A 115343-nucleotide genomic window follows, 5' to 3' on the forward strand; every position below is an offset into this window, starting at 1 on the left:
GGAAAAGAATACGGTATTCAAATATTACACCGTTCAGCAGGGAGATACTCTCTGGAAAATTGCCAATCAGCATGAGGGCGTTACGGTTGAGGATATTAAACGGCTAAACAATATCACCAACGAGAAACAATTAAAACCCGGACAGAAAATAAAGGTCACCGTGGTCTCCTGATATTACCTTTTAAACAGGTTTGGCTCGCTTTAAAGTTTTTTCCGGGAATATTTTTCAGGTTGTTTATAAATCGTTCAATAAATTGAATCATCCTGCGTTATGACTCAAACTCCTGAATTTCCGGTATATATTGAACTAACTTCATTGTAACTACCATGAAAAAAACCATTGGATTTTTTTTTCAGCTCCTCCTTTTAATCGGGTTATCTTTCACGGTTTTATCATGCAGGCATGAGGGCAAGACCATGAAACCTTCCTCTACCGGTAAGCCTTCTGAGATCGTCGTCGTATCGGAGAACAACCTTTGGAAAAGTTCAGCAGGGGACTCTATCCGCGCTTTTTTCAGCAGACCGGTTCCGGGCCTGCCTCAGCCGGAACCTTTTTATAAACTGGTACAGATCAAGGAGGATGAATTCGGGAGATTACTTAAAATACACCGCAATGTATTGATTATTACCATCGACAGCGCCCTTGCCAAACCTCAGGCTGAACTGAGGCGCGATATCTGGGCCAGCCCCCAGCGCGTGGTAAAGATTTCCTCACCAACCATTGAAGGAATTAAAGAAATTTTTGCAGAAAGAAGCAGCGAAATCCTGAATCTCTACGATAATGCTGAAATTGAACGTCTCCAGGCCCTTTATTCAAAGAGCCTGAACCTTAAAGCCAGTGAAAGCATAAAAAAAGTGTTCAATCTCGACATGAATATTCCGGCTGACTATTATGTTGCTGTTCAAAAAGATAACTTCATCTGGCTCAGGCGCGAAACCAACGTAATGAGTCAGGGCCTATTAATCTATTCCTATCCATATACCGATACAGTGGCATTCAACCCGCTGAAAATCAAATCTGTCAGAAATCAGTTTACCCAACTTTTTATACCAGGCCCCAGCGACAGTTCTTATATGGTCATTGCAGACGAGTTTATTATTCCCCAATCCAGAACCATAACCCTGAAAGAAGAACCGGCCATTGAAATGAGGGGACTCTGGGAGGTAAGAAAGGATTTTATGGGCGGACCATTTATCAACTACACTTTTGTGGACAAAAAGAATAATCTGGTAATCGGGTTGGATGGTTATGTCTATGCACCCAATGAACCCAAATATGATTACCTGAAACAGGTTCAGGCCATTCTGCTGTCCTTTAAATTTACTGAAAATTAAGGTTATATAAAGCGGCCTGCATTTTTTTAAAAAAAAACTTGCAAACCGCTTTTCTTTTGCTTTACATTTGACCAATTGGTTAAAGTATATGGTTAAATTGTTCCCCTGATTTATAAATGACTGATTTGGATCAAAATACAGAGCAACTGATATTCCGGGCAGCCAGAAAGGTGTTTACCTTAAAAGGCTATAATGGTGCACGGATGCAGGAAATTGCTGATGAGGCCGGAATAAACAAGGCCTTGCTTCACTATTATTTCCGGAATAAGGATAAACTCTTTGAAGGCGTTTTCGGGGATGTGTTAAAAACCCTTTTCCCGGGTCTTACAAATATACTAACAGCTGATCTTCCACTGTTTGAAAAAATCCCGCTGTTCGTCTGTCAATACATTGATATTTTGACAAATAATCCTGAAATAGCGGGATTTGTCTTATATGAACTCCGATTAAACCCGCAACGGCTGGTTGGTAACATGAGGGATATCGGGATAGATATGAACCTTATCCGCAGTCAGATTGAGTCTGAGGTTGCAGCAGGCATCATCCGGCCGGTAAAGCCTGAGCACCTGATTGCCAACCTTATATCGATGACGATATTTCCATTCATTGCAAGACCGGTGCTGATGAGCGTCGCAGGAATGGACGAGGTTCATTATACAAAGTTTATTGAGGAACGAAAAAGAATAGTTCCTGAAACTATTATTCAATCCTTAAAACCAATCCAATGAAAACGCCTTTACTGACGTTATCGGGAGCGCTGCTGTTGTTTTGCCACACAAATACCCTGGAAGCACAGGTACTGACCCTTGACTCCTGTCACCGCATGGCTGTTGCAAACAATCCGCTTTCGAAACAAAAAATACTGTTTGAGGAGGCTTTCAGGCTTCAGTCAAAATCCATAGGTAGCAACTATCTCCCTCAAACCGGTCTTTATGGCCAGGCATCATGGCAATCGGAAGTTACCAGTATTCCTGTTTCCTTACCAGGTATTGAGATACCAGCGGTTTCAAATGATAATTACAAAATTTATCTGGATATAAATCAACTGATATGGGACGGGGGTTCCGTCAGGCGGCAGAAAGAACTGGAAGCAAGCAGCATGCAGATTGAACTTGCCGGTGTGGATGCTGAGAACTATCGCTTAAAAGAAAACATTAATCAATTGTATTTCAGTATTTTGCAGTCCCAGGCCAATGAAAAACTGCTAATTCTGGCCATGGATGAACTTTACACCAGGCTTGCTGTGCTGAGGGCAGGGATCAGCAACGGAACCATACTTCCATCCAACGCCGATGTGCTGGATGCCGAAATTGCAGGAATAGAACAAGCCCTTACCGATTTGCGATACAACAAGGCTGCAGGGCTCTACAGACTTGGTGAACTTACCGGGTTGAATACCGGACCGGAAACAAGGCTGATTCTTCCGGTTTATGAGGATCTCCCGCTGTCTGTGTATGACACAAAGGCACGGCCCGAATATCTGATTTTTGGCATGCAGCAGGAGAAAATTTCCCGGCAGATTTCCCTGACAGGAATCAGGGTGATGCCCCGTTTAGCTGCTTTTACAACCCTGGGATATGGCCGGCCGGGGCTCAACATGCTTTCAAACGACTTTGAGCCCTATGCGATGCTGGGCGCAAGGCTTTCGTGGAAATTCTGGGACTGGAACCAACACCGGAATGATCAGTCGGTGCTGTCCGTTCAGCAGCAAATAATAGATACCCGAAAAGAAGCATTCGAAATGTCTCAACGCATCGCCCTTAACAGGCTGAAACAGGAAATTCTGCGCATCGAAAACCTGATCGCTGCCGACTACCGGATTGTTGAGCTCAGGAAAAAAGTAGCGATGACTGCCGCAGCCCGACTCGACCAGGGCATGATTACTTCATCCGAGTACCTGACTGAACAAAATGCACTGACAAAGGCAGAACTAAATATGGAACTTCATAAAATACAGCTTCAGCAATCCAGGCTTAATTACATCAGTGCAATGGGTTACCTGAAATAATAACCAAGAAAAGTCGTGGAAAAATGAGACCAACACAACTATCAATCTCCTTAATTCTTTCAGTTATCCTGATGGCTTCATGCAACAACAGGCACCAGCGCGCTGATGCATACGGAAATTTTGAAGCGGTAGAAACAGTTATTTCCGCTGAATCGAACGGTCGAATCCTGATGCTTTCTGTCATCGAAGGGGAGGTATTGAGGGCAGGAGACACCACAGGCCTGATAGATACCACCGACCTTCATTATCGCCGGTTGCAGATGCTGGCCCAGCGCCGTGCCGTTGCCGGAAAAGCCTCCAACATCAGCGCTCAGGCGGAAGTTTACAGGCAGCAAAAAGCCAATCTGATGACCGATAAACGCAGGATTGAAAACCTGCTGAAAGAAGAGGCAGCTACGCCGAAGCAATTTGACGAAGTCTCGGGTGCCATTGAGGTACTCGACCGCCAGATTGAAACTGTTAAATCCCAGTTAGTTAACCTGGCCGATGAACTGGCTGTAATCGACGCCCAACTGGCACAGGTCGCGGAAGCCCTGAAACGTTGCTATATCATCAACCCTGTTTCAGGCACTGTGCTGAACAGGTTTGCCGAGGCTGGTGAAATCACTGCCTTCGGAAAACCCTTATATAAAATTGCGGATCTGAAAACCATGGACTTAAGGGTCTATATCAGTGGAGATATGCTTTCACAGGTAAAAACAGGGCAGGAGGCCGAGGTGCTGATAGACACCCCCGAAGGGCCGGCCAGGCTTAAGGGAAAGGTGAACTGGATATCACCCACCGCGGAGTTTACACCGAAAATTATACAGACCAGGGAAGAAAGGGTTAACCTGGTTTATGCCGTTAAATTAAGCGTACCTAACGATGGTAGTCTGAAAATATCTATGCCTGCCGAAGTTAACTTCAATAAATGATTATCTTCGGTAATTATTCATTCAAAACACCACAACACATGAAAAGAATCCTGATGTTTACCGGCCTGATGCTGGCCGTTTCAGTCCCTTCAATTCTGAAAGCACAGTCAAAAGCCGACAGGGTCGTCGGATATTACCTGACCTACGACGATGAAACAGGAAAAGAAAAGTCGCAGGTAAGAATTTTTAAAGGCGCCAATGGTAAATACTTTGGTGAAATTGTCTGGCTGAAAGAGCCACGCGAAACTGACGGCAAAGAGAAATTTGACAAGCACAATCCGGACACAAAGTTGAAACAACGCAAAATTATGGGATTACAAATCCTGAAGAACTTTACCTATGACGCGGAAGAGAATGAATGGAGCGGAGGAACCATTTATAATCCCAGCAGTGGTAAAACATACAACAGTTTTATGAAACTGGAGGGAAACAAGATGCATGTGAGGGGATATATCGGCAAGGCATGGATGGGACTCGGCAAAACCGCCACATGGACCAGGGAGGAAACCCAGAGAAAATAACTTAATGACGAAGGAAGTATCCATAGACTGCGAAAACCTCACAAAAAACTATGCATCGGCAACAGCGCTTGCCGGAATAAGTTTTAAGGTAAGCAAGGGCGAAATATTCGGTTTTATCGGTCCCGACGGGGCTGGTAAAACCTCCCTTTTCAGGATACTCGCCACCCTGCTGCTTCCCGATAACGGCACTGCATCGGTTGAGGGGCTGGATGTTGTAAAGGATTACAGAAAACTACGTCAGATTCTTGGTTACATGCCGGGCAGGTTTTCATTATATCAGGATCTGACCGTAGCTGAAAACCTTCAGTTTTTCGCAGGCATTTTCAGGGTTAACATCAAGGAGAATTACTACCTGATCAGGGATATTTATGAACAGATAGCCCCTTTTGCCAACCGGCGGGCCGGGAAACTTTCAGGCGGAATGAAACAGAAGCTGGCCCTTTGCTGTGCATTGATTCATAAGCCTGTGGTACTGATTTTGGATGAACCAACCACCGGCGTGGATGCCGTATCGCGCCACGAATTCTGGGAAATGCTGATCAGGTTGAAACAGGAGCACATCACCATTCTTGTGGCAACGCCCTATATGGATGAGGCCGTGCTTTGCGACCGGGTAGCGTTGATACAACATGGAGAAATAATGGCCATTGATACACCTGAAAGCATTACCCGTGCTTATCCCGATCAGCTGTTTAAAATCAAAAGCAACAATACCCTGACTGCCATCCGCCTTATGAAAGAGTTTGAGGGCATCCTCAGTGCCGAAATGTTTGGCGATACCGTTCATGTCAGTGCGGAAAAAGGGCGGATAAATGCTTATGCCATTAAAGAATATCTATCAGAAAAAGGAATGATGGTGACAGCTGTTTCGGAAGCCGATCCGGGCATTGAGGATTGTTTTATACACCTGATGAAGCAATCCGGGGTGGTCAAAAATGAAACAATAATATCATGAGCAGCAACGGACTGGTCATTGAAGCCGAAAATATGGTAAAGCGGTTTGGCCGGTTTATCGCCAACGATGACCTGACCTTCAGCGTTAGCAAAGGAGAAATATTCGGATTCCTCGGAGCCAACGGAGCCGGCAAAACAACGGCTATCAGGATTTTATGCGGCTTATCCAGACCTACTTCCGGAAAAATCAGGGTGGCGGGATATGATGTTTATACCGAAACCGAGAAGATCAAGCGGCGCATCGGCTACATGAGTCAGCGTTTCTCACTTTATGAAGACCTCACCGTTATTGAAAATTTCCGGTTTTTCGGTGGCATTTATGGTTTAAAGCGGCCTGTCATTATGGAACGTGCGCAGGATATGCTTACACGGCTGGGAATCAAACATTTTGAGAACACGGTTATCTCAGAACTTCCCTTGGGCATCAGGCAAAAACTGGCTTTTTCCGTTTCAATTCTCCATACACCGGAGCTGGTATTCCTGGATGAACCTACGGGAGGTGTGGATCCCATCACCCGGCGGCAGTTCTGGGAAATGATTCATGAAGCAGCGGCTTCCGGCATCACTGTTTTTGTGACCACCCATTACATGGATGAGGCTGAGTATTGTACCCGCGTTTCCATTATGGTTGATGGTAAAATAGAGGCACTCGACACTCCTGAAAGGCTTAAAACGAAATACCAGGCTCAGAACATGAACGAAGTTTTCCTGAAACTGGCCCGAAAAACCAATTAATCCTGCATTGTGAAACGCTTCATCATCAAAGAGTTTCTTCATATTTTCCGTGATGTACGGTCAATGGTCATCCTTTTCGGAATGCCCCTGGTGCAGGTGTTGCTCTTTGGCTTTGCCATTACCAATGAAATCCGCGATGCGAAAGTGTCCGTAGTTGACCCGACGCCCGATGCGGTTACCCATGCGATAAGAAACAAACTGTTTGCTTCAGGTTTCTTCATCGAAAGCGAAATCCTGAATTCACAGGAGGAAATCGCTGAAAATTTCCGGAAAGGAGAAAGCAAGATGGTCATCATCTTTGAAAATAACTTTTCCGGAAAAATGGAAAGAGGGGAGCACCCTACCGTACAGCTGATCGCAGATGCCTCAGACCCCAACACCGCCAGCATGCTTGTAAATTATGCCAATGGCATCATCAGTGAATTCAACAGAGAGCAACAGGCTACATCCGGGATTCCCCTGATAATTGCCGAACCCCGCATGATATATAATCCTGCACTGAAAGGCGTTTATATGTTTGTGCCCGGCATCATTACAATATTGCTGATGCTGGTATCAGCCATGATGACTTCCATCTCAATTGCCAGGGAAAAGGAGCTGGGAACCATGGAGGTATTGCTGGTTTCCCCGCTCAGACCTTTTAACATCATTGCCGGAAAAGTCATCCCTTATGTGCTGCTTTCCTTTATCAACGCCATCAGTATCCTGCTGCTCAGCTACTATGTCTTCGGAGTCCCTGTTAAAGGGAGTGTACTCCTCCTGCTGGCGGAAAGCATACTGTTTATCATCCTGGCCCTTTCACTGGGGATTTTTATCTCCACCATTGCCAACAACCAGCAGACAGCCATGATGCTTTCGATGTTTGCCATGATGCTGCCTACCATTTTGCTATCCGGATTTATCTTTCCGATTGAAAATATGCCTGAAGTGCTGCAATGGCTTAGCCTGGCCATGCCCCCCCGGTGGTTTATCCTGATCATTAAATCAATCATGTTGAAAGGGTCCGGAATAACCTATTTCTGGAAGGAAACGCTTATCCTGCTATTTATGACATCGGTTTTCATACTGGCCAGCATCCGCAAATTTAAAATCAGGCTTGCCTGATCATCAGACTCCACAACATGAGGACAATTTTCTACATAGTGCAGAAGGAGTTTATCCAGGTTTTCCGTAACAGAATGATGGTGCCCATTATATTTTTTATGCCTGTAATACAGTTACTTATATTATCATTTGCAGTAACTTATGAGATAAAGGAAATCAGATTGTACATTACTGATAATGATAAAAGCGTTGCTTCCAGAAACCTTTTACAGCACTTCAGATCATCCCCGTTTTACGAGATCGCAGGAGAAAGCAGCAATGCAGGAGAGGGCATGGAAAACATCAGGAAAGGCAAAGTACATCAAATGATATGTATCTTGCCGGGTTTTGAAAAGAACCTGGCAAAGGGGGGCCCTGCAAAGGTTCAGATCATCAATGATGCCATCAACGGAAGCGCTGCAGCCCTGATGAATGCTTACACTGTTTCCATCATTGGCAATTATAACCTCGGTATTATTGCCGAAACAGTTCGTCAAGCCCAGCCTTCCATTAAAATCAACTGGCTCTATTGGTTTAATCCGGAACTGGACTACAAAACCTATATGATCCCGGGAATTCTGGTATTGTTGGTTACGATTATCGGAATGTTTCTGGCCGGTATGAATGTAGTACGTGAAAAAGAGATAGGTACCATAGAACAGATCAATGTAACGCCCATAAAGAAATACCAGTTTATTGCCGGAAAACTGATTCCTTTCTGGATTATCGCCCTGTTTGATCTCGCGGCCGGTCTGCTTATGGCTCGCCTATTCTTCGATATTCCGATATTGGGTAATATTCTCCTCATATTTCTTGTTGCATCAGTTTACCTGATCGTGGTGATGGGCTTCGGACTTTTTATTTCAACCATCACCAATACACAGCAGCAATCCATGTTTCTGGCCTGGTTTTTCCTGGTAATTTTCATTCTAATGAGTGGTTTGTTCACACCGGTCGAAAGCATGCCTCAATGGGCCAAAAACATTAATGTAATCAATCCCATTGCATATTTCATCCGGATGATCCGGATGATTATGCTTAAAGGGTCTGGTCTTCACGACATTGTAAAGCCCCTAATTTACCTGGCCCTTTATGGCATTACCATCCTTTCACTGGCAGTCTGGCGCTACAGAAAGACCACCTGAGCAGGCGGCAGACAAATAAAAACTCCCGCCCCAAAATACCCGGATAGCAATTCCTGTAGCCATCCGGCCATTTCCAATAATCACTTATTGTGCTGCAAATGTGTATTTTGGCACGCATATTGTTAAACACGCTCCGTCCTGGATTCAGGATATGGTTACAAATGGCAGCCCATGGCATTGCCCTTACCGGAAAACCCATGCAGCTGCCTGGTATTCACCAAATTAACAATAATGCTTAAACGATTATCCTTTCAATACAGCACCATACTTATATTCCTGCTTATTCTGCTGATTCCACAGTCCTGCACTTTCCAGCGCAGGGGCTATTTCGCCGGTCCCGATGACATGGGCGGTTTGTTGCTCGATATCAAAAACCGCGGAAAACTGATTGCCCTTACCGATAATAACCCCTTCAACTACTTTACTGACCGCGGTGAAGAAAGGGGTTACCAATATGAAATGCTGAAGAGTTTTGCATCCTATCTGGGTGTCGAACTTGAACTTATTGTAGAGCCCGATCCCCACAAGGCCCTGCTCTGCCTCAAACAGCGCGAAGTTGACCTGATTGCAATGGAGTTGCCGCTTACAGCAGTCTCCAGAAGCAATGTCGTGTTTACCAAACCCCTCTTTACCTCCCGTCAGGTGCTGGTGCAGCGCAAACCTGACAATTGGCGCAGGATGCCTACCATGCGCAGGGTTGAAACCGGACTGATCAGAGATATTGCCGGGCTGAGTGGAAAAACCATTGTGTTACCTGCCGGAAAATACAAACAATTTTACCTCAGCGACATACAACATGCCACTGGTTACAGTACAGATATTACAGGCATCGAAAAGACCACCACCACCGATCTGATCGAGGCGGTGGCCCTGAAAGAGGCCGGATATACAATTGCCTTTGAACACACCGCCAGGGCCATGGCTCAAATCTATCATGATCTGGATGTCAGCACCCCCGTCAGCCCGGATTTGGATATTTCGTGGACCGTGCGTAAGGGAGCCGTTAACCTGCTGGTTACCATTAATCAGTGGATTGAAGAGCGCTCGGGTAGCCGCGAATTTGCATATACTTACTCAAAATACTACAAGAATGCACGGCAGGCAAGGCTTGCGCTTGGTCACTCGGTTAAGAGACATTCCATCTCAGAATATGACGACCTACTGCGTGAAACCAGCCGGATCATTAACTGGGACTGGAGATTGGTAGCTGCACTGATCTACAAGGAATCGAAATTTCAGATGGATGCCGTTTCTCACCGTGGCGCATTTGGCCTGATGCAGTTGATGCCGCATACAGCCAAACGGTTTGGGGCGGACGAAAACTCCACCGCCGCCGAACAGGTTACCGCAGGGTTAAAACTGATAAAATACCTCGATAATGCTTTCCGCGAAAGGGTTCCCGATCCTGAAGAAAGAAAGAAATTTATCCTGGCAGCTTATAACATCGGCATCGCACATATATATGATGCTCAAAACCTGGCAGAAAAGCACGGGAAAAATCCTGCTGTATGGTACGACAATGTGGAATACTTCCTGCTCGCCAAGTCGCAGCCTGAGTATTACAATGACCCTGTTGTAAAATACGGAAAAGTTAAGGGAGTCGAAACCCAGCGTTTTGTGCGCGAAGTTCTTGAAAAATTCGATCAGTATAAAACACTGGCTGCACGCTGAGCCCGCCAAAGAAATTCAGCATCAGCCTCTGCCCAAAAGCAGGGGCTTTTTTATGCCCTTCCCTTTTCAATGTCGTTCTTAATCAGTCTGCAGGTTCGCATTATCGTATCCTCCAGAGGGGTATATTCAAATTTGAGGGTGCAGTGGAGCTTCTTTGAAGCATACTGATAATTACCCCTTGAGGTGCGTGCTGTTTCCCTGGTAATCAAAGGTTTCGCTCCGGTAAGCTTGCCCCGTAGCCACTCAAACCTCCATACTATTTCCAACAAAAAAGAAGGTACCGGCCATTTTGGCTCCGGTTTTCCAAATCCCCGCGCAATCATTGAAAACACCTCTTTGTAACTGAAATCACCGGCCGAGACAACAAAACGTTCGTTTTTTACCTGACTCTCCATCAGGCCGGTCATGGCACGTACCACATCCTCTACCCCGACAAATCCGTTGATACCCTGTCCGTAGAAAAGCGAATTACTGTAAATGGTTGTAAACATCTTGGTGCTTCCCTTTTCGGGATGACCATAACCCAAAATAATCGAAGGATTGACGATTACGGCGTTCAGGCCTTCGGCAGTCCCCCGCCAGACCTCACGCTCGGCCATATACTTGCTGAGCGAATATTTTGAATTGTATTTCCCTGTTTTAAACTGAGATTTTTCATCAATCACAGGGCTGTTCTCAGTTCTTCCCAAAGCCGCAATGGAACTGACATGGCATAATTTCTCCACCCCGGCTTCCAGGGCTGCATTGACCACATTGGCAGTGCCTTCCACATTGATTTTCATCATCTGCGCGTGGTCGCGGGGGTCAAAAGAGACTATGGCTGCACAGTGGTAAACCTTATTTACCCCCTCCATCGCTTTTTCTATGGCAAGAACATCCAGGACATCACCTTCCACCCATTCTACCTTTGCCAGCATGGCGCCGGCATCCGCACCCAGGCTTTCAAAGATCCGGCGTGTGCGGTTCAGACTGTTCTGATTAAACAACAATGCCCTTACAGGCTCATCTTTCTGTAATAAATTGTAAAGCAGGTAAGAACCTACAAGGCCAGTGGCTCCGGTGACAAGTATCATACTGCAAAGCTAAGAAAATACACTCTTCGAATGTTTTTACCGGATTAACACATACGCATTCAGGAATTAACCATACGATCGGTTGATTTGGGTCAACACAGCAGGAAGAATCCGACTTCAGTACGTTATTGTCAATTGACAGGATAAGCGTAAATTTGCAAAAAAAGGAATAGATGAATTTTGTTGAAGAATTGCAGTGGCGCGGAATGATTCATACCGTAATGCCGGGGACAGAGGAATTGCTTAATAAAGAGATGATTTCGGCATATGTGGGGATTGATCCTACAGCCGATTCGCTGCATATCGGCCATCTGGTGGGTGTAATGATGCTGAAGCATCTGCAGCGCAGCGGGCATAAACCCATCGTGCTGGTGGGCGGAGCTACGGGGATGATCGGCGATCCTTCAGGAAAATCGGAGGAACGCAACCTGCTGGACGAAGAAACTTTAAGACATAACCAGGACTGCCTGAAAAAACAGCTCAGAAAGCTGCTCGACTTTGATACCGATGCTCCGAACCGGGCAGAGATGGTAAACAATTACGACTGGATGAAGGACTTTTCCTTTCTCAGTTTTATCCGCGATGTCGGCAAGCACATCACAGTTAACTACATGATGGCGAAGGACTCGGTAAAAAAACGCCTTACGGGCGAAGCCGGTGAAGGGATGTCGTTTACCGAATTTACCTACCAGCTGGTGCAGGGTTATGATTTTCTGCATCTATACCAGCACAACAACTGTAAATTGCAGATGGGCGGCTCAGACCAGTGGGGAAACATCACCACCGGTACCGAGCTGATCCGGCGTAAGACCGGAGGGGAAGCCTTTGCACTTACCTGCCCGCTGATTACCAAAGCCGATGGCGGCAAATTCGGGAAAACGGAAACGGGCAATGTCTGGCTCGACCCGGCCAGAACTTCACCGTACAGGTTTTACCAGTTCTGGCTCAACACCTCCGATGCCGATGCCGAGAAATACATCCGGATTTTCACCCTTTATGGGAAAGAGGAAATTGATGCGATGATTGCCGAACATCAGGCAGCTCCTCATCTCAGAATCCTGCAGAAGGCGCTGGCGAAGGATATCACCATACGCATCCACTCCGAAGCCGATTACGTCTCGGCCGTGGAAGCCTCCGAAATCCTCTTTGGCAAAGGAACCGCCGAAGCCCTGCACCGCCTGGATGAAGAAACCCTTATTTCGGTTTTTGAGGGCGTACCCCAATACGAAATAAGCACCGCCGACCTGTCAGCAGGAATCGGCATTGTTGACCTGGTTGCCGATAAAACCACGATCTTCCCCTCAAAAGGCGAAGCCCGCCGCATGCTGAAAGACGGAGGCGTACAGGTAAACAAAACCAAAGTGGGTGAAGAGTTTATCGCGGATGCCTCGCAGTTGCTAAGCGGCAAATACCTGCTGGTGCAGAAGGGGAAAAAGAATTACTATTTGCTGATAGTGAAATAATTGCGGATTGCTGATTATTAACTGGTTGGCGTTACAATCAAAACCTCCCGCCCCAGGTCCTATGCCTTAAGGTTGAGGTTAAGGAATTTTTATTAATCAGAAATTCTATAATCCAGCACCTTCCTTGTCAGCAGGAAATCTGATAGTCCGCAACCGACCGAAGTGAGCTCACCGAAGGTAATCTGCAATATCTTCCCCTTGTCTCCCCGTCTCCTTGTCCCCTTCAGGTCTGTCGTAAAAGACCCGCGCAACGACGCCAGGACGCAAAGATTGTTTTTACATCTTCCTCTCACTTTCATCTTCTCTCGCTCTCCCGTTCACCCCGTCTCCTTGTCCCCTTGTCACTCTCTGGAGAGTTTTCCTTTTCAGTGAGCAGGCCGTCCCTCGCCCCTCCTTCAGCGTCCCTCGTCCCGGTCCCTGAGCGGAGTCGAAGGGCCCCTCCATCAGCGTCCCATGTCCCTCCTATCCAAGCAATTGCTCAATCGCCTTCGGGTAGTACTCGTATTCAAGCTGATGCACCCTTTCGGCCAGGGCTTCAGGTGTATCGCCGGGCAGCACCGGACATTTTACCTGCAGCAGGATTTTACCGCGGTCATAAACCTCGTCGATCAGATGAATGGTGATTCCCGATTCTTTTTCGCCGGCTTCAATTACCGCTTCATGCACGGCCATTCCATACATCCCCTTACCCCCGAATTTCGGCAGCAGGGCCGGATGAATATTTACTATTCTCCCTGAAAAGGCACGGGTAAGATTGCCCGGAACCAGCCACAGGAAACCGGCCAATACGATAAGATCGGTTTTTCGGATACGTAGGTCCCGCAACACCGCATCCCCCGCATAAAACATTTCCCGGTCGAACAAGACCAGCGGAATATTCAGCCTTTTAGCACGTTGAATCACAATTGCTTTGGGATTGTTTGTGTAAAAAGCTTCTACCCTGGCTTTGGAACTGTTTTCAAAGTAACCGGCTATGTTTTCGGCATTGCTGCCGCTGCCTGATGCAAAAATGGCGATACGTTTCATTCGCAGGAATTTATGCTGCAAAGTTAAGGAGAATTGATGGGTTGAACAGTGGATGTTATTTTTATGCAATGGCTGTAACAACATCCTGTTTTAATTCGCCCCCCTTAAGTTGGTTAAAGTTAATCCGTATCTTGTAATTTGCATTGAACCGGAAATCTTAACAAACCCCGGTTCAGGAGACACCCGCTGAAACTTTACGGAATTTCAGCATTCAATTTGTGTACCGGCAGTAAAACTGGTTTGAAACCTATGTTTTTTTCATAAGCAGGCAACCCATGCGCTATTTTTGTGTCTGCATATTCATAAGGGAATGAATGCGGAGCGATGATAAATTAATAAAAGACTGTTTATCAGGCAATAAGCAGGCGCAATATGAGTTGTACCAACGATTTTCGGGGGTACTGTTCGGCATTTGCCTGCGTTATGCCCGCAACCGTGCCGAAGCAGAAGACCTTTTGCAGGAAGCTTTTATTAAAATTTTCAGCCGACTTGACTCCTTTGGTTTCAAAGGTTCTTTTGAAGGATGGCTCAGGCGGCTGGTTGTTAACTTAGCCATCAACTTCCGGCGCGATTACCTTAAGCAGTTTTTTGTCAGCACGGAGGCCGGTCTGAATGATGCCGAAGCTGCTGAGGAATCAGATTCGTCAGATATGACTTATATTCCATGGCAGAAACTGCTGCAAATGATACAGTCATTGCCCGATGGTTACCGAATGGTTTTCAATATGTATGTGTTTGAAAACCTGTCGCACCAGCAAATTGCCGAACTGCTTGAAATCAGTGAAAACACCTCCAAAACACAACTGATGAAAGCCCGGAAGAGACTTAGATTAATGGTTGAGGCCGAGCTGGCCAAGAATAAGATAAGCGTAAAGTCATGAAAGACGAACGGAACAAGATTGATGAACTTTTCAGGGAGGGACTGGGCGGATTAAACCAGGCTCCTCCGCCAGACGTATGGGAGCGGATTGATGTCAATCTGCCATCTGTCCGCCCGGCACCTGAAGCACTGCTGATACCCGGGCGCCTGGTAAAAGCAGGAGCTGCCGCTGCAATTATAGCCGGAGCTTTAATCCTGTGGTTTATCCTGGGTAAAAGCAACCATGAATCAGGACAAACAGAAAGCATTCCTGTTCAGGAGCAATCTTCCGGAACGACTTCAACGACATCCGGACAAAAACCCGGTTTAAATCCTGATCAAACTGGTACGGTGGCTGAACCATTTATCGAATCCACTCACAAAAACGATCGCACAAATGATATTGATGAAAAAGCCGCTAAAGCATCTGATAAAAATCACGATACACGGCTCCACAGTAAAACAGCCCCAGGGGAAATAAAACCACTTTCGGGTGCCGCAGATTTAACCAATAACAATTATCCTGATCCCGGCGCAGAAAAACAGATCACTTACCAAACCGGCCTGGCCGGTTTGCGCCTCGATTTTACCAACTGGCTGATTACTTTACCTGCCGGTCAGATTTATCAGGAGAATTTCTCATCTTTTAATGCGGGTCTCAGAAAAACCCGAAATCCATTGGCGCCAAAGCTTGGCACTATTCCGCTGATTGGAGGAGTTTACGCATCCCGGGATATAATTTATTATGGCAAGGGCCACCACAAGCAAAGCAGGGCTGCAGGACTCAGCCTTTCTACTTTCAAAGGCCCATGGGAGTTTGAAACAGGAGTTGCCTTCAACATCAGTGACGATAACGGAAAGTTTGATGTTAATTTCAGTTCATTTGACAGCATCGGATACTATAACAAAGTGGTTTCATTCAGTCCTGATCCCCAAATCCCGGGCAGGGTGATTTTCAATACGGTTATGGAAGGCGTGTACGACTCGGTAGGTCATAATATTGAAGCCCAGACCGTAAACAGGTATACCTATCTGCAAATTCCATTAATGGCCGGTTACCGGATTTATGCTGACCGCCTGTTCACCATCAGCCTGAAAGCCGGGCCTGTTTTTTCGGTTTTACTCGCCTCGGATGAACCACCGGTTACTTTCAGCCGTGAAGGCGCCATTCTGCAGTCTATTGACAACCAGACACCTGTCAGGGCTTCAACCAACTGGCAAATTGCTGCGGCACTGGGAGCGGGTATGCATATTTCCCGTTGTTTAACCCTGCAATTTGAACCGACTTATCGGTCTTATCTGCGACCGGTTTATCAGCATCACCGGAGCAGCCCATACAGCATTGGTCTGAAAGCCGGACTTTTGTACAGATTTTAAAATCAACTTATTATGAAATCACGTGTTTTGCTGATTATATCACTCCTTTTGATGGTTTCTTCAACTATACGGGCACAGATACCGGTGGAGGTTTCAGGCTACATTACCTCGCTTGAAACAGGCTTCGCAGTGACCGATAAAGAAGTCAGCATTCTGCCCTCTTCCGGGCAGACTCCAATGACTGCCATCACAAATAATAACGGATATTATTCTATCCTGTTAGATATGCTGTCCATTGATTCAAGTGCGACAATAACCGTTTCAGTAACAGATTGCCTGCAGGAGCATGTAACCCGGACATTCCCGGTATTCAATGCTACACAGATTCAGGCTGACTTTCAAATTTGCACTTCTTTTCCGGGCTGCCAGGCTGCATTTATATTTCAGTACCAACCGGCAAATCCCCTTTATATCACATTTTCGAATCTCAGCTCCCCTGTCTCCTATTCCACCCGCTGGCTCTGGGACTTCGGCGATGGTGAAACATCCGCTGACTTTGAGCCGGTTCATCTTTACGCCCAACCGGGAATTTACACTGTGTGCCTTACCATGCTTGATTCCATGGCAGGATGCGCGAGTGTATTCTGCCTCAATGTGTGGGCGGGTGGTAATCAGGGTGACTGCCAGGCAATGTTCGCCTGGTTGCCACAGGAATTGACGGTTTCTTTTTCTGATCTTTCAACCGGAAATCCAAACTCATGGTTCTGGGATTTCGGGGATGGAACTTCATCCGTTGAACAAAATCCGGTCCATAGCTGGAGCGCGCCCGGTACTTTCCAGATTTGCCTGACTATTTCAAATGATTCAACCCAGTGCCAGGATACCTATTGCGACTATATTACGATTGGCGATACCCTGCCAACCTGCCACGCTGATTTTTCCTATGAACAAACAGCGGGACTGACATACACCTTTACCAACCTTTCTACAGGTCCGTTCACTGAAGTGATCTGGGACTTTGGGGACGGTAGTCCCTTTTCGCACGAATACCATGCAGTGCACACCTGGCAGCAACCCGGCATCTACACTGTTTGCATAACGATCTTCAGTAATTATACCGGTTGCAGCGATGTGTTCTGCACCAATATAACCGTCGGGGATACCCTCCCGGCCTGCCAGGCCGCTTTTACGGCCCTGGCCGATTCAATCCCAGGAAACATCAATCATTACTGGTTTATTGATGAATCACAGGGAACAAATATCACCAGCTGGTTCTGGGATTTCGGCGATGGTGCGGTTTCATTTGTACAGCATCCCGGGCACACTTATACTGAAAGCGGAACATATAATGTGTGTTTAACCATCAGCGGGCAGGGAAATTCCGGGTACTGCTCCCATAACATTTGTCAGACAATTACCACTCCCGCATACAGCAATCTGGGTGGTCAGATTTTCGCCGGTAATTTCCCGATCAACAATCCGGATTTTATGAACGACACTGCTAAGGTTACTCTTTTCAGAAAAACCGGCAGTAAACTCACTGAAGTAGCTTCAGGCCTCTTCTATGAATACGGCTACTTTTACTTCCTTGACGTTATGGAAGGCAATTATGTGATCCATGCTGAATTGGTTGAAGGCTCTCCCTCCTATATGTCATACATCCCGGCTTACAGCGGTTCAACTTATTCGTGGCAATCGGCCCAACCCGTCACATTGCAGGGCAATGATGTATTTGACGCCAATATTTTTATGCAGGATATGACGAGTATGCCGGAATCCGGGCCCGGAACTATTTCAGGCAATCTGGTAAGCCTTGACAATTCCCCATTTGATATGGCAGGAAATATTGTTTTTCTGTTTCATGATGACCTGATTGTGAATTATGTCCATACTGACGATGACGGAAATTTCGGGTTTACCGGCCTTCCCATAGATACATATAGTGTAAAAGCCGAGATTGCCGGAAAATTCAGTAATACCGTTGAAGTAATTCTTTCGGAATATCAGCATCAATCCCTTGACATTCAACTGGAAATATCGGCTTCGGGTATTTTTGGGATGAATAATCCTGAAGTGACGGACCGGCCCGAAATCAGACTTTACCCCAACCCTGCTGATGAGTTTCTGAATATTGGAACGAATTCGTCGCGCAACAGTGCAATGAAATGCGAAATAATTTCAGCAACGGGTTCTGTGCTTATACATCAGGATTTTGCTATTCCGGCGGGTGAACAAACCATTACGCTGGATCTTAAAAAGCTTACTCCCGGATTCTATTTAATTCATCTTAAAAGCCTTGATGGAACATTTTCGATTGTGAAAAAGTTTTTAAAAAAGCCTTAGCACAAAGCAACCTTTAACCGGATCCGGGGTCTTAAAAGAAAGCCGGATTTACTAACCCTATTTGTAATCCTTTACAACATGAAAAAAATCAAAAACCTGACTCTTTTGCTGCTCCTCTTTATGACGGGAATTGTGTATACCTATGGTCAGCAACCGTATATTGTCCTTTCGGGACATGTATTGAACCAACAGACCGGCGAACCGGTCGTCAATCAGTCTGTATTTGTATCGGTCGACAGTATGAATTATCCCGGGTACTTCAACGAAGTAATTACAGACGGAGCAGGTTATTATTCCGATAACCTGCCTTACTATTACGGTACTGAACCATTATCCGTCACTGTTTCCACCGCAGATTGTAATGGAATGATGTTTACCCAAAGTGCTGCCATCCTTCCAGGCATGCAGCAGATAATCCTGGATTTATACATCTGTGGCAATATGGGATCAGGTTGCACTGCCTTGTTCCGCTATATGCCGGGCTCAAACGATATGCTTACGGTCAGTTTTTTCGATGAAAGTTATCCGGCTCCGGGAGTCATAATCAACAGCTGGTTCTGGGATTTCGGCGACGGGAATACATCGTCAGCACAAAACCCGGTACATACCTATTCACAACCGGGTCTTTACAACGCCTGTCTCTACATCAGCAGCAACGACAGTTCATGCAACAGCAGCTTCTGTATGCCGGTTGATGCAGGATCGATCAACCCGGGTGGTTGTGAAAACTATTTCTGGTACTGGCCTGATTCATCAGGTACAGGATATACATTTGAAGGCTTTGTGATGAATGGTGAGGCTGAGTCCTATATCTGGGATTTCGGTGATGGCACAACCGCAAACGGACAGACTGTTTTCCATCAGTTTGCCGATACCAATATGGTCCATAATGTGTGTCTGACCACAACCAGCATCCTGAATGGAGATGTCTGCACCTCGGTTTCGTGCCAGGAAGTTTTTAGTTACTTCCCTTCATCCTGTGAAAGCTATTTCTGGTATTATCCCGATTCAACAGGCACGGGTTATACTTTCGAAGGCTATACCATGGGCAGCCAGGTTGAATCATGGACCTGGGATTTCGGCGACGGAACCACCGCAACTGGCCAATCTGTAACACATACGTTTGCCAACCCCAACGAAATCTACACCGTATGCCTCACCACTACCGGCACAGGCCCGGATAACGAGCCATGCACCTATACTTCCTGCCAGGAGGTCTTTATTTACCTCCCTTCACCCTGTGAAAGCTATTTCTGGTATTATCCCGATTCAACAGGCACGGGTTACACTTTCGAGGGCTATACCATGGGCAGCCAGGTTGAATCATGGACCTGGGATTTCGGCGACGGAACCACCGCAACTGGCCAATCTGTAACACATACATTTTCCAACCCCTATGAAATATACACCGTATGCCTCACCACTTCCGGCACAGGCCCTGATAATGAGCCATGCACCTATACTTCCTGCCAGGAGGTCTTTATTTACCTCCCTTCACCCTGCGAAAGCTATTTCTGGTATTATCCCGATTCAACAGGCACGGGATACACTTTCGAAGGCTGGGCAATGAACGGACAATCAAACAATCAGATTGAATCCTGGATCTGGGATTTCGGCGATGGAACTACCGCATCCGGACAGGTTGTTTCGTATAGCTTTTCGGACCCGTCGCAGGTTTACACGGTTTGCCTGACCACAACGGGCACGGGGCCTGATGGCGTAATGTGCAGTTACATATCCTGTCAGGAGGTTTTCTTTGAAATTCCGTCTCCGTGCGACAATTATTTTGAAGCGGTTACCAACGACGGGAACACTTACCTGTTCACCGGTCACCTGGTGAGTGGCGGACAGGCTGACTATTTCTGGGATTTCGGGGATGGTTCCACCGCAACCGGTCAGCAGGTCAGTCATACTTTCCAATTTGCATGGGGTATGGTATATAATGTATGCCTCACCACTGTTTCAGCTAACCCTGCCGACAGTTGCACGGGCGTTAGTTGTCAGACGATATTCCCAGGCGGCGGCGGAAACTGTGAAGCGGTGATGTCAGCAGTTCCCGATACGGCTGGATACACCTATTACTTTGCTGATTTGTCGCAGGGCAATCACTCATTCAGATTGTGGGATTTCGGAGATGGCCAGCAATCTTTTGAAGCCAATCCTGTGCATACTTATACAGCGCCAGGCATCTATTGGGCCTGCCTTACTATCAGTGACTCCCTGAACAACTGCTGGGATCAGACCTGTCAGGAGATTTGGGTGGATATTATTCAGCCGGGCTGCCAGGCTTCATTCTTTGCTTACCCGGCCGACTCAACGAATTCATCACTCACTTATCAGTTTATCAATACATCAGCACCGGGATTTACCAACCAGCAATGGTCGTTTGGCGACGGAACAGTTTCTGATGAATTCAGTCCTATACATACATACACCACTGGTGGTATTTATACAGCCTGTCTCACCATCTGGGATTCGACCAACCTTTGCCAAAGCTCATTCTGTATGGAGATTTTTGCAGGCAACTTTGCCGGTGAAAGTTCAATTTCAGGCAGCGTCATTGCCGGAAACGCACCCGCGCAATCAGGTGAAGTGTGGCTGATAGGCGCAACAAATTACTACTTCGCTCAATCACAAGTAGATAGCGGAGGTATCTATAACTTTGGCGGCGTCCCTGCCGGGTCATACTACATCTATGCCATGCTGACACCGGATGATCCAGCATTCTTTAACTATCTGCCAACTTATTACACAAGTTCACTCACCTGGCAGGGAGCAACCATAGTTACAACAGGCGAGCCCAACGGGTGGTATCCGGTCAACCTTGTTTCTGTAGCAAGTTGGGCACAAGGTACAGGAAGTATTTCCGGAACGATCAACTGGAGCGGTAATTTTAAATCAGGGGGTACCCCTGCCGCCAATGTTGAAATCGTTTTATTCAACAGCACAGGTTTGCCTGTTGCCTATACCTTCTCAAACAGCGACGGCACGTTTACTTTCAGCAATCTTCCTTTCGGTGAATATACCGTTCATGCTGAAATGGCCGGCAAAACCACCCAGGTTATGGTGGTAATGCTTTCGGATGAAACAGCTCAGGCAAGTGTAAACTTTGTGGTTTCAGCCAACGAAATCAGCGCCCTGGGACTCGATGAAAACAATCTTCTCAAATCCGGAACCGGAAATGTTTACCCCAACCCGGTTGGTGAAATGCTCTATCTTGATGTGAATGCCCCGGTAAGCGGAACTGTAATGATTTCAATTACAGACCTCCGGGGCAGAATAATTTACAACGAATCCTCTACTATGAGCGGAAATTTTAACCGGATCGCCATTAATAGCAGCGCCCTGGTTAAAGGTGTTTATGTAATTCAAATTAAATCAGAGGGATATCTGCCAGTTCAGCGAAAATTCATTAAACAATGATCTGACCATAGATGATTGATACCAAAAAAACCCCGGCGCAAAATTGTGCCGGGGTTTTGATTTCTTGTACAACGCAGTTTTATGATGAGGCTTTAAGCTTTCTGAACGCTTCTGTCATTTTTGGAAGCACCGTTTGCAGGTCGCCAACGATACCATAGTCGGCAGCGGAAAAAATGGGCGCTTCGGGGTCTTTGTTTACGGCAACAATTACCTTCGATGAACTGATGCCGGCCAGGTGCTGAATGGCTCCTGATATTCCGAGCGCAAAATAAAGATTGGGGGCAACCACTTTACCGGTTTGTCCCACATGCTCGTGATGCGGACGCCACCCCTCGTCGGAAACCGGCCTCGAACAGGCGGTAGCCGCACCCAGCACCCCTGCAAGTTCTTCCAGGGGTTTCCAGTTGTCGGCGCTGCGCATTCCACGGCCTCCGGATACCACCACATCGGCTTCGCTAAGGAGGATCTTTCCTGTCTGCACCTCGGTCGACAATACGCTAATTCCGCTTGTTACTGCCGATGCATCCATGGTTTCAACCGCAGCATTTCCTGCAAAAGGTTCGATCCCGGCAGTGTTCTGCGACAGGGTGATGACTTTAATATCGGAAGTAATCTCAGCCTGCATCAGCGACTTTCCCGAAAAGGCTTTTCGGTTCACCACAAAAGGCTGATATGAAACCGGCAATCCGTTCACAGCACTTACCAGTCCGGCATTCAGCCGCACGGCCACGCGGGGCGCAAGGGCTTTTCCGGTTACATTGTGGGCCATTACAACCAGTGTTGCCCCGCTGTTTTGAGCAGCAGAGGCAATCAGTGATGCATAAGCCTTATCATCAAGCGGAGCATCGGTTTCTGCCGAAAGTATTTTTCCGGCACCATAGGCTCCGAGGTTCTTCAATTCATCTTCAGCCACCCTGCCTATGGAAAGAAGGGTAAGACTGCCACCCAATCCGTTGGCCAAACGTTTGCCGTATGAAACAAGTTCGCAGGTGCTCTTCTTGAACTTGCCGTTCCAGTTTTCTATATAAACGAGTACTGACATATCGTATTGATTTAAAGTTGGTTAAATAACCCTTGCTTCGGTGTGCAGCAGGTGAACGAGTTCATCCATGTTTTCCGGGTCAATCATCTTGCAGGCCGATTTCTGCGGAGGCGCCTGGTAACCGACAACCTTACTGCCCGGAGCCGCAGCAGCTGCAGCCACCACTTTCAGGGGTTTGGTGCGGGCGGTCATAATTCCGCGCATCGAAGGGATTCTCGGGTTGATGGCAATTCCTTTCTGTACAATCAGAACTACCGGTGCTGAGGTTTCTATGCTCTGCTTGCCGCCGTCAATTTCGCGGGTTACTTTAACGCTGTTTCCTTCGAGGTTGAGCGAACTGACTGCTGAAACGGAATTGTAATCCAGCAGTTCGGCAAGCATTCCACCCACGGCCGATCCGTTGTAGTCGCTCGACTCAATGCCACAGAGGATTACATCAAAAGGTTCCCCTTTTACGGCATGTGCTAACTGAGTTGCAGTAAACAGCGAATCGCCGCCCGCAGCATCCACCCTGATGGCGTCGTCGGCACCGCAGGCCAGTGCTTTGCGCAGGGTAGGCTCGGCATCAGCGCCTCCGGCTGTTATTACGGTTATTTTCTGAACCAGTGCTGGATTGGCCTCTTTCAGCTCAATGGCACGGGTAAGGGCAAGTTCGTCCCAGGGATTGATGATCCACTGCACGCCCGAATAATCCACCGCTTTCATGTCCGCACTGTATTTGATGCGGGTGGTGGTGTCGGGAACATTGCTTATACAAACAAGGATGTTCATTGATTAGTTGATTAGTTGATTAGTTGATTTGAGGATAAATCCGAAATCCACAATCCGCAATCCGCAATCTAAAATTCACTGAGGACTTGCCGCGAAATGACGATTTGCTGTATTTCGGAGGTTCCTTCATAGATTTGTGTGAGTTTGGCTTCGCGCATCAGGCGTTCCACGTGGTATTCTTTCACGTATCCGTATCCGCCGTGAATCTGAACTGCCTCTGTGGTGACTTCCATAGCAATCTCGGCGGCATAGTATTTGGCCATGGCACTGGCATAGCCGTAAGGTTTTCCCTGATCCTTCAGCCAGGCAGCCTTCAGGCACAGGTTGCGGGCATTTTCGATCTTAACCGCCATATCTGCCAGCTTAAAGGCTACCGATTGATGGTTGGCAATTTCGGTTCCGAATGCTTTTCTTTCCTTGGAATATTTGACCGCCCTTTCAAACGCCCCTGAGGCGATGCCCAGGGCCTGGGCTGCAATGCCGATTCTGCCGCCCTCCAGGGTTTTCATGGCAAACTTGAACCCAAATCCATCTTCACCGATGCGGTTTTCTTTAGGTACTTTTACATCGTTAAACATCACCGAATGGGTGTCGGAGCTGCGCATGCCCATTTTGTCTTCATGCGGGCCAACACTGATGCCCGGTGAGTGGCGGTCAACGATCAGCACGTTGATTCCCTTGTGCCCCTTTTCGGGATGGGTTTGGGCAATCACTAAGTAAGTTCCGGCAGTATTTCCGTTAGTAATCCAGTTTTTGGTTCCGTTGAGCAGGTAATAATCCCCCTTGTCTTCGGCGGTGGTGCGCTGTGAAGTGGCATCCGATCCGGCTTCGGGTTCCGAAAGCAGGAATGCGCCGATTTTTTCGCCGCGTGCCAACGGTTTCAGGAATTTTTCCTTTTGCGCTTCGGTGCCGAATTTTTCAATTCCGTAACAAACCAGGGAGTTGTTCACCGACATGACTACGCTTACCGAAGAGTCAACCTTTGAAATTTCTTCCATGGCCAGCACATACGAAACGGTATCCATACCGCCTCCATCGTATTCCGGGTCCACCAGCATACCCATAAAACCCAGTTCCGACAGGGCTTTTACATGTTCGGTGGGATAAATGGCGTGGGTGTCGCGCTCAATCACGTCTTTAATCAGTTCGCGCTGGGCATAATCGCGGGCAGCCTGCTGAATCATCAACTGCTCTTCCGAAAATTCAAAATTCATAGCCGGGAAATTTGTTAATTTTTTGATAAAATACCTGAAATGCCTGATAAACAAGAAAACTAAACAATGTGTTCAGCCTTTTTCATGGTTTTATTGCATTTGGTCATGATATTCTATACCCTGATTTGCCGAAGAAAAAGGGCAGGCTTCTGCGGCCTTACTGCCGCTAAGGTAATCATATTTACCAATATAGATGTATTGTAAAGGGAATTTTTTGCAAACGATTGCGGGAAGGGGGGACGAGGGACGGCCCTTCGACTTGTTTCGGCTGCGCTCAACAACCGCCGCTCAGGGACCGAGACGAGGGGCGAGGGACGAGAGATTTCGGATTGCAGAGTGCGGAATGCGGATTAGGCTTCCCCAGCCAATGGTGGTGGGAATTCAGACAACCGTTTGATGTCTAATCCACTTTTTACTTTTGGAACTTTTTGAAGTCCATGTATTCAACAATATAAATATCTGTATATGTTGTATTTAGCTAACAGGATCAGCTTTATCATATTGCTTCATTCCACAGCGCGATGAAAATTCACACCTTGCACAGCGATACATTAACTAATTAACTAATTAACTAATCAACTAATCAACTAATCAAGTAATCAGCTAATCCTCTAATCCTCTAATCAGCTAATATTGTTATCTCCTCCTCTGAGTTACCGCAACCAGCAACAGCAGCACCAAGCCCAGCACCGAGCCACGGGCAATGTAATCGCCGTAGCGCACATAAAAGGTAATTTTATCATTGGCATTTATTTCCTGCCTGATTACTGCGGTTTCCCAGTAGGGGGTGGGTTGCATGATGTCGCCGCGCTGGTTTACAAAACATGAGATTCCTGTGTTGGCCGAGCGGGCCACGCTGCGCCGGGTTTCGATGGCCCTTACCGAAGAAAACAGCGCATGCTGCCGGTGCCCGGCGGTATTACCCCACCAGCCGTCGTTGGTAATCACAAAAATCATATTGGAGCCGTTGCGCACAAACCCGGCCACAAATTCCCCGTAAACCGATTCATAACAGATTACCGGGGAGATCTTTAAGGTGTCGTTGATGGTGAACGGGATTCTTTCGGGGTCGGTTCCGAGCTGACCGACCGTTCCGCCCAAATCAATGGCAAAATCGCCCAGCGGCTTCAGCAACCAGGGGAAAGGCATCAGCTCCACCCCGGGGGTAAGCTTCGATTTGTGGGTGCGCTGCAGGTCGGGATAGTTTCTGAAAAGGAATGCAGTGTTAAATGCATCGTAATATCCATCCCTGTTTTTAAATTTTCTGGCTGTAGGTGGAATCGCTTCTCCGGGCTCATAGGAGCGGTAGGTAGAGTATCCCACCACGATGCCAGCCAGAGGGAGTTCTTTCAGCAGCCCGTTGCGGAACATATTGATGGTGGGATGATTATCAAGATCGTTCTCCCAGATCATTAAACCCGACGACCAGTTGGGCTGAACCATGGATTCGGGAAAAACAACAAAATCGGTGAGGCTGTCGGCCTTGGTGAGCGCCAGTTTGGTAGCATGTTCTATAACTAAATCGGCCGGCAGCTCATATTGTTCTTCATACGGATCGATGTTGGGCTGAACCACCACCACATCAACAGGGGCTGTTTTCTCGCGGTAAGTGTAATACATCAGCAGCGAAACCGCCAGCGGCAGCGCCATCACCGCAACAGGCAGCCACAACTTCCGGAACGCAATCTTTAAAGATGTTCCATCAAGCCATGACTGTATGATTTTATAAATAAGAATATTGATTACGAGTACCCACAGGCTTCCGCCGAACATGCCGGTAAATTCGTACCACTGCATCCACGAAGGCCAGGCCGAAAAACCGTTTCCGAGACTCAGCCACGGCCAGTTAAGATCCCAGTGGTGGTGAAGGAATTCGAAGGAAATCCAGGCAAAAATTAATCCGAGGTATCCCTGCGAAGGATTTTTAAGCCGGCGGCGCATAAAATGGAACAGCCAGAAGGTAAGCGACATGAATACCGAGTTGATCAGCACAGCCATGGTTACCCCGAAGAAGGTGGAATTGTAAATCCACCAGGTGGTGAGGCCGTTCCAGATAATGAATGCAGGCCATACCCGGAAGAAAATCCCGAAAGAATGGTTGTTGCTTCTGTTCGACAGGAAATAACCCTCCATCAGCAGCAAGGGGACAAAAGCCACAAACAGCAGGGGCGGGAATCCATTGGCCGGCCAGGCCAGGGAGAATAACAATCCTGAAATCAGGGAATAAAATAAGAGAAACGGTGGCTTTTTCATGAATCGGGAATCTGTTCAGGCAAAATTATCAAACCCGGTGGAATAATCATCAAATGAATATTTACTCAGGTTGCTAAAGAAACAATTTTGCAGCTATTAGAAACCAAAAAACCGGTACAAAAGTTCCGTCAGAACCGCTGCTTCATAAAAATAAAAACTTTTTGACGGGGAACCGATTATTGTTAGCAAATTAACACAGAATTGGTAATTTTGCACAACTTTTAGTTGCAAGTATCGCATTATCAATATTTTTACATAACCAACCAACCATTAAACGGAGGATTACATGGCAATAACGAAACTGGACCAGATGTTTGAAGTCCTGAAGTCGAAAAGCAAAAAAAGGCTGGTAGCGGCCTATGCAAATGATTCACATACCATTGAGGCTGTGAGTGAGGCTGTTGACAAGGGCATTGTTGAAGGGACGCTTGTGGGAGATAAAGAAACCATGCTGCAGGTATGCGGGCAGTTAAATATAAATCCCGAAAAATTCCGCCTGGTGCACGAGCCCAACGAAGGAAAAGCTGCCGCCGTTGCCGTAAAGCTGATCAACGACGGGGAAGGTGAGCTGCTGATGAAAGGGTTGGTAAGCACCGACAAATACATGAAAGCCATTCTTAACAAAGAGAATGGACTGATGGATCCGGGCGCAATTCTCAGCCACGTTACCGTGATTGAGAACCCGAACTATGAGAAGCTAATGATTGTGGGCGACGTCGCCATTATCCCCCTGCCGGAGTTCAAGCAAAAAGTTGCCATCCTGAACTATCTGGTAAATACCGCCAAGGCGCTTGGCATTGAAAAGCCGAAAGTGGCCGTTATCAGCGCTTCGGAGCAGGTACTTCCGGGCATCCCTTCGTGTGCCGAAGCAGCGTTGCTGTCGAAGATGGCCGACCGTGGTCAGATCAGCGGTGCTTATGTGGATGGCCCGCTGGCGCTGGATGCAGCCATCGACAAGGAATCCGCGCAGATCAAGAAGCTCTCCGGGCCCGTTGCCGGGGACGCCGACTGCCTGCTTTTCCCCAATATTGAATCGGGAAATGTTTTCTATAAAGCCAATACCAAGCTTGCAAAGGCCGAACTGGGCGCATTTGTTGCCGGCGCCCGTGTCCCCTGCGTGTTGTCATCGCGCGGCGACAGCGCCCTTACAAAACTTTACAGCATTGCCCTGGCAGCGCTGATCGCGAAGTAAACCGCCTTAAATTATCCGACATGGAAGAATTCAGGATTTTAGCCATCAATCCGGGCTCTACAAGTACGAAGATTGCCGTGTTTAATGGCACCAATCCGGTTTTTGTGCGTACAATAACCCATTCAACCGAAGAGCTTTCCGGTTTTGATAAGATCACGGATCAGTATAATTTCCGGAAGGAGATCATTTATAAGCAACTGGAAGAAGCCGGCATAGAGATGGACAGCATCAGGGCGGTGGTTGGCCGGGGCGGGCTTACCAAACCCATCCCCTCCGGGGTTTACGAGGTCAATGAAGCCATGAAGCACGATATGGCCAACAGTCCGATGGACGAGCATGCCAGTAATCTCGGCGGATTTATTGCCGATGATATTGCAAAGAGCCTGCCCAACGCCCGGGCTTTCATTGCCGACCCGGTGGTGGTGGATGAACTGGAGCCGCATGCAAGGGTATCGGGACATCCCGAATTTGCCCGCAAATCGATTTTCCATGCCCTGAACCAGAAAGCCATTGCCCGCCAGCATGCCAAATCCATTATGCGGAAATACGAAGACCTTAACCTGATTGTGGTCCACCTTGGGGGCGGCATCAGCGTGGGCGCGCACCGTAAGGGTCAGGTGGTTGACGTAAATCAGGCACTCGACGGGGAAGGCCCGTTTTCGCCCGAACGCAGCGGCACCCTGCCATCTGCCGATCTTGTAAGACTTTGCTTCAGCGGTAAATATACCCAGAAGGAAATCCTTACGATGATCAAGGGCAAAGGCGGACTGGCCGCCTTCCTGGGTACCAACAGCGCTTACGAGGTGGAGCAACGGGCAATGGCCGGCGATGAATATGCGAAGTTTATCTTCGAAGCCATGGCCTTTCAGGTGGCCAAAGCCATCGGCGCCATGAGTACGGTGCTCAAGGGTGAGGTTGACGGAATCCTGATCACCGGCGGCATCGCCCACGGCAAATGGTTTGTTAACCAGGTGATCGAACGCGTGTACAAAATCGGACCGGTTCATGTCTATCCCGGCGAAGACGAAATGCGGGCGCTCGCCGTCAACGGACTGATGGTGCTGAAAGGTGAAATTGAAGTAAAAGAGTATTAATAGCATAAGCCGGATTCGGCTCAATTTGAGCTGCATCTTACAAGAAGCGGTGTATTCATTCTCTGGATACACCACTTTTTATGCCGGGAACTTCGTCTTTTCAACGCGACAAGCGATCGGCGGCCCATTTCCATATATTGCGGTTGAACGTTTCTCCTTCCGCCTCCGGATAAAGGTCAATAAATGACATTGCGGCCGGTTTGTCCGGATCAAACTTCAGCTTTTCATCCGGTTTATACAGAAGTGCCGGCTCCGGATGAAACTGAAAACCAATTACGTTCGGATAACGGCTGTGCAGAAGAATCTCGGGAATTTTTCCGTCAATGGAAGTAGCAACCACCTCCAGCCCTTTGCCGGCCTTTTCAACGGCCTGGTGATGACTGCTCAGCACGCCCGGGTGCGGGGCAGAGCCTGCAGTGAGAAACTTCAGTTTTTCGGGACGGGTAATTTTAATCCGGTGAAAACTTCCCCACATCAGCGCATCGTCAAGCCCGAACTGCGTATGGTAATTGCGGTGCCGATTGTCCTGTTCCATGGCCAGGACCTGCTCAGCGGTGGTTAATTGGTATATTTCCGTCGGGATGTCCTGAATCATGGTACCCCCGGCAGCTATATTCATGGTTTGCATACCCAGGCAGATGCCCATTACCAGAAAATCGGGTTTTTGTTCCAGCAGGGGATTGAACGCATCATCCTGATAGCCGCCGGTCAGATGAAACAGAAAGGAAGCTTCAAAAGCATGGCGGTGATAATCGGTGATCGCCGTCAGCAGGTTGGTCTCCTCCCCGTAAAACGCCGGGGGGATATCGGGGCCACCGAAGAAGATAACGCCCGCTGAATTCTCAAAAACAAGGCGGAAATCATCGCTGCACGGGTTTTCCCCGTAAAGCCGGTGACCTGGCAATCCGCTACAGGCATGCAGAAAGACGCCTTCCCTGCCCGATTCCCGGATAAAGCCGGCGGACTGGCTGAAATCGTACGCCTGGGCGGTGTGATAAAATCCCACAAGCCGGTAGTCCTCCGGCAGCGGAAAAATGCCGTTGTCGATCAGGAAAAACACCGTCTTCAGATTATTTACGGTCGGGTTCATCAGCACCAGCACAGGATCGCCGGTGGCAGCAGGGGTGTTGAAATATTGCTGAGCCGATGATAAATGACCGGCAAGAATGATAACAAAGATTAAAACTGTTTTTCTCATGACTATTTGTTGGAATAATCCCGATTACCAAAGTTTAAAGTTACTTCATTCCGGACTCCGGCACAAAGTTCATATAAAAAAGACGACAACTAAATGGGATTTTTGAAAAGAGTGTTTCTGCTTAAGAAAAATAACCACATCAGTCACAGTAGAGCACATCAGGTTTATATATTTACTTTAGGATGATGTTACTTCAACAGTTTGAAACAATGAATTTCGCATTTCCTGAAACCAATCTATTGTGTCCTATTCCCGGCAAAGTAGCCGGGACAAGTTGTGTCTATTGTGGTGAAAAATACTTCTCTCACTTTAACCAAATTATTAAAAAGAACCACATCAGGCACAGTAGAGCACATTAGGTTTTAGTATTAGCATTGGTTGATGTTATTTTAAAGGATTGAGTCATTTTGATTATGTTCATTCCGGCCTTGTATCCTGATCTATTGTGTTCTATTGTGTCTATTGTGGTGAAAAGAAACTTACCATATTCTCCCAAATCTACAAAATAAACCATATTAGGCTCAGTAGAGCACATTAGTACCCTTTGGGCAAAGATGCGTATAGCTCTGTAACCATGGTTTTTTGTCCTTCTTTGAAGATATTCATACAGTTAAAATTAATCAGAATTCCTTTGGGCTTTTCAAGCAACTTTAAGTAGGTAAGCAACTGAGCTTCATGGATTGGCAATAATCCATCAACAGCTTTTATTTCAACAATGATGGAATCTTCAACCATCAGATCAAAGCGAAGATCACAATCAAGATGCAGTCCCCTGAAAATAAGAGGGACCCTTTGCTGCGTTACCAGATGAAGCCCTTTTTCTTTGAGCATATGTGCCAGACATTTTTCATATACACTCTCCAGCAATCCAGGCCCAATTTCTTTATGAACCTCAATTGCAGCTCCAATAACGGTATGAGTTAACTCATTCAGGTACTTTTGTGTCATCTTGTATCTGTTAGAATATTTTTCATTGTGCTCTATTGTGACCTATTGTGCCTATTGTGGAGAAAAGAAACTAACCATATTCGCCCGAATCTAATTAAGTAGAACCACATTAGGCACAGTAGCACACATTAGGTTTTAGTATTAACATTGGTTGATGTTATTTTAAACGATTGAGTCATTTTGATTATGTTCATTCCGGCCTTCTAACCTGATCTATTGTGTCCTATTGTGTCTATTGTGGTGAAAAGAAACTAACCATATTCGCCCGAATCTAATTAAGTAGAACCACATTAGGCACAGTAGCACACATTAGGTTTTAGTATTAACATTGGTTGATGTTATTTTAAACGATTGAGTCATTTTGATTATGTTCATTCCGGCCTTCTAACCTGATCTATTGTGTCCTATTGTGTCTATTGTGGTGAAAAGAAACTAACCATATTCGCCCGAATCTAATTAAGTAGAACCACATTAGGCACAGTAGCACACATTAGGTTTTAGTATTAACATTGGTTGATGTTATTTTAAACGATTGAGTCATTTTGATTATGTTCATTCCGGCCTTCTAACCTGATCTATTGTGTCCTATTGTGTCTATTGTGGTGAAAAGAAACTTGCCATATTTCTCCAAATCTATTAAATAAAATAACCACAGTAGACGCATTAGAACACATTAGGTTCATGCACTAATTTAAGGTTGATGAGATTTAAGGTTGATGAGATTATAGTTTTGAATCATTGAATGCTGAATTCCCTGAAAACAATCTATTATGTCTTATTGTCACTGTTATGGTTAACAATTTTTTGCCCCATGCGGTATGCAGCCTATCAACAAAACACCTTTCCCGTTGTTAATCAGCTAAATTATTCAATTTATGCAACTTTTCGCTATCCCGACAGGAAATTTCAAGCTTGACGGCGGCGCCATGTTTGGCGTTGTCCCCAAATCGTTGTGGAGCAAACATTACCCTTCCGACGAAAACAACATGATCAATATGACCATGCGCTGTCTGCTGGTGGTGGACGGAGACCGCAGAATTCTGATCAACAACGGCATCGGGGACAAACAAAGCGAAAAATTCTTCAGCCATTACCATCTCAACGGCGACGATAGTCTGATAAAATCCCTGGCGGCGGCCGGGTTTGCACCCGAAGACATCACCGATATGTTTCTCACCCACCTGCACTTCGACCATGCGGGGGGAAGTGTAAAATACAAAGCGGACCGCAGCGGGTTTGAAACTGTCTTTCCAAATGCCACTTATTGGATCAGCGCTCCCCAGTGGGAATGGGCCATGCATGCCAACCGCCGCGAAAGCGCTTCATTTCTGAAAGAAAACATACAGCCCATTGAAGAAAGCGGCCGCCTTAAATTATTCGATCATCCCGGTGAACTTTTCCCGGGCATCGGGGTCCGCTTCTACAACGGCCATACCGACGGGCAGGCCATTCCGTTTATAAAATACAAGGGTAAAACCATCGTGTTTACCAGCGACCTGCTGCCCACCGCGGCCCACCTGCCCCTGCCCTGGGTGATGAGCTACGACACCCGCCCGCTTATCACCCTGGATGAAAAAGAGGCTTTTCTGGAAGAAGCTGTGGACAAAGGTTATGTCTTATTTTTCGAGCACGACCTTTATACAGAATGCTGCACCCTGGCACGAACGGAAAAGGGGATTAAGGTGGATAAGGCTATGAGGTTGAAGGAGTTGCAATAAACCGGAAGGAAATTTTCTATTTCACAGAGATTTAGATTCTTCTCCGTGTTGCTCCGTGAAACCTCAGTGCTCTCTGTGTAACTTATTTTGTTTCACAGAGGATCACAGAGTAGTCACAGAGGGTCGCAGAGTTTTAAATTCTTCTCCGTGTTGCTCCGTGAAGCCTCGGTGTGCTCTGTGTAACTTTTTTGTTTCACACAGGATCACAGAGTAGTCACAGAGGGTCGCAGAGTTTTAAATTCTTCTCCGTGTTGCTCCGTGAAGCCTCGGTGTGCTCTGTGTAACTTTTTTGTTTCACAGTGATTCAAATCCCTCTCCGTGTTGCTCCGTGAAGCCTCAGTGCACTCTGTGTAACTTTTTTGTTTCACAGAGATTCAAATCCCTCTCTGTTTTAAGCAGTGAAACCCCCGGTGTACTATGTGTAACAGCAAAATAAACTTCACATACGATATCTTCGTATACCATCTTTAAGAAGCTTAACATTAAAGTTTATTAACAACCCGATCTCCTTCCTTGAAAACTTCAGATAGGTTAATATTTGGGCTTCATGAACCGGAGAAAAAAAATCGACGGTTTTTAGTTCGATCACAACTTTTTTATTATCAACGAGAATATCAATCCTGTAACCACATTCAAGTTTTATATCTTTATATACAACAGGAACTGCAACTTGCCTTTGTGTGAAGAATCCGGCATTTCTTAGTTCAAAATCAAGACATTCCTCATAAGCCGATTCTAACAAACCTGGTCCAAGGGCTTTGTGCACTTCTATGGCACACCCGATGATTTTGTCTGTTATTTGATTAATTTCCATGATTTCTATGATAAATTAGAGGTGTTGTTATAGTTCTTTTTCTAGTAACGTTCGCTAACATACAGCCCGGTTACCCGGTAACGCTGATTATCAATTATTACAAATTATTCGACCTAAGGATTATAACAAAAATAATGAGAATCCATTCCCGGAAACGGTCATGTATGAAACTGCCATTAAGCAGCTACTATCCCCGGCCCACCTGCCCCTGCCCTGGGTGATGAGCTACGACACCCGCCCGCTGAAAAAGAGGCTTTTCTGGAAGAAGCCGTGGACAAGGATTATGTGCTGTTTTTCGGACACGACCTTTATACCGGATACTGCACCCTGGCGAGTACGGAGAAATGGATTAAGGTGGAAAATTCAACACGAATGTCGGAGTTGTAAATACCTAACATCTCGATTATGTATTTATCCTGAACATCTGATTAAATCTGCTCACCGGTTTGTTGAGGATTGCTTCCTTTTTGCATCAAGGAATTTTGAAGCTTCTTCCCTTGAAAAAAGTGATCCGGTTTTGATAATTCACTGTAAGGAAAATTTTACGACATAATAAGATTAGAGCCTTTAAAGGAACACTATGCTGAACACAATCAATTTGGAAGGCTTCGTCAGCCGGACAACGGACGTATGTTCTGATTCCGGTCCCGATTGAGAAAGCCGGTTATGAACAACACATATTCCCGGCTGTTTAAATGTTTACGCTATATTTCCCTAAATTAGCAATCAATTAACCGGAAAACACTTAAACCCTCCCGCTTTGTACCGCATCGAATCGAAAATTGACACAAAATCGGCGGAATTCCTTTCGAATTCTGAAGCCTTTCAGCAGTTGCTGGGGCAATACAGGCAGCGCATGGCCGAGGCCATTCACGGAGCGCCCGAACAGGCCGTGAAGAAACACAAGGAACGCGGCAAACTGCTTGCCCGCGAGCGCATTGACCTGCTTGTCGACCCCAACACGCCCTTCCTCGAATTGTCAACCCTGGCGGCTTTCGGCATTCACAACAATGAGTTCCCGTCGGCCGGAATCATTACCGGTATCGGTGTAATCCACGGCCGTGAAACCATGATCGTGGCCAACGATGCCACCGTAAAAGGAGGGACCTATGTGCAGGAAACCATCAAAAAACACGTGCGTGCCCAGGAAATTGCCATGGAAAACCACCTGCCCTGCGTGTATATGGTGGATTCTGGCGGGGTTTTCCTTCCCGAACAGGCAAAGGTTTTTCCGGATAAATACGATTTCGGGCGCTTTTTCTTCAACCAGGCAAGAATGTCGGCCGAAGGGATCCCCCAGATTGCGATCGTGATGGGCAGTTGCACCGCCGGTGGCGCCTACGTGCCTGCCATGAGCGATGAAACCATCATTGTGCGTAACCAGGGAACCATTTTTATCGGCGGCCCTCCCCTGGTAAAGGCCGCAACCGGCGAAGAAGTCACCGCCGAGGAGCTGGGGGGCGCCGACGTGCATACCTCCATTTCGGGAGTGGCCGATCATATGGCTGAGAACGACCAGCATGCCATCCGCATCTGCCGCGATATCTTCAGGACCCTTAAACCTGCCGCCCGTCAGCCGCTGGATCTCCAGCCCATTGAAGAACCTTACTACAATCCGGAAGAGCTGTATGGCATTGCTCCCCTTGACCTGCGCAAGCCGGTTGACTCGAAAGAAATCATCGCCCGCATGGTTGACGGCAGCCGTTTTCATGAATTCAAAGCCCGCTATGCCCCTACCCTTACCACGGGGTTTGCGCACATCATGGGATTTCCGGTGGGCATACTGGCCAACAACGGCGTACTTTTCGGCGAAACAGCGCTTAAAGGCGCCCACTTTATCGAACTCTGCACCTCCCGGAAGCTTCCCGTACTTTTCCTGCAAAACATCACCGGCTTTATTGTGGGGCGGGATTATGAACGCCGGGGAATCGCCCGCGACGGAGCCAAACTGGTTCATGCCGTCGCCAATGCCCGTGTTCCCAAGTTCACGGTGGTATTCGGCGGTTCGTTCGGGGCCGGAAATTACGCCATGGCCGGCCGTGCCTATGAACCCCGGCTGCTGTTTATGTGGCCAAACGCCAAAATATCGGTCATGGGCGGCGAACAGGCTGCCGGTGTCCTTACCACCGTAAAGGAAGAGCAACTCAAAACCAGGGGCAAAACCCTGCCCGAAGCCGAAAAGGAAGCCCTGCGGCAATCCATCCTGAAAAAGTACGGGGAAGAAGGCTCCGCTTACTACAGCACCGCCCGGCTGTGGGACGACGGGATTATTGACCCGGTGGATACCCGGAAAATTATCGCCATGGGCATTTCTGCTTCGATGAATAAGCTGTGGGAGGAGACGAAGTACGGGGTGTTCCGGATGTAAACGGAGGTAAGAGGTAGGAGGTAAGAAAAAAATTGTTAATCACTAATAAACAGGATATTATGGAAACAGGATTTAATCCCATAAAATCATTTATGGATCTTGAAGTATATCGGTTAGCCCATAAGCTTGCAATGGATGTTTTTTGGATAAGCGCCGGATTCCCGGTTGAAGAAAGATACTCATTGACAGATCAAATCAGGCGATCATCGAGATCCGTTGCTGCCAATATTGCTGAAGGCTGGGGGAAGAGGAAATATCCGCTTTCTTTTAAAAAACAATTAGTAGATGCCAATGGCTCTCTTGAAGAAACCAAATCCTGGATAATGTTTGCCCGTGACTGCAAGTACATTTCAATTGAACAATTCGATTCCCTTTTTCCAGATTATGAAACTTTAGGAGGCAAACTCTGGCGACTTGAAGAAAGATGGAAATAACATACCTTTTTCTCAACAGACTTCCTACTTCCTGCTTCCTACTTCCTACCTCCTACTTCTTACTTCTTCATTCTTAAAAAATCAATCATGAAATTAAAATACACCACCCTCGAAACCGAAATTACAAACCAGACAGCAACCGTCTGGCTGAATCGCCCGCAGATACACAATGCCTTTAACGAGGTAATGATTTCGGAAGTGCTCGAGATCTTCACGGAAATCGGTAAGATGGACGACATCCGGATAGTGCTGCTCCGCGGGCGCGGGAAGTCGTTCTGTGCCGGAGCCGACCTCAACTGGATGCGCGATGTGGTGAAGTACAGCTACGAACAGAATTACAAAGAGAGTCTGCAGCTTTCGGAATGTTTCTACGCCATCTACAACTGTCCGAAACCCACTATTGCCGTGGTGCACGGAGCGGCCATAGGCGGAGCCAACGGACTGCTTGCTGCCTGCGATATAGCCATTTGCGATGACGAAACGGTTTTTTCGCTTTCCGAAGTTAAAATAGGCATCGTACCCGCCTGTATTTCGCCCTATGTGATCAAACGCGTGGGAGAATACGGGGCACGTGAGCTTATGCTTACCGGAAAGCGCATTAAAGGGAAAGAGGCCGAACACTTCAGGCTGGTCAACAAATCGCTCCCTGCGGATGCGCTGGAAAGCCACGTGAACGAGTTGATCGCCCTGCTGATGAGCAGCGGCCCCAAAGCCATGGCGCACTGCAAAAACCTGATCGATGAGGTGTGCAACAAAATAGACCTGGAAGAGGCGCTCAGCTTCACCGCCCGCATCATCGCCGAAATCCGCGCCTCGGAAGAAGGCCAGGAAGGGATGGCGGCGTTTCTGGAGAAAAGAAAAGCTAGATGGAATTTATAATTTCTGATTGCGGATTGCGGATTGTGGATTGTGGATTGCGCTTGTCACGAGAGACGGTGATAGCCGATTAACGAGAGATTGCGGATTGCCTAAGGTGAGCCCACTTTCGTTCGGTTGCGGATTGCGGATTGTGCCTGCCATACAAAGCTTCTCATCACGGGAAACCCAGGGATTGCAAATTTCAAATTGTGACCTGGACGGCGATCTTAAAACAAATTGTGAAATAATTTTTATACAGAAAACCAAATCATTTTCTAAACATTTTAAAACACAATAGTCATGGATAAGTATGAAATGCAAAAAAGACTAATGAACCTGGTAATTGCAGTAATCAGACTTACAAAAGGATTCCCGATTAGTCAGGAAAGCAAAGTGATCGCATATCAAATCATTAAATCTGCAACTTCAACGGCAGCAAATTACCGGGCAGCATGCAGGGCTAAATCAGCCAGAGATTTTATTGCCAAGATGGGGATTGTTGAAGAAGAAGCAGATGAAACAGAACTTTGGCTTGAATTGGTAAAAGCAATAAATCTTGCCCGTGAAGAAGAAGTTGGGCCATTACTGAAGGAGGTCTCTGAAATAATTGCAATTACGGTGGCATCAATCAAAACTTCAAGAAAAACATTAAGATAGTGGTGATTAAACAAAAACCCGGGATTTTGCTTTAAACTTCTTACAAAGGCAAAACCAGCAAAATGACAAGCAATCCGAAATCCGCATTCCAAAATCCGAAATCTCCATGAAACTTCTTATAGCCAACCGCGGCGAAATCGCCCTCCGCATCCAGAAAACCGCCCGTCGTATGAGTATTCCGGTGGTGGCTGTGTATTCACATCACGACAGGGACGCGCAGCATGTGCTGCAGGCCGGTGAGGCGGTTTTGCTTCCCGGAGAAAATCTGTCGGAAACCTACCTGAATATTGAAGCCGTCATTGCCGCTGCGAAGAAAACGGGGGCAAACGCCATACATCCCGGATACGGGTTTCTCTCCGAAAATCCCCTGTTCTCAGAAGCCTGCGAACGCGAAGGCATCACCTTTGTCGGGCCCTCGGCAGCTTCGGTCAGGGCGATGGGGAATAAAATTGCCGCCCGCGAAGCAGCTGTTAAACTGGGTGTTCCGGTTACCACGGGGGTTACCGGTGCCCCGGATTATTTGCTTGCAAATTACGATAAGGTCGGGTTTCCCATGCTTATCAAAGCGGCAGCCGGCGGAGGCGGAAAGGGCATGCGCATCGTCCGTACGCCCGGAGAACTCGGGCAGGCACTTGAAAATACCTCGCGCGAAGCATTGAATTACTTCGGCGATGGCACGGTGTATATCGAACAGTTCATCGAAGGTCCGCGGCACATCGAGTTTCAGGTACTCGGCGACAAGCACGGCAATATGGTGCATTTGTTTGAACGTGAATGCTCCGCACAGCGCCGGCATCAGAAGATCATAGAGGAAGCCCCCTCCCCGGCCCTCACACCCGAAGTCAGGAAAAAGATGGGGGAATCGGCCGTGCTGCTCGCTTCATCCATAGGCTATTACAGCGCAGGAACCATTGAATTTCTGGTGGATAAAGACCTGAATTATTACTTCCTGGAGATGAACACCCGCATACAGGTGGAGCATCCGGTAACTGAGCTGACTACCGGCGTTGACCTGGTAGAAGAGCAGATCCGCATCGCCAACGGAGAGAAACTCAGGTTTAAACAGTCTGGCCTGGTACAGAAAGGACATGCCATTGAATGCAGGATTTACGCGGAGGATCCGTTTAACAACTTTATGCCCTCACCCGGAAAAATTCATCTGTATCGTGAGCCGGCCGGTCAGCATATAAGGGTCGACAGCATGGAAATCAAAGGCAAGGGGGTAATTCACAGCGCCTTCGATCCCATGATCGGCAAACTCATTACCCGGGGCGAAACACGGGAAGATGCCCGCGGCCTGATGATCCATGCACTGAGCCAGTTCGTCGTTCAGGGCATACAAACCAATATTCCTTTTCTTAGCGGACTTGTACAACACGATTCGTTTATCCGCAATGCAATCACCACCCGGTATATCGACGACGAACTCGATCATCTGATCGGACATGTAAAAACGCTTAAAGCTTCGGTCGATCCGCGGATTCCACTGCTGGCGGGATTGCTGGAGAGCCTTAAAATCAAAGATGAAAAGAAGGACAGCGTCTGGCAGACTATAGGCTACTGGCGAAACCTCCCGGAACCAAAACTGCGGCTGGACGGGCAGGAGCACCAGCTGAATTTCATTTCCATAACCCCGGGAAAGATAAAGATCCGTGAGAACAATGCCTTAACGGAGGCGCTGCTGCGCGAAGACGATTCAGCATCCTATCTGATTCTGGATGGATTAAGCTACAGTTTTCATGCCTGCGCGGATGAGAAGGGCGTGATCACGGTGAATAACTGCGGATTTCAGTTTCAGTTTGAAAGGGCTGACATGGCCCGACCCGAACATGTGGATGTCTTCAATGCTGGAGAACTTCAGACCGACCTGAGCAAAATTGTCTCGCCCATGCCAGGCAAAGTGATAAAGGTGAATGTTCCGGAAGGCGAGAAAGTATATAAAGGGCAGGTTTTGCTGGTTGTTGAAGCCATGAAGATGGAAAACAACGTCCTGAGTCCGGCCGACGGCTTGATAAAACGCCTGTACGTAAAGGAAGGCGATACCGTGGACGGCTCCGCGCTTTTGGTGAACCTGGACACAACGTCTTAAAGAATCACGCAAGGACGCTAAGACGCAACGTTGTTTTTCTGTATTGAATAAACTGTAAGATCCTTTATTCGCCGTGAAAAAAAAAGAATCACGCAAGGACGCTAAGACGCAACGTTGTTTTTCAGTATTGAAAAACTGATGATTTGTCACATCAACAAATAATGAAATAAAGATCACAGGAGGTACGCTAGCAAAAACAATTAAATCATTTATTATGACCGAAAACGAAATTGCTAAAATTGTCTGGGATATTTGTTTCAGGATTCATAAAGTTTTAGGGCCTGGCCTTTTAGAATCTGTTTACGAAGAAATCCTGACTTATGAATTAAATAAATTGGATTTATCGTTTGAAAGACAAAAATCAATTCCTGTAGTATAGGAGAGTTTGAAACTGGAAACGGGTTTTCGGGCTGATGTTATTATTGAAAATAAAGTTATTGTTGAATTGAAATCTATCGGTGAAATTAATCCGGTTCATCAAAAGCAGGTACTGACTTATCTGAAAATTACCGGATTAAAATTAGGATTACTGGTTAATTTCAACGCAAGTTTGTTAAAGGATGGGTTTCAAAGAATTGCAAATCATCTTTAATAAACAATTACCTTAGTGCATTAAAAGCACGGGAAAATCAATTAATCATTGCTTCAATGTGACCCCATCTGCCGTTGGGCAGATTTGCGTGAGACCCGAAAGAAAATCAAATAACCTTTGCGTCCTTGAGTCGTTGCGTGAGAAAAAACCTAAATTTATTGAACTCAGCGTCTTGGCGCGAGGCACCTCAGAAAATCAAAACAGTGCGATATGGACTACAATCTTAGTGAAGAACACCGGATGATCAGGGAGACGGTCCGGCAGTTTGCAGAGCGGGAAATCAGGCCGCTGGCACGTGAGCTCGACGAAAAGGAGACATTCTCCCCCGAACTTACCCGCAAAATGGGTGAACTTGGCCTTTTCGGCATTTACCTTCCGGAGAAATATGGCGGTCAGGGCATGGACTACCTTGCTTACATTATTGCCGTTGAGGAGATTGCACGCGTCGACGGCTCACAGGCTGCTACGCTGGCAGCCCATAATTCCCTGGGAATCGGTCCCCTTTACTATTATGGCAGCGAGGAGCAGAAAATGAAATACCTGCCCATGCTCTGTACGGGCGAGGCCCTATGGGCCTTCGGACTTACCGAACCGGATGCCGGATCTGACTCCCGCGGTTCAAAAACCCGCGCCACACTCGAAAACGGGGAATGGGTCATCAACGGCTCCAAAATATTCATCACCAACGGCTCAGCCGATAACTCCATGGGCGCGACGGTACAGGCCGTAACCGGCGAAAAACAGGGGAAGAAAGAGTTTACCACCATACTGGTCGACAAAGACACTCCCGGATTCACCCGGCAAACCATGCACGGCAAAATGATGTGGAGGGCCTCTGATACCTCGCAGCTCTTCTTTGACGACTGCCGCGTTCCGGAATCCAATCTGCTGGGAAAAGTAGGTGAAGGCTCCAAAATCATGCTTTCAACGCTCGATTCGGGCAGACTCTCCATTGCAGCCATGGGACTCGGCTGCGCGCAGGGAGCTTACGAACTTGCCCTGAACTATGCCAAAGAACGGAAACAGTTCGGACAACCCATCTCAAAATTCCAGGCCATCGCCTTTAAACTGGCCGATATGGCGATGAAAATAGAACTTGCCCGAAACCTGCTCTACAAAGCCTGCTGGCTGAAGGATACTAACCAGCCTTTCGCCATGGAATCGGCCATGGCAAAACTTTATTGCTCCGAAATCGCCAGAGAGGTGGCCGACGAAGCCGTGCAGGTTCACGGAGGCTACGGATTGATGAAAGACTACGAAATCGAACGCTTCTACCGCGACCAGCGCCTGCTTCAGATAGGTGAAGGCACCTCGGAGATTCAGCGGCTGGTGATTTCGAGGTATATCGGGTGCTGAAGGAGGGACGAGGGACGGAAAAAGGGACGGGGGACGAGGGAGTATAAATAATTAATTCAATTAAAATTTCCTTTTATGATTGATCGGTTGGATGATATCAGATTCTACAAGCTATCCCTGGAGCTATGGGATGAGATGTGGACTGATACTGAAATCCTGATGCTGGATTTCAGAGGAAAAGAAATCGCAAAGCAAATGGTCAGGTCCGTAGGCTCAATCAGTTCAAATACTGAAGAAGGATATGGAAGAGGTTTTGGAAAGGAATACCCGCAATTTCTCCGGATCAGCCGTGGTTCTGCAAGGGAGTCAAAAGGGTGGTACCGAAAATGTAACAAACTGTTAACCCCGGAAATAATCAATTCCAGAATTCTGAAGCTGGATGAAATTATTTCAATGGAAACTAAAGCGATACAAACACTGGAGGACAAGTCAAAACATTAATCTGATCGGACGTGTTTCTTAAAAAAGCACATCGTCCCTCGGCCCGGACCCGGAGCGCAGCCGAAGGGGCGTCCCTCGTCCCAACTCAAAAAACTATGAAACCAGATAAACTCATCAAACTCACCGAGTCCCCCCGCGACGCATGGCAGGGGTTGCCTTACGTGATTGCTCCGGAGAAACGGGCGGCATACATCAATGCCCTGTTAAAAGTGGGATTTGATGTGATTGACTTCGGGAGTTTCGTGTCGCCGAAGGCGGTGCCGCAAATGGCCGGACAGGATGAAGTGCTCAGGCTGGTGGATAAAACCGGAAGCCGGTCGAAATTAATGGCCATTGTCGGGAATATGCGCGGCGGCAGGGATGCCGTTGCTCAGCCAAAGGTTGATCTGCTCGGATTTCCGTATTCCGTCTCGGAAACATTCCTCAGAAAAAACATTAATACCGGCATTTCCGGGGCAAACGAGACCATCGACGGACTTTTATCGCTATGTAAGGATCATGGTCGTGAACTGCGCGTCTTTATGAGCATGGCCTATGGTAACCCATACGGGGAAGCCTGGAGTCTTGACCTGCTTAAAAAACATATTGAAATGCTGGCAGGTAAAGGCATCAGCACCATTACCCTGGCCGATACGATTGGCATTGCCACGGCATCGCAGATCGGTGAGGTTTACGCCGGACTGATTGAATATTTTCCGGGTTTTGAATTCGGATTACATATCCACACCCGCCCCGGAGAGTGGGAAGCCAAACTGCATACCGCCTGGGATGCCGGATGCCGCTGGTTCGAAGGAGTGATCAACGGCATCGGCGGATGCCCTATGACAGGGTATGAACTGGTGGGTAACCTCAATACCCTGAACCTTTTGGATTTCCTTGAGGGGAAACAGGCCAGCCATACCATCAACCGGGAAAAAATCATTCAGGCCATCACCACCGGTTACTGAATTTTACCTTCCATAGAACCAAAACAGCATACAGGTGTTAATCTGTTAATTAACATGTGTCTTTATGAATAAAGTTGTTTCCAATGCCCGGGAAGCCATTGAGGGGATACACGACGGAATGACGCTGATGGTCGGAGGTTTCGGATTGAGCGGAATCCCGGAGAACAGCATTACCGCCCTGGCCGAAAGCGGGTTAAAGGAACTGACCTGCATTTCAAACAATGCCGGTGTGGACGATTTCGGACTCGGACTTCTGCTTAAAAAGGGGAAGATCCGTAAGATGATCTCTTCCTATGTTGGCGAAAATGAAGAATTTGAACGTCAGTTGCTAAGCGGAGAGCTCGAAGTGGAGCTTATCCCTCAGGGTACGCTTGCCGAACGCTGCCGTGCCGGTGGCGCCGGAATCCCGGCATTCTTTGTCCCGGCCGGTAACGGCACCGAAGTGGCGGAAGGCAAGGAAGTGCGGGTATTCAACAGTAAACCGCATCTGCTTGAACACGCCCTGACTGCCGATTTCGCCATCGTGAAAGCATGGAAAGGCGATACCCACGGGAACCTGATCTACCGGAATACTGCCAACAACTTCAACCAGGCCATGGCAATGGCCGGTAAAATTACCATTGCCGAGGTGGAGGAACTGGTCCCTGCCGGAGAACTCGATCCCAATCAGATACACACCCCGGGAATCTTCGTTCAAAGGATTTTTCAGGGGAAAGACTACGAAAAACGGATTGAAAGGTTGACGGAAAGATGAATAGAAAATTTCTAATTCCTAATTCCTAATTTTTAATTTCCAAAAGTGTAATTTATTGGATACAAGGGCCGTAATTACTAATCCTACCTTAACCTTAACCTCAACCTTAACCTCAACCTAAGCCTCAACCTGACTTCCGGCCTCCAATATAAAAAAGCTTACAGAAAATGGCACTTTCAAAAGAACAGATTGCACAACGCATTTCACAGGAACTGAAAAACGGGTATTATGTAAATCTCGGAATTGGCATTCCTACCCTGGTAGCCAACTATGTGCCTGAAGGCATTGAGGTGGTGCTGCAGTCAGAAAACGGGATGCTTGGCATGGGCCCTTTCCCCGAAAAAGGGCAGGCGGATCCCGACCTGATCAATGCAGGCAAGCAAACCGTAACGGTGCTCCCGGGCGGATCGTTTTTCGATTCATCCACCAGCTTTGCCATGATAAGGGGCGGGCACGTCGACCTGACCGTTCTGGGTGCGTTTGAAGTCAGCGAAAAAGGAGATATTTCCTCATGGAAAATTCCGGGAAAAATGGTGAAGGGCATGGGCGGCGCCATGGATCTGGTGGCTTCAGCCAGAAACATTGTGGTGGCCATGCAGCACTGCAGCAAAGACGGACAGTCGAAACTGCTCAGGGAGTGTACCCTGCCCCTGACAGGTGTTGCCTGTGTGAAGAAAATCGTAAGCGATCTGGCGGTGATTGAAGTTACCGGCCAGGGCTTTAAACTGCTCGAACGGGCGCCCGGCGTAAGTGTGGATGAAATTATAGCAGCTACAGAAGCCCGGCTGATTGTGGAGGGGGATGTGCCGGAGATGAAATTCTGATTTCTAACATCCAGCATCTTGCCTCAACCTCAACCTCCGCATCCTTACCCCGCGCAAAGACCCCGCCATAGCGGGACAAGCTGCTAAGGCGCAGAAATTGTTTTTTTTGCATTTTCTTTCCATTCTCCTGACTTACTACTTTATCAAGTTCCTATTGAAAACCCATGCTCCAATCAATCTTCCCCTTGTCACCCCGTCTCCTTGTCCCCTTGTCAGTTTCTTTTGAAAAAGCCCCGCGCAAAGACACAAAGCTTTTTTGGATTACCATTACGTTACCAAATCTGAGTACCTCGCAGGATTTGCAGTCTTACTTCTTACCTCAAATCTCAACCTCAGCCTCAACATTATCTTCCCCATCACAACAGTGCCCCTAAATCCGAATTCAGAAATCAGAAATCAGAAATCCGCCTTCCCCTTGTCACCCCGTCTCCTTGTCTCCTTGTCAGTTCCTTTTGAAAAGCCCCGCTCAAAGAAGAAAAGTTTTTCTGGATTACCATTGCGTTGCCAAATCTGAGTACCTCGCAGGATTTGCAGTCTTACTTCTTACCTCTTACTTCCTACTTCCTACTTCTTACTTCTTACCTCAGCCTCAACCTTAACCTCCACCTTGGTTGCTGAGCGAAGTCGAAGCACAACCTCATCTAAAATCCGGATCCATCTCCGGCATTCTCAATCCCGCCACTTCATTCGCCATCAGCATAAATACATTCCAGCACAAGCCCCTTGTGGATGGCCACCAGCTATCGGTAGTTGCATATTTTGTTGGAATAAATTCCTTACTGAAAGGCCATCCGGGATGCAGATAGATCTCCGCCCATACTCTGTTTTCCATTCTTTTAACGGCAGGCTCCCAGCCATGTTTCAGGCCGGCAACGTAAGCGCAATATTCAGCCCTGAACCAGCTGCCGCCGTTGTAATAATACCCGTCGTTCGTGCCATTGCTGTAATTGTCTTCGCCAAACTTTCCGAAAGGCTGATAATCGCCCGTAAGGAATGAATAGCCTTTTTTATCCCTCGTTTTTCTGACAAGAATGGGAGCCGTGGTTCCGTATTCCGGATGCGGTGACTGCGGAACTTTGTTCAGCACCGGCATCTGCTCCAGGTGGTTTTGAACCATTTCATCCGTAAGTATGGGCCTGTTGAAAAGCCAGAGTGAGAAAAACTCGGGTTCAAGATCCGTCAGGGAAATTATATCCGGAAATTCACGGTCAAACATCAGGTGCCTGCGCTCCGGATCGTAAAAGTTCCGGTACTCCTCTTCGGCTTTACGGATATGTTCATCCGGTACATCAAATCCCAACTCCTGAATCGTTCTCAGGGCAATGGCCAGCATTCCCTGATTAACGGCAAGCCGGTCGGTTTTGGGATCAAAATCAATGATGTCGATCTGACTCATAGGGAACCGCGCGAAACATTTCCCGTCGCGGTCGGCATCAAATTCATTCAAAACATAATCAACCGCTTTTTGAATTTTTTCGTGTGGAAGCTCAGCCCCGAACCTTCGCTTATTCAGCATGGCCCAGATAAGCCAATGAATGGTGGCTTCGTTGTCCTTTGCTTCCACCGAACCCATCAGCGGGGTAATAATGGTCCCAACGCCTCCCGCAGGCGTCTGTGTTTTTCCCCACTGTTCCCATATGGCAAGGTTCAGCTCCCGGTTATAGGTCGATACAACCGAAAAGAAAGCATCGCGGTTGTACATGTCCGGCGCATAGTTCATATTGGGAACGTTGAAGGGTGTAAAGTCGCGGGTATCGGTGATCCAGGTGAGCATATTGAAGTTGGCGTACAACATTTTCTCCAACTGTGAACCGTGAAAACCTTTTGCTTCAGCAAGACGCGTTTGCGCCGAAATCATAAACTGCTGGTGCGATTCCCGGGGTTCCACAAAAACATAGGTGGTTTTCAGAACCTTTTCGCCCATGGGCAGCAAATTAAACGCCTCCTGCTGCGGCAGATGCTCTGTGAATTGAAGATCCTTTATCTGAAGTTCGCATTCCCTGCCCGATTGCGTGCCGATAAACATGGAAACGCTGTCGTTTTCAATATATGGCACCAGAATGCTTCCTTTAAACTGAGTCCATTCCTCCTCGTTGGCCGGAAAGTTATCGATGTATTTCACCCCGTGTTCCAGTTCGGTGGTTTTCCGGCCGTTTTTCATCCGGAAAAGTTTTACCGCCACGCCTGTATTGCCTTTGCAGAGAAAGGAAATAGTATACAATTTCTGATCCTCAAAGGATGTGATAAACTCCACTCCTGCCCTGCCTCCCGGATGACCGGTGATAGAGAGCAGTCCGTCCTTCCACTGCACTGTTGCGTTGCCTTCTTTCCGATATTTGTCTGTTACCGGCAGCATAGTTTCCGTCCCGGCATCCAGGTTGAGCATTTCACCGAATGTTTGCCGGATGTAATGGTTGTTTCCCGCCTGTTCCGCCGGAGTAGCAACGGCAAACAGATTGACATCCGGTAAACGCCGCATGCCGACAAATCCCCCGCCTCTTCCGCTGAAACGGCGACGGGTGTTGCGGGTAAACTGATTTTTATAACCGGCATCGGTCAGAAATCCGACAACATCGTTTCCCGGGGTTATAAAACCGGCGGCGGGATAGATTTCATGCACAAACCCTCCCGGATAATTCCCGTATTCGAAACTGACATAACGTTGCGGTTTTTCGGCAGGTCTGGATGTTTGCTGCAAAATATAATACATGCCCGGCATGGAAGGCTGAAACAGCTCCACGGTCTTTTTCACGATGCCGGGATTAACTACCTCATAGGTAACCTTCACCGAAAGGTTGGCATCAAATTCAGGAATATATGAATCTCTTTTCAGGATAATGCGCTTTTCGTCACCTTCCCAATACCTTCCAGTCCAGCCATCTAAATCTGTGATGGTGCTCAGGTCAAGGTTGAACAAACGGAGTGAAAATTCTTCGGTGTTGGTTAACAGCAGATTCGTGTCCTTGTATATTTCAACCCGAAAACCTGACATTTCATCGCCTGCAGTTTTTAATAAAAGGTTCTGGCTTAACGTGTACTTACTGAATAATATATTTGCGGAAAAGAGAAAAACAGTCAATAAATTGTATTTGAAATGTGCCATAATCTTCGAAATTAACAGGGAAAGTATTTCTTAACCTCAACCTTAGCCTTAACCTCAACCTTTCTTACTTTACGATAACCTTCCTGCTCACCGTTCTGCCATCATTCACTATAATTTTAAGCAAATAGGTCCCTGCCGGGAGCTCAGCAACCGAGACTTGAATCCGGTCAATGCTTTTAACTGTTTTAAAATTTTTCAATTCTTTCCCTTCCGGAGAAATCAGTGAAATACTCCGAGCATTTTCATGCCCTTTAAACTCCACGAAAACCACATCCGTTGCCGGATTGGGATATACTGCCGCAATCGGTTCATTCTCCTCAATTCCAAATGGCGTTGCCCACTGATTTTTCAACTTTTCAATCTGAGGAATGGAAATTTCCTTGTCCCACAACCTGAATTCATCCACGCTTCCGCGAAGCGAATAGAGCGTTTCCGTGTTGTCCATGCGTCCGATGGTCAATGGCTTTGTTGAAGGCTGAATCGTGCCCGAAAAGGGCTTAAATACATCCAAAACGCCATCCACATACAGTTCAAGAGAATAGCCGGTATAAAGCGCCGTAACATGATAGTAGCGGTTCAGCTCAATGGGCGCCGATCCGTCGAGATCCGATGTCCCGGTACTGGTTTTTACCGTCCAGCGTAAAAAGCCTTCCGGGGTAACCGACAGTTTCCAGCGCTGCTGCCAGGAGCCGTGTGAAACGATAAACCGTTCCGAACCAAACTGTTCCAGTTTTACCCAGCAGCTAAGGCTTACAGCGTCCTCAAAATTAAGGTCGGCATGGTTGTCGGTATAAATAATGTTTGAACCTGCGGTAAACCGGTAGGCAGCAGATGCCATTCCGCGCGGATCTTCCGTTTTCACTGCCCCGCTTACGGTTGCATGAAAGCGGTCGGATATCATGTTCCTGTTATCCGAATCAAAAGGATACCAGATCAGCGGCGTTTGCGTACCAAGGGTGGTGTCTTTTACCAGCAATCCCGCGGAAATGGTTGTGGATAGCTGATCCTGATTGGTTACGGTGACCGAAATGGTACCGGCTCCCGGAGTTCCCGGTGCCAGCCAGTTGACGGGATTCGCGTCCGTCTGATTCAGCGAGCCGGAAGAAACGCTCCATTCGTATTCCAGCACTTCACCGGGCGCCGGATCGACGAGCGCGGTAAATGAATTCATTTCCCCGACGGCCGTATAAGGCGTTGCAGCCTGAATGCCATTTACCACCGGAGGAGCCGGAATTCTGTCAACAACCTGAATATGAAGGGTATCTTCGGCGGTTTGTCCGTTGGCAGTAATCCTGCACTTAAGCACAATCACACCCTCAACGGCAGGTGCAGTCAACACGGCCTGCGACTGGTTCTGACCTTCAATCAGGACATCATCCAGAAACCACTCAAAATGAACCGGATGGCCCTGTACGGTATTTCCCGGCTCGCAATAAGCGGTGAATTCAGCATTGGTAATCACAGGATTCTGATCCGTTGAAAGTGCTTTTACGCGCAGGTTTTCGGAATAATCATACTGGTAGTGATAATCGAGAATATCATCCCCGACGTAAAGTTTTCCTTCACTGTCTTCCGGAACCAGACCTGATTCATAAAAGCGCACAAGCCTGACTTCTCCTGCCGGAATGGTCAATTGCACCGAGCCGGTATATGAAGATTGAGAAACGATTTCGGTAATGGCTTCATACAGGCCGAATGTGCCCGAAGGCAGGTTAACCTGAACCTGTTTGCTGCTTGCCGTTGGGTTAAAGTACAAGTAAGAAATAAGGTTATTATGACCATAAAAATCGGTCTTGTTCAGATCAATCTGAAGTATTTCAGGCACATTGGTTGTTTTGACCACGGCTGCCAGGTATCCCACGCTCGATCCGCTATACAGCGAGAGATTGGTGGCTGCCCAACCGCCCCGGATGGCGTCGCCGGTGGCGAAGGGGGTTTTGCCGCCCCAGACTTCTTTCATCGATTCATACGGAATACAGGCTTCCGGATCGTTGGCCGACGCCCATGTGTAAGAATCCTGTTTGTCCTGTGGCAGGGCATTCCAATACATCAGCCGGCTGGCATTGGTAACATTCAGTATCCATTTGGCGATGGCTTTTGCGTAACGCTTATCGTATTTGGGCAAAGGCGCGAGTGCCGCGGCCAGCTGAAATCCGTTCATGATAAATGCATAATCGTTGCCGCCATCGTTGGCTTCGCCGATTAATCCCGAAACATCGTAACCGCCCCAGTTACCGAAAATAGAGCCCCATCCGCGCAAAGCGCCGCGGTCGAAACACCAGTCAAGGAATTTTTGCAGCGGATAAGCGGTTCCTTCCACCGCATTCATTCTGGCAGCGGCGAGTGTTCCATAAGGGAGCTGCAATTCATAGGAAGGATTTGTCTCCCACCCGGCCAGAAAGTCCATGGCTAGCTGAGCACCTTCCATGTATTTTCTATCACCCGTTTCTGTGTAAGCGTTGTAAAGCAGCCAGGCGATGCTTCCGGCCGACTCAGGTTCGGGTACACCGGTGGTCAGGGGTAATCCGGTTGCCAGGTTAAAGGCCCTGTAATTCATATACGGAACCGTCCACGGCGTGGTACTTCCGCCAAGCTGCTGAACCGCCCATAACCAGCGGTCGGCAACGGTGGTAAACTGGCTGCCGTATTCGGGCGCGGCATCGGGATACAATGATTTCAGCTGATAAAAGTAAACGTTGGGCATCATATCGTACCACCAATCGCCGCCCGAGGTGGTGGAATAGTTATTCAGATAAACGTTCTGCCCGTTTTTGGAATTGAAAAAATCCTTTGTCTTCGCCACCCAGTTTATGCCGTTCTGATTGCTTTTATCTACACCCGCCAGCGAAGCCCCGATAATGGCTGGCATGATGTTAATGGCTTCTGCCTGGTTGAGGTGGCCATTGGCACCAACGTAAGAATCGAGGAAGACCGGAATATTGTCGGGATAATTGAACTGACCCTGCGTTCCCAATCGTGACAGCGGCAGATATTGTCCGGTTTTTTGCATATCAAAAACGAAATTATCGTAATTGATGGTAACTTCATTCCAATCCCGGATCAACAACGGAGATGGCAGATCGGGCATCTGGGTTATGCGGCTGATGTTCAGTTGTCCGGTCTGGGAGAACCCCGGAAAAGCCAGGAGGGCTAAAATGGGAATGAGATATCTGTTTTTCATCGTAAAATCATCAATGGATTAAAAAAGGAAGGCCCAACCTGCCTCCGGCAAACCGGTTCGGTTGGGCCCATCCTTCAAACACACTATATTAACCAACCAACCAATTACGGTTTTTCGTCGTTATAGAGTTTGGATACCTGTCCGTCGGTGAGCGCGATGTTGTAGATCTTCAGTTCATCGATCGCACCTTTGAAGTAACCGAGGTTTTCGGCGGTAGTCCACTCCATAAAGTTTGCAGCAAGTTCAGCATCGGTAGCAACGCCGCCGATAATGAAAGGCTGTGCATTCTCAAGTGTCTGGAGCAGGGGCCCGATGTTTTTGTCGGTTTCCGTCCAGGTCTTGGTGAGGGTTCCATCAACATAGAATTTCAATTCTTTGGTGGTTGCATTTACCGAAACCACGATGTGGTTCCACTGTGCAACCTTGATGGAGTTGTCGGTTTCGTTGTCGGCATCAATGATACCTCCGTCGATTTTCTTATAGGTAAAGAAAGGTTTTCCGCCGCCCTGGGTCTGCAGTTTGTAACCATTCCAGTAATTCTGTGAAACAATGTAATTGTGCTCATAGAGTTCGTCGGGTTTCACCCATACCGAAATGGTGAGGTTTGCAGGCAGGAATGAGTTGGTGTAGGGAACTTCAAGGTGAGCGCCCTTATTGAAATAAACGGCTTTGCCTTTTACTCCGTCGGTCCAGCTGGGCATCATGGCATCGTTGCCAAGAATTACGGTATTGCCGCGGAAGAAGGTGGCTACATGCTGGGTGGCAGAATAAGCGGTTGCGGTAGATCCCGAACCTTCATCAAAATGCCAGCCGGCGTTCAGGTAGAGTGATTCGTCAATATACCCGTAGGCCTGAGAATCAAAGGTTTCCATTGCAGCATTAAGCTGAACAATCAGGTTGTTGATCTGCTCCTGGGTAAGCGGAGTGGCAACGGCGTCTTTTACTGTCTGAAGCGTTGTCTTGAATGCATCAATGGCTGACTGCGGATAGTCGGCAGAAGTGGCAGCGGCAGCAATAGCGTCAGCCTGTGCAATCAAAGCATTCAATTCAGTCTTGTCGCCTTCTACGATGTCATCGTCGTCGTCCTTGCACGATCCGAGGATCAGGGCGGTACTTACGAAGAGCATAAGCAGCAGGGTGTGCAGTTTCATCAGGTTTTTCATTTTACTTTGGTTTTAGGGTTATTGATTAGGTTGATTGATTGAGATTCCAGTTAAAATGTTTGTAGTGTTTTTCTCAGCAATATCCTTAAGGGATCGCCTGATTGGCATCAATTTCTGCCTGTGGTAACGGCTGATACCTGTTGGCTTCAAAGTTAAAATCGGCACCCAGTGCAGCCTCGGCAACAGCTTTGCCCCAGCGCATCAGGTCGAAATAGCGGTGGAATTCCTGGGCAAGTTCGGTTCTGCGTTCCTTCTGAATGGCTGTACGCAATTGATCCTTGTTCGAAGTAGTAACATCCGCAAGCAGATCGGCCGGAGCGTTTCCATCAAAGCTGTTACGGGCGCGCTGCCTTACCTTATTCAGGTTTGCCAGGGCCGAGTCGGCATTATTCAGCTCGTTGAACGCCTCGGCTTTCATCAGCAACACATCGGCATAACGCAGGTAAGTGTAATTCAGGTCCCCGTCGCCTTTCAGGGAGGAAGGAACCTCCGACAAGGGCTGCTGGTGCTTTTTGGTCAGGAAGCCTGTCGGCGACCATGCAGCGCTGAAAATTTCTCCGTTCAGCCATGGCTGTCCGTCGCGTCCAATACTGGCATCCAGCCGGGGGTCTGCTTCTCCGGTGGTGCTTATCTCAAACGCATTCACCAGGCTTTGGGTAGGGGCATTGAAGTAATACCCTCCTTCGGCTGCAGGTGCAAACCACTGGTTCAGGGCATTCCCCATAAAGGGATTCTGACCCGTAAGATGCTGGATTTCAAAAATGGCTTCTTTGTTGTTTTTAAAGGCCACCTTAAAATTGTCGGAATAGTTGTCAAGCAGTCCGTAAACGCCCAGGTTTTCAAGCTGGTGGAAATAGTTAACAGCTTCCTGCCACTTGTTCTGGTACAGGCTGACTTTGCCCAGCAAACCAAGCGCCGCTCCTCGGGTAACGCGCCCGGCATCGGTTGAACCATAAGAATCCGGCAACACCGCAGCGGCGTCGTTCAGGTCTTTTTCTATCTGCTGATAGATGGCCGGAACCTCACTCAGGGGAACATGAATGGTTTCCTGTGTAAGTTGGGGCATGAGCTTCAAGGGAACTTTCCCGAAAACGTTGACCAGGTGAAAATACGTATATGCCCGGATGAACCTGGCCTCCCCGATGATCCGGTTCCTGAGGATTTCATCCATCTCCACAGCCGGAACATTGGCGATTACATTATTTGCCCGGGCAATGGCCTCATAAGCAAACTTCCAGTAATTGTTGATGATACCGTTATTGGCGTCGGCGAAAAACTCGTCGATGTAGGTGATTTCTGCCTGGTCGCCCGGATTTCCGCCTTTTACCGCATCATCGGAAGCCACATCACCAAAAACCCAGATTGCATTGTTGAAACTGTTGAATGCAATGGCATTGTATACACCGTTAATGGCTTGAATGGCCTGCTTGTCGTTCTGGAAAAAGGTATCCGAAGCAAAATCGCCTTTCAGGTCTTCCGTAAGGAAATCGGTACAAGCTGCAACCGGAAGCAGTAGTAGCAATGCTGCCACCATCCGCATAAACCGGGATGCCGGATTACGCATTTTACCGTTATCAGTTTCTGAAGTAATATATCTTTTTTTCATGGCCTTCGCGGATTAAAAGGTTATATCGATTCCCAGCATGATTGTCATTGCCGAAGGATAGGTTCCCCAGTCGATACCACCGGCCCGGTCACCTTCATCCTTTGAGTTGTCGCTGACGGTCATTTCCGGATCAAGACCGGGATAGGCCGTAAAGGTGAGCAGGTTGGTACCCGACAGGTAAACCCTGGCTTTCTCCATTTTCAACCTTTCCAGCAGGTTATTGCTGAAGGTATACCCTACCTGAAGATTCTTAAGCCGCATGTACGATCCGTCTTCGAGGAAGCGGCTGGAAGGTCTGGCGTTGTTCGATTTGGCGGTCCATGCCGGCCTGGGCTGGGTGTCGGATGTCCCTTCTCCGGTCCAGCGCTCATCAAAATAACGCTGCGTAACGGTAAATCCGCGGTAGAATCCTTCAATATCCTGATTTACCTGCATGTAGATCTTATGACCAAATGCACCCTGGAAGAAGAGGTTGATATCAAACGCCTTGTAATAAGCGTTCAGGTTAATGCCCGTGGTGAACTTCGGAATGGCGCTGCCCAGAAATACCCGGTCATTGTTATCAATCACCCCGTCGCCATTCTGATCTTTAAATTTAACATCGCCGGGTCGGATATTATTACCCTGATAGGCCGATAACAGCACATCCGTTTCATTCTGGAAAATGCCTTCCATCTCCAGCAGGTAGAACGCGCCGATGGGCTGACCTACTTCGGTGCGGGTGGCAAAAATTCCCGACTCCACCCTTCCGCCGAATAAAGGCGCATCCAGTTCAAGCACTTCGTTGTGCAGGAAGGCGACGTTTCCGCCAACTGAATAACCCCAATCCCTCATGTTTTTGCGGTAGATGGCTTCCAACTCCACCCCGGTATTCAGCACCGATCCGCTGTTGATCCAGGCAGCATCGGCATTTCCGGTAGAAGGAGGATTGGGGGCTTTCACCAGCATATCAGCGGTAACTTTATAGAAGTAGTCGATGGAGAACGCCAGGGCACCCTTCCATATCTCCGCATCAATGCCTGCATTATACTGGTAACTGGTTTCCCATTTCAGTTTTTCGTTGCCAAGGGCTGTTTGTGCATAGCCCGAAGCCGGCACTCCTCCGAAAGGATAGTTGAAATAGGGCGAAATCCGGTCGCTGTATGCGTACAGCCCTATCTCCTGATTTCCGATGGCACCATATCCGGCCCTCAGTTTGAGGTTCTGCAGCCAGTCAACATCCTTCAGGAAATCTTCTTCCTTCAGAATCCATCCGGCGGAAGCCGAGAAAAACGTTCCCCATTTGTTGTCGCCGGTAAATCTCGAGGATCCATCCCTCCTGATGGTCCCCGAGAAGTAATACCGGCCGTTGTATTCGTAATTGACACGGCCGAAAAATGAAGCCAGGGCAGAGCTATACTCGTTCTGACTGGTGATTTTTTCACCCAGTCCGTTGCCGATAAAGATCAGTTCTTCCTGCTGTACGGGGAAATCCATATCGCTGGAATAAAGGCCCCTTCCCTGATTACGGATGGCCTCAAAACCGGCCATAGCAGAAAAATTGTGCTTTTCGCCGAACGCAGTTTCGTAATTCAATAAGTTATTCACCGTCCAGTTTGCCATGCGCTCATTGCCGACACTCAGGCTGTTCTTTGCGTTAATGCGGTTCAGTGTTCCCCAGGAGGGATTAAAACGGCGATTTGTGGTATTCCGGTAATCCATACCCAGATTGGTCGTAAATTTGAGTTTATCGGTGATGGCTGCCGTAAAAAATGCCTTGCCCAGATAGCTGTCGTCTTTGCGGTTATTGTCGTTATATTCTGCCATCCCGATGGGATTGTACCCGTCACCGAGGTAAGAATCAAAGACCTGTGCCCCGAAATATTCCGCCGGCCGGTCAACATAGGTTCCGTCTTCAAACTGAATTGGGATGGCCGGATTCCTGAAGAAGGCATACCTGACCACACTTCCCCCGTTACCGCCGTAACCGTCGCCCGAACTGCCGATGATATCGTTGTCGGAAAGTCCGGCCAGCATGCTGATGCCCACCGTAAGCCAGGGACTTGCTTCCGTTGTAACATCCAGACGCGCGGTACCGCGGGTATAACCGGTATTTTTAATGATTCCACGCTGATCGTAAAACGACGCCGATAAAAGGTAGTTTGTTTTTTCACTTCCGCCTGAAACCGAAAACTCGTGCGAATTTACCGGAGCGGTCCGGAGCAACTCATCCACATAGTTGATGTCCGAAAAACGGGCGGCATCCTCCGCGCTGATCAGGCTGCGCTGCAAACCGGCAGGCAGATATTTGTTATCGTTGACCGCCGCTTCGTTGTATATGGTAACATAATCCTGTGTATTGACCATGGGCGTAAGCCTGACCGCCTGCTGAATCCCGGTTTGTCCGCGATAGGTTACGGTCGTTTTACCGGCTTTTCCCTTTTTGGTGGTAATCAGCACCACTCCGTTGTTGGCGCGCGATCCGTAGATGGCAGCAGCAGAAGCATCCTTAAGCACCGTAATGTTTTCTATATCACCAGGAGCCAGTATTCTGAGCGCATCGGCGGTAGCAATACCATCCACGATGTAAAGCGGGGCATTGCTTGAATTAATGGAACCCGTTCCCCTGATTCTAACCGCGACGCCTTCTCCGGGAGCTCCGGTATTCTGGGTCACCTGAACCCCGGCGGCCCTTCCCTGAAGCGCCTGGTCAACGCCGGCAACCGGCATGCGGGTAAGCTCGGTATTGTCAACGCGGGTTACGGCGCCCAGCACGTTACGTTTTTTGGCGGTACCATAACCGATCACCACCACCTCATCGAGCATGGTTTGCTCCACCTGCATGCGTACGTTGACCAATGCACGGCTACCAAGGGTTTCTTCCACGGATTTGTACCCGATATAGGAGTACACAATCACCGAAGAGGCATTCAGCCTGTCGGATTCCAGGCGATAGCGACCCTCAATATCCGTGATGGTTCCCGAGGTGGTTCCCTTAATCTGTACCGTCACCCCGATCAGGGTTTCCCCCGTTTTCGCATCGGTAACGGTTCCCTGCACAACCTGCTGGGCCAGCATGGTGCCCGCCGACAGGATGATGGTCAATAGTAGAATCAGTTTTTTCATGTGTGCTTATTTTTTGAATAACACGATGTGGCAATCACAGTTTACCGGTAGGCAATTACTGAATCTCCGGCTTTTATTTTACGGCCTTCGGCCTTCAGACGGGTTCCGGAAGGAAGCTGCACCATAACCACCGCCTCACCGGCAGGAATTTCGATGGTTCCGGTATCCTGAAGATTCCTGGCTAAATAGGTGCGAGAAACGATGTCGAAGAGGTCGGACGAACCATCTGTGTTAATGCTGATGGTTCTGGCTTCGCCGTAAGGATTGTAGATCAGGAAAACCGGATAATTATAAGATGCATAAAAATCGGTAGCGTTGCAGTCAAGCATCAGTATTCCTTCAACATCCGTGGTATTAACAATCGCACCGAATACCCCTGCAATGGAAGTGCTGTAGAGGCTGAACATGGATTCTTCGGGCTGGCCTTCAACCCACTTGGGACCATCGCCGATGGCGACCGGACTTACACCTGCCAGGGCGGGATTGTTCAGGTCATCCGTTTTCCGCACGCCTTCGTATCCTATAATTCCGTTGGTGATGTTTTTCTTTTCCGGCAACCACTGGTATTTATCTTCAATCTGGTCGGGATAGAAAAGCCGTGAGGCATTTACAACATTCAGCATGTAGCGGCCTATAGCCCTGGCATACTGAGGCTCATACTTAACCAGCGGCACCAGCGGCCAGGCCATGGCTACCGAATTCATAAAGAATCCGTATCCGCCGCCGTCGGTAATGCTGCCCTGCATCCCCGATACATCAAAATCGCCCCATTTGTCGGCAATCACCCCCCATCCGTAACGGCCTTCCTTTGACTGGCAGCCGTCAAAAGCATGGTTAAGCAGGCGCGTAATATCATAATTTGTTCCCTTCTCGGCATTCAGCCTTGCGGCCGTATAGGCGCCAAACGGCTGAAGTATCTCATAAAATCGACTTTCCTTTTGATTTACCAATGCTTCAGTGGCACGTTTTGCAGCTTCAAGGTAACGTTCGTCGCCGAATTTCTGATAAGCCGAGTAAAGGACATACGCATGACCTCCGGCCGCATCCTGCTGCCAGGGTATGTGGTTGCGCATCCCTTTCATCCGGGCATAATCGAAATAGGAATAATCGTAATTGCCTCCCAGAACCGAATCGGCTTTATAAAACTGCTCAGCCACCGTGCGCTGAATGTTTTCGGTATTCTCAACACCGGGAAACAATGCCGCCACGCCGTAATAAAGTACATTGGGGTACACATCGTACCACCAGTCGCGTCCGTAACCGCCCCCTAACAAAGCAACCTCCGGATTGGTGTTGTTCATAACAATGTTCCAGCCGTTGTCGCTGTTGAAATAGTTCTGCGACATCTTCACGAAATTATAACCGTGCTGATTTGTTTTGTCTATCCCGATCAAACCGGCGCTTACCAATGCATTCAATGAGGTGAGTGCTTCGTGGAATTCCCCTTTGTTCTTCCCCGGTTGCTGACGCACATCCCCGATAACGGTATAAAGCCCGTAGGTTACCTGGTCGATGTTGCGCCGTGAGCTGTCGAGCCAGATATAGGGTGCATAGGGGGTCGTGGCGTTAAAGTCAAATGCGAGGCTGTCGAACTGCAGGGCTTTCTGCTTCCAGTCGATGATTTTCAAAGGCGCAGGGAGCTGTGGCATCTGCTCAATGCGGGGGATGGATGTTTGTGCAACAGGCTCTCCCAGATCAGTGGTACAGGAATAAAACCCGACGGCAATTGCCAATGCCGCAACGAAAAATATTTTATCTTTCATGATTTTCAGCATAAGATTCTTTCATTATGTTTTTAGCCAGCGGAATGCTCAGCATCTGGAGTACCGCAACAATGATCAAGGCATAACGCAGCGCGAAGGTCTCCGAAACGGCATAGGCAAGAAAAATAAACATTCCAAGTCCGATTACCCTTCCGGCATAAAGTCCGAATTCATGGTTCAGGATGTAAGCGTAATTGTTTCTGTTTTCCTTTTTCGATACCACGTCGATCACCTTCATCATGATCGGGTAATAGGCCAGATCGTGCAGGGGCTGGAAAAACACCTTGCACAGCACAAATACCATCACTCCGAACATCGAAAGCTCAATTCCGTTCACTATGGTTCCAATGAGGAAAAGGGTGATACCAAAACCGAATACTGCAATCCTGTGTTTGGGTTTGGTGAAACGTCCCAGCAGGTATATCAGGATGGCCGTGAGTCCGCCGCTGATACCCTGTATCAGCCCGAGCGAGCCTTCCTGTCCTACGTATTTCATAATCAGCATGGCCGGGGCGGTCACCAGGAAGCCCTGAACCAATCCTTTCAGCGCGGCAAGCAGTATCTGCTTGTTCCACAAACGGTCGAAACGGAAGTACAGAAAATCTTTCTGTACGGGATTTTCAAACCTGCCCCGCGACAGTGAATAGGTTGCCAGGATGGTGATCAGGAAAACGACCAGGGTAACAATACGGTAGCCCTTATACACATCAAAGGTAATGCCCAGAAACTGCATGCCGTCGATGTATGCGAGCAGGGCTCCGATCACCAGCGGAACGGCAATGTTGGATACGGTAAAGAAAAAGGATTCCAGTCCGAAGAAGTAGTTTCGGTTTTCATCCGCGGTGGAGGTCAGCGCCATCAGGTAACGGTTGGTCCAGAAGAAGCCGGATGCCGCTCCGATGAGCGTTCCGGAAACAATCAGTCCAGGAAGGGCGATGTCTTTTACAAACATCATCCCGACCATGGCAATACCGCTCAGCAGTATTCCGAAACTGTAAAGATGTGCCACCTTAAAATGTTTCAGCAGAAATCCGTTGGTAAGGGAGGTAATGATGATGCCGGTATACATGGCTACCTGAAAAATGGCCACAAAACCGGTATCGTCGAAGGAGCGCATGATGTAGGCCGCCATAAATATCTCAACCACGGGCAGCACCAGCGCGTAAAGCATATTGGTGATCAACAGCACCCGCATATTGTGGGGCATCGACAGGAAGAAGCGATATTCGGCTGTCAGCTTGTTTTTCATAGTGTACCGTTTGTCAGATCAGGGTGGAAAGTATTTCGGAAACCGACAGGGAGGCGCCACAGATCACTTCATCGCTGGCGCCGTAATACATATAAATGGTGTCGCCGTCAATATAATGCCCGTTGGTGAATACCACATTCCCGAAGAAACCGGTCTGTTCGTAAGGCTGTAAGGGCTCCATGATGGGTTCGGTGCTGCGCGCCAGTACTTTAGTGGGGTCGTTGATGTCGAGCAGCAGCGCGCCCAGGCAATAACGATGGTCTTTGTTGGCACCGTGATAAATCTCAAGCCATCCTTTTTCGGTACGGATGGGGGCTGCTCCGGCGCCTACACGGGCCGAATCCCACATGTCAGGACGGGAGGTAGCGATGCACTTGTGCCTGCCCCAGTGAATCATATCGGGCGACTCAGCCACCCATATGTAGTTGCCGCCGAGTTCGGGACTGCTGGGACGGTGCAGGGCATAGTATTTCCCGTTGATTTTCTCTTCAAAGATAGCACAGTCCTTATTGTGGGGCGGGAAAATCATCCCCTCACGGGTGAAATTCTTCCAGTCTCCGGTGCGGATAAGTCCGACACCCACGCCAAATTCGGAAACTTCGGTGAAGGTGAGGCTGAAGCCGTCATCCATCGTGGCCACACGGCAGTCTTCAATGCCGAAGGTCTCCAGCTCCCCTTTACCGAAAATGGGAGGATATCCTTCCGGTTCGTAAAAACGGATGCCGTCGTCGCTGCATACAAGTCGCAAATAGCTCAGTGTAGTAAGGTAATCCTTCTTCTTATAGTTGATTACCCGTGGATCGGAAGCGTCGAGGTCGGGATCGTCTTTACCGAAACTCAGGATTTCAATCTCTCCTTTACTGTTATACACCGGAAAACTGATTTTCCCTTCAACCTGTGCCGGCCGCTCGGCTACGCGCAGCAACAGCCACACTTTTCCGTTGTACCGGAAAACCCCGGGGTTCAGCAGACAGGTGATTTCCATTCCTTTGATGCCCGGTTTCAGATCGGCAGGGCGAAGCAGGGGGTTCTGAGGAAAACGTTTTGCAATGTCCATATTATAAGGTATATTAATTTCTGAATATTGGATTTTAAATCTCCTTATGAACTAAAACTCTGTTCTTGTCCGACTGGGAGAAGTTCCGTTTTTTTGTCATTTCCAAAATTACAATCGATTGCGGAAAATGGCGTCCGGAAGAGTCCGTATCTTGTCCGGCGGAGTCCGGAATGTGAAGAATATCAGTGAAGAAGGGACGAGGGACGCAAAAAAGGGACGAGGGACGCAAAAAAGGGACGAGGGACGGCCCTTCGGCTCCCCATCGACTCCGCTCAGGGTGCACGCTCAGGGTCCGGGACGAGGGACGAACTTCTCACTGAAAAGAAATGCTCTTCAGACAGTGACAAGGAGACAAGGAGACGGGGTGACAAGGGGAAGGCGGATTATGGATTTTGCTTGTCTCGGGAGACGGCGATAGCCGGATAACGAGAGATTGCGGATTAAAAATCCTTCCCTGGCAAGGAAATTGGGGGTTGAAAGAATTTCTGATTTCTATAATTTCTTAACCTCAGTCTCGACCTTAACCTCAACCTTTCATTAAGAAACGAGGGACGCAAAAAAGGGACGAGGGACGAACTTCTCACTGAAAAGAAATGCTCTTCAGACAGTGACAAGGAGACGGGGTGATAAGGGGATTGCGGATTTTGGATTGCGCTTGTCTCGGGAGACGGCTATCGCCGGATAACGAGAGATTGCGGATTTAAAAATCCTTCCCTGGCAAGGAAATTGGGGGTTGAAAGAATTTCTGATTTCTATAATTTCTTAACCTCAGCCTCAACCTTAACCTCAACCTTAGCCTTAACCTCAACCTTTCATTAAGAAACGAGGGACGCATAAAAGGGACGAGGGACGTTGAAGAAGGGACGAGGGACGAGGGATAGGCTTCTCATGGAAAAAGAATACTCTTCAGACAGTGACAAGGAGACAAGGAGACGGGGTGACAAGGGGAAGGCGGATTTTGGATTTTGGGACATTATTCTTTAGTTTCCAAAAAAACGGACAAGAAGACAAAGGACGGGGTGACAAGGGGAGGCGGGATTTGCAGTCTTACTTCCTACTTCTTACTTCCTACCTCATCCTTTCCGCAAGAGACAAGGGATTTCAGATTTCATCCTGACAAGGAAGGTGGTGGATTATAGAATTTCCGATTTATAAAACTGATTCGACGTAGTCACAGATCGCACTTGAGTGTGAAAAATGGAGAAAAAACAATCTTTGCGCCTTAGCAGCTTGCCCCGCTATGGCGGGATATTCGCGCGTAAAAAAATCAAAAATCACTTTTTATCCTGCGAAGGGTGATCTCCAGGATTGGTACATTCCAAAATCCGCTCCCGATTGCCATCGGGACCAAAATCAAAAATCACTCAGACCCGCTGACGATACTCTGATGGAGAACAGTTGTAAGCTTTGCCAAACAGATCGTAAAAATGGGTACGGCTGGAAAATCCCGTCTGATCAATGATCTCGCTTACCGTTAACTGGGTCGAAAGCAGAAGAGTTGCCGCTTTGCTTAGTCTGCGCTGGTTGATCATACCGTGCGGGGTGGTACCCAGTACCGATTTTGTCTTTTCGTACAGGGATGACCTGCTGATGGCCATGCGGTCGCACAATTTTTCAGCGGTAAGCGTTTCATCGTCAATGTTCTCATCGATATATGAAAGCATCTTCTGGAAAAACGGGTCGGGCAGCTCCTTGATCATCGCCAGGCTGTCGTCGCTGCCGGCGAAACGATTGCGGATATTCCGCCGCACTTCAAGCAGTTTTTCTATCCTCACCCTCAGATGCTCGGGATGGAAGGGCTTGGGTATGTATGAATCGGCTCCCGCTTTCAGGCCGGCAATGCGGTCCTCAATCTCGGCTTTGGCCGTAAGCAGTATCAGGGGCAGGTGACTGGTATCAAAATTATCGCGTAAACTGCGGCACAATTCAATCCCGTCCATTTCAGGCATCATCACATCAGATACGATCAGGTCGGGCTTGTGCGCAAGCACTTTCTGCCAGGCTTCCGCCCCGTTTTCCGCAAATATCAGGTTATACGATTCCTGAAGAAAGTCCTTCAGCAACGACAGAATTTCCGGATCATCGTCCACCAGCAGCAGCAGCGAACGGTTCTCCGCAATTGAACGGTGGTCGGAAGGAGCAGGAGCACTCTCCGGTTCTTCAATAAACCAGGCATCCGGTTCCGTAACGTCAGTGCCGGGCTGAGGGACATCGGTATTTACCTGAAATACTTCCGGAAAGGTACAGATAAACGTACTTCCTGTTCCGGGCTGACTCTCAATGCGGATGCTTCCCTTCAGCAATTCGGTGAGTCCTTTGGTAACAGCCAGGCCGATACCGGTGGAGCGATAGCCCGGGAAACTGCCCCGCTTTTTGGCCGATGAGATGCCGAAAGGCTCAAAAACCCTGGGCAGGAGCTCCGGCTTTATTCCGATTCCCGTATCCTGTACCTCTACCGTAAGCCGGTCAGGCTGCCGTGATATCCGGATATTTACCCTGCCTCCCTCCACATTGTACTTGATGGCGTTGGAAACCAGGTTGGTAATGATCCTTTGGAATTTGTCAGCATCCGTCCTGAAGGATAAGGGACTTTCACAACCGTCAACGGTACAGCGGATGTTGCGTTGTGCTGCCAGCAACTCAAGGTCGGATACCACCTCCCGGATCAGGCTGCAGGGATCCGTCTCCTGAATATTCAAAGGCTCCTTGCCCTTCTCCAGTTTGCGGAACTGCATGATCTCGAGTACCAGCTTCTGCAGTTTGAGGCTGTTGTTGTAAACCTTGAGCAGGCGGGGGTTTTCGGAAGTAAGCTTTTTTTCCTCGATCAATGCATGAATGTGTGAGCTGATCAGCGTAAGCGGGGTTCGGAACTCATGCGCCACATTGGTAAAAAATTCGATTTTATACGCCTGTAGCTCCTTTTCCTGACTGATCTTCATCTCCTGAAGGGCAGCCTCCTTGCGGCGGGCTTCGCGTCGGCGGTATGCATTGAAAATCAGAAACTGTACCAGAAAAAACAGCGCAATATATCCGGCAATGGCCCAGCCGGTCCGCCAGAACGGGGGATGTACCGTAATCCGGATCTCCCTGACCACTTCCGACCATATCCCGTTCTCATCGCTCACACGCAGCTGAAGGGTATAATTGCCCGCTTCCAGGTTCGAAAATGCCAGCGGCTGTTCGGGTGGAATTACCTCCCATGCGTCGGCATAATTCAGCAGGCGGTACGAAATCCGGTGACGCTCACGGCCCCAGTAAGCCAGGGGAGATACAAAAAACGTCAGCGAGTTCTGGTTGTGCTTCAACTCCAGCTCATGCTGAAGGTTCATCCTTTTTAACAGCACGCTTCCTTCGTCCGGACTTACCGGCACATTGCGTATCAGTAGCTGATTTACCGCTACCGGCGGGAAGTAGGACGAGAACCGTATGGCATCCGTCTGCACAATGTCAACCCCCATAGTCCCCCCTGCCAGCAAACGGCCGCTGTTTTTGTCGAAAAACGAAGCCCCGTCGCTGTATTCAAAATTGATCAGTCCGTCGTTTATATTAAAACTCTGCACATTGCGGCGGGTACTGTCGATCATCGATAAGCCCTGGTTGGTGGTAATCCACAGGCTACCCGATAAATCCTGCCTGATGGTATGTATGCTGGTATTCGGAAGCCCGCCCTGAACGTCGGTGCCCGCCGGTTTTACCGAATCGGCCGACACCGGTTCGAAGCTGAACAGCCCGCTGCTGCTGCCCGCCCACACGATGCCTTTGCGATCGGTGAACAGGGACAGGATATCGTCATTACGGATAAATCCGGGGCGTGTCTGTGCGTTGTATTGGGCTATCACCCGCTGCGCAATGGTATTGTAACGGTAAACGCCGAACCCTCGGGTGCCTATCCAGATAATGCCCGGCCGCTCTTCGGTGAGGGCATATACTATCTGTTTCTGCAGCCCGGGCGCCTGGTCGGGATCCAGCACAAGCTGCCTGCAGCTCTCCGGATCGCCGTTTTTCCCCATTCTTACCTGAATAACGCCATATCCACTGGTTCCCAAATAAATACTGCCGTCGCTGTCTTCCATAATGCGGTAAACCGAAGCAAACACCAGGGGCGTTTCTTTGCCGAAGTCGCGCGGGAAGTTGCGGATGGTCCGGTAATCGGACGAGAGCAGGTCGATTCCGTTTCCGTCCGTGCCCACCCAAACGGAACCATCCGGACGTTCATGAAACGACAGCACAGAATTGTTGCTCAACCCGTCTTTCGCCGAAATCTGCCGGATGCGCCTGCCCCCGGCGTCAAAAACATCGATTCCTCCGCCTTTGGTGCCGACCAGGATGTCGTTTTTCCGGGTTACCAGTATGCTGCGCACAATGGGATAGGAAAGCTGTTCCGATGCCAGTCGTGTAACCGGGAATTCGGTGAGTTTCATGGTAAATGCGCCGTTCCCGTCGGTACCTGTCCAGAGGATATCCGGCTCGGTTTCGTAAATACACAGAATACGCGTGGAAATGGGGATGCCGGCATCCTGCCCGCCAACCTTTCCGGGTTCGGCAAAGGTGCGGGTTTTGATGGTATACCTGAAAATCCTTCCTTTTTCGGTTCCGGCCCATAAAACGCCCGCCTGCCGCGAGGCTGAAAGGCTGGTAATGACATCGTCGGGAAGACTCAGTCGTTGTATTTCAAGGGTTTTCAGATCTGTAACAAGGGCAGGGCCTGAACGCTGGGTAACGAAAAGCAGCTGCCTGCCTCCTGCCTCCTGCAAGGACGAAGCGGTAAGTGCGCTGCCGAGGGGCAGGTTCAGAACCTTTAGCAGGCGGTTGCCTTCAAGCCGGAGCAATTCTCCATCCGCGGTAATGCAGTATAAGGTGCTGCCTGCCATATGAACACGCTTTACCCTTATCGCCGCTGCATCCAAAGGCACGGGAACAAACTGCTTCACGGCTTCGCTGAAACGGAACAGGCCCCGTCCGTAAACCGATGCCACGGCCCCATGGCCGTCAGCGAAAGCAAGAGAAATATCGTTTTCATAATTGATCTGCTCCGGTTCGTCGGTGAAATAAGCCGAAAAACTGCCGGTTTCATTGTTATATAAGGCAATCCCCTTGTTTGTCATCAGCCACAGCGGGCCTGAGGCTGAGGGAAAGATCTCCCGGATTACATGGTTGTGAATACTGCCTGGTCCGCTTCCGGGAAGAAAGGTTTCTATTCCGTGGCCGTCGTAACGGTTCAGCCCGTTCCAGGTGCCAAGCCATATATATCCTTCGGCATCCCGCGCGATGGCATTGACCGCCCCGTTGCTCAACCCTTCGCGCCGCGATATGGTATGCACCGGGGTGCCGGTTCCGGCATAGAGATCCGGAATCAGTAAAACTATAAATACCAGCTGGACAATCCGGTTGCGCATAAGAAAGAGGTTACAATTGCCGGGCGGAAGTAAAATTAGCACAAAATAGCAAACAACGCACACAGTAATGCAGGCATAACTTTCTGTAAAAGGATTCAGGGCACTGCAATGCACTGGAAAAATTATCACGGCAATAGATTGCCCTTGCGGGATGAACTTCAATTTTTTAAGGATATCCCGGAATAATCAATGACCAATGTCTGATCCGGATTCAAATGTAACTGTAATTTTCCGGTGATCGCTGTAATATGCACAAAACTGCATATCCCGGTGAACAAGCCTGTGGTTAAGGTGTTTAACAGTGGAAAAGTAAAAAGCATGAACTACCCTGAAAAAGTAACCATTGGCGATATCACTGTCCGCGACGGATTTCAGCACGAAGAAAAATTTATCCCCACCGAAGCCAAGCTGTGGGTGGCTGAACAGCTTATACTCAGCGGTTTTAAGCACATTGAACTCACCAACCTGGGCAATCCCAAAGGGATGCCGCAGTTCAGGGATGCCGATGCCCTGCTCAAAGGCATCCGCAAAAGCAAAGCGGTCGCCCATCTGATCGGCGGGGTAAGCATCACCGCGGTGACCATCCGCGAAAAAGCCATAGAGCGCGCCATTGAAGCCCGCAAAGAGGGCTGGGGACCCGACCGCATCCTGCTGATGGTTTCAACCAGCGAATCGCACCACAAAAAAAATTCGGGCCTTTCGCTGGATGAATACTGGAAAATGGCTGAGAAGTACATTCCCCTGGCACACGATGCGGGCATCAAGGTAAACGGAACCGTCAGCACCATATGGGGCTGCCCCATCGAAGGACCAACGAAGATGGAAAAAGCGATCGATTTCACCAAACGCTGGCTCGATATAGGCGCAAATGATGTGGAGCACGCTGATCACGACGGCTCCGCTTCGCCCGACCGGGTGTACCGTTATTTTTCGATGCTGCTCGACAGCATTCCGAATCCTGAAAAACACATTGTGCACCTCCACACCACCCGGGGCTGGGGCCTGGCCAATGTGCTGGCCGCTTTGCAGGCGGGCATGACCAATTATGAATCTACCCTCGGGGGGATAGGCGGGCAGCCGGCCAACTTTGTGGACGGAGTGCCTGTGGCCGGAACCGGCTCATACTATTATAAAGATCCCGGCATTACCGGACTTGTTACAACGGAGGATATGGTGGTAATGATGGATGAGATGGGCATTCAAACCAACCTCGACATCGACCGCATCCTGGAAACGGGAGCCATGACGGAACGCATCGTTGGCCGTCGCCTGCGTTCAGAGTCCATTAAAAACGGCAGAATCCCCAAATCGCTGAGCGGAAAGGCCTGAGCAAAACACCATGCCCTGCCACACAGGGTGACAGGGTGAAAATTTATTAAATCTGTTTATTCCGGATCAGAATGGCAGGTCATCTTCCGGCTCCTGCACAGGCGGGGGTGCCGGTTGTGCAGATGGCTGATTTTCCTGGTAAGAGGAAGAATCGTTCGACTGCCTTGATCCCAGCAGGTTCAGCGTATCCCCTTCTATTTCGGTTATGTAGCGCTTTTGTCCGTCTTTTTCGTAGGAGCGGTTCCGGATACGGCCCTCGATATATACCTGGGAACCTTTCCTCAGGAATTTCTCGGCGATCTCGGCCAGTCCGCGCCAGAGGATAATGTTATGCCATTCCGTTTGCTCCATCTCCTGCCCTTCGCGGTTGCGGTAAGTTTCAGTGGTGGCCAGCGAAAATGATGCCTTCTTCACACCCTTGTCAAAATTCTGAATTTCAGGATCCCTGCCCAGATTACCAATCAGGATCGCCTTGTTGACACCTCTTGCCATATTGCTTTTTGTTTAGCCTGTTATAGTGACAAATATACTGCATAACACCACGAAAAACAAACGGAATTTCTCCCCTGTCCCCCGCTCACTCCACATGTGCAGCGCACCGCGACATCATCAGGTGCAGCCTGCCCCGCCAACGGCGGTGGCGCACCGAAACATTATCAGGTGCAACGCACCGTAACATTAATAGGTGCAGCGCACCGTAATATCAATAGGTGCAGAGCACCGTGACATCAATAGGTGCAGCGCACCGAAACATTAATAGGTGCAGCGCACCGCGACATCATAGGTGCAGCGCACCGCGACATCATAGGTGCAGCGCACCGTAACATTAATTACCCTGCCGTCCGGAGATAATTATTTGAATTTCAAAGACCCTGCATATTCCCTGCCCGCCAATGCAGGTATCTATCCGTCAGCCGGGACACGGGCAGTCCGGTAACCAGCGGATCTTCCATCACCCGGTAATCTCCGGCTTCAAAGGCTTCTCCGGTCTGATAACCGGAAATCTCGTAAAAACGCGCATGGATGATCTGATGGGTCAGGATATGCCGGTAATCTTTCGGATTTACCGCTATTATTTCCTCCAGCTCCCCGCCTTGATTTACGACCGGATGGGCACTCACTTCCGCCGGGCCAAGCAGGTGATCGGCTTCAATCAGCGGCAGTTCCCAGAGATTCTGCCAGATATCGCCCTGCGGGCGTTGCTGCATCAGCACCTTACCGCCGCCAACGCGAACATAAAGATAGGTGAACCAGCGCTCCCGCCTGGAGATTTCCTTCTTCTTCACAGGCAGCCTATCAACCATCTGATTGCCAAAGGCAAAGCAGTCGTTCCGGAAGATACACTGTCCGCAACCGGGATTGGCGGGTTTGCAGCAGAGCGCCCCGAATTCCATCACGGCCTGATTGTAGGTACCGGGATCATCCCTGTCGATCAGCGCCGAGGAACGCTCCCACACCTTGTTAAATGAGGCTGTTGTGCCCGCCATCGCTTCAATGCCAAATATCCGTGAAAAAACCCTGACCACATTCCCGTCCACCACGGGGACCGGCTCGTGGCTGCAAATGGAGGCGATGGCAGCGGCGGTGTACTTCCCGATGCCTTTCAGCCTGAGCAGCTGATGACAGGTTTCCGGAAATACCCCCGCGTATTCCTGAACAATCCTGCGGGCGGTATGGTGCATATTGCGGGCGCGGCTGTAATAGCCCAGACCTTTCCAAACCGAAAGCACCTCCTGTTCATCGGCTTCAGCAAGTTGTCTCACATCATGGAAACGGGCAATAAAGCGCTCATAATAGGCAAGCCCCTGATCGACACGGGTTTGCTGAAGAATAATTTCCGAAACCCATATCCGGTAAGGGTCAAGCGTTTGCCGCCAGGGCAAATCCCTTTTATTCAAATTGTACCATTGGATTATCTTCCGCTGAAAATCGTTCATTTTGCTGAAAATATCTTAAATTGAGGCAATTGCCCCTAAAAAAACTGCATTTTTTTCGTTTTGTTTTAAAAACCTTTATATTTGCAGCCCGTTAAAAAATTTATTCTCAAATCTTTAAAAAACTCAATCAACATGACAAAAGCAGAAATTGTAGCTGAAATTGCTAGTAAGACCAATATTGAAAAGGTTGCTGTACAGCAGACTGTTGAGGCTTTCATGGATGCAGTGAAAAATTCACTGGCCAATGGTGAAAACGTTTACCTCAGGGGCTTTGGCAGCTTCACTACAAAGAGAAGGGCTGAAAAAACCGGTCGTAACATTTCAAAGAATACCACGATCATCATCCCGGCTCACAATATTCCCGCTTTTAAACCTGCCAAGACCTTCGTCAACGAAGTTAAGAACAAGGTAAAATAAGCTGTTGTTCATCTTTTAAAATCAATTTATCATGCCCAGCGGAAAAAAAAGAAAAAGACATAAAATGGCAACGCACAAGCGGAAAAAACGCTTGCGCAAGAACAGACATAAAAAGAAATAAGTTTTCTTGATTTGGGAAAACCACTGCATGCCCCCATGTATATTACCATCGGGGGCATGTAGTGGAAAAATTCCTGCTACTGTCAGGTTTACTGTTAAACCCGGGGGTTAAACAGCTATAACCATTTGCAGCCCTTACTACATCTTAAAAATCAGGATTTTGAATAAGGAACTGATTATCGATGCCGGTCTTTCGGAAGTGAACATTGCTTTACTTGAAGACAAAGACCTCGTCGAACTCAACAAAGAAAAAAGCAATAATAATTTTTCGGTAGGTGACATTTATCTCGGTCGGGTAAAAAAGATTATGCCCGGGCTGAATGCTGCTTTTGTTGATGTCGGTTACGAAAAAGACGCTTTTCTCCATTATCTTGACCTCGGCCCCCAGGTCAACTCGCTCAACAAGCTGCTGAAGCTCAGCCTTACCGGAAAACCGGATGTCCCTACCATAGGGGATATGGAACCTGAGCCGGACATTGAAAAAACCGGCAAGATCACCTCGGTGCTTACCCAGAACCAGCAGGTACTGATACAGATTGCCAAGGAACCCATCTCCACCAAGGGGCCCAGGGTTTCGTCGGAAATTTCATTTGCCGGCCGTTACCTGGTGCTGGTGCCTTTCTCCACAAGGGTTTCCGTTTCGCAGAAGATCAAGAGCGTGGAAGAACGCAACAGGCTCAAGCGACTCATTACCAGCATTAAGCCCAGGAATTTCGGGGTAATTATCCGTACGGTAGCCGAAAACAAAAAGGTGGCTGACCTCGATGCCGATCTGCGCAACCTCACCGCGAAATGGGATGCCTTGATTGCCAAACTGCCGGGCGCCAAAGCGCCCCAGCGCATCCTGAGCGAGATAGACCGCACCACTGCCATCCTCCGCGACCTGCTTAACGAGTCGTTTAACAATATCCATGTTAACGATGCAGGCATCTATGAAGAAATTAAGGCGTACATAAAGACTATTGCGCCCGATAAGGTCGAAATCGTAAAGCTCTTCAAAGGCAAAGTGCCCATTTTCGAGCACTTTGGCATCGACAAGCAGATCAAGAATTCTTTCGGGAAAATCATCACCATCAAAAGCGGGGTTTACCTCATTATTGAGCATACCGAAGCCCTGCATGTAATCGACGTAAACAGCGGCCACCGGGTAAATTCGGAGATCTCTCAGGAGATGAACGCCCTGGCTGTTAACCTCGAAGCAGCTGCCGAAATTGCCCGACAGCTCCGCCTGCGCGATATGGGCGGAATCATTGTGGTGGACTTTATTGATATGCACGAAGGAGGCAACCGCCGCAAGCTTTACCAGAAGCTGAAAGAGGAAATGGCAAAAGACCATGCCAAGCATACCATTCTGCCACCCAGCAAATTCGGCCTGGTGCAGATCACCCGTCAGCGCGTAAGGCCCGAAATGAATGTGCAGATCCTCGAGAAATGCCCGGCCTGCGGCGGAACCGGCGAAATAAAACCCAGCATCATTCACATCGATCAGATAGAAAATAACATCCGCTACCTGATCCACGACCAGAATGAACCTTACATTAAAATAAACCTCCACCCCTTTGTCTATTCCTACCTTGTGCATGGATTCCCGTCCATCCGCATGAAATGGTATTTTAAATTCAAACGCTGGATCAGGCTCACCCCTATGCCATCCTACCATTTCCTGGAATATCATTTCTTCAACAAGGTGGATGACGAGATAAAAATGTAAGGAACCGCCCGTTCTGTATAAAAGCAGTTTCCTAAAGATTTTCGCAGTATTTTTGTACCGGGCTTTCAGCGATAAGAGTCCGGTTTTTTTTACCCAAACATTGTTATGGATACAGTTGTCAGCGGCATCAGGCCCACAGGAAACCTTCACCTCGGTAATTATTTCGGAGCACTGAAGAATTTTATCAAAATGCAGAATGAAAATAACTGCTATTTCTTTATTGCTGATTACCACTCTCTTACCACCCACCCTACCCCTGCCGACCTGCATGGCAATGTAAAAAGTGTGCTGATTGACTACCTGGCTGCCGGGCTCGATCCCGAAAAGGCGACCCTTTACCTGCAAAGCGACCTGCCCGAAACCGCCGAACTCTATCTGTTCCTCAATATGAACGCCTACCTGGGCGAGCTGGAGCGTGTGACCTCCTTCAAGGACAAAGCCCGCTCACAACCCGACAACATCAACGCCGGTTTGCTGACCTACCCGACGCTGATGGCCGCCGACATCATCATCCACAAGGCGCACAAGGTACCCGTAGGCAAAGACCAGGAACAGCACCTAGAGATGACCCGCACCTTTGCCAACCGCTTTAACCGCCTGTATAAGGTGGATTATTTCCCCGAGCCGGTGGCCTATAACTTCGGCGAGCAGCTGATAAAAATCCCCGGCCTCGACGGCAGCACCAAAATGGGCAAGTCGGAAGGCGAAGGCAATGCCATCTTCCTGAACGACGAGCCGGCCGTTATCCGCAAAAAGATTATGAAAGCCGTTACCGACAGCGGCCCCACCGAGCCCAACCAGCCCAAACCTCAGGCCATCGAAAATATCTTCGCCCTGATGAAAGCGCTCTCAGCGCCCGACACCCTCGCGCATTTCGAGGAGGCATACAACGAATGCCGCATCCGTTACGGTGATATGAAAAAACAACTGGCCGAAGATGCCATCGCCTTTACAGAGCCTTTCCGTGAAAAGATGCGCGAACTCGCCGCTGACGACAACTACCTGCGCAGGGTGGTAAATATGGGTAAAGAAAAAGCCCATGCCAGTGCCGGACAAACCATCCGGGAGGTAAGGGAAATTATCGGGTTTAAGAGTTTCTGAGCAGGCATCCGGCTATGGCCCGTTTTACCAAACCCGGATTAATCAATGCATACCAGACATTACTGAACAATTGAATTTTTGAGGGGAACCCCGGTTATCCCTTTTTTCCTTCACCTTATGCCTGTCAGGACTGCCGCCTTCGGAAAAATCCTGTAATTCATTTCCTTTTGATTTGCGATCGAAGTATCTGATTCTGATTACCTGACAAGATTATAGTTCAGGATGTATACGCCCGAAAATGTTACATCCCTTCCTGCTTTTCATCATCCCCGCTTCCGGATGCGGTGCCATAAGACTTTCTGATATGCGCCATCAGCTCTTCGAGTTCCCATGCATCCTTCAGCAAAAATTCACCAATTTTTGTTCGCCGGAGGGCAGTGAGGTGGGCCCCGCTATTTAGTGCCAGGCCAAAATCACGGGCAATGGAACGGATGTAGGTGCCTTTGCTGCAACTGATCCGGAAATCAACCTCCGGCATCTGAATACGGGTAATTTCAAATTCACGGATATTTACCGGGCGGGCTGACAACTCAGGATCTTTATCTTTCCGCGCGAATTTGTATGCTCTTTTCCCCCCGATCTTAATGGCTGAAAACACGGGAGGAACCTGCATGATATCGCCGGTCAGGCCTGCTGCAGCCTGCCGGATCATTTCCGGGGTAATATGGCCTGTTTCAAAGGTTTGGTCCGGTTCGTGTTCCAGGTCGAATGAAGGGGTAGTAGCGCCCAGCCTGAAGGTGCCGGTGTACTCCTTTTCCTGTCCCTGAAATTCTTCGATGCGTTTGGTAAACCTGCCCGTACAAACAATCAGCAGTCCGTCGGCCAGCGGATCGAGCGTACCTGCATGTCCGACCTTGATCTTCTGAATGCCGCACTGTTTGCGCAGAAAATACCGGAAACGGTTGATTACATCAAACGATGACCATTTCAGCGGCTTATTGATCAGCAGGACTTCCCCTTCTTCGAAACGATAGTCCATCAGGCAATATTTAAATCGTAACCGAGGGCAATCATAATCAGAATTGCCAGTCCCACCAGAATGCGGTAGTATCCGAATACCCTGAAACCATACTTTGTAAGAAAACTGATAAAAGATTTGATGGCAATCATTGCCACAACAAAAGCTACGGCATTCCCGATAAGCAGGATATCGATATTTTCGGCGGTAATGGTCTGGTAATTCTGCATCAGTTTATACCCTGCCGCGGCAAACATGGTGGGCACGGCCAGGAAAAATGAAAATTCGGCGGCGGTTTTGCGGTCGAGTTTCTGGGTCATACCCCCGATAATGGTTGCCGCCGAACGCGAAACACCTGGAATCATGGCGATGCACTGAAAAAGTCCGATTTTGAATGCCGTCGGATAGGTAACAGTCTGATCGGCAGCCGGTTTGTTGAACCACTTGTCAACGAACACCAGCACAACGCCTCCCAGCACCAGCATAACGGCCACCACCACCACGCTTTCGAGCATGGAGTCGATGAAGTCACCGGCCAGGAAACCAATAACGGCGGCCGGAATAAAGGCAACAAAGAGTTTATAGTAAAACTGAAGGCTCTGGAAAAACCGCTTCCAGTAAAGCACGACCACCGAGAGGATGGCCCCGAACTGAATATTAACGGTAAAAGCCTTTACGAAATCATCGATCTTCATCCCCAGCAGCTCCTGGGTAATGATCATATGGCCTGTGGAAGAGACGGGAAGGAACTCGGTAATTCCTTCGACAATCGCAATGATGATGGCCTCGATAACTGTCATTGCTTAGTCGCGCGGTTTTTTCATAATCGCGAAAATTTCAATCACATACCCGGCCAGTATCAGCAGCGGGGCCAGGGTAAGCCTCCGGAAATTAAACATGCCTTCGTTGAACACGTAAGGATCGTCAGATCCTCCGCCCACCATCAGGATAAAGCCCAGGGCAATCACTGCCAGCCCGATCAGCATCAGGCGGTAATTTTCACGGCCAAAGGCAAATTGCATGGCTTTATCGCCCGCGGCGGGCGCTTTTCTGGGGGCAACTTCCTTATCGGATTTCTTTATATTCATCGTTCCTGATTTTTGAACTCTGTGATTAACATTTATAATTTTCAACAACCGCGTAAACTTCATCTGCGACGTTGTTTTCAACAGGCTCTTCCTAATAAAGGCGGTCCTGACTGATGCGCAGAAATTTCCGTACGGCAAAAAAGGTGGAGGCTCCCGTTATCAGTAAGCCCAACGCCGTTACAATGCCGAACAGCGAAAGAAACATATCGATATCCTGCAGGTCAACCAGTTCGGGCAGGGCCCTGCGCGAGAAGTACAGTACAACGCCCAGCAGCACAATGGCGATCAGGGCGCTCAGAAACCCGTGCAGCAGGCTCTTCAGCAGGAAGGGCTTGCGGATAAAACGCTGCGTGGCGCCCACCAGTTGCATGCTCCGGATAATAAACCGTTTGCTGTATACGCTCAGGCGGATGGTGTTGTTGATCAGCGCGACGGAAATCAGCAGGAGCACCAGCGTGAATGCAAGAATCACGACGCTGATCCTGCGGATATTCTGATTTACCAGTTCTACCAGTGATTTATGATAAAAAACCTCCTTCACGATGGGGTTGGCAATCAGCCGGTTTTCGAGCATCTTCAGACTGTCGTTGTTGGCGTAATCCGCCTTCAGCCTGATGTCGATCGAAGCCAGCAGCGGGTTATATCCCAGGAAATCCACAAAATCCTCGCCCAGTTCCCTGGTCAGGTCTTCGGCGGCTTTTTCGCGGGTAATATATTCGGTGGACTTCACAAAATCTTCAAGGTCCAGCTTTTTCTGGAACTCAATGATGCCGGCCTCTTTTACCTCTTCCTTGATGATTACCGAGAAACCGATGTTCTCCCTGACATAATTGGAGAGTTTCTGTGCATGCAGCACGATAAGACCAAGCAGGCCAAGCATAAACAGCACCAGGGAGATGCTGATGATGGTAGTGGCGGTGGAGGTTTGCAACCGCCTGCGGCTGAGTTTATCTTCGTGGCGCGACATAAGCAGGTTTATGCTGCGAAGGTAGAAAAAAAATCTGTTCTGTCCTGTTTAAATCAGGGATGACGAAATGCGGAAAAGATCCCTCCCTGGGCTATCCGGGCGCTAAATATTTTAAAAACTTTGGTACTATCAGAAGCTTTGATATCCCGAAGGCGATCGGAATGGTTAAAAACAGCAATTCATTTAATGAACAATGCAAAGTAACCGGGACTATAAACAGGGACTTTCATCCCGCAAAAATTGAATGCCATATTCTTCCTACCTTTGCACCCTTATAAAGAAAGCGACCAATGGATTACAACTACCGGGAAATAGAAAAAAAGTGGCAGCAATTCTGGGCTGAAAACAAGACTTACAAAACTGATATTGACCACAGTAAACCAAAATATTATGTACTCGACATGTTCCCTTATCCTTCGGGTGCCGGGCTGCATGTAGGGCATCCGCTGGGTTATATTGCCTCCGATATTTATGCACGTTACAAGCGGCTGAAGGGCTATAATGTATTGCATCCCATGGGTTACGATGCATACGGGCTTCCAGCCGAGCAATATGCCATACAAACCGGCACGCATCCTGCCGTAACAACGGAAAAAAATATAGCCCGCTACCGGGAGCAGCTGGATAAAATCGGCTTCTCTTACGACTGGGACCGCGAGGTGCGCACCAGCGATCCGGCGTATTACAAATGGACCCAATGGACCTTTGTGCAGCTTTTCCACTCATGGTATAACAAAATCACCCATAAAGCGGAGCCTGTCAGCACCCTGATTGCGGCATTCGAAAAATCGGGCAATGCGGGGGTTGAGGCGGCATGCAGCGATACCCCGGTATTTACTGCCGCGGAATGGCATTCGATGAATGAACCACAGCAGCAGCAGGTGCTGATGAACTTTCGCCTTGCTTATCTGGCAGACACCATGGTAAACTGGTGCCCTGCCCTGGGTACGGTGCTGGCCAACGACGAGGTAAGCGACGGATTTTCGGTGCGCGGAGGGCACCCGGTTGAACGCAAAACCATGAAACAATGGCTGCTGCGCATCACCGCCTATGCCGACCGCCTGCTCGACGGCCTCGACCACATCGACTGGCCGGAATCACTCAAAGAGATACAGCGCAACTGGATCGGTCGTTCGGAAGGCTGCTCAGCGGAGTTCGCCATTAAAGGATTCGATCAGAAACTGGAAATATTCACCACCCGGGCGGATACCATGTTCGGGGTAACGTTTATGGTACTTGCCCCGGAGCATCCGTTTGTAGAAACCATCACCACACCCGGATGCCGCGCCAGGGTGGAAGAATATGTGCAATGGGCCAAAAACCGCAGCGAACGCGAACGCATGACCGAGGTAAAAAAAGTTACCGGTGAATTTACCGGCGCCTATGCCATCAATCCGCTGAATGGCGAAGAAATTCCCATCTGGGTGGCCGATTACGTGCTGATGGGCTACGGAACCGGAGCCATTATGGCAGTGCCGGGCCACGACAGCCGCGACTTTGCCTTTGCACGGCATTTCGGATTGCCCGTCCGCCAGGTGGTTTCCCGTCAGGGCGAAACACCGGTCGATCCGTCGGAATGGGAAGATTCCTACGACTCCAAAGAGGGGGTGATGATCAACAGCGGCTTCATCACCGGTCTTGAAGTAAAAGAAGCCATCACCACCACCATCCGGAAAATAGAAGAGATGGGGATTGGCTACGGAAAGGTGAACTTCCGGCTGCGCGATGCCATTTTCAGCCGGCAGCGCTACTGGGGGGAGCCATTCCCGGTTTACTACAAAAACGGCATGCCCTACGCCCTTAGTGAAGAAGAACTACCGCTCGAATTGCCGGAAGTGGATGCCTATCTCCCTACCGAATCAGGCGAACCCCCTCTTGCCCGTGCAAAAAACTGGACAACCAAAGAAGGGTTTCCTCTCGAAACCAACACCATGCCCGGTTTTGCCGGATCAAGCGGTTACTATCTCCGCTACATGGACCCCCGCAACGATCGGGAATACTTTTCAAAAGATGCCAACGGGTACTGGAAAAGCGTGGATCTTTACATGGGAGGGGCCGAACATGCCACCGGCCACCTGATCTACGCGCGTTTCTGGAATAAGTTCCTGTTTGACATCGGGCTTGCCATTGAAGATGAACCGTTTAAGAAACTCATCAACCAGGGAATGATTCAGGGGCGTTCCAATTTTGTGTACAGGGTAACGGGAACCAACAAGTTTGTGAGCTACAACCTGAAAAAAGACTATGACGTTCAGGCCATTCATGTAGATGTAAATATTGTACACAACGATGTTCTTGACATAGAAGCGTTTATCCGCTGGCAACCCCAGTTCGAAGGAGCTGATTTTATACTTGAAGACGGAAAATACATGTGTGGCTGGGAAGTGGAGAAGATGTCGAAATCGAAGTACAACGTACAAAATCCCGATGACCTTATCGAGCGTTACGGTGCCGATACCCTGCGTTTGTACGAAATGTTCCTGGGCCCGCTCGAGCAGTCGAAGCCCTGGGATACCAACGGCATTGAAGGCGTTTTCAGGTTTATCCGTAAACTCTGGAAACTTTACCACGATTACGACAATAACTTTAACGTCAGCGAAGGTGCTCCATCGGCAGCGGAGCTGAAAGTACTGCATAAGACAATTAAAAAAGTGCAGGATGATATCGAACGGTTTTCGTTCAACACCGCCGTGAGTTCGTTTATGATCTGTGTGAATGAGCTTACCGACCTTAAATGCAACAACAGAAGCATCCTGAGCGAACTTACCATACTGATATCGCCCTATGCCCCGCATATTGCCGAAGAATTATGGAGTTTGCTCGGCAACTCAGAAAGTGTGACACAAGTTGCATTCCCTGAATTCAATGAAAGTTACATTGTAGAAAACACCTTCGCGTATCCTGTTTCATTCAACGGAAAAATGCGTTTCAGGCTTGAATTGCCGCTGGGCCTTCCGGTTCCCGAAATAGAGAAAGCCGTGGTATCGGCACCGGAATCGGCCAAATGGCTCGAAGGAAAGCCGCCCAGGAAGGTTATCGTGGTGCCGGGAAAGATCGTGAATGTAGTGGTGTAACAGGATCTTTATCCTCCGCGCCCCGCAATAGTCTGTATATCCAATCATCAGCCCGTGCATTCCCGAAACGATTGCTTCAAGGTTCCATCTGCTGACGGAACAGTTGTTTCTATGTAATACTGAATACACCCGATTCTCCTTTTTACAAGTAACATTGGTCCTGTTTATTTGTTAAACAAAAGGCAATTCCCCGTTTTGGAACACTTTTTGCAAACTTTGCAGAAAACAGGACTGATGAATAAAAGGCGAAATATATCCGGGTATCTTCTTTTCACCATGTTGGTACTGATTGTTGGTACGGGCTATTCCCAGACTTACCGGATTGTTGACAATACTGCCTTTGGTCATGGCGAAAAACTTACCTTCAGGGTGTATTACCATTCCCTGCTTACCGGAAAAGTCACCGCCGGTGAAGCAAAACTCGAAGTAAAGAATAAACCGGTAACCAAAAGCGGCCGTGAAACATACCACGTAATAGGCTCCGGGCAATCGAAAGGCGCTTTTAACTTCTTTTTTAAAGTGGACGACCGTTTCGAAACCTTTATTGACCGTGAAGCACTGATTCCCTGGTATTTTATCCGCCGTACCCGCGAAGGAGGTTACAAAAAGGACGATGAAGTCACCTTCAGGCAGAACAACGGACTTGCCATAAGCCGGAATGCCGTGAAGAAGATTCCCGAAAATACCCAGGATATTCTATCCGTTTTCTATTATGCACGTACCCTCGACATTACCGGGGTAAAGCCAAATGAATCCTTTCCCCTCTCCTTTTTCCTCGACGACTCCCTCTACGTATCCAAAATTGTTTTTCTGGGGCGTGAACAACTGAAAACCGAACTTGGCACCTTTAACTGCCTGAAATTTAAACCCATGGTTATTAAAGGTGAAGTATTCAGCGAGCCTTACCCTATGGAATTGTACATCACCGACGACCTCAACCGCCTTCCGGTAATGGTGAAATCGGCGGTCATCGTTGGTTCCGTCAAAATGGAACTCGTCAGTTACGAAGGCCTGAGAAATCCCCTTTCCTCAAAAGTGCCTTCAGGTAACGGAAACGGCGCAGCATCAAAGAAATAGCCATTTTTATGGAAATAAGCCGTAACTTGCATCTAATAATTACCCTTTCGGAGGGATACTGAAATTTCATTAATTTCTTTGAATTGAAAATAACAAATTCTTCTTATGAAAAAGTATATTTTTCTGGCCATCAGCCTGCTATTTGTCATGGCAACCGCCATTGCCCTGGGTTTCTTTCATTCATTTCAATCCGCAACCGCTAAACCTGATCAGGGGATGACAACAATCAGCAACGGAAAAGGGATCTGGAAAACGGTGGACTCCCTGGTAGCGCAGGGGCTTCCGCAGTCGGCGCTGGAGCTGGTGAATGCCTACCTTCCGGAAACGGAACGGAAGGGCGATATCCCGGAATTCCTGAAGGCATCGATCTATCAATTAAGGCTGCGCAGCGATTTTGAGGAAAATTTCATTGAAAATTATATCGGTGAAACAGAAAAAAATCTGTCCCTAAAAGCGGAACCTGCAAGGCAGGTGCTGAACTCCATGCTGGCTGAGCTCTACTGGCAGTATTATCAGCAAAACCGCTACCGCATCCTCGATCAGACCGTTGTAAAGAATGACCAGTCAACGGATATGGCGACCTGGGATGCCCGTCGCTTTGTGGAAAAGGTTTCACAGCATTACCATGCCTCTCTTTCAGATGCCGGTCTGCTGCAGTCGGTCTCACTGAAAGGGTACGATCCCATACTTGAAACCGCGGAAGGATCGAAAAAATTCAGGCCAACGCTTTATGACTTCCTGGCGCACAGGGCCATCGATTTCTTTATGAACGACGAAGCCTCCCTTACCCGCCCTGTAAGGCCCTTTACGATGCAGGATCCCGGCCTGCTGGCTGAGCCTGATGTATTTGCAAAGCTTAACATAGAAACGTCTGACAGCCTCTCCTTTCATTATCAGGCGTTAAGGATCGCGCAGTCAGTGGAAAAATTCCACACCGGCTCCGGCGATCCGCTACCGCTGATGGATGCCGCCCTTAAACGCCTCGATTTTGTAAAGACCAACGGTAACGTAAGGTCGGCCGACAGCCTGTACCTGGCCACCCTGCTCCGGCTGGAGGAAAAATACAGGGGCAATGTGGTTGCCGCCGATGTAATTGAAAAAATTGCCCGCTTCTGGCAGGAAAAAGAAGAGGGTTTTAAGGCCCCGGGAGAGGAAACCGGCCGCAATTACGTGATTGCCCGCGATTGGTGCCTGAAAGCCATCGGACAGTATCCCGGAAGTGATGGTGCGAAAAATTGCCGGATTATCCTGAATTCCATCGAAGCGCCATCGCTGAGTATTACCCTTGGCAGGGAAGTGATGCCGGGCAGGGAATTTCCCCTGCTGGTCAATTTCAGAAATACCCGGCAACTTTGGTTCCGCCTGATAGAATTAAACTACGACGAAAATGTCAATGTGAAACAGGAACTCTACAGCGAACGTTCGGCTGAAAAATACCTGAAACTGAAATCCCTGAAAGAGTGGAACATCCGTCTGCCCGAAACCGGAGATTACAAAAGTCACAACATTGAGGCAATCCACCCGGCCACCGAAGCGGGATACCACCTCCTGATTGTATCTTCCAACAGCGCTTTCGACCCGAAAAGCAGTCCGGTTGCCATGCAGGACTTCTGGTCATCGGCCCTCAGCTATGTAAACCGGAGAAACACCGATGGTTCGGGTGTTTTCAGGGTGTTGAACCGGGAAACCGGCGAGCCCGTAAAAGATGTTAAAATCCAGACCTTTACCCGTGAGTATAACTACCGGACACGCAGTAATGAGCGGAAAAACGGGGATGTCTACCGCAGCGATGCGGAAGGAATGTTCCTGGTTAAAAGCACAGGTGAACGGAACTACAGGAACCTCTCTTTCGATTTCACCCTGGATAATGACCGCCTGGTAGCTGAAAACTATTTTTCACCCTACCGCGACATCCGTCAGAACAGAGGGGAAAAAACCCGGACATTCCTGTTTACCGACCGCTCCATATACCGGCCGGGACAAACCATTTATTTCAAGGGAATAGTTGTCGGCACGGAAGAGGACAATAACCGGATTTTGACCGGCAACCAATCGGTGGTTTCAATTTTCGATGCCAATGGCCGGGAAATTTCGTCGCTTGAGGTGACCTCAAATAAATACGGTTCATTCAGCGGTTCTTTCGTACTTCCGGTTTCAGGTCCGGGCGGTCAGTACCGCATCGACAATAAAAGCGGAAGCGCCTATTTTAATGTGGAAGAGTACAAACGACCGAAATTTGAAGTGGAATTTATGCCTGTTAAAGGCAGTTACCGGCTGAATGAACAGGTTACTGTTCCGGGCAGGGCCGAAAGTTATACCGGAGTTCCGGTAAGCGGGGCCGTGGTCAGCTACCGGGTGGTACGTTCGGTTTCATGGCCGTTTTTCAGGTTTGGATGGGGTTATTATCCGTTTCACCGGCCCGAAAGTGAAATAGCCAACGGAACCCTTAATACGGAACCGGATGGCACATTTTCGATCAGCTTCACGGCGGTGCCCGATCCGCAGGCACAGCTGAAAAACAACCCGCTATTCACCTACACCATCTATTCGGATGTAACCGATATCAACGGGGAAACCCGTTCGGCGACAACGGTGGTACAGGTAAGCAACAAAGCGCTGCTGGCGGAATTGTCGGTTCCTGAAATCATCAACCGTGAAGCGGGAAGCAGTTACAAACTGAGTACCACAAATCTGAACGGCGAAAAAACTCCGGTTGATGTAAGCGTGGAGGTATTTGCCCTGAATGAGCCTGCGCGCTATACCCGCCCGCGCTTGTGGGATGCTCCGGATACGGCTGTCTATTCCCGTGAAGAATTTATCCGAAGGCTGCCTTCCGATGTTTTTCTGAACGAGGATAAAACACCGGGAGAAAAGGGAAAATCCGTTTTCAGGAAGAACTATCATACCGCAAGCGACAGCATGGTTTCCTTCGCGGGACTGGATAAATGGGATCCCGGCCGTTACCTGATCAGCCTGAGCGCCGTGGATGCATTCGGTGAGCGGGTTACGGTTGATAAAGTGGTAAGGATCATTTCACCGGAATCGAAAAAAGCGCCGGCGAATGAGGCTTTGTGGGCCTATTTACTTACCCCGGCTCCGAAAGCGGGGGAAACAATCCGCTTACTGACTGCCTCAGCCCTGAAAAACGCCCGGATGTACTTTGAAGTGATGATGCAGGAGCAATCGGTTCACCGTGAACGGATAAAGATTTCACAGGCTCAGGCGGTGCTTTCTTACAAAATACCGGAGACTTTTACCGGAGAAGTAAAAATCAGTCTGACCCTGGTCTATGACAACCGCAGCTATCATTATTCAACCGCCGTGACTATCCCCGACAGCCGGAATCAGCTCAATGTGGCTTTTGAAACTTTCCGGAGTCCCCTATTGCCCGGAGGTACCGAAAAATGGAAGCTTAAGATTACAGATCCTGGTCAAAAGCCGTTGGATGCGGAATTGCTGGCCGGTATGTACGATGCATCCCTGGATGCCATTTTACCGCATAACTGGTATTTTAATCTTTCGGAAAAGCAATACAACAATCCTGAGTGGGAAACCCGGAACGCATTTGCTTCCGGCACGGGATATACCCTTCCCGGACTGACCACTGAACCTGTTTATCCGGCAATCCGCAGCTATGACGCCTTAAACTGGTTCGGATACGGCATGTACGGAGGATTCCGGCGGTTTGCTGCGGGAAGGACTGCCAGAATGATGAAAAACATGGAAGAAAGCATGCCTGAGGCAATGGCTGTTACACCGTCCGCGGACGATACAGATGGCCTGATCAGCGATCAGACGTTGGCAGAACCCGGAGCCGTAAAACAGGCCGAACCCCCGCAAATCCGGCGAAATCTGAACGAAACGGCATTCTTTTATCCCCACCTTACCACCAATGCGGAAGGAGAGGTCTGGGTGGAGTTTACCGTACCAGAAGCCCTTACCCGCTGGAATTTCATGGGACTTGCGCACACCACCGGTTTGCGATACGGGCAGTTCAGCAAAGAAGTGGTTACCCGCAAAGAGCTGATGGTTACTCCAAACCTGCCCCGCTTTTTCCGTGAAGGGGATAAAATGGTAATTCAGACGAAAGTCAGCAGCCTTGCTGATAATCCGGTACAGGGAACCGCCCGGCTTGAATTGTTCGATGCCCTGACCATGATGCCGGCAGATGCCGTTTTCGGAAATTCCCTTTCATCCGAACCGTTTGAACTTGAACCGGCCGGGAATACCGCTGTGGAATGGCAGATCGCCATACCCGAAGGTATGGAGGCCGTGATGGTGCGGATAACAGCCGTTGCCGGAAATCACAGCGACGGGGAAGAGGTGATGCTGCCGGTGCTGACCAACCGTATGCTGGTTACCGAAACCCTGCCCCTGCCCATCAACGGAAACGAATCCAGATCATTTGATTTCAGCAAAATGACAGAACAGCCGGGGGGTAGCCAAACCTTACGAAACCATCGTCTGACGCTTGAATTTACATCCAATCCTGCCTGGTACGCGGTGCAGGCCCTCCCCTATCTTGCCGGACAAACGCATGAAAACTCCGATGCGGTATTTAACCGGCTGTATGCCAACAGTCTTGCTTCATATATTGCAAACAGCAGTCCGAAGATCCGTGCCGTTTTTGAAACCTGGAAGAACCTCAGCCCGGATGCCCTGCTTTCGAATCTGGAAAAGAATCAGGAACTGAAAGCCCTGGTGCTGGAGGAAACGCCCTGGCTGATGGAAGGAAAGAACGAGTCGGAGCAAAAACAGCGCATTGCCCTGATGTTTGATGTAAACCGTATGGCATCCATGCAGGAGGCCGCGAAACAGAAACTTCAGCAAATGCAGTCGGCCAACGGCGGATGGCCCTGGTTTGAGGGCATGCCCGAAAGCCGGTACATTACCCAGCTCATTATGACAGGCTTCGGACGCCTGCATTATCTGAAAGTTATGGATCTGAAGCAGGACCCGGCTTCCCTCGAAATGATCAGCCGGGCCAGCAGCTACCTGAACATGCGGATGACCGAAGACTACAACCGGATTATGAAGGACCATCCCAAAGACTTCGACAAACAGCATCCGGGTCTGGAGCATCTGCAATACCTGTTTGCATCAGGTTATCTGCAGGATGTTATCCGTAAAGATGATAAAGCTTCGGATGCGCTGGCTTATTTTGGAAAACAGGCCCGGAAATACTGGACATCGCAGGGCTTGTACGCTCAGGGAATGATTGCGCTCTGGGCCGGCCGCAACGGGGATCTGAAAACGGCCAATGCCATTATGAAATCGCTGCTTGAACGGGCAATTACACATCCTGAACTGGGCATGTACTGGCGCGACAACCGGGGAGGGTATTTCTGGCATCAGGCTCCGGTGGAAACCCAGGCCCTGCTGATTGAACTGTTCGAAGAACTTGGCAATGATCCGAAAGCCGTTGACCAGATGAAAACCTGGCTGCTGAAGCAGAAGCAGACGCAACGCTGGGCTACCTCACGTGCAACCGCCGATGCCGTTTACGCGCTGCTGCTTCGTGGAGGCGACTGGCTGCAAACCGGATCCGGTATAAGCGTAACCCTGGGAGGCAAACCCGTTGAGATGGCATCGCGCGACAACCAACCTGAAGCCGGCACGGGTTATGTGAAAACCATCTGGCAGGGCGATGAGATACTGCCCGCAATGGGCAAAATAGAAGTCAGTAAATCGACCGCCGGTCCGGCCTGGGGTGCCATGTACTGGCAGTATTTCGAAAACCTCGACAAGATTTCGGGACACGACAGTCCGCTGAAGATCAGCAGCAGGCTTTATATAAAATCCAATACCGATGCCGGACCTGTTCTCGAAGAAATCAGCGGGGAAAAGCCCGTCAGGGTCGGCCAGCAGGTAGTAGTCAGGGTAGAACTTCGCACCGACCGAGATCTGAAATTTGTACACCTGAAAAGCATGCGGGCGGCAGGTTTCGAGCCGGTTAACACCCTTTCGGGATACAGGTGGAACGGCGGACTGGGTTATTACGAAAACACCCGCGATGCCGCTTCGAATTTCTTCTTCAACTACCTGCCGAAAGGCACCTGGGTGTTTGAATATACACTGACAGCGGCGCAGAAAGGCACATTCTCGAACGGTATAAATTCGGTACAATGCCTGTATGCACCTGAGTTCTCAGCCCATTCGGAGGGAATCATGGTTGAAATCAGGTAGCGCCCGGAAAGATCAGGAAGGAAGCGGGGCTAATTGAGGGACACCGGAACAAGCACCAGTCTCCACCTGAAACAATTGATGCCCCAGTTGTCGGTTAGGCTTCCACCGCATACGGCTTCCGACATCAGTGCATTGTCAATCCTGAAACTCATCGGGCATGCTAGCGGATTTTCGAGTGAATAAGAAACTTCACTTAATTGAATCCACCGGTATTCATCCCATTCCCAGACATTCCTCAAGCCGTCCAGTTGACAGGTCAGGTTGACCAGTAGGTATTCCTTTCCGTCCATCTTATCCCATTTGCCTGATAACATTGAGATGGAAATACTCCCTTCCTCCCTGATCCTGATCCTGTCATTTTCAATCATCTTCTCGGATTCCCCGTTAAAAGCGGTAACCGGAGGCTGCTTGAACACCACCGTTCCGGAACTGTTTATGTCCACTTGCATGCTGACAACAGATTGAAAAGTCGGGAAGGTCCTTGTATACTCGAGGGTGAGTAAGCCTGTGTAGTCTTTGCCGGGATTCATGTCATCCTCTTTCTTATCGCAGGCCGTCAATAAGGAAAGAAACAATGACACCAGCAGAATGATCCTTGCCATGATGCCATATTTTTAAGGGATTATTTCGCAATTTACGAAATTTTTCCTTAAAAACCAAGCTTTTAGCTATAAATAGTTTTGCTGAACCCTGCTATTCCAGGAAAGGAGCCAACGGCGGCTGATTGAATTCAATCAGTGTGATATAGCCCTGATTTTCTATGGCGTTGAAACAACTGATCCATTCATTCCAGGGATCAATCCCTTGATTATCCTGCCTGTCAAGTCTGAAGACGCCTCCGCCTTTACCCGAAGTGGCATACATCGCCTGATCCGATCCGTCGATGCGCAGCTGGCAACTTTTTATCAAAGCGGTCATCTCATCGGTTACCACTCCGTCGGGTCCGGTAACCTGGCGATAGATTCTGCAAGCCAGGTGTTTGTAGCGGTCCAAAATAACACTGTATTCTTCATTGGAATGAATCCGGCCTGCACACTCCTTTAAACCACTGAAAGGAAGAATGATGGCATCCGGTGTTGTCCCGGAAATATATTCCAATGCAGCATCCTTGTCAATGGTCAGGATCTGAATCCAGTCGGCTGCTTCTGCTTGAGGATCGCATTTCCCCATTGAATAAAACAAACGGTAGCCTGAAAAATAGCTCTCCCTGACCGGAATGATCTTATCAGGTACATCTTCGGCTGCAAAATACTCCATCAGCGTTCTGGCATCGGTGTTGGAAAGAAAAAGATTTCCCACACCCGATTCAGTATAACATACAGCATCCGGGTATGGAACAAGCTCAATCCGCTGGGCAGATAACTCATAACCAGCAAATATCAGGATGGCAAAAGCGAGTAGTAGCTTATTCATAATCACTATCTTATAGTTTATACCAAATAATTGCTACACCCGGCTGGCATCCCGGATGGTCAGGCGAATAATCATTTTATTAATACAATAAATCCTGAAAAGTAATCGCTGGAAATCAGGAATTTTCATCCTGAAACGTATAAAAAATCGGAAATTATTGTCTGGCCTGTATTTATGGGTATTCCGCAGCTGAATTCCAGCTGGCTGATTGCGCTACATCACTGATGTTACAGAAATAAAATCCATAATAATGATTAATTTCGCGGCCTAAATCTATTTCTATGCTTCGGACACATAACTGCGGAGAATTAAACCTCAATCATACCGGAAATACCGTTACCCTTTCAGGATGGGTTCAGCGTTCGCGCGACCTTGGCGGGATGACATTCATCGATCTGCGCGACCGATACGGAATCACGCAGCTGGTTTTCAATATGGATAGCAATGCTTCGCTTTGTGAGTCGGCCCGTAAGCTCGGGCGGGAATTTGTGATTTCCGTCACGGGAACTGTTGCCGAACGAAGCAACAAAAACCTGAAAATACCTACCGGTGAAATTGAAATCATCGTTGATCAGTTTGAGGTGCTGAATTCTTCAAAAATTCCGCCCTTCACCATCGAGGACAATACCGACGGCGGAGATGAGCTCCGTATGAAATACCGCTACCTGGACCTCCGGCGGAATCCTGTGCGCGACAACCTTATGCTCAGGCACCGTATGGCCATAGAAACCCGTAACTACATGAACAACATCGGGTTTATCGAAGTGGAGACGCCGGTGCTTATCAAATCGACACCCGAAGGGGCCCGTGATTTCGTGGTGCCGTCGCGGATGAACGAAGGTCAGTTTTATGCCCTTCCCCAGTCACCGCAAACCTTCAAGCAACTGCTGATGGTCGCCGGCTTCGACAGGTATTTTCAGATCGTGAAATGCTTCCGCGATGAGGACCTGAGGGCCGACCGACAGCCTGAGTTCACACAGATCGACTGTGAGATGTCGTTTGTAACCCAGGATGATATCCTATCCACCTTCGAGGGTCTTACCAAATATCTGTTCCGCACGGTGAAAGGCGTTGAGATAGAAGCCCTGCCCCGTATGACGTTTGCCGATGCCATGAAAAATTACGGCAACGACAAACCGGATATCCGTTTCGGGATGACCTTTGTGGAAATCACGGATCTGGTAAAGGGAAAAGATTTTAAAGTATTTGATGATGCCGCGCTGGTGGCAGGAATCAATGTCACAGGATGCGCCGGTTATACCCGCAAGCAGCTTGACACCCTCACCGATTTTGTGAAACGTCCGCAAATCGGCGCCGGAGGGTTGATTTACGTGAGGTACAATGAAGACGGCACGCTTAAGTCATCGGTAGATAAATTCTACAGTGAAGATGAGCTGAAAAAATGGGCGGCCGCCTTTGAAGCCAGGCCCGGGGACCTGATGCTGATCCTGGCCGGTGATGCCGCCAAAACCCGTAAGGCTTTATCAGAGTTGCGCCTGGAAATGGGTAATCAGCTTGGGCTGCGCAATCCGGAAGTATTTGCCCCTCTTTGGGTGGTTGATTTCCCCCTGCTGGAATGGGATGAAGAAACACAGCGTTACTATGCAATGCACCATCCGTTTACCTCTCCGAAGCCGGAAGATATTCCCCTGCTCGACAGCGATCCGGGGAGGGTGCGCGCCAACGCCTATGACCTGGTAATCAACGGAGTGGAAATAGGCGGAGGCTCTATCCGTATCCACAACAAAGAGTTGCAGAAGAAAATGTTCACCATCCTGGGATTTACCGATGAGGACGCCCAGGCGCAGTTTGGCTTCCTGATGAACGCCTTTGAATACGGTGCGCCTCCTCATGGCGGCATCGCATTCGGCTTCGACCGCATGTGCTCACTTTTCGGTGGTTCCGAAAGCATCCGTGATTATATCGCATTTCCGAAGAACAACGCCGGCCGCGATGTAATGATCGACTCACCGGCCCCGATCAAACAGGAACAACTGGATGAATTAAAACTTAAAATCAATTTATAACTTCCCTCCGATGAAACCGGTAAAATCGTTGCTACAGTTATCCAAATGGCTGCTGCGTATCACATTGCTCACCTGGCTTGTGCTTCAGCACGGACAGACCATCCTGGCCCTGCAATACCAGACCCAGTCATTTTACATCGCACTTGCTTTTGTGCTGTTCGGAACACTTCTGTTTGCAGGCGGTTTTACCTCAAAACCTTCGCTAACAGTGATTTCAGCACTACTGCTGGTTTTATTGTTCGCCTATAGTCTCTATCTGGGATTTGTTCCTGCGGTTACCACCGGGCAGGTTTTAAACCTGTTGCTGTTATCCGTCAGTATGTATTTTATGGCAGCCGGAAATAAATAACATTACATCCTGACATTTACCGGCCGGCAGGCATCATCAACAGTTCCAGACCTTCAGGAAGCGGAAGGGCGGGTGTATTCTTCTGATCGCTGATTCTGTCGGTAAAAAGCATACCCCCCAGGTGGTCATATTCATGCTGAAAGATGACGGCTGTAAAATCTTCCAGCATTTCGGTATGCCATCCGCCTGTATAATCCTGGTATTCAACCATAATGGCATAACTCCTCAGCACTTCACCCCTGGTATCCGGAATTGAAAGGCAACCTTCCCCTCCCCTGCGTTGCAGGGAGGAATAGCTCAGGATGCGTGGATTAATCAGGAATTCAAAGGGAAATCCCGGTTTATCAAAACGCTGCAGCCAGAAAACATTCCGGTTTATCCCGACCTGCGGGGCGGCAATGCCCACGCCGGGGTTGGCCGTGTCGCGCATGGTAAGCAGCATACGCTGCGCCAGCAGGGGAAGCAGGGGGTCATCAGGGCTGATATCGGTGCTTTCAGCTGTGAGTACTTTAAGATCATCCGCAGAGGTACTAAGCAACACCCGCATCATCCCGGCCGTATCCCCCGTCATAATCAATGCCTGCTCTGATGGGGTAAAATCCTGACTCAAGACAATGCCGGGAAAAAGTGCAAGCCATAAAACCAATGAATACAAACAGCGCATAGGAAATATTTTTACAAAGATAAAGCAACGGTAATCCGCAAACTGAATAAATCTGCCTACGAAAGCTATATATTTGATTTTGAACCTGTACAATAACTTTCAGGTGAATAATATTTAACCCCCTGATTGAAGTAATGTTCAGATTCTGTCCTGAAATTGAACCGATGAAAACAGGTTTCTGCAGGAAAAACTTATCTTTGCACCTTCAAACCATTACCCGACCATGAAAGACGACCCCTATTCGTGTGGCCTGATTAAACACTAACCTGCAGGGGGTTTTGTATCTCCTTGCAGCAAATACCCGTAAGGAGAACAATCAATGGGTGAAACTGAAATCACATTTTTCGAAGATCTGATCAGGGATAAAGACTGGAGCAGCCTCAGGCATGAGCTTGAGGATATGGATCCCATCCTGATTGCAGAGATTATTGACGAGTTGCCCGAACAGGACGACATCATCCTGTTCCGGTTATTGCCAAGAGAACAGGCAAAGAATACCTTTCAGTACCTCCCGCACGAGAAGCAGGAGCAGATTATCGAGGGGCTGGCCAAAAATGTAAACAGGGTAGCGGGGCTGCTCAACGACCTGGATCCCGACGACCGTACGGCGTTTTTCGAAGAACTTCCCGGCAACATTACCCAGCGGCTGATACAGCTTTTGTCGCCGGAAGAGCGGCTCATTGCCACCCGCCTGCTCGGATATCCCGAACACAGCATCGGAAGGTTGATGACGCCCGAATTTGTTGCCGTGAAGCCCGATTTTACCGTCGAGCAGGCGTTGAAACATATCCGGATGTACGGCAGGGATTCTGAAACACTCAACCTGATTTACGTGGTTGACGACAACTGGAAACTGATCGATGATATCCGCATCAGGGAAATCATTCTGGCCGATCCCGGGCAACATGTCCGGGACCTGATGGATGAGCATTTTGTTTCGCTCTATGCTTTCGACGATCAGGAAGTAGCCATCCGGGTTTTCCAGGATCAGGACCGCATCGCGCTGCCGGTGCTTGATTCGGAAGGACTGCTGCTGGGGATTGTAACGGTTGACGACGTGATGGACGTTGTGGAAGAGGAAACCACCGAAGACTTTCACAAATTCGGATCATTCCAGGCGGCCATTGTCAATCCGCTGAAAGCCAGAATCTTTTTTCTTTATCAGAAACGTATTCTTTGGCTGATCGTACTGGTGTTTATGAACGTCTTTTCGGGGGCGGCCCTGGCAACCTTCGAAGGTGTGATACAATCAGCTGTATCGTTGGTATTCTTCCTTCCTTTGCTGATCGGTAGCGGAGGCAATGCCGGAGCACAGTCGGCAACCCTGATGATCCGATCCCTGGCGATCGGTGATGTGGAAACCAAAGACTGGTTCAGGCTGCTGGGCAGGGAGTTCCTGGTTTCCTTCCTGCTTGGAGTCACCATGGCGGCCGGTGTTAGCCTGATTGCCAGTGTACGCGCCCCGCAATATATTGTTGTGGTAGCCGCCACTATGATTCTGGCAGTAATGTCAGGCAGCCTGATCGGCATGATCACCCCTTTTATTTTCACCAAACTGAAACTCGATCCGGCCACGGCCAGTGCTCCGCTGATTACTTCCATTGCGGATATTTCCGGAGTAGTAATCTATTTTTCAATTGCTTCCTGGTATATGGGTCTGTAAGGCCCCGCTCCTCCCCTGCCGGGTTTAATTGCCCTTTCGGGAAGGAATCTCTTTTCAGAGGGATTGTTGTACTTTTGCAGCCTGATATACTGACCAATACAAAAACAAATGACAGACGCAGAACAGTCCGGCAAGGTTCATTTCAGGTATTTTGATGTGATTATGGCGCTTTTTGTAGCCATCCTGCTGATTTCCAACCTAGCCTCCACAAAAATCACCTCCCTCTGGCTTTTTACGTTCGACGGCGGAACCATCCTCTTCCCCCTCAGTTACATATTCGGGGATATCCTTACGGAAGTTTACGGTTATCAGCGTTCACGCAAAGTCATCTGGACCGGTTTCGGGGCAGCCTTGCTGATGTCGCTGGTGTTGTGGATAGTGCAGGAGTTGCCTCCGGCCGCCGACTGGCCCAATCAGCAGGCCTATGAAACATTGCTGGGTTTTGTCCCGCGCATTGTACTGGCAAGCCTGGTGGCTTACTTTGCCGGCGCCTTTTCGAATGCCTACCTGATGTCGAAACTGAAAATCAGAACAAAAGGGAAGTACCTGTGGGTGCGCACCATAGGCTCTACCCTGCTGGGTGAAGGCATTGACACCGCCATCTTCTGCCTGATCGCGTTTTACGGCACCATGCCCGACAGTTTGCTGATCTCAATTATTATTTCCAACTACATCTTTAAATCAGGGGTTGAAATTGTGTTCACCCCCCTTACCTACCGCATCGTTGCATTTTTGAAAAAGCGCGAACAGGTGGATGTATTCGACACCGGCATCAGCTACAATCCTTTCCGTTATTTTGTAAAAGAATAACAAGTTTGCCTGCAGCAATTACCGCTGACTGCTTTTTGCATATCTTTGCTTAAACCCATTCTAAAAAGAACTGATCATGGGCATGATTTCAATAGAGGGTATGGAGTTTTTCTCATACCATGGGCATTTTAAGGAAGAGCAGGTCATCGGCACCCGGTTTATGGTTGACCTGTTTATTCAGGTTGATACCGGCCGTGCCGAGCGCAGCGACAGCCTGCACGATACGGTTAACTATCTGTCCGTTTACCAGACCGTTAAACAGGAAATGGAACAGAAATCGCACCTGCTGGAGCATGTTGCCCACCGCATTCTGAAAGCGGTGCATGCCCGTTTCCCGGATGTGACTGACGCCGAGGTAAAGATTTCCAAGCTGAACCCTCCGCTGGGTGGCAAAATTGACCGGGTTTGCGTAACCCTGAGCAGCGATGACATTTATGAATGAAAAGTCAGCCACCCTGAAAACCTGTCCACGTTGCGGCAAAACCTTTGAGTGCCTCCATGCCCCGGGGTGTTGGTGTTTCGATTACAGCATCAGCCCTGAAAACCTTGAAAAATTAAAACTTGAATACAATAATTGCCTCTGTCCCGATTGCCTGCCAGCATACGGGAAAAAGAAGGACAAAGAGATAAAAGTCCCAACTGATTGATTTACTGTAAATTTTACAGGCAATCTTTTAGATTCGTTTTTTTGGAATTTTTGTATATTTGCAACCCCAAAGGGTCTCGTGGCCGAGTGGCTAGGCAGAGGTCTGCAAAACCTTCTACAGCGGTTCGAATCCGCTCGAGACCTCAAAAAACACCTGCAAATCAGATTTGCAGGTGTTTTTTTATCCTGATTTCTTTTTTTCGCGTTTGTACAGCGGCAGCCCGGCCTCCGCTGCAATGGCTGCGGCGGCGGCATCCCCTTCATCGCTGAACGGCCACACAAACAACGCTTTCAGCGGGTGCTGCTGCCTGATCTTTTCAATGGATTCCAGCGCAAGCCGGCGGGTAAGTCCCTGCCGGCGGTATTCCTCAAGTACCGTTGCCGAGCAAAGGTAGAGGGCTTCCAGCGGTTCGCCTGCAGGGGTAAGGTCAACCAGCTGCTTTTCGTTGATTTCCGAACGGATAAACCGCTGCATCAGCGCAAGCGTGGTAGGGATGACCAGCACCCAGGCCATCGGTCCGTTTTCGTCGGAATGCTCCGCAAATGTGGCCGGATGCAAACGCAGGAGATGCTGCATGACCTGCTCATCAACGTCCAGCTGTTCAGGGTCGTTCTTCACGGCAAAAACCTGATCAATCAGCTGCATCATTCTCCGGTAATTCTCTGAAGCCATATGCTCATCCCTTTTTAATTCAACAAAGGAGAAATGCTCAATCCTGCACATGAAGGACTAAGCGATCGGCGCATAAAAGTACAGAAAAAGGATGCAAAACTGCGGGCAGGAAAATTCAGGAATAATCTAAATTGCCCTACTTTTGCACGCATATGGAGTTGCTGACGCTATTTCTGCTGGCCTTAAGCCTTTCGTTTGATTCGTTTGCCGTATCGGTAAGCAGCGGACTGTTGCTGCCCGGTATCCGGTTTCCGAAAGCGGTCATCATTGCCCTCAGCCTGGCTTTTTTTCAGGCTTTTATGCCGCTGCTCGGCTGGACCGCCGGCACAGGCATCCGCAACTACCTGGCCGACTACGACCATTGGATTGCCTTCGGGCTTTTATCACTCCTGGGTATTAAAATGATCACGGAAAGCCTGAAAGCGGATGAAGAAAGGAACGGGTTCAATCCATTAAAACCGGCAGTGCTGCTGACCATGTCGCTGGCAACCAGCATCGATGCCTTTGTAGTAGGAATCAGTTTTGCCCTTATCGAAACACCGGACACCCCTTTCTGGCTGGCGATACTTATTCCGGTGCTGATGATAGGAAGCGTCACCTTCATCATGTCGATGCTGGGCATTCTTTTCGGAAAAAAAGCAGGAAGCAGACTCGGTAAACGAATGGAGATGCTTGGCGGACTGATCCTGATCGGAATTGGTGTTAAAATTCTTGTTGAGCATTTAAATTTTCTATAGACCATAGAAAGCCTGATCCGGGTTCTATCACATAAACAGAATTTAAGCATCTGTAACTTCTCTGTGAATCTCTGTGAAATAAACAGTTACACAGAGTACACGGAGGTTGTACGGAGATACACAGAGAAGAATGTAAACCTCTGTGAGCCTCTGTGAAAAAAACAGTTACACAAAGCACACCGAGGTTTCACTGAGCAACACAGAGAAATAAATCTCTGTGAACCTCTGTGACTTCTCTGTTAATCTCTGTGAAATAAACAGTTACACAGAGCACCAGGAGGTTTCACGGAGGAACACGGAGAAGAATTTAACCCTATGAACATTCTATTTTCAGCAATATCAACACCGGATAATGTCATTCTCCCCTTTTGCAAAATCCGTATCTTTGCACCCTTAAATTAAAAACGGCCAAGGCATGAGCGAAAGCAAAACTGTAATGGAAAACACCGGTGAAAACAAGACCCCGGCAAACTTTATCCATGCGATGATTGAAGAAGATATCCGCAACGGCAAGAACGGCGGGCGTGTACACACTCGTTTCCCACCGGAGCCCAACGGATACCTGCACATCGGACATGCCAAGTCGATCTGCCTGAATTTCGGAACAGCCCTGAAATACAACGGAAAATGCAACCTCCGCTTCGACGATACCAACCCGGTAAAGGAAGATGTTGAATATGTGGATTCCATTCGTTACGATGTGCACTGGCTGGGTTTCGACTGGGAGGGACGTGAGTTTTACGCCTCCGATTATTTCCCGAAGCTGTATGAATTTGCCGAGAAGCTGATTCTGAAAGGGAAGGCTTACGTATGCGACCTGACGGCAGAGCAGATTGCCGAACAAAAAGGAACGCCTACCCGTCCGGGTCAGGAAAGTCCCTACCGCAACCGCACGGCAGATGAAAATCTGGATCTTTTCCGGAGGATGAAAGCCGGTGAATTTCCCGACGGCAGCCGGGTACTGCGGGCCAAAATCGATATGGCTTCGCCCAATATGCACATGCGCGATCCCATCCTCTACCGCATCATCCACACCGAGCATCACCGCACCGGAAACCAGTGGTGCATCTATCCTATGTACGACTTTGCCCATGGGCAAAGCGACAGCATCGAAGGTATCACACACAGCATCTGCACCCTTGAGTTTGAAGTTCACCGTCCGCTGTACGACTGGTGTTTACGCGAGCTGGAGATTTTCGCCCCTCAACAGATCGAGTTTGCCCGCCTCAACATGACCTACACGGTGATGAGCAAGCGCAAGCTGCTCGAGCTGGTAAAAAACAATTTTGTAAGCGGCTGGGACGACCCGCGCATGCCGACCATTTCGGGGCTTCGCCGCAGGGGATATACACCTGAATCCATCCGCAATTTCTCCGATCTGGTGGGTGTTGCCAAGCGCGAAAATGTGATCGACGTGGGGCTGCTGGAATTCTGTGTGAGGGAAGACCTGAACAAGAAGGCCCAGCGGGTGATGGGGGTGCTCAATCCCGTGAAGCTGATCATCGACAACTATCCGGAAGAGCTCACCGAAGAGATGCCGGCCGTAAACAATCCGGAAAATCCGGAAGCAGGCACCCGTAAGGTACCTTTTACCAGGGAGCTGTACATCGAACGCGAAGATTTCATGGAAGATCCGCCTTCAAAATTTTTCCGGCTGGCTCCCGGGCGCGAAGTCAGGCTGAAATATGCCTACATCATCAAATGCGAATCGGTGGTTAAGGATCCGGTAAGCGGAGAAATAACGGAGATACACTGCACCTACGATCCCGAGACCCTGAGCGGAAGGCCCGAAAGCAACCGCAAGGTAAAGGGAACCCTGCACTGGGTTTCCGCCGCGCACGCCGTTGAAGCGGAAATCCGGCTTTACGACCGTTTGTTTATGTCGGAAGATCCGGAAGATGTACCGGAAGGGGAGGACTACAAGAAAAACCTGAATCCGGATTCCCTGAAAGTGATCAGGGGCTATGTTGAACCCTTCGCTACAGGCACGAAACCTTTGGATAAATTCCAGTTTGAACGACTGGGTTACTTCTGCACCGACAGCGATACAACGGCTGCGAAACCCGTTTTCAACCGCACCGTAGCGTTAAAAGATTCGTGGGCAAAAGCGAAAAGTTAAAATTTTACTGAACTTTTTGTCCGAAAATTTGCACAGGCAAATAACATTTTACTACTTTTGCAGCCCGATTACTGACCTATGGTGTAATTGGCAACACGTCTGACTCTGGATCAGAAGAGTCCAGGTTCGACCCCTGGTAGGTCAACACAGTCGAAAAGCAGTCACAAATCAAATGTGGCTGCTTTTTTTATTGGATTCTGAAGGTGAGATCCCTCGCCTTTTCCACTCCATCGCCGGATGTCACAAAGACAGGAGATGGCCGGTGTGACAAAATACTTCTCCTTTGCATATCCTTCCTTACCTTTGCATGAAAACAAAGCTTCTTACAAACACCTCTTCCGCTATGCGTTATCTTTTTATCCTGTATTTATTAGTCAGTACATTGTTTGTTAATTCCCAGGATCTGTTAACGGAAGATAAAGCAGCGCGTTATGCGGGCATGGCCCTGAAATGCATTCATCAGGAATATCCGAACAAGCCCGGGGAAGTGCTGGGCAGCGACAGGGATGTGAAGCCGGTAAGGGAGTACCGGCCGGCGTTTTACGGTTGTTTCGACTGGCACTCTGCGGTGCATGGCCACTGGATGCTGGTGAAACTGCTGAAAAAGTTTCCGGATTCCCCGGATGCCGCACAAATAAAAGAAGCCCTTTCGAAGAACCTCAGACCGGAAAACATCGCGGTGGAGGTGCAATTTTTTCTTGACTCCAACAACCGCACATTTGAGCGGCCTTACGGATGGGCCTGGCTGCTGAAACTGGCGGAAGAGCTTCACACCTGGGATCATCCGCTGGCAAGGGAATGGGAATCGGTCCTTCAGCCGCTCACAGACCTCATTGTAAGCAATTATCAGGATTTTCTGCCAAAGCTGGTTTATCCCGTCAGGGTAGGGGAGCACTCCAACACGGCATTCGGCATGGCTTTCGCCCTGGATTATGCCCGTACAACGCAAAATAAGGCCCTCGAAGCAACGATCGTCACCCGGGCAAGGGATTTTTACCTGAGCGATGAAAACTGCCCCATATCGTGGGAACCTTCGGGATTTGACTTTTTCTCCCCCTGCTTCACCGAAGCGGAACTGATGGCAAGGGTGCTTCCGGAAACTGAATTCAGCTCGTGGATACATCAGTTTTTGCCTACCCGTCCGGACGGAGGCCTGGCATTTCTTGACGAACCGGCCAGGGTAGGCGACCGCTCCGACGGTAAACTGGTTCATCTCGACGGGCTCAATTTTTCGCGGGCCTGGGCCTATGCCATGATTGCATCAAAACTGGAACCCGGAAGCCGGGAGGCATTCCAACAAGCGGCAATGCATCACATCCGTCATTCCCTGAGCGCCATCAGCGATGGAAACTATGCCGGGGAACACTGGCTGGCCACGTTTGCCGTGTATGCGCTGTATGAAATGGAACGGTTGACCGAATGACATGCGTTCTGTTTTCAGGAGGCCTGGTTACTGACCAATCCTGCTTTTAGAACTGGAAATAGATAAACGGCTGAAAGCTTGCAGAGTACGCCTGATAACAAACAATACCGGTGATTACTGCAATAATGCCTTTAAGCACCAGCGGGCTTTTTGCCCAGAGGTTTTCAATGCTTTCTTTGGTTCTTACGGGCAGCCAGTGGGTGATGTATCCGAGCAGCATGATGACAAAAACAATCCGGTACTGATAAAGAACCTGCAACGCGCTGCTCCAGTCCATATTGTCTGCAACCTGACGGTACCAGGCCGAAATGTGTTCCATGCTTTCGCCCCTGAAGTACAGGCGGGTAAAGGTGATGAAGGTGAAGGTCAGCATGATTTTCCACACTACGGCCGCACGGTTTTCCGACTTTTCCCACGGACTGATCCGCCGCCAGTACTTGTAGGTGAGGATTCCCAGTCCGTTCAGCCCGCCCCAGATCACGAATTTCCAGGAAGCCCCGTGCCATAATCCGCCGATCAGCATGGTAAGCATGATGTTGATATTCATCACAAAATGTTTTCGCATCCCCTTGAAAGCCAGTGCCAGTGAAACGAACAGCATCACGGCGGCTGAGATCGCAATTCCCGCCGTCTTATCCTTGAATGCCAGAATGGATCCGGCAAGGATCAGCACCGAAATCACTACGGTGGCAATAGTTGCATTGCGGTTGCCGCCCAGCGGGATGTACAGATAATCCCTGAGAAAAGAGGAAAGCGAGATATGCCACCGCCTCCAGAAATCGGAGGTATTCTGCGCCTTGTAGGGAGAGTTGAAGTTAACCGGCAGGCGGAAACCCATCAGCAGCGCCAGGCCGATGGCAATATCGGTATAACCCGAAAAGTCACCGTAAATCTGAAGGGAATATCCGAAAAGGGCCATTATGTTGGTAAAACCCGAAAACATGGCCGGAGCATCAAACACCTTGTCCATGAAATGCATGGCCAGGTAATCGGCAAAAATCATTTTTTTGAGCAGCCCTTTCAGGATCAAAAAGGTTCCTGAATTAAAATCAGCAGCCGAAATAACGGTTGGTTTGCTGATCTGCGGGATAAATTCACCGGCCCGGACAATGGGACCTGCAACCAATTGGGGAAAAAATGTCACAAAGAGCCCGAAATCAGCCACCGAGTCCAGGGGTTTGAGCTTACCACGGTATATGTCGACACAATAAGTTATCGTTTGAAAAAGGTAAAATGAGATCCCGATCGGAAGAATGATTTTATCGACCGTGAAATACCCTTCATTGCTGATGCTGTTGCCCCATTCCGCCAGCCAGTGCGATACATGGTAACTGGTTCCGAAAAGATAATTAAGGGAGTCGACGATAAAATAGGAATATTTAAAATAGCTGAGGATAAACAGATTAAGTGCAACACTCAGCGAAAGCAGGGTTAGTTTCAGGGCTTTTACACGCAGGCCGAAGATGCCTGCACCCAGGTAAAAGTTACTGATGGTGGTAAAGACAAGCAGCCCCACAAAGAGTCCGCTGGTCTTGTAGTAGAAGAACAAAGAAACCAGCAGGAGGTAAGTATTGCGCAATTTTATGCGCTTGTATATCAGCGAGAAAATAAGGTATAATGCCGTGAAGAAAATCCAGAAGTCGGCCTGGGTAAAGATGAGTGGGAACTCATCGGAAAAGGCAAATATTTCCTTCAGCCTATTCATGGATGTTTTTGATCAGTTGAAGGAGGGATGCGGGTTCCCGTCCCGTTGTCTTTTCCCATTGCGAGATCAGCGCTGAAATGAGCAAATCGCCTTTGACACTGTATCCGGTTTTTGTAAAATGAACCCTGTCGTACACCATCAGTTTACGTTTATACCATTGCTGTGATGAGCCCAGTCCACCCATTATGGCATAGAAGTCCCAGACTGCCTGCCCGTGTTTCCGGGCTAGTTCATGAATGACGGATTGCTGCAGGCCCGTATTTTTGTTCGGATACTTTTTCCGGTAATAGGAATCGTTGGGAACGGTAAGCAGTATGGCACAACCGGGGCTTACCGATTTAATTGCTATAATCAGGGAATCGTAGTAATTCCTGTATTTCTCCGGATCAAAATCTTTAGCTCCCGCATCGTTTGTGCCAATGGATATAATGAACAGATCTGGCTTATACAGTTTCAGTTGTTCATAAAACAGGGTACACCGGTTAAAACTTTTAAAACTGGCTCCGTTAACACCAATTGAATTGAAGGTGACTCCGGGAAAATCGTTCAGCAATTCCACGCCCGTGATGCTGAAAAAAGCCCTTTCGCTCGTGTCATTTTTACTGATTACCAGTCCGGCTTCTGAAATGGTATCGGGAAACGATATCTCGCAATATCCTTTTGCAGGGTCAAACGAAATTCCGGTGAATAACAGAGCCGTATCGGCGGAAGAAATGCTGTATCCCGAGGAATCCGCAACAGCAAAAAGCCTGATTTTATTGAATGTGTAAGGATGTTTCCCCCTTTCCCTGTGATTGGCCTTTATCCGGATGGTATCTTCATACGCATTCAGGGTTGCAGCAATGCCGCTCAACCCCCAGATTGCCGTATCCCGGTTGACCGATGAACGGAATCCTTTCCACAGATTGCGGTTCCCTGCTATGCTGTAATTGAGCGGATTGTTTGTCCCGGCAAGGCGGTAGGGGAAAATCAGGCCTCTCGGGCCATTGCTAAATGGGGTGATATTTCTCAGGTATTCCCTGACCCTGTTTGAATAAATATCGGCCTGAATATGCGATCCGCCTATATGAAAAATCTGTATGTTTTTCTCATGCCCTTCAAAAAGGCTGTCAAGCTTACTGAAGAAAACCCGGAAACTATCTGATGAGTCGGCATAGGCCAGTATATTATACTCTTCATGAATAATCCTACTGTTGCACAGCCGGATGCTGTCGAGTATGTAATGCTGTGCCCGGGCGTGAAGGCAAACGGTAATAAACAGCAGTAGTATCAATGGTTTTTTCATCGCATCAGGTCGAGGTAAAGTGAAGTAAAAAAGAGTTCGGCGATCAGCCGGGAGCCTTTGGGAGAGAAGTGGGTGTAATCCGTCGCGGCAAGTCCCTGATCAACCCAGGCCGGCATGGCATTTTCCCCGCCCATGGCCCTGAACATACTCCAGTAAGCCCATCCGTTCCTGCTGCATGCCTCCCTGAGTTTAACATCCAGATAGGGCAGGAGGGGATAGGTCACCATATTTCCGTTTACCATGGTACTCATATCACCAGGGCCGATAAAAAGAATCATTGCATCCGGAATCTGCCTTTTCACCCAACGGATGTTTCCTGCAAGGTAGCGGGTATAATCATCGATGGCCGCTGAATCGTTCATGTAGGGGACGGTATTTCCTCCGTACTGGAAGATGAGTATCTGAGGATTCAGTCTTCCGGCCATCGCCTTGAATCCGGCAGGATTCAGCCTGCTGAAAACGGTGCCCGAGGCTCCGCGCATGGCAATGTTATCCAGACTGATGCCCTTTGTTCCGTCGAGGGTCAGGCCATAAAAATCGGGGCTTGACCCGCCTTCAAAAACAAACACCAGCTCCTCCGGAGTGCCGCCCGTGCGGATTTCAAGGCAATGATACGACCCATCGGCGATCAGGGCAGTTTCATTAACAACGGAGTCGCCCGAACGCACTACAACTTTCACAGGAGAATTCGCATTTCCGTAATGAAGGCCAATTGTATTGAATCTCCTCAGGGCAGGGTAGGAGCTAAAGGAGGGGTTTATACGGATAAAAGTGGAATTAGCAGTTGCACCAGCATTTGCTGAAGAATCTGAAGTCATGGCTGCCCGCCCTGTAAAACGGGAAAGGGAAGCGTAAAGTCCGTAGTTTTTGTCGCTCACAGGCTCCTGTGTGGGGTCAAATGCTGCCAGGCGTTCCCAGTTATCGCTCACAGTAACGTGGGCGGCCATTTGTTCGTAAACCTGTTTTACAGGAATGAATCCCGGCCCGCTGCCACCAAAAATGGCCTGCAACCGCTGCCGGAGGTAGCCAGATATGCGGTCGCCTTCAAGCTGGGAATCGCCATAATGCAGAATCCTGCATGATTCGCCTTCAAACAGAACGCGGAGACGAACAGGGAATCCCGGATCTCCGGCGGGATACGCAATCCGCTCAAGCCCGGCGGTATCAATGGATGAAAAATCAGGAGGAGAAGTACGCAGTTCCCCGTCGGGTTTCCCGGCAAGGGTGATTACGGAATCCACCCTGGTATTTATTGCAGGGGCACCGTTTCCAAGGAAGGTGTTAAGGGTTGGATATTTGATCAGAATTTTTCCGCCGGTCAACCCGTCTTCGCTGCGCATTCCGGGAAGGACAACCGTACGGCTGAAAAGCGTAGCCAATAGAAGTCCGCCCATCACCATCAAAATAAACAGCGCTATTTTCCAGGGTTTCATTTGTTCCTGTTATGTTAGACAGCTTCGGAAAAACGCACTTCCGTCCGGGCTTTGTCCCTTACATTGCATCCTCCGGCGGGTAAAGTTCAATAAATTCATATCCGTTGCCGCAATGATCCAGGAACCGCAGAAAATCGCTGAACCGGATTACCAGGGAAGCGGTATTTTCATTCGGGTGAAAACTGATTTTCGGCAGATTTTTAAGGTTTTCATCCAGAAACAGATACACATGCCGCGACGGATCGTGGATGAGCCCAAACGGAGAAACCGAGCCGGGGTTCAGCCCCAGGTAACGTTGCATGCGTTCCCCGGAGGCAAAACTCAGTTTGCCCTGTTTCAGCCGCTTTTCCAGATCGTGAATGGCCAGTGAGCGGCGGTGATCAAAAATAACCAGGTAGTGCCGGTTTCCTTTGTGATTTCTGAAAAAAATATTCTTGCAGTGGGTGGTTTCCTCTATGTCCTTCCAGTAATGTACCGCGATTTCAATGGTAGGTGCCGGGGGATGTTCGTGATATTCGAAGGGAATACCCAGTTCAACCAGTTTCTGATAAAGCAGCGGATCTCCGTTCACGGCAACTTAAGTATTTTAAATCAACGGTTATTCCTGTTCTACTGAATAACTTCCGGGGCTCTGGAAATCCGTTTCAGGGTTTCCTCCCTGCCCAGCAGGGCGATGATGGCTGCGACTCCTGGTCCGAAGCTCCCGCCAACCAGCACCAGACGGAGGGTATTCATCACCTGCCCCATTCCGAGACCGTTATCATGAATAAAGCTTTTGATCGTTGTTTCCAGGCTTTCCGCTGAGAAATCAACGGTTTGTTTCAGAAGGTCTGCTATTTTCCCCAGCAGGGCAGGGGTTTCGGGTTTCCAGAATTTTTGAACCACTTTATCGTCATAGCTATCCGGTTCCTTAAAGAAGAACCACGACTGTTCATACAGGTCGGGGATCAGCACGGCCCTTTCTTTGGTAAGAGCGACGACCTGCTGAATGTATTCCTCCGTGGCGCTGAGTCCTTTTTCTTTGAGTAAATCTCCGAGCAGAACTGCAACACTGGCAATGTCAAGCATTGAAAGGTAATGATGGTTAAACCATTTTGCCTTTTCGGGGTCAAATTTGGATCCCGATTTTCCGACCCTTTCGATGGAAAAAAGTTCCACCAGCTCATCCATGCTGAACACTTCCTGCTCGGTTCCGGGATTCCATCCCAGCAGGGCAAGCATATTGATAAAGGCCTGCGGCAGGTAGCCCGATTCACGGTATCCTGACGAAACTTCTCCGCTTACGGGGTCGGTCCACCGCAACGGGAATACCGGGAAGCCGAGGCGATCGCCATCGCGTTTGCTCAGCTTACCGTTGCCATCGGGTTTGAGCAGAAGCGGAAGGTGCGCAAACTGCGGGGGTTCCCATCCAAGATACTTATATAAAAGCACATGCAGGGGAGCCGATGGCAGCCATTCTTCACCCCTGATTACATGGGAAATTTCCATCAGGTGATCATCAACGATATTGGCCAGGTGATAAGTGGGCATACCGTCCGATTTGAACAGCACCTTATCATCGAGGCGGGATGAATGCACGCTCACTTCGCCGCGGATTAGGTCATTCACAAGAATTTCTTCATTCTCCGGAATCAGAATCCGGATTACGTAAGGCTCGCCCGAAACTATGCGCGAGGTGCATTCTGCTTCACCCAGGGTAAGTGAGTTGGTCATTTCGAGGCGGGTAAACGCATCGTATTGCGGGGTAGCCACCCCCCGGGCTTTCAGCCTTTCGCGCATCTCCTCAAGGGCTTCGGGCGTATCGAAAGCGTAGTAGGCGTGACCTTCCTTTACCAGCTGATCGGCATACTGACGATATAATTCTTTGCGTTCGCTCTGGCGATAGGGCGCATGAGGGCCGTCGATTCCCACCCCTTCATCATAGGTAATCCCACACCATTTCAGGGATTCAATAATATAATCTTCCGCACCCGGAACATAGCGGGTCTGATCGGTATCCTCTATGCGTAGCAGGAACTTTCCATTATATTTCCTGGCAAACAGATAGTTATACAACGCTGTGCGCACGCCGCCGATGTGCAAAGGACCGGTCGGGCTGGGTGCAAACCTTACTCTTACTTCTTTCATTCCATGCTTTTTTGTCCGGCAAAGATATGCATTCGGTACTTTCGGTTTTACAACGAGGCTCAGGTTAATACTATTCATAAACTACAGAAGGATTGTTTAGAAAATATTAACATACTGAAGGCCATTTTTAATGTAACTTTGTATTTCCCTAAGCGTTTAACCAGTATTATCAAAAAGATATCCTGAAATTCAGGCATAAATTCAATGGCAAAATCCAGGGTTCCGAAATACCGTATCGGCAGGGTCTTTTTATTCCCCATACTGCTGTACTTCATGCTGGTATTCCCGATGCTGGTATTTATGCTGCTTAAAAGCTTTCCGCAACTCACCGAAAAGGGTGTATTCAGAAATATGCAGGAAACTGATTCGCTGAATGTTTCACAGTTGACTGCAGATACTCTTGCCCTGGAGGCAGAAGCATTTTCAGCACAGAAAAAAATCTATGACCGGGATATCCCCCCAGATGACAATATTTCCGCTGAGGCTGTCAGTCCGAACAGTGAAAAGATGTCAGGCGGAATTAACATTCAGGTGGGTAATTCCCCCGGAAACAATACCTCATCAGCATTTTCAGATACCTTTTCCTCCCTGTTCAGAATTGTCATCCTGTTCAGCACCATTGCCGGCTTTGCCATCAACATTCCTTTCCGGCGTTACTTTAACCGGAAGCGCAAGGGCCGGAGAATCTCCCCGAAACTTTACCGCCACTGCCGGCGGTTTTTACTCTATACGCCACTCATCAATTCAGGAATCGTTTTGCTTGCATTCAGCATTGTTCACGGTCTAATGATTTACCAGCTGCAAACCCCCGAAATGCTAAATGATCCGATCAGCCGGAGAATGTTTTCGAACTACCTGTTTATTTCATTGGTGGCCTCGTTGCTTACGGTGCTTTTTATCTATTTCTGGCAGAAACACCGTGTTCATATAAAATATATTGAGCATATATACACCCGCGAAGAGCTTCAGAAAAGAATTTTCGGGAAAAATCCCGGAAAAATCCGTAACAGGCTCTACATCGCCAGTGCAATGACCACGCTGCTGCCGCTGGCAATTGTTCTCCTTTATCTTATCCTGAGCCTGACACCCATCAGGGAGATGGGAGAAGTCAGCGCTTCGGAAATGCGCATAATGCTTGGCAGGCTGGTTGATTTTATGGGCCCTGATTTTGAACTGCAGAATAATGAGGACTTTAAAGGGTTCTATTATATCAGCGCCTTAGACAATGCCCTTATGTTTATCGGAATCTTCAGCGGCATCCTGGTTTCATTTATCTATATTCTCTTTTTCGTTAACTGGTCAACCGCCGATATTGTGCGACCGGTGAATGAACTGGTAAACAGTATGCAAAAAACGGGGGAGGGGATGCTCGATAATTTTACCATTGTACGTACCAATGATGAGATCGGAGTGATGTCGGAGGGCTACAATCAGATGACTTCACGGCTGCGGGAGTACATTTTCAGGATATCAAGGATGAATGAGGCCTACTCACGGTTTGTTCCAAATCAGTTCCTTGAATTTCTGGGTAAGCAGGATTTTGTGGATATTCAGCTGGGCGATCAGGTTCAGAAGGAAATGTCGGTGCTGTTTTCCGATATCCGGGGCTTTACGGAGATATCGGAAGAAATGTCGCCTAAGGAAAATTTTGATTTTATCAATCATTACCTGGGTTACATGGAACCAGTTATCCGGCAGAACAACGGATTTATTGACAAATTCATCGGTGATTCGATTATGGCGTTGTTCCACGACAAGGTTGATGATGCCATAGATGCGGCCATCGAGATGCGGCAGACACTGGCCCGTTTCAACCTCGACCGCATTGATCAGGGCAAACCAACCATTGATTCGGGCATTGGCATTCACACGGGCAACCTTATGCTGGGCGTGGTCGGCGGAGAGGGGAGAATGGACGGAACCGTGATTTCGGATGCCGTTAACCTGGCTTCCCGGCTTGAAGGTCTGACCAAAATATATCATACCTCGATCATTATCAGTGAGGATACCCTGATCAAACTCGAAAATCCCGGTAAATACAACTTCCGCTTTCTTGATGTCGCCAGGGTGAAAGGCAAAAAAGAAGCTGTTTATGTATTTGAAGTACTGGATGGTGATCCCGAAGAGGTAAAAACACTGAAAATAGAGACCAAATCACTATTTGGCAAGGGCATTGACCTCTATAAAAACAAGAAGTTTGAAGAGGCACTCAAAGTATTCAGCGAAATCGTTAAAATCAACCAACAGGATTCGGTGGCTGCTTTTTATGTAAACCGTTGCCGTACCAATATTCAGAAAGGTATTTCCGACGACTGGAGCGGGATAGAGGTTTACGATGCAAAATAAATCCGGGCATCCCGGTTGCTGATGACCAACGGATAAGATTGATTTTCAACAGATCGAATCATTACTTTTGTAACGGAGAAAAACATCCCGTTCCGGTCAGCGTTATACATATACACCCAGCTAACCGGAATCTGCCAGAAAAACATGAACGATCACTACAACATACTCATCGATAAACTGGATGCTTTCATCAGAAAGTATTACAAAAATCAGTTAATCAGAGGATTGCTCTACAGCGTCGCGTTGCTGGGGTCCTTTTTCCTGATCATTGCCCTTCTCGAATCGTTTGCCTGGTTTTCACCCCCGGTAAGAACCGTGCTGTTTTACAGCTATCTGGCTGGGGCGGCATTTATTCTGGGCAGGTATGTTGCGGTTCCGTTGCTGAAACTCAACAAGGCAGGCAAACGCATCTCTCACGAACTTGCTGCCGAAATCATCGGGAAACACTTTTCAGAAGTGAAAGACAGCCTGCTGAATACCCTTCAGTTGCATAAACAGGCCCGGTCCAGCCCTGCTCCCGATGAACTTATCCTGGCCGGGATAAACCAGAAGGCTGCACAACTCAGGCCGGTGCCCTTTCTCTCGGCCATCGACCTGAGCAAAAACAAAAAGTATCTGCCTTATGCCCTGCCACCGGTAATTATTCTGCTGGCGATACTAATGCTTGCCCCATCCAGCATCACTGAGCCGGGTAAACGTCTGATCAGGCACAGTGAAACCTTTGCAAAACCGCTTCCTTTCACTTTTCATATTGAAAATGAAACCTTAACCGCTATTCAACAGGAAGATTTTGTACTCAGGGTTTCGGTGAAAGGGGAGGAGATTCCCGATCAGGTTTATCTGGTATCTGAAGGAAGCGAATTCAGGATGCAGCAGGAGTCAAAGCTGGAGTACTCATTCACCTTTAAGAAAATTCAGAAAAGCCAGTACTTCCGGCTCCTTGCCGGAGGTTATCAATCATCAGAATATGAACTGCTTGTTCTTCCAAGGCCAACCATTCTGAACTTTGAACTGGAGCTGGACTATCCGCTTTATACCGGTATTAAACCCGAATCTGTCTCCAATTCGGGGGATATTGTCATTCCTCAGGGAACCAGTGTAACATGGAAGTTTTATACAAGGGATACCCGGCTTATCAATTTCCGGCTCGGTAAACAAACCAGGGCACTCCAAACGGATAAGAACAATGTTTTTGTTACTTCAGCCAGATTACTGACAGCTGTTGATTATGGTGTAAGCGTTGAAAATGAATTTATGACAGGATCAGACTCTATGTCATTCTTTATCAATGTTATACCTGATGTTTTTCCTGTAATCAATGTTGAAGAATTCAGAGACACCATTTACGATAACAGATTGTATTTCAGGGGATTGATTAAGGATGACTATGGATTCAGCAGACTTGAATTCCGGCTTTCCAGAAAAACCGGTGAAGGCACAAATTCAGCGGAAACTTCGGTAACGGTACCGATTGACAAGCAGAATGTGCAGCAGGCGTTCTATCATTATTTTGACCTTTCTAATGCCGGACTGGTTCCCGGCGATGAGGCGGAATACTATTTTCAGGTTTGGGATAATGACGGGGTAAACGGAAGTAAGTCTTCCAGATCCCATAAGATGAATTTCCGGATTCCTTCTTTACAGGAAATAGAGGAAATGGTAAAAAAGAATCAGGAGAATGTTAAAAGCGAACTTGAGAAGAGCCTGGATGAGGCAAGATCCATTCAGAAGGAAATTGAAAATCTCAATAAGAACCTTTTTGATAAAAAAAGCCTGAATTATCAGGAAAAAAAGCAGATTCAGGACCTGCTCGACCGTCAGAAAAACCTTCAGAAGCAGGTCGAACAGATGAAAGAGCAGCACGAAAAATCGAATCAGAAAGAGTCGCAGTACAAGGATGTGAATGAAAACATTCTTGAGAAACAGCAGCAACTGGAGAAACTCTTTGAAGAGATTATGACAGATGAGATGAAGAAGCTGTTTGAGGAGCTTCAGCAAATGATGGATAACCTGGATAAAAACAAGCTGAATGAGGTAATGGATAAGTTAAAGTTCAGTGCGGAAGATCTTGAGAAGAATCTTGACAGGAATCTTGAGTTATTCAAACAGCTTGAGTTTGATAAGAAACTGACAGAAACCATTGACAAATTAAAGGCGTTGGCCGATGAACAGAAAAAACTGTCGGAAGAGACCGGTGCTGCAGATAAAAAGGATTCAGACCAACTGGGTGAAGAACAAAAGAAGATCAGCGAAAAATTTGATAAAATCAGGGAGGATCTGAAAGATCTGCAGGAGAAGAATAAATCGCTTGAAGAACCGAATAACTTTTCAAATCCGGAAGATAAACAACAGGAAATTGAGAAGGATCTTGATCAGTCGGAAGAGAGCCTCGGGAAAAAGCAGATGAAGCAGGCTTCGGGAAAGCAGAAAGAGGCATCCGATAAAATGGAGCAGATGAGTGAAATGCTTTCTGATATGCAACAGGAGATGGAAGAGGAAGCCTTGGGAGAAGATATCGAAGCGTTGCGCATCATACTTGAAAATCTGGTCAGAACTTCCTTCGATCAGGAATCGGTGATGGATGAGTTGTCGAAATTAAAACGGAATGATCCGAAATATTCCGGTATTATTGAGAAGCAAAAATCCATCAAGGACAACCTGCTTATGATTGAGGATTCCCTTTATGCCCTCAGCAAGCGCCAGTCCATGATAGAATCATTTGTAAACAGGGAGATTTCAGCAATCAACGACAACATAAACCAGGCCATGGAGGCCCTGCACAACCGGGTTGTTTCAACGGTGCTTAACAAACAGCAGTATGCCATGACCTCGGTGAACAATCTTGCGCTGATGCTTGCAGAATCACTTAAGCAGATGCAGCAGAATATGGCCATGAAATCGTCGGGCAAATCAGGAAAGAGCTGCCCTATGCCGGGTCAGGGAAAACCTTCCATGAAATCGATGCGTCAGATGCAGGAAAAATTAAACCAGCAGATGGAGGCCATGAAAAAAAGCATGCAGGAGGGCAAAGGACAACAAGGAAAAACTGGTCGTAATGGTATGAGCGAACAGCTGGCCAGGATGGCCGCGGAGCAGGAATCATTGCGAAAGCAACTTCAGGAGTATCGCGACCAGATGCAAAAGGAGGGGAGGCTCAGTGATAAAGGCCTGAATAAGATGATTCAGGATATGGAAAGGACTGAGACGGAACTGGTGAACAAAATCATCAACCAGGAAACCATGCGCAGGCAGGAAGAAATACTGACACGTCTCCTTGAATCCGAAAAAGCCGAAATGCAGCGGGAACAGGAGGAAAGGCGGGAATCAAATGAAGGCAGGGACGTTCCCAGGCCGGATCCTGCCTCATTTTTCGACAGCATCGGGCTGCCCTCCAGGGAAACAGAACTGCTGCGGACCATTCCGCCTTCGTTTAAGAATTATTACCGTAACAAGGTAAACGAATATTTTATTTCCATTCCGGGTCAGGTTCAATAAACGCAACCTGAATATTGAAATCATAAAGCCGGCACTGTCCGGCTTTTTTTATGAAATATCCGGATAAGGCTTTTTACCGGCTTGCCCTGCTGCCTCTCCCAAACAAAATTCCTGCTCCGGGAACGAACCCGAAATCATACCAACCCCCGTTGTTATTTACCGCATACATGGCTATTGAATCGCTGATCAGGCTTCCGATAAATGAAACCGGTGCGATTACCCCGTGCCATAATCCGCCCAGGAATCCATAAGGTTCATCCTTCACGCACTCCTTAATGGGGGTGACATCGGCACAACTGCTGAGTAACAGGACAACAAAGAGCAATAAGAACACAGCGGCTCCGGTTCTTTTCAGTTTATTTATTTTCATTTCAGCATGGTTTGTGTTATGATTTTGAAAAAGTCAAATTTCAGGATGGCTATTATACGCAGGATCCTGCGCAGAGGTTTCCCGTGCCGTCAGAATTTTTTCTTTTCCCGGGGGATGTTCTTCCCGAAGCCGATTGTCCGCAGCATTCAGAAAGTGCGGATAAAAACACCGGATGGGAGCATACGTGAACCCGTGCACTTATTGTACCTTTGCAGAAACCAACGTGTACTTTTATGGCGGGCAGGATTAACTTTTACCGTGAAGATGTAAACTACCGGCTCAGGGGGATCAGACATACCAGGGCCTGGATGCTGAACTGTATCAGTCAGCAGAACAGGACAGCGGGAGAGGTCAGCATTATTTTTTGCAGCGATGAGTTCCTGTACAATATGAATGTGGAATACCTGCATCACGATACGCTGACGGATGTAATCACGTTCGACTATTCAGCCGGGGATACCGTCTCGGGTGATGTATTTATCAGCATACCTCGGGTAAAAGAGAATGCCACCATGTATGGGAAACCATTTACTGAAGAATTGAACCGCGTTATGATACACGGCATTCTGCATTTATGCGGATATAAGGATAAAACCCGGAAGGACGCCGCGCTTATGCGCAGCAAAGAAGAAGAATGCCTGGCTCTCTTTGCCTGAAACCCGGACATCACCGCTATCCATTTTATTCGTAATTTTGCCTCCTTCTGCCAGCCGGCTAATGGCGGGTTTGTATTGTGTTTGCTGATCCATATTTTTCCTGAATCATCGGTTCGGTGAACGTTGTTCCACGTGAAACAAATCTGAATGTTTAAAGAATATGATATAATTGTGGTGGGTGCCGGCCATGCCGGGAGCGAGGCGGCGGCAGCGGCAGCCAACCTCGGCTCGTCGGTTTTGCTGATCACCATGAATATGGCGGCCATAGCCCAGATGTCGTGCAATCCTGCCATGGGAGGTATTGCCAAGGGGCAGATCGTGCGTGAAATCGATGCCCTGGGAGGATATTCGGGCATCGTTACCGATCATACCATGATACAATACCGCATGCTCAACAAATCGAAAGGTCCGGCCATGTGGAGCCCCAGGGCACAGAGCGACCGCGTTCAGTTTTCCATCAAATGGCGGCAGATGCTTGAGCAAACCCCCAACCTTGACTTCTGGCAGGATACCGTTATCGCAATTACTACCGCCGATGGCAGGGTCAACGGCGTAAAAACCGCGATGGGCCAAACCATCAAAGCCCGTGCAGTAATTCTCACCAACGGGACTTTTCTCAACGGCATCATTCACATCGGCAGCAAACAATTCGGAGGCGGAAGAATGGGTGACCGTGCATCGACCGGTATTACCGAAAACCTGACTGATCTGGGATTTGAATCTGCGCGTCTGAAAACCGGCACTCCGGTCAGGGTGGATGGCAGAACCATTGACTTCAGCAAACTCGAAGAACAAAAAGGCGATGATACACCCGGCCGTTTTTCCTTTACCAATACCCCTAAACTGCTTCGCCAGCGGAGCTGTTACCTTGCTTACACAGATACCCGTGTGCATGATACGCTCAGGACGGGATTCGATGAATCTCCGATGTATGCCGGAAGAATTGCCGGCAGGGGACCCCGCTACTGTCCGTCAATTGAAGATAAAATAGACCGCTTCAGCGACAAGAACAGACACCAGCTTTTTGTTGAACCTGAAGGCTGGGACACAGTGGAGTATTACATCAACGGTTTTTCGTCGAGCCTTCCCGATCATGTGCAATATAAAGCCCTGACTCAGATTCCCGGATTTGAACAGGCAAAGATTTTCAGGCCCGGATATGCCATAGAGTATGATTATTTTCCGCCTTATCAGCTTCATTACACACTGGAAACGCGCCTGGTTGAAAATCTCTATTTCGCCGGCCAGATCAATGGCACAACCGGTTATGAGGAGGCTGCCGCCCAGGGATTGATGGCGGGGATCAATGCCCATTTGAAATTACAGGAAAAACCGCCATTCATCCTTCAGCGTTCAGAGGCGTATATCGGGGTGCTGATTGATGATCTGATCACCAAAGGCATTGACGAGCCTTACCGGATGTTCACATCCAGGGCCGAATACCGCATTTTGCTGAGGCAGGATAATGCAGATCTGCGGCTAACCGGCATTTCCTATAAATTAGGACTTGCTAGCCGGGAACGATTCGACCGTGTTGAAATGAAACGTAAAGCGGTTGCCGGATCAATGGCAGTCCTGGCAAAAGAAAGTGTAACGCCCGATCAGGTTAACCACATTCTGGAGCAGGCAGGAACAGCGCCCATTTCACAAAAAGTGAAGCTCGACACCATACTTCTCCGCCCTCAGATCAGCCTGAACCAATTGATTTCCGGCTTACCTTTCCTCAAAGATCACTTTGATCATTTCGGAGATCTGGCCGAAGAGCTGATTGAAGAAACAGAAATACTGGTTAAATATCAGGGATATATTGAAAAGGAACAGGAGCTTGCCCAGCGCCTTTCAAAATTTGAAAATATGCCCCTGAAACCCGATTTTGACTATTCCGCACTTTCTTCCCTCTCATTCGAGGCCCGGGAAAAGCTAAGCAAAATCCGGCCAGCAACCATCGGACAGGCATCCAGAATAAACGGAGTTTCTCCGGCCGACATTTCGGTTCTCGTTGTATTTTTAAGCAAATAGTCAACCAACCCTCTTAACATGTTTCACGTGAAACAATCCCCGATTTCAGTTCCAGAGAATTGCTTATTATGTGATAATAAGGAACTTATAAAACATCATGAACTGCAAGACTACTTTCTCACCCGGGAGTCATTCAGCATCTACAGATGCCCGGCATGCGACCTGATGTTCACCTGGCCCAGGCCGGCAGCCCATGAATTATCTGCTTACTATAAATCGAAGGAATATATTTCTCATTCCAATAAAAAATCTGATCTTCAAAGCCGCATTTATCAGTTAATACGCAACCATACTCTCAGACAAAAAATAAGATTGATCCGCCAATTTTCCAGAGGCAACCAAATTCTGGACATTGGATGCG

Annotated in this window: 84 protein-coding genes, 2 tRNA genes and 1 pseudogene (2 of these 87 running past the window's edge); 53 read left to right on the forward strand and 34 right to left on the reverse strand. The window is 48.5% G+C overall.

Annotated elements, in window-relative coordinates:
- The 11 genes from TBC1_RS11185 to TBC1_RS11235 form a co-directional block, all read left to right on the forward strand.
- A protein-coding gene (locus tag TBC1_RS11185) for a LysM peptidoglycan-binding domain-containing protein (RefSeq protein WP_172668881.1) crosses the window boundary here: on the forward strand, window positions 1–172 show its 3' portion. The gene continues 1661 nt to the left of window position 1, outside the view; only the last 172 of its 1833 coding nucleotides appear in the window; its start codon lies off the left edge, out of view; it ends in the stop codon at window positions 170–172.
- Window positions 173–417: 245 nt separating this feature from the next.
- On the forward strand, window positions 418–1335 hold the full coding sequence (locus tag TBC1_RS11190; RefSeq protein ID WP_236695658.1) for a DUF4837 family protein: 918 nt from the start codon (window positions 418–420) through the stop codon (window positions 1333–1335).
- Between the two features lie 125 nt (window positions 1336–1460).
- Window positions 1461–2063, forward strand: coding sequence for a TetR/AcrR family transcriptional regulator (locus TBC1_RS11195; RefSeq protein ID WP_172668882.1), 603 nt, complete (start codon window positions 1461–1463; stop codon window positions 2061–2063).
- A complete protein-coding gene (locus TBC1_RS11200; RefSeq protein ID WP_062042258.1) occupies window positions 2060–3343 on the forward strand; it encodes a TolC family protein in 1284 nt (427 codons plus the stop codon). Before TBC1_RS11195 ends, TBC1_RS11200 begins: the two co-directional genes overlap by 4 nt.
- Window positions 3344–3366: 23 nt before the next feature.
- Window positions 3367–4257 carry an HlyD family secretion protein gene (locus TBC1_RS11205; RefSeq protein WP_082189574.1) on the forward strand — a complete coding sequence of 297 codons (891 nt, stop codon included), beginning with the start codon at window positions 3367–3369 and terminating at the stop codon, window positions 4255–4257.
- Between the two features lie 38 nt (window positions 4258–4295).
- Complete coding sequence (locus TBC1_RS11210; protein ID WP_172668883.1) at window positions 4296–4778, forward strand: DUF2147 domain-containing protein; 483 nt, start codon at window positions 4296–4298, stop codon at window positions 4776–4778.
- Window positions 4779–4782: 4 nt separating this feature from the next.
- Window positions 4783–5733, forward strand: coding sequence for an ABC transporter ATP-binding protein (locus TBC1_RS11215; protein WP_062042267.1), 951 nt, complete (start codon window positions 4783–4785; stop codon window positions 5731–5733).
- Entirely contained in the window at window positions 5730–6467 is a 738-nt protein-coding gene (locus TBC1_RS11220) for an ABC transporter ATP-binding protein (RefSeq protein ID WP_062042270.1), read from the forward strand. The genes TBC1_RS11215 and TBC1_RS11220 overlap by 4 nt, the downstream gene beginning before the upstream one ends.
- 9 nt (window positions 6468–6476) lie before the next feature.
- A complete protein-coding gene (locus TBC1_RS11225; protein WP_062042273.1) occupies window positions 6477–7571 on the forward strand; it encodes an ABC transporter permease in 1095 nt (364 codons plus the stop codon).
- A gap of 17 nt (window positions 7572–7588) precedes the next feature.
- Complete coding sequence (locus TBC1_RS11230; RefSeq protein WP_062042276.1) at window positions 7589–8695, forward strand: ABC transporter permease; 1107 nt, start codon at window positions 7589–7591, stop codon at window positions 8693–8695.
- 231 nt (window positions 8696–8926) lie between these two features.
- A complete protein-coding gene (locus TBC1_RS11235) occupies window positions 8927–10366 on the forward strand; it encodes an MltF family protein (protein ID WP_172668884.1) in 1440 nt (479 codons plus the stop codon).
- Window positions 10367–10416: 50 nt separating this feature from the next.
- On the opposite strand, the gene TBC1_RS11240 is transcribed toward TBC1_RS11235, so the two are convergent.
- Window positions 10417–11439, reverse strand: a complete 1023-nt coding sequence (locus TBC1_RS11240; protein WP_062042282.1) for an NAD-dependent epimerase/dehydratase family protein — start codon at window positions 11437–11439, stop codon at window positions 10417–10419.
- A gap of 173 nt (window positions 11440–11612) precedes the next feature.
- Here TBC1_RS11240 and tyrS point away from each other — a divergent pair, with 173 nt between their 5' ends.
- Window positions 11613–12902 (forward strand): tyrosine--tRNA ligase, encoded by a 1290-nt coding sequence (gene tyrS, locus TBC1_RS11245; RefSeq protein ID WP_062042285.1) that lies wholly within the window; start codon window positions 11613–11615, stop codon window positions 12900–12902.
- 462 nt (window positions 12903–13364) lie between these two features.
- Here tyrS and purN read toward each other — a convergent pair whose 3' ends face one another.
- The gene (purN, locus tag TBC1_RS11250) at window positions 13365–13928 is read right to left on the reverse strand and encodes a phosphoribosylglycinamide formyltransferase (RefSeq protein ID WP_062042288.1); all 564 of its coding nucleotides are present in this window, start codon (window positions 13926–13928) and stop codon (window positions 13365–13367) included.
- Window positions 13929–14305: 377 nt separating this feature from the next.
- On the opposite strand from purN, the gene TBC1_RS11255 reads away from it, so the two are divergent.
- The 4 genes from TBC1_RS11255 (at window position 14306) to TBC1_RS11270 (ending at window position 21870) form a co-directional block, all read left to right on the forward strand.
- Window positions 14306–14809 carry an RNA polymerase sigma factor gene (locus TBC1_RS11255; protein ID WP_201781658.1) on the forward strand — a complete coding sequence of 168 codons (504 nt, stop codon included), beginning with the start codon at window positions 14306–14308 and terminating at the stop codon, window positions 14807–14809.
- On the forward strand, window positions 14806–16164 hold the full coding sequence (locus tag TBC1_RS11260; RefSeq protein WP_062042293.1) for an outer membrane beta-barrel protein: 1359 nt from the start codon (window positions 14806–14808) through the stop codon (window positions 16162–16164). The genes TBC1_RS11255 and TBC1_RS11260 overlap by 4 nt, the downstream gene beginning before the upstream one ends.
- A 12-nt stretch (window positions 16165–16176) precedes the next feature.
- The gene (locus TBC1_RS11265; protein ID WP_062042296.1) at window positions 16177–18447 is read left to right on the forward strand and encodes a T9SS type A sorting domain-containing protein; all 2271 of its coding nucleotides are present in this window, start codon (window positions 16177–16179) and stop codon (window positions 18445–18447) included.
- Window positions 18448–18525: 78 nt separating this feature from the next.
- A complete protein-coding gene (locus TBC1_RS11270; RefSeq protein ID WP_062042299.1) occupies window positions 18526–21870 on the forward strand; it encodes a PKD domain-containing protein in 3345 nt (1114 codons plus the stop codon).
- A 79-nt stretch (window positions 21871–21949) separates the two neighbouring features.
- On the opposite strand, the gene TBC1_RS11275 is transcribed toward TBC1_RS11270, so the two are convergent.
- The 4 genes from TBC1_RS11275 to lnt form a co-directional block, all read right to left on the reverse strand.
- Entirely contained in the window at window positions 21950–22912 is a 963-nt protein-coding gene (locus TBC1_RS11275; RefSeq protein WP_062042302.1) for an electron transfer flavoprotein subunit alpha/FixB family protein, read from the reverse strand.
- Window positions 22913–22933: 21 nt separating this feature from the next.
- Entirely contained in the window at window positions 22934–23683 is a 750-nt protein-coding gene (locus TBC1_RS11280) for an electron transfer flavoprotein subunit beta/FixA family protein (RefSeq protein WP_062042305.1), read from the reverse strand.
- A 68-nt stretch (window positions 23684–23751) separates the two neighbouring features.
- Window positions 23752–24897 carry an acyl-CoA dehydrogenase family protein gene (locus TBC1_RS11285; protein WP_062043030.1) on the reverse strand — a complete coding sequence of 382 codons (1146 nt, stop codon included), beginning with the start codon at window positions 24895–24897 and terminating at the stop codon, window positions 23752–23754.
- A gap of 636 nt (window positions 24898–25533) precedes the next feature.
- A complete protein-coding gene (gene lnt / locus TBC1_RS11290) occupies window positions 25534–27150 on the reverse strand; it encodes an apolipoprotein N-acyltransferase (protein WP_062042308.1) in 1617 nt (538 codons plus the stop codon).
- Between the two features lie 286 nt (window positions 27151–27436).
- On the opposite strand from lnt, the gene TBC1_RS11295 reads away from it, so the two are divergent.
- Both TBC1_RS11295 and buk read left to right on the forward strand, forming a co-directional pair.
- Window positions 27437–28342, forward strand: a complete 906-nt coding sequence (locus TBC1_RS11295; RefSeq protein WP_062042312.1) for a phosphate acyltransferase — start codon at window positions 27437–27439, stop codon at window positions 28340–28342.
- Between the two features lie 20 nt (window positions 28343–28362).
- Window positions 28363–29436, forward strand: a complete 1074-nt coding sequence (gene buk / locus TBC1_RS11300) for a butyrate kinase (RefSeq protein WP_062042315.1) — start codon at window positions 28363–28365, stop codon at window positions 29434–29436.
- A gap of 100 nt (window positions 29437–29536) precedes the next feature.
- Here the strand turns inward: buk and TBC1_RS11305 are convergent, their stop codons facing one another.
- Together TBC1_RS11305 and TBC1_RS11310 are read right to left on the reverse strand one after the other, a co-directional pair.
- On the reverse strand, window positions 29537–30634 hold the full coding sequence (locus TBC1_RS11305; RefSeq protein WP_062042318.1) for a gamma-glutamyl-gamma-aminobutyrate hydrolase family protein: 1098 nt from the start codon (window positions 30632–30634) through the stop codon (window positions 29537–29539).
- A gap of 534 nt (window positions 30635–31168) precedes the next feature.
- Window positions 31169–31582 (reverse strand): GxxExxY protein, encoded by a 414-nt coding sequence (locus tag TBC1_RS11310; RefSeq protein WP_062042321.1) that lies wholly within the window; start codon window positions 31580–31582, stop codon window positions 31169–31171.
- 875 nt (window positions 31583–32457) lie between these two features.
- Here TBC1_RS11310 and TBC1_RS11315 point away from each other — a divergent pair.
- Window positions 32458–33300, forward strand: coding sequence for an MBL fold metallo-hydrolase (locus tag TBC1_RS11315; protein WP_062042324.1), 843 nt, complete (start codon window positions 32458–32460; stop codon window positions 33298–33300).
- A 439-nt stretch (window positions 33301–33739) separates the two neighbouring features.
- Here the strand turns inward: TBC1_RS11315 and TBC1_RS11320 are convergent, their stop codons facing one another.
- Window positions 33740–34114, reverse strand: a complete 375-nt coding sequence (locus TBC1_RS11320; RefSeq protein ID WP_062042327.1) for a GxxExxY protein — start codon at window positions 34112–34114, stop codon at window positions 33740–33742.
- A gap of 760 nt (window positions 34115–34874) precedes the next feature.
- On the opposite strand from TBC1_RS11320, the gene TBC1_RS11325 reads away from it, so the two are divergent.
- The 11 genes and pseudogenes from TBC1_RS11325 (at window position 34875) to TBC1_RS11375 (ending at window position 45434) form a co-directional block, all read left to right on the forward strand.
- A complete protein-coding gene (locus TBC1_RS11325; RefSeq protein WP_062042330.1) occupies window positions 34875–36482 on the forward strand; it encodes a carboxyl transferase domain-containing protein in 1608 nt (535 codons plus the stop codon).
- Window positions 36483–36541: 59 nt separating this feature from the next.
- The gene (locus TBC1_RS11330; RefSeq protein WP_062042333.1) at window positions 36542–36916 is read left to right on the forward strand and encodes a four helix bundle protein; all 375 of its coding nucleotides are present in this window, start codon (window positions 36542–36544) and stop codon (window positions 36914–36916) included.
- An 87-nt stretch (window positions 36917–37003) separates the two neighbouring features.
- Window positions 37004–37795 carry an enoyl-CoA hydratase-related protein gene (locus TBC1_RS11335; protein WP_062042336.1) on the forward strand — a complete coding sequence of 264 codons (792 nt, stop codon included), beginning with the start codon at window positions 37004–37006 and terminating at the stop codon, window positions 37793–37795.
- Between the two features lie 279 nt (window positions 37796–38074).
- Complete coding sequence (locus TBC1_RS11340; RefSeq protein ID WP_062042337.1) at window positions 38075–38431, forward strand: four helix bundle protein; 357 nt, start codon at window positions 38075–38077, stop codon at window positions 38429–38431.
- Window positions 38432–38537: 106 nt separating this feature from the next.
- Window positions 38538–40520 (forward strand): acetyl/propionyl/methylcrotonyl-CoA carboxylase subunit alpha, encoded by a 1983-nt coding sequence (locus TBC1_RS11345; RefSeq protein WP_062042341.1) that lies wholly within the window; start codon window positions 38538–38540, stop codon window positions 40518–40520.
- A 214-nt stretch (window positions 40521–40734) separates the two neighbouring features.
- A pseudogene (locus tag TBC1_RS11350) lies at window positions 40735–41112 on the forward strand (GxxExxY protein).
- Between the two features lie 210 nt (window positions 41113–41322).
- Window positions 41323–42468 carry an acyl-CoA dehydrogenase family protein gene (locus TBC1_RS11355; protein WP_062042343.1) on the forward strand — a complete coding sequence of 382 codons (1146 nt, stop codon included), beginning with the start codon at window positions 41323–41325 and terminating at the stop codon, window positions 42466–42468.
- Window positions 42469–42543: 75 nt separating this feature from the next.
- Window positions 42544–42909: a four helix bundle protein gene (locus TBC1_RS11360; protein WP_062042346.1), complete on the forward strand. Its 366-nt coding sequence runs from the start codon at window positions 42544–42546 to the stop codon at window positions 42907–42909.
- A gap of 95 nt (window positions 42910–43004) precedes the next feature.
- Complete coding sequence (locus TBC1_RS11365; RefSeq protein WP_062042349.1) at window positions 43005–43856, forward strand: beta/alpha barrel domain-containing protein; 852 nt, start codon at window positions 43005–43007, stop codon at window positions 43854–43856.
- 64 nt (window positions 43857–43920) lie between these two features.
- Window positions 43921–44610, forward strand: a complete 690-nt coding sequence (locus TBC1_RS11370) for a CoA transferase subunit A (RefSeq protein ID WP_062042355.1) — start codon at window positions 43921–43923, stop codon at window positions 44608–44610.
- 167 nt (window positions 44611–44777) lie between these two features.
- Window positions 44778–45434 (forward strand): CoA transferase subunit B, encoded by a 657-nt coding sequence (locus tag TBC1_RS11375; RefSeq protein WP_062042359.1) that lies wholly within the window; start codon window positions 44778–44780, stop codon window positions 45432–45434.
- Between the two features lie 637 nt (window positions 45435–46071).
- On the opposite strand, the gene TBC1_RS11380 is transcribed toward TBC1_RS11375, so the two are convergent.
- The 9 genes from TBC1_RS11380 to TBC1_RS11420 all read right to left on the reverse strand — a co-directional run bounded on the left by TBC1_RS11380 (window position 46072) and on the right by TBC1_RS11420 (window position 67057).
- Entirely contained in the window at window positions 46072–48426 is a 2355-nt protein-coding gene (locus TBC1_RS11380; protein WP_201781659.1) for a hypothetical protein, read from the reverse strand.
- Between the two features lie 175 nt (window positions 48427–48601).
- Entirely contained in the window at window positions 48602–51718 is a 3117-nt protein-coding gene (locus TBC1_RS11385) for a LamG-like jellyroll fold domain-containing protein (RefSeq protein WP_062042364.1), read from the reverse strand.
- A gap of 104 nt (window positions 51719–51822) precedes the next feature.
- Entirely contained in the window at window positions 51823–52881 is a 1059-nt protein-coding gene (locus TBC1_RS11390) for a LamG domain-containing protein (RefSeq protein WP_062042367.1), read from the reverse strand.
- A gap of 85 nt (window positions 52882–52966) precedes the next feature.
- On the reverse strand, window positions 52967–54487 hold the full coding sequence (locus TBC1_RS11395; RefSeq protein WP_236695659.1) for a RagB/SusD family nutrient uptake outer membrane protein: 1521 nt from the start codon (window positions 54485–54487) through the stop codon (window positions 52967–52969).
- 12 nt (window positions 54488–54499) lie between these two features.
- Window positions 54500–57592, reverse strand: a complete 3093-nt coding sequence (locus tag TBC1_RS11400) for a SusC/RagA family TonB-linked outer membrane protein (RefSeq protein WP_062042370.1) — start codon at window positions 57590–57592, stop codon at window positions 54500–54502.
- A gap of 41 nt (window positions 57593–57633) precedes the next feature.
- A complete protein-coding gene (locus TBC1_RS11405) occupies window positions 57634–59364 on the reverse strand; it encodes a D-glucuronyl C5-epimerase family protein (RefSeq protein WP_394330758.1) in 1731 nt (576 codons plus the stop codon).
- On the reverse strand, window positions 59345–60604 hold the full coding sequence (locus TBC1_RS11410) for an MFS transporter (protein WP_062042373.1): 1260 nt from the start codon (window positions 60602–60604) through the stop codon (window positions 59345–59347). The genes TBC1_RS11405 and TBC1_RS11410 overlap by 20 nt, the downstream gene beginning before the upstream one ends.
- Window positions 60605–60617: 13 nt before the next feature.
- Window positions 60618–61661 (reverse strand): glycoside hydrolase family 130 protein, encoded by a 1044-nt coding sequence (locus tag TBC1_RS11415; RefSeq protein ID WP_062042376.1) that lies wholly within the window; start codon window positions 61659–61661, stop codon window positions 60618–60620.
- Window positions 61662–63025: 1364 nt separating this feature from the next.
- The gene (locus tag TBC1_RS11420; RefSeq protein WP_137305608.1) at window positions 63026–67057 is read right to left on the reverse strand and encodes a hybrid sensor histidine kinase/response regulator transcription factor; all 4032 of its coding nucleotides are present in this window, start codon (window positions 67055–67057) and stop codon (window positions 63026–63028) included.
- 270 nt (window positions 67058–67327) lie between these two features.
- On the opposite strand from TBC1_RS11420, the gene TBC1_RS11425 reads away from it, so the two are divergent.
- Window positions 67328–68386 carry a beta/alpha barrel domain-containing protein gene (locus TBC1_RS11425; RefSeq protein ID WP_201781660.1) on the forward strand — a complete coding sequence of 353 codons (1059 nt, stop codon included), beginning with the start codon at window positions 67328–67330 and terminating at the stop codon, window positions 68384–68386.
- A 66-nt stretch (window positions 68387–68452) separates the two neighbouring features.
- Here the strand turns inward: TBC1_RS11425 and TBC1_RS11430 are convergent, their stop codons facing one another.
- Both TBC1_RS11430 and mutY read right to left on the reverse strand, forming a co-directional pair.
- Window positions 68453–68878 (reverse strand): single-stranded DNA-binding protein, encoded by a 426-nt coding sequence (locus TBC1_RS11430; RefSeq protein ID WP_062042382.1) that lies wholly within the window; start codon window positions 68876–68878, stop codon window positions 68453–68455.
- A gap of 371 nt (window positions 68879–69249) precedes the next feature.
- On the reverse strand, window positions 69250–70323 hold the full coding sequence (mutY, locus tag TBC1_RS11435) for an A/G-specific adenine glycosylase (protein WP_062042385.1): 1074 nt from the start codon (window positions 70321–70323) through the stop codon (window positions 69250–69252).
- A 126-nt stretch (window positions 70324–70449) separates the two neighbouring features.
- Between mutY and TBC1_RS11440 the strand changes: the two genes are divergently transcribed.
- From TBC1_RS11440 to trpS, 3 genes are all read left to right on the forward strand, one after another.
- On the forward strand, window positions 70450–70740 hold the full coding sequence (locus TBC1_RS11440; protein WP_262490426.1) for an HU family DNA-binding protein: 291 nt from the start codon (window positions 70450–70452) through the stop codon (window positions 70738–70740).
- Between the two features lie 280 nt (window positions 70741–71020).
- Entirely contained in the window at window positions 71021–72571 is a 1551-nt protein-coding gene (locus TBC1_RS11445; RefSeq protein ID WP_062042388.1) for an Rne/Rng family ribonuclease, read from the forward strand.
- 105 nt (window positions 72572–72676) lie between these two features.
- Window positions 72677–73672 carry a tryptophan--tRNA ligase gene (trpS, locus tag TBC1_RS11450; RefSeq protein WP_062042391.1) on the forward strand — a complete coding sequence of 332 codons (996 nt, stop codon included), beginning with the start codon at window positions 72677–72679 and terminating at the stop codon, window positions 73670–73672.
- 241 nt (window positions 73673–73913) lie between these two features.
- Here the strand turns inward: trpS and truB are convergent, their stop codons facing one another.
- From truB to TBC1_RS11470, 4 genes are all read right to left on the reverse strand, one after another.
- Window positions 73914–74651, reverse strand: coding sequence for a tRNA pseudouridine(55) synthase TruB (truB, locus tag TBC1_RS11455; RefSeq protein ID WP_062042394.1), 738 nt, complete (start codon window positions 74649–74651; stop codon window positions 73914–73916).
- On the reverse strand, window positions 74651–75430 hold the full coding sequence (locus tag TBC1_RS11460; RefSeq protein WP_062042397.1) for an undecaprenyl-diphosphate phosphatase: 780 nt from the start codon (window positions 75428–75430) through the stop codon (window positions 74651–74653). Before TBC1_RS11460 ends, truB begins: the two co-directional genes overlap by 1 nt.
- Window positions 75431–75433: 3 nt before the next feature.
- Window positions 75434–75718 carry a DUF3098 domain-containing protein gene (locus TBC1_RS11465; RefSeq protein WP_062043045.1) on the reverse strand — a complete coding sequence of 95 codons (285 nt, stop codon included), beginning with the start codon at window positions 75716–75718 and terminating at the stop codon, window positions 75434–75436.
- 91 nt (window positions 75719–75809) lie between these two features.
- Window positions 75810–76685: a cell division protein FtsX gene (locus tag TBC1_RS11470; RefSeq protein ID WP_062042400.1), complete on the reverse strand. Its 876-nt coding sequence runs from the start codon at window positions 76683–76685 to the stop codon at window positions 75810–75812.
- Window positions 76686–76975: 290 nt separating this feature from the next.
- On the opposite strand from TBC1_RS11470, the gene leuS reads away from it, so the two are divergent.
- The 3 genes from leuS (at window position 76976) to TBC1_RS11490 (ending at window position 87022) form a co-directional block, all read left to right on the forward strand.
- Window positions 76976–79759 (forward strand): leucine--tRNA ligase, encoded by a 2784-nt coding sequence (gene leuS, locus TBC1_RS11480; protein ID WP_062042406.1) that lies wholly within the window; start codon window positions 76976–76978, stop codon window positions 79757–79759.
- A gap of 234 nt (window positions 79760–79993) precedes the next feature.
- Window positions 79994–80836, forward strand: coding sequence for a DUF3108 domain-containing protein (locus TBC1_RS11485; protein ID WP_137305610.1), 843 nt, complete (start codon window positions 79994–79996; stop codon window positions 80834–80836).
- A gap of 105 nt (window positions 80837–80941) precedes the next feature.
- The gene (locus TBC1_RS11490) at window positions 80942–87022 is read left to right on the forward strand and encodes an alpha-2-macroglobulin family protein (protein ID WP_062042412.1); all 6081 of its coding nucleotides are present in this window, start codon (window positions 80942–80944) and stop codon (window positions 87020–87022) included.
- 29 nt (window positions 87023–87051) lie between these two features.
- Here TBC1_RS11490 and TBC1_RS11495 read toward each other — a convergent pair whose 3' ends face one another.
- Together TBC1_RS11495 and TBC1_RS11500 are read right to left on the reverse strand one after the other, a co-directional pair.
- Window positions 87052–87624, reverse strand: coding sequence for a hypothetical protein (locus tag TBC1_RS11495; protein WP_062042415.1), 573 nt, complete (start codon window positions 87622–87624; stop codon window positions 87052–87054).
- 91 nt (window positions 87625–87715) lie between these two features.
- The gene (locus TBC1_RS11500) at window positions 87716–88435 is read right to left on the reverse strand and encodes a hypothetical protein (RefSeq protein WP_062042418.1); all 720 of its coding nucleotides are present in this window, start codon (window positions 88433–88435) and stop codon (window positions 87716–87718) included.
- Window positions 88436–88716: 281 nt separating this feature from the next.
- On the opposite strand from TBC1_RS11500, the gene aspS reads away from it, so the two are divergent.
- Complete coding sequence (gene aspS, locus TBC1_RS11505; RefSeq protein ID WP_062042421.1) at window positions 88717–90462, forward strand: aspartate--tRNA ligase; 1746 nt, start codon at window positions 88717–88719, stop codon at window positions 90460–90462.
- A 10-nt stretch (window positions 90463–90472) separates the two neighbouring features.
- Window positions 90473–90811: a hypothetical protein gene (locus TBC1_RS11510; RefSeq protein ID WP_062042424.1), complete on the forward strand. Its 339-nt coding sequence runs from the start codon at window positions 90473–90475 to the stop codon at window positions 90809–90811.
- A 16-nt stretch (window positions 90812–90827) separates the two neighbouring features.
- On the opposite strand, the gene def is transcribed toward TBC1_RS11510, so the two are convergent.
- Complete coding sequence (def, locus tag TBC1_RS11515; RefSeq protein ID WP_082189615.1) at window positions 90828–91475, reverse strand: peptide deformylase; 648 nt, start codon at window positions 91473–91475, stop codon at window positions 90828–90830.
- A gap of 319 nt (window positions 91476–91794) precedes the next feature.
- Here def and mgtE point away from each other — a divergent pair, with 319 nt between their 5' ends.
- The 5 genes from mgtE to TBC1_RS11540 all read left to right on the forward strand — a co-directional run bounded on the left by mgtE (window position 91795) and on the right by TBC1_RS11540 (window position 94738).
- Window positions 91795–93138: a magnesium transporter gene (gene mgtE / locus TBC1_RS11520; protein WP_062042429.1), complete on the forward strand. Its 1344-nt coding sequence runs from the start codon at window positions 91795–91797 to the stop codon at window positions 93136–93138.
- Window positions 93139–93246: 108 nt separating this feature from the next.
- The gene (locus TBC1_RS11525; RefSeq protein WP_062042432.1) at window positions 93247–93948 is read left to right on the forward strand and encodes a queuosine precursor transporter; all 702 of its coding nucleotides are present in this window, start codon (window positions 93247–93249) and stop codon (window positions 93946–93948) included.
- Between the two features lie 82 nt (window positions 93949–94030).
- The gene (gene folB, locus TBC1_RS11530) at window positions 94031–94390 is read left to right on the forward strand and encodes a dihydroneopterin aldolase (RefSeq protein WP_236695660.1); all 360 of its coding nucleotides are present in this window, start codon (window positions 94031–94033) and stop codon (window positions 94388–94390) included.
- The gene (locus TBC1_RS18305) at window positions 94383–94595 is read left to right on the forward strand and encodes a cysteine-rich CWC family protein (RefSeq protein ID WP_137305612.1); all 213 of its coding nucleotides are present in this window, start codon (window positions 94383–94385) and stop codon (window positions 94593–94595) included. Before folB ends, TBC1_RS18305 begins: the two co-directional genes overlap by 8 nt.
- A 72-nt stretch (window positions 94596–94667) precedes the next feature.
- Window positions 94668–94738: transfer RNA gene (locus TBC1_RS11540), tRNA-Cys, on the forward strand.
- 37 nt (window positions 94739–94775) lie between these two features.
- Here the strand turns inward: TBC1_RS11540 and TBC1_RS11545 are convergent.
- Entirely contained in the window at window positions 94776–95267 is a 492-nt protein-coding gene (locus TBC1_RS11545; protein ID WP_062042439.1) for a GNAT family N-acetyltransferase, read from the reverse strand.
- Between the two features lie 131 nt (window positions 95268–95398).
- Between TBC1_RS11545 and TBC1_RS11550 the strand changes: the two genes are divergently transcribed.
- The 4 genes from TBC1_RS11550 to TBC1_RS11565 all read left to right on the forward strand — a co-directional run bounded on the left by TBC1_RS11550 (window position 95399) and on the right by TBC1_RS11565 (window position 99546).
- Complete coding sequence (locus tag TBC1_RS11550) at window positions 95399–96004, forward strand: manganese efflux pump MntP (protein ID WP_236695661.1); 606 nt, start codon at window positions 95399–95401, stop codon at window positions 96002–96004.
- 415 nt (window positions 96005–96419) lie between these two features.
- On the forward strand, window positions 96420–98123 hold the full coding sequence (locus TBC1_RS11555) for a glutamine--tRNA ligase/YqeY domain fusion protein (protein WP_082189576.1): 1704 nt from the start codon (window positions 96420–96422) through the stop codon (window positions 98121–98123).
- Between the two features lie 72 nt (window positions 98124–98195).
- A tRNA-Gln gene (locus TBC1_RS11560) sits at window positions 98196–98268 on the forward strand.
- Between the two features lie 162 nt (window positions 98269–98430).
- Window positions 98431–99546: a DUF2891 domain-containing protein gene (locus TBC1_RS11565; protein WP_201781661.1), complete on the forward strand. Its 1116-nt coding sequence runs from the start codon at window positions 98431–98433 to the stop codon at window positions 99544–99546.
- Window positions 99547–99592: 46 nt separating this feature from the next.
- Here TBC1_RS11565 and TBC1_RS11570 read toward each other — a convergent pair whose 3' ends face one another.
- Genes TBC1_RS11570 through gltX form a run of 5 tightly spaced genes read right to left on the reverse strand, consistent with a single transcriptional unit; the run spans window position 99593 to window position 106096 of the window.
- The gene (locus tag TBC1_RS11570; RefSeq protein ID WP_062042448.1) at window positions 99593–101251 is read right to left on the reverse strand and encodes an MBOAT family O-acyltransferase; all 1659 of its coding nucleotides are present in this window, start codon (window positions 101249–101251) and stop codon (window positions 99593–99595) included.
- Window positions 101244–102536 (reverse strand): GDSL-type esterase/lipase family protein, encoded by a 1293-nt coding sequence (locus TBC1_RS11575; protein ID WP_062042451.1) that lies wholly within the window; start codon window positions 102534–102536, stop codon window positions 101244–101246. The genes TBC1_RS11570 and TBC1_RS11575 overlap by 8 nt, the downstream gene beginning before the upstream one ends.
- Window positions 102533–103969 carry an SGNH/GDSL hydrolase family protein gene (locus TBC1_RS11580; RefSeq protein WP_062042454.1) on the reverse strand — a complete coding sequence of 479 codons (1437 nt, stop codon included), beginning with the start codon at window positions 103967–103969 and terminating at the stop codon, window positions 102533–102535. Before TBC1_RS11580 ends, TBC1_RS11575 begins: the two co-directional genes overlap by 4 nt.
- Window positions 103970–104027: 58 nt before the next feature.
- Window positions 104028–104540, reverse strand: coding sequence for a prolyl-tRNA synthetase associated domain-containing protein (locus TBC1_RS11585; protein ID WP_137305614.1), 513 nt, complete (start codon window positions 104538–104540; stop codon window positions 104028–104030).
- A 38-nt stretch (window positions 104541–104578) separates the two neighbouring features.
- The gene (gene gltX, locus TBC1_RS11590) at window positions 104579–106096 is read right to left on the reverse strand and encodes a glutamate--tRNA ligase (RefSeq protein ID WP_062042457.1); all 1518 of its coding nucleotides are present in this window, start codon (window positions 106094–106096) and stop codon (window positions 104579–104581) included.
- A gap of 204 nt (window positions 106097–106300) precedes the next feature.
- On the opposite strand from gltX, the gene TBC1_RS11600 reads away from it, so the two are divergent.
- Both TBC1_RS11600 and TBC1_RS11605 read left to right on the forward strand, forming a co-directional pair.
- Window positions 106301–108442 (forward strand): adenylate/guanylate cyclase domain-containing protein, encoded by a 2142-nt coding sequence (locus TBC1_RS11600; protein ID WP_062042463.1) that lies wholly within the window; start codon window positions 106301–106303, stop codon window positions 108440–108442.
- Window positions 108443–108586: 144 nt separating this feature from the next.
- Entirely contained in the window at window positions 108587–111937 is a 3351-nt protein-coding gene (locus tag TBC1_RS11605) for a DUF4175 family protein (RefSeq protein ID WP_062042466.1), read from the forward strand.
- 73 nt (window positions 111938–112010) lie between these two features.
- On the opposite strand, the gene TBC1_RS11610 is transcribed toward TBC1_RS11605, so the two are convergent.
- On the reverse strand, window positions 112011–112307 hold the full coding sequence (locus TBC1_RS11610; protein WP_062042468.1) for a hypothetical protein: 297 nt from the start codon (window positions 112305–112307) through the stop codon (window positions 112011–112013).
- A 233-nt stretch (window positions 112308–112540) separates the two neighbouring features.
- On the opposite strand from TBC1_RS11610, the gene ybeY reads away from it, so the two are divergent.
- The 3 genes from ybeY to TBC1_RS11625 all read left to right on the forward strand — a co-directional run.
- Window positions 112541–112963: an rRNA maturation RNase YbeY gene (gene ybeY, locus TBC1_RS11615; RefSeq protein WP_062042470.1), complete on the forward strand. Its 423-nt coding sequence runs from the start codon at window positions 112541–112543 to the stop codon at window positions 112961–112963.
- Between the two features lie 147 nt (window positions 112964–113110).
- Window positions 113111–114982, forward strand: coding sequence for a tRNA uridine-5-carboxymethylaminomethyl(34) synthesis enzyme MnmG (mnmG, locus tag TBC1_RS11620; RefSeq protein ID WP_062042473.1), 1872 nt, complete (start codon window positions 113111–113113; stop codon window positions 114980–114982).
- A 165-nt stretch (window positions 114983–115147) separates the two neighbouring features.
- Window positions 115148–115343, forward strand: the beginning of a protein-coding gene (locus tag TBC1_RS11625) for a class I SAM-dependent methyltransferase (RefSeq protein ID WP_262490427.1). 596 nt of this gene lie beyond the right edge of the window; 196 of the gene's 792 nt are visible here — the first part of the coding sequence; its start codon is at window positions 115148–115150; its stop codon lies beyond the right edge, outside the window.

The sequence above is a fragment of the Lentimicrobium saccharophilum genome (assembly GCF_001192835.1).
GTDB lineage: Bacteria > Bacteroidota > Bacteroidia > Bacteroidales > Lentimicrobiaceae > Lentimicrobium > Lentimicrobium saccharophilum.

Bases quoted from the DNA above. Each gene is read 5' to 3' on its own strand.
- TBC1_RS11190 (WP_236695658.1), top strand. From the start codon at position 418: ATGAAACCTTCCTCTACCGGTAAGCCTTCTGAGATCGTCGTCGTATCG.
- TBC1_RS11200 (WP_062042258.1), top strand. From the start codon at position 2,060: ATGAAAACGCCTTTACTGACGTTATCGGGAGCGCTGCTGTTGTTTTGC.
- TBC1_RS11205 (WP_082189574.1), top strand. From the start codon at position 3,367: ATGAGACCAACACAACTATCAATCTCCTTAATTCTTTCAGTTATCCTG.
- TBC1_RS11210 (WP_172668883.1), top strand. From the start codon at position 4,296: ATGAAAAGAATCCTGATGTTTACCGGCCTGATGCTGGCCGTTTCAGTC.
- TBC1_RS11215 (WP_062042267.1), top strand. From the start codon at position 4,783: ATGACGAAGGAAGTATCCATAGACTGCGAAAACCTCACAAAAAACTAT.
- TBC1_RS11220 (WP_062042270.1), top strand. From the start codon at position 5,730: ATGAGCAGCAACGGACTGGTCATTGAAGCCGAAAATATGGTAAAGCGG.
- TBC1_RS11230 (WP_062042276.1), top strand. From the start codon at position 7,589: ATGAGGACAATTTTCTACATAGTGCAGAAGGAGTTTATCCAGGTTTTC.
- TBC1_RS11235 (WP_172668884.1), top strand. From the start codon at position 8,927: ATGCTTAAACGATTATCCTTTCAATACAGCACCATACTTATATTCCTG.
- TBC1_RS11240 (WP_062042282.1), bottom strand. From the start codon at position 11,439: ATGATACTTGTCACCGGAGCCACTGGCCTTGTAGGTTCTTACCTGCTT.
- tyrS (WP_062042285.1), top strand. From the start codon at position 11,613: ATGAATTTTGTTGAAGAATTGCAGTGGCGCGGAATGATTCATACCGTA.
- purN (WP_062042288.1), bottom strand. From the start codon at position 13,928: ATGAAACGTATCGCCATTTTTGCATCAGGCAGCGGCAGCAATGCCGAA.
- TBC1_RS11260 (WP_062042293.1), top strand. From the start codon at position 14,806: ATGAAAGACGAACGGAACAAGATTGATGAACTTTTCAGGGAGGGACTG.
- TBC1_RS11265 (WP_062042296.1), top strand. From the start codon at position 16,177: ATGAAATCACGTGTTTTGCTGATTATATCACTCCTTTTGATGGTTTCT.
- TBC1_RS11270 (WP_062042299.1), top strand. From the start codon at position 18,526: ATGAAAAAAATCAAAAACCTGACTCTTTTGCTGCTCCTCTTTATGACG.
- TBC1_RS11275 (WP_062042302.1), bottom strand. From the start codon at position 22,912: ATGTCAGTACTCGTTTATATAGAAAACTGGAACGGCAAGTTCAAGAAG.
- TBC1_RS11280 (WP_062042305.1), bottom strand. From the start codon at position 23,683: ATGAACATCCTTGTTTGTATAAGCAATGTTCCCGACACCACCACCCGC.
- TBC1_RS11285 (WP_062043030.1), bottom strand. From the start codon at position 24,897: ATGAATTTTGAATTTTCGGAAGAGCAGTTGATGATTCAGCAGGCTGCC.
- lnt (WP_062042308.1), bottom strand. From the start codon at position 27,150: ATGAAAAAGCCACCGTTTCTCTTATTTTATTCCCTGATTTCAGGATTG.
- TBC1_RS11295 (WP_062042312.1), top strand. From the start codon at position 27,437: ATGGCAATAACGAAACTGGACCAGATGTTTGAAGTCCTGAAGTCGAAA.
- buk (WP_062042315.1), top strand. From the start codon at position 28,363: ATGGAAGAATTCAGGATTTTAGCCATCAATCCGGGCTCTACAAGTACG.
- TBC1_RS11305 (WP_062042318.1), bottom strand. From the start codon at position 30,634: ATGAGAAAAACAGTTTTAATCTTTGTTATCATTCTTGCCGGTCATTTA.
- TBC1_RS11310 (WP_062042321.1), bottom strand. From the start codon at position 31,582: ATGACACAAAAGTACCTGAATGAGTTAACTCATACCGTTATTGGAGCT.
- TBC1_RS11315 (WP_062042324.1), top strand. From the start codon at position 32,458: ATGCAACTTTTCGCTATCCCGACAGGAAATTTCAAGCTTGACGGCGGC.
- TBC1_RS11320 (WP_062042327.1), bottom strand. From the start codon at position 34,114: ATGGAAATTAATCAAATAACAGACAAAATCATCGGGTGTGCCATAGAA.
- TBC1_RS11330 (WP_062042333.1), top strand. From the start codon at position 36,542: ATGGAAACAGGATTTAATCCCATAAAATCATTTATGGATCTTGAAGTA.
- TBC1_RS11335 (WP_062042336.1), top strand. From the start codon at position 37,004: ATGAAATTAAAATACACCACCCTCGAAACCGAAATTACAAACCAGACA.
- TBC1_RS11340 (WP_062042337.1), top strand. From the start codon at position 38,075: ATGGATAAGTATGAAATGCAAAAAAGACTAATGAACCTGGTAATTGCA.
- TBC1_RS11345 (WP_062042341.1), top strand. From the start codon at position 38,538: ATGAAACTTCTTATAGCCAACCGCGGCGAAATCGCCCTCCGCATCCAG.
- TBC1_RS11355 (WP_062042343.1), top strand. From the start codon at position 41,323: ATGGACTACAATCTTAGTGAAGAACACCGGATGATCAGGGAGACGGTC.
- TBC1_RS11360 (WP_062042346.1), top strand. From the start codon at position 42,544: ATGATTGATCGGTTGGATGATATCAGATTCTACAAGCTATCCCTGGAG.
- TBC1_RS11365 (WP_062042349.1), top strand. From the start codon at position 43,005: ATGAAACCAGATAAACTCATCAAACTCACCGAGTCCCCCCGCGACGCA.
- TBC1_RS11370 (WP_062042355.1), top strand. From the start codon at position 43,921: ATGAATAAAGTTGTTTCCAATGCCCGGGAAGCCATTGAGGGGATACAC.
- TBC1_RS11375 (WP_062042359.1), top strand. From the start codon at position 44,778: ATGGCACTTTCAAAAGAACAGATTGCACAACGCATTTCACAGGAACTG.
- TBC1_RS11380 (WP_201781659.1), bottom strand. From the start codon at position 48,426: ATGTCAGGTTTTCGGGTTGAAATATACAAGGACACGAATCTGCTGTTA.
- TBC1_RS11385 (WP_062042364.1), bottom strand. From the start codon at position 51,718: ATGAAAAACAGATATCTCATTCCCATTTTAGCCCTCCTGGCTTTTCCG.
- TBC1_RS11390 (WP_062042367.1), bottom strand. From the start codon at position 52,881: ATGAAAAACCTGATGAAACTGCACACCCTGCTGCTTATGCTCTTCGTA.
- TBC1_RS11395 (WP_236695659.1), bottom strand. From the start codon at position 54,487: ATGAAAAAAAGATATATTACTTCAGAAACTGATAACGGTAAAATGCGT.
- TBC1_RS11400 (WP_062042370.1), bottom strand. From the start codon at position 57,592: ATGAAAAAACTGATTCTACTATTGACCATCATCCTGTCGGCGGGCACC.
- TBC1_RS11410 (WP_062042373.1), bottom strand. From the start codon at position 60,604: ATGAAAAACAAGCTGACAGCCGAATATCGCTTCTTCCTGTCGATGCCC.
- TBC1_RS11415 (WP_062042376.1), bottom strand. From the start codon at position 61,661: ATGGACATTGCAAAACGTTTTCCTCAGAACCCCCTGCTTCGCCCTGCC.
- TBC1_RS11420 (WP_137305608.1), bottom strand. From the start codon at position 67,057: ATGCGCAACCGGATTGTCCAGCTGGTATTTATAGTTTTACTGATTCCG.
- TBC1_RS11430 (WP_062042382.1), bottom strand. From the start codon at position 68,878: ATGGCAAGAGGTGTCAACAAGGCGATCCTGATTGGTAATCTGGGCAGG.
- mutY (WP_062042385.1), bottom strand. From the start codon at position 70,323: ATGAACGATTTTCAGCGGAAGATAATCCAATGGTACAATTTGAATAAA.
- trpS (WP_062042391.1), top strand. From the start codon at position 72,677: ATGGATACAGTTGTCAGCGGCATCAGGCCCACAGGAAACCTTCACCTC.
- truB (WP_062042394.1), bottom strand. From the start codon at position 74,651: ATGGACTATCGTTTCGAAGAAGGGGAAGTCCTGCTGATCAATAAGCCG.
- TBC1_RS11460 (WP_062042397.1), bottom strand. From the start codon at position 75,430: ATGACAGTTATCGAGGCCATCATCATTGCGATTGTCGAAGGAATTACC.
- TBC1_RS11465 (WP_062043045.1), bottom strand. From the start codon at position 75,718: ATGAATATAAAGAAATCCGATAAGGAAGTTGCCCCCAGAAAAGCGCCC.
- TBC1_RS11470 (WP_062042400.1), bottom strand. From the start codon at position 76,685: ATGTCGCGCCACGAAGATAAACTCAGCCGCAGGCGGTTGCAAACCTCC.
- leuS (WP_062042406.1), top strand. From the start codon at position 76,976: ATGGATTACAACTACCGGGAAATAGAAAAAAAGTGGCAGCAATTCTGG.
- TBC1_RS11485 (WP_137305610.1), top strand. From the start codon at position 79,994: ATGAATAAAAGGCGAAATATATCCGGGTATCTTCTTTTCACCATGTTG.
- TBC1_RS11490 (WP_062042412.1), top strand. From the start codon at position 80,942: ATGAAAAAGTATATTTTTCTGGCCATCAGCCTGCTATTTGTCATGGCA.
- TBC1_RS11495 (WP_062042415.1), bottom strand. From the start codon at position 87,624: ATGGCAAGGATCATTCTGCTGGTGTCATTGTTTCTTTCCTTATTGACG.
- TBC1_RS11500 (WP_062042418.1), bottom strand. From the start codon at position 88,435: ATGAATAAGCTACTACTCGCTTTTGCCATCCTGATATTTGCTGGTTAT.
- aspS (WP_062042421.1), top strand. From the start codon at position 88,717: ATGCTTCGGACACATAACTGCGGAGAATTAAACCTCAATCATACCGGA.
- TBC1_RS11510 (WP_062042424.1), top strand. From the start codon at position 90,473: ATGAAACCGGTAAAATCGTTGCTACAGTTATCCAAATGGCTGCTGCGT.
- def (WP_082189615.1), bottom strand. From the start codon at position 91,475: ATGCGCTGTTTGTATTCATTGGTTTTATGGCTTGCACTTTTTCCCGGC.
- mgtE (WP_062042429.1), top strand. From the start codon at position 91,795: ATGGGTGAAACTGAAATCACATTTTTCGAAGATCTGATCAGGGATAAA.
- TBC1_RS11525 (WP_062042432.1), top strand. From the start codon at position 93,247: ATGACAGACGCAGAACAGTCCGGCAAGGTTCATTTCAGGTATTTTGAT.
- folB (WP_236695660.1), top strand. From the start codon at position 94,031: ATGATTTCAATAGAGGGTATGGAGTTTTTCTCATACCATGGGCATTTT.
- TBC1_RS18305 (WP_137305612.1), top strand. From the start codon at position 94,383: ATGAATGAAAAGTCAGCCACCCTGAAAACCTGTCCACGTTGCGGCAAA.
- TBC1_RS11545 (WP_062042439.1), bottom strand. From the start codon at position 95,267: ATGGCTTCAGAGAATTACCGGAGAATGATGCAGCTGATTGATCAGGTT.
- TBC1_RS11555 (WP_082189576.1), top strand. From the start codon at position 96,420: ATGAGCGAAAGCAAAACTGTAATGGAAAACACCGGTGAAAACAAGACC.
- TBC1_RS11565 (WP_201781661.1), top strand. From the start codon at position 98,431: ATGAAAACAAAGCTTCTTACAAACACCTCTTCCGCTATGCGTTATCTT.
- TBC1_RS11570 (WP_062042448.1), bottom strand. From the start codon at position 101,251: ATGAATAGGCTGAAGGAAATATTTGCCTTTTCCGATGAGTTCCCACTC.
- TBC1_RS11575 (WP_062042451.1), bottom strand. From the start codon at position 102,536: ATGAAAAAACCATTGATACTACTGCTGTTTATTACCGTTTGCCTTCAC.
- TBC1_RS11580 (WP_062042454.1), bottom strand. From the start codon at position 103,969: ATGAAACCCTGGAAAATAGCGCTGTTTATTTTGATGGTGATGGGCGGA.
- gltX (WP_062042457.1), bottom strand. From the start codon at position 106,096: ATGAAAGAAGTAAGAGTAAGGTTTGCACCCAGCCCGACCGGTCCTTTG.
- TBC1_RS11600 (WP_062042463.1), top strand. From the start codon at position 106,301: ATGGCAAAATCCAGGGTTCCGAAATACCGTATCGGCAGGGTCTTTTTA.
- TBC1_RS11605 (WP_062042466.1), top strand. From the start codon at position 108,587: ATGAACGATCACTACAACATACTCATCGATAAACTGGATGCTTTCATC.
- TBC1_RS11610 (WP_062042468.1), bottom strand. From the start codon at position 112,307: ATGAAAATAAATAAACTGAAAAGAACCGGAGCCGCTGTGTTCTTATTG.
- ybeY (WP_062042470.1), top strand. From the start codon at position 112,541: ATGGCGGGCAGGATTAACTTTTACCGTGAAGATGTAAACTACCGGCTC.
- mnmG (WP_062042473.1), top strand. From the start codon at position 113,111: ATGTTTAAAGAATATGATATAATTGTGGTGGGTGCCGGCCATGCCGGG.